A 115343-nucleotide genomic window follows, 5' to 3' on the forward strand; every position below is an offset into this window, starting at 1 on the left:
CACAGAATGTACGAATGATCCAAAACTTTCCTTCTTTTTGGTAAAAGAAATCTTTAGCAAAAAGCATAAAGATAGGAACCATTGGAATGAGAGCTGAAATTTCTCCTCTAAAGAAAAATTCCGTATCAGGACCGCCAGGAAAATTTATAAATTTATTATATATATGAAAAGTGGTAAAATAAAAATATACGGAAGAGAAGAGGGAGAAAAGACCAAAATACAGATAATAAATATCCTGCTTTCTGGTTACGAAGAACAGAACATGATAGAACCCGAATATAAAATAGATCCCAAAAAGAAATATATCAAAGTATTCTGAGCTTGAGTTATAAATTTCTTCGAGAGAAGAGATCCTAAAATTTTTAGGATGATAAAATCCAAAATGATCATTTGCTTTTATAGGATTGCTATCTGCCATTCCCATAAAACGTATTTTCAGATCGTTTTTACCTGCCCTTAAGATCCCATGATGAAGAGGAATGATTAGACCTTTTACGGATCGGTTCTTAGTAAGTTGTCCGTCTTTAGGTTCATACCATTCTTCTCTAACTATAATTCCATTCAGAGAAATTTTCCAGTTCTCGCCTATATCTGAAATATAGATTCCTGCCGGGATCTTAAGTAAGTCGTCTGTTTTATCTAAATTAAATTCTGTTTTGATCTCAACTTGGTGAAGACCAGAATCCATCGGGATCTGGAAAAGACTATTAAATGTCCAAGGTAAATTCGGAAGAGGAGTCCAATCTTCCGAAGCAGCTTCCAGTTTTTTATTTTTAGGTTCCGCTTTCTTTTCGGCCGGAGTTTCTGTTATAAGTCTTCCGACCCATTCTAACTCAGAGAAATCTATTTTTCGAACAGGTTTAGAGTCGGAGATACAACCAAACTGAGAAACCAGTAAGGTTACACAGATCCAGAATACAAATCGTTTGTGAGATATATGGTCCAGGTTCGGACCTCACATAACGAGTTCGTCTTCGCCAGCACGTGCGACAACGATGTCTCCGGATTCTTCCAGCTTACGTATAATGTTAACGATTTTTTGCTGAGCGTCTTCCACGTCTTTAATACGAATAGGTCCCATGAAGTCCATATCCTCTCGGAGTAGGTTCGCGGCACGTTTGGACATGTTCTTGAAGATCTTTTCTTGAACTTCTGTGTCCACAGATTTGAGAGCTTTTGCTAGATCTGAGTTGTCTACTTCTCTTAATACTTTTTGGATCGCGCGGTCGTCGAGTAATACGATATCCTCGAATACGAACATTCTCTTTTTGATCTCTTCTGCAAGTTCAGGATCTTCTTCTTCCAGAGCTTCGATGATTGTTTTCTCAGTTCCCCTGTCCACAAGGTTCAAAATTTCAACGACTGAATCAATACCACCGGCAGAGGTATAATCCTCACTCGCCAATGTAGAAAGTTTTCTTTCTAATACCCTCTCCACTTCTCGAAGAACGTCCGGAGAAACCCTGTCCATGGTAGCGATCCTTTTTGCAACTTCTGCCTGAATAGTATGAGGCAAACCAGAGAGAATGCTGGATGCCTTTTGAGGATCTAAATAAGATAAAATTAATGCGATTGTTTGAGGGTGCTCATTCTGGATAAAGTTTAATAAGTGTTGAGGGTCAGTTCTACGAATAAAGTCGAAAGGACGAACCTGCAAACTCGAAGTGAGTCGATTGATGATATCGATCGCTTTCTGGTTACCTAGAGCCTTCTCTAATAGTCCCCTCGCGAAGTCGATACCTCCGTTCGAGATAAATTCCTGAGCCATCATAAGCTCGTTGAATTCTACGAGGACCTTCTCCTTATCCTCAGGAGTGATCTTGTCTAAACGTGCGATCTCGAACGTGATCTGTTCGATCTCGTCTTCACGTAGATGTTTGAAAATTTCCGAAGATACGTCGGACCCTACGGCGATTAGAAAAATGGCCGCTTTTTGTCTTCCGGTTAGAGAGGTCTTTTTATTCAGCACTTCGAGAGCGTCCTAAGGAATACTATCGGCAAAACTTTCCATTTTCAAGGTAAAGTTTTTTTGTCGGTTCCGGCTTGCAAAGACGACATAAATTCCCAATTTGGAAAGGGAAAGCTTTGTAGGAGATCCAACCGTGAAGTTGAAAGTTTACGAATACAAAAACTGCAGCACATGCAGAAACGCCCTAAAATTCCTGGAAGGTAAAAAAGTCGATTTCGACAAGAAGGCAATCCGGGAAACCCCACCCACCAAGGCAGAACTCAAAAAAATGCTGGGGTATGTAGGCGGAGACTCCAAAAAATTATTCAATACGTCCGGTGGTGATTACAAGGAACTAGGTCTTAAAGACAAACTTTCCAAAATGAGCCTGGACGAGCAGTTCGAACTACTTTCCGGAAATGGAAACCTGGTAAAAAGACCTTTTGTATTAGGGGAAAATTTTGGATTAGTAGGTTTTAAAGAAGAAGAATGGAAGGCTGCTTTAAAAACTAAATAAGCCTTCCTAATCGATTATCTTCCTACAGAACCCATACTAGTAGCCGGATAACGTAATCCGGCCGCTGCATCTTTAGGAGCAGCTGAATTGATCCTGTCTAGATCTTCTTTAGATAATTTGACAGAACTTCCTCCAATATTCTCCTCCAGATATTTACGTCTTTTGGTTCCAGCAATCGGAACTATATCTTGTCCCTGAGCAAGAACCCAAGCCAATGCGAGCTGACCAGCTGTAACAGATTTTTCGTTAGCGATCTCTTTGATCTTAGCCACTAGTTCTAAATTCTTTTGGAAATTCTCACCTTGGAAACGAGGTGAGTTCCTTCTAAAATCGTTTGGATCCAGATCTTCAAATTTTTGGATCTGCCCAGTTAAAAATCCACGGCCAAGTGGGCTGTACGCTACGAATCCAATTCCGAGTTCTCTACATGTTTGTAAGATACCATCTTCAGGATCTCTAGTCCAAAGAGAATATTCAGTCTGTAAAGCAGAGATAGGATGTACCTTGGCAGCTCTTTTGATTGTATCAATCCCTGCCTCAGAAAGTCCTATATATTTTACTTTTCCCTGTTTTACTAAATCCGCCATTGCACCTACAGTTTCTTCTATAGGAGTATCTGGATCTACTCTGTGTTGGTAATATAGATCGATTGTATCCACACCTAAACGTTTCAAACTTCCTTCGCAGGCTGCTTTTACATATTCAGGTTTTCCATTATATCCTCTTTTATAAGGATCATTTGGATCTCTCATGATACCGAACTTAGTTGCTATCACTACTTGGTCTCTTTTACCTTTGATAGCTTTTCCTAAAAGTTCTTCATTTATATGAGGACCGTACATATCCGCTGTGTCGAATAATGTAACTCCCAACTCTATCGCACGATGTATGGTTGCAATGGATTCAGTATCATCTGTCTTTCCATAAAAATCGGACATTCCCATACAACCCAATCCTTGTTCGGATACGAGTGGACCTATCTTTCCCAATTGTCTTTTTTGCACGATTGCCTCCAGAGATTATAATGAGTTGATCTTCTCCATTCCTTTGCCTTCTCTTAAGATGGAAATTCCATCTCCAGTGCAATCAAGAATGGTAGATAACTCTAGTTCAAGGATCCCTCCATCTAAGATCCCATCTACTTTGTTGCCGTATTCTTTTTCGATCATGTCCACATCGGTCACGAACTCATCTTTAAAAAATACAGAAGTAGAAGTAAGAGGATTTGGATGAAGTTCCAACAAAGCCTGTAAATATTTAGAATCAGGAATCCTTATCCCGATATTTTTATCTTTTTGATTTGAGAAAGAAACTCTAGGAAGATGTTTATTCGCTTTCACTACGAATGTATAAGGTCCAGGAGTAATTCTTTTCATCAAACGGAACGCTTCGTTGGAAAGTTGTTCCATATAGTTAGATGCGGTAGAAATATCAGCACAAAGAAGTGACAGAGGTTGGTTCTTGGAAATGTTTTTCAGTTTGTATAATTTTTCGACTCCAGCATGAGATTGGGAGTCTGCAATCAAACCGTAAACTGTATCGGTAGGAAATACATACACCCCTCCCTCGGATAATTTTTTGGAAATTTGTCCGAGGATCCTTTTCTCAGGATTCTGGGGATGTAATTCTAATATCATATACCGGAAGTAACACCTCCGTCCACGACGATAGTCTGACCGGTAACGTAAGCCGCTGCATCTGAAGCTAAGAAAACTGCTGCACCAGCAAGATCTTCCGGTCTGCCTAATCTAGACATTGGGATCCTTGCTTTCATTTGCTCCAATACTTCGGGTCTTTCCTTGATCATCTCCGTCATGTCCGTATCTATAAATCCCGGACAGATCGCGTTCACTCTGTATCCGGAACCTGCCCATTCTACCGCGAGGGCCTTGGTCATATTAATCACCGCACCTTTTGTTCCGCAATACACGGACGCAAATTTAGTGCCGACCATACCTAGGACTGAGGCGATATTGATAATGTTCCCGCCTTTTTTCTTATGTATTTTATAGTAAGCCTGACTCGCACGAAACACTCCCACAAAATTGGTCTGTGTCACATTTTGTATGTCCTCTTCTTTAAAAAAACCTGCAGGTAGATTGGTCGCTACTCCTGCGTTATTTACAAGTACATCCAACTTTCCGTGTTTTTTGCTCAATGTTTCAATGATAGAATCCATTGCTCCAGGTTGGCGAATATCAGCAGCAAATGCTTCGATGCCAGATCCTTCTAAACGTTTGATTGACTCCGCAGAAGATCCAGTTCCATAAACTGTTGCACCTGCGTCCAAAAATCCCTGAGCGATCTGTCTTCCAATCCCTCTGGTTGCTCCTGTTACTAATACTGATTTACCTGTTAAATCGAATACGTTTTTCAAAATTCTCCTCCCTTGTCGGTAGTTTTAGGTTCCGAATAATACACTTTAGGTTTGCTGTCATTTTGCAAAACACCACAAGGGTGTTTGGATCTATCCTTGTCGGATCTTCTTCCTGCGGAAATATCATATCTTTCGAATAGTTTTTTAGAATCTATTCTCATGTTATTTCCATAATCCGTATTGGTTGCCTTGATCTTTTCTTTTTTCTTAGGTAAAGGTTCCGTAGGATCATTAGGCTCTTTTTCTAGTTTTGCTTCTTCTTCTATTTTATAATCGTTCTTTAAAACTCCACGATCTATATAATGAGAATATCCTTCGTATTCTTCATGAAATGGATCGCAGTCAGAAAGATCCGGATTCACCACAATTTTATCGCAGAATATATCGAACCAATCGCAGGTGCTTTCAAAAGTATGGTTTTTAAAATTTTGAAGATTGAAACCACGGCAAGATACTGAGGAAAGAAAGAATAGAAGTAAGATAATTTTAAATAATTTCATATTCTATTCTTATATTCGGAAAGAAAACCCGAAAGACTCTTACTTTTTACCTTCGCTACTCGTCGGCGAATTCGTAGAGCTTGCATTGTTCTTACCATCACCCGGTTTTTTGCCTGTTCTATATTGGTATACGCTTATGATTGCCTGTTTTTCTTTTTGGCGATTTTTCTCTTCTGATTCGTTCAATACTTCCAGACAATCGTCCCAGTATTTTACTTCTTCAGGAGTTAAATAGTCTGTTTCCAAAACTTTGTTTTTAGTAAGTTTTTCTTCTGATTCCAATTTTCCTTCTTTGGATTTTTCCAGAAGGATTTTGGCTTTATAAAGTTGTAACAGACCTTGTTTAGCAAAATATAAATTCTGTCCTTGATTTCCAACTTCTCTTTCTAACTTGGCAGCCTGCCAAGTATCTCTATAGATCTGAAGATGTTTTTCCATTACGGGAATGTATTGTTTGCCGGGCGCTTCTGTATTCAATTTTAGATCTACAATCTTAGGTTGGATATCCTTCTCCAACGCATCAGAACGATTGAACACTTCTTTTGCTTGAGCTTCTGCAAGTTGATCCAGTTTAGTTTTTAAAGTTTGGAATTGGTTTCCTGCAGGTTCCCATTCCCCTCTTTGAAAAGAAGATTCTGCTTTTGAATAATCTGCGAGACAAGTATCCCAGTCAGCCTTCTTCCCAAAATTTAAAAGACTGGTCCTAAGATATCGTAAAGACACCCAAGATTTTTTACGCAAAGAATAAGCTCTGGATTTTGGATCCACATTTGAATTAGTCGGTTTGGTCTCCGGACTATCGCTAGGTGCAACTTTTTTAGCTTCTTGGGAATAAGAAGAAGTGAAAGCCATAAGTGAGACAAGAATTAGCGAAACTAGGGTGCGTATAGAGAAGAATGATCTAAGAAATAAATTCATTGGTTCGATCCGTGCGAACATTGATACTGGGAAAAGGAGTGTCTGGCAAGGCTTTTCTTTCAGGATGGATATATGCTTATTCTGAGATCCCAATCTCCTAGAAGAAAAGAGATCTTACAATCCTTAGGATTAAATTTCCAAATCCTAGCTTTGCCCATTGACGAGACTAGTCTTCACCAAGAAACACCCGTTAGTTATTTAGAAAGAGTGACTCTGGCAAAACTTGGACCAAAGTCAGAGGGCCCAGAAGATATAATCTTAGCCTCAGATACAATTGTAGTTTTCCAAAATAAGATCCTGCAAAAACCCGCAGATGAATCAGAAGCAATTTCTATGATCTCAGAACTTTCTGGAAAAACACATCAGGTGTTTTCAGGACTTGGGATCATGACTAAGAATCAAAAAATTTTCGATTACGATATTTCAGAAGTGGAATTCCATCCTTGGAACAAATCTGAAATTTTAGAATATATTAAAGTTTGTAAACCATACGATAAAGCAGGATCTTATGGGATCCAAGATCCGAATTCACCAGCAAAAAGTTTTCAGGGATCTTATTCTAATATCCTAGGATTTCCGATCCGTAAATTTTTCTTATACCACACTCTTTGGAGTAGGTTTCTCTGATTATTAAGTTAAGAAGAAGGGGAATTAAACGTAAAGATCTAAGAATCGACCCTTAGATGCGGAAGTTCCTTCCGGTGCAGAACTTCCATCAGGGCCATATAGTTTCAAAGATTTTCCTAAATCGGAAAAATCTCTTTGGCGAATTGGCTCAATTGCAGGAACTCTAGACTGATTCAGGATCGGCTTGATATAGGTAAGATAATCTTCTTGAGCAGAAATTCTCTGTACGCCGTCGCTGATTCTCATATGGCTTAAACCTATCTAAAAGATCGGAAAAATCTCGGATCTACTTTAGAAAAAGAATCGGATCATCCGCTTGACTCTCCTGTAAATCCTTCCAAAATGATTTCCGTGGCCGATACCAAAGTTTCGAATTCCTACGATAATCTGATCGATTTTCTGCATAAGACCAAACCGAGCCTGGAGTCTTTGCCTCAGATCCTATTTGTAGTCTCTCAGGATTCTTACGAATTCGGCGTAGTCAGTGATCTTTACAAGGTCGCGTATAAAAAAAGTGCAGATCCTTATGAGATCGTAGTTTTCGTAGCGGAACCTGGAGATCTGGAGAATTTTCAGAATGAAGCCGGAAACCTGGATATGTTCGCGGCCCAGAAATTATTTATCATTAAATCAGGCGTTACATTCTTTAAACCTTGGTTAGGAAAAACAAAATCTAAAACTTCTCCCAAATCTTTTTCAATTCCAGATACGGTAAGAATTCTGATCCATTATGATCATTGGGACCTTCCAAAAGAATTGATCTCCATATTCGGAGACAAGGTTTCTCATTTTAAATCTTCTAAAATATTTCCTGATAAAAGAAAAGAGGCTTTCTTAAGAGCCTCCAAAGAAGTAGAAGTCAAATTAGACGAAGAAGCAGAAGAAGAATTTTTACTCAAAGTAAATCCAAGCGCAGGTGCTTACTTAAAAAATTTAGAAAAACTGAAATTATATCTAGGTAAAAAAAGTTTCAATCTTGCGGATCTAAAAGAAGTTTTATTCCAAAGTTCTGAGTTCAGCTCTTCTGAGATTGTAGATTATTTTTTCGAAAAGGATTATGGAAGATTTTCCAGAGAATTTTCCAAATTCAAAATAGGGAAGGACTCACTTCTTATTTTTCTTTCCTTAGTAAAAGACCATTTAGATAAATTAAGAATTTATAAAATTATTCTGAGAATGTATGATAAGGTTCTAAGTGAAAAAGAACAGTCTGATCTACTTGGAATTGGAGCTTATTCTCCAGCTAGAAAAAATCACACTTTCAAAAGGCTCAGGAAAGAAAGTTCTGCCTTTAACGATATGGAAATTAAAGAACTATATGAGTTTTTATTAGAAATGAACCAAAAGATCAAAACAGGTTCCGAAAAAGAAGAAACCGTTTATTATTTCTTCAGGAAGATGGAGGATTTTTTCCATCCTCGGAATCGAACAATTCGAACTCGGTAATCTTTCTATAAATCGTTCTTTCAGAAATCCCTAATATTCTCGCAGCCTTCTCTCTGTTCCCATTCACTAAGATCAAATTACGTCTGATAATTTCCCTTTCATAATCCCTGAGAGGAATTCCAGTACGAACAGTAAGATTATCGTTCTGTTTGTATCCTGTTTCGAATAATTCAGGTGGAAGATGTTTTGTATCCAAGGTCTTCACATTATGCATAGAGACCATTGCTTCCAAAAGATTTTTTAACTGATGAAGATTACCCGGATAATCATATTCTAATAGGAACTTTCCTAACTTCTCAGAAACTTTAATATTTTTGCGATTATATCTTTTACCAATCAGATCCAGAAAGAATCGAGTCAAAGGAGGAATATCTTCCTTCCTATCTCTTAACGTAGGAATTTTAACCTGAAGAGTTTGTATCTCAGTCATCAGAGATTCTTGTAATCTACCAGACTTGACTTTTTCGGAAAGATCAGGTTGATCAGAAAGTAAGTATCTATTCTTTCCTTTTTCATTCCGTATCTTTTGCAAAAGTTGCACTTGAAAACTAGGGTTCAGATTAGAGAAGGCTTCTAAGAAGATTGTTACTCCAGCTTTGCCATCTAACTTAGAAAAGATCTCCGAAGTTTCTTCATCGGATTCTGAAACAGAAAAATCGAAAACTTGGTATTGAGGAAACCTGTCTTTACAATAGGAATGAAACAGATAACCTAAATAACTTTTTCCGGTACCTGACTCTCCTAAAAACAAGATCGGTAAATCCGAAGATACCGCTTGTTTCATACGATCCAGAATTTTACGGGTAGAAGGGGATAATGCTATAAAATTAGATTCTTCCATGGCTCTGCTACGGTTGAGAAACTTCCAGGATCTCTCCCTTTACTAAACAATCGAATTTGAATTTTTCCGTATTTCTCAAATAATTCCGAGCAACGGAAGGATCACATTCCAAAATTTTAGCAGTAGAGAAAGTATATCGTTCTAACGAATCCGGTATTACTTCGACCCCCTCCGAAGAAAAAGAGGATGAAAGAAACGTAACCGCCCACACTCCTTTTTTTCCTTCTGAAAATCCGGTTATGTTTGGAACTCGGATCCAGAATGCCTTAGACCCTGATTTGACTAAAACCTTCGGAAAATTTCCGAAATATTCTGAATTTGAAGCTTCACTTACGGAAGAAGAAAATAAAGATGCAAAATTACTGCGGACAGGCTCAGAAGTAAGGATCTTCTCCTTCTTCACTTCTTCATAAATACTTCCTAAACTCCATGGATTTAAGAATTCTCCCAAGGAATACTTACCTGCAAACTCCACTTTTTCGAGAGAAGAGTCTTCCATTTTCATTTTTGGATCAGGAGAAGCTCCGGTGCTGTATAATTTTCCTTCTTTGAAGACCAGAGTTTTAGAATCTCTAGGAGTTACAATTTTCTGGAAATAGGAAACTTCTCTGAATTCTGCTCCCCTTTTTGCTGCTTCTTTATGTTCCCTACGCGCTTCCGGTCCAGCGTAAGAAGAATATAGAATGGAAACTTTTGCACCGATCTGATTCAAACCCTCAATCGCAGCACCATATCCGCTTATAGAATTAGAAGCCTTGGCATTAGTGAGAATGCTGATCATTCTTTCCTTCTTCTTTCCTGGAGAATCTTCTGAACTTAGAATCCTTCTTAATCGAAGGAGTGCATTTGTAAGATCCTGAGTACTTGATTTTCCTTCGGATTTAAAATCCTTCCATTGTTTGAGAAGTTCTGAACGGCTGGATTCAGGAAAAACTTTCGAGCCATTCTCGCTAAAAACAACTAAACGAAATTTTGTTTCGGGTTGCCAAGAGATTGCTTCTAATTGCGACATAAATTCTTTTCTTTCAGGCGCGTAAGAATGAGAAGAATCTAATACGATGATCTGTGACTTCGCAGCTCGGACAGGTTCTCTAGAATATTCTTTTATCTTTTTCTTTGGAACCAAAGGAAAGGAATCCTTGGTCAACTTCTCTAAAGTCTCGAATAGATCCTTTCTGCCTATGATAGAATATTCTTCCATTTTAGAAAGGTTACAATCATACACAGAGCGATCGATCCTGATCTTCTCCTCAATCGACAACTGGTCTCTAACTACATAATCCGGTTTAAGTCTAGAGCAAGTTTGTTTGAATTTTTCTCTAGAGACTTGGGGAATTAGAAAATCTTTTATTTCCGGATCTGAATTCGGAGAGAGTTGTTCTTTAATCTCAAGAGAATAGATCCGAGTCGCATAGAACTGACCTAATTTTGCCAACTCGTAAGGCTTTTCTCCTGTTCCTTCTAAAGACTGAGGAGCTTGTCCTTCCCAATTTCCAGGAACAAATACAACTGTCGTCGCTATTGCGTCGCTAGCCGCCAGAGTTAGCAGAACAAAAAGATAATTTCGGAAATTTTTTGACAATTGTGCGCTGCGAATAAATATTTTTTTACCAAAAAGTTGGCTGCTTTTAATTTTAAACGTATTCATTAAAAAATGGCTTGCGGAATCCGTTTAATGGATATATTCCTCAATTCCATCTGATCAAGGAGAAAATGATGATCAAGAAAGTAATCGTTATTGCGCTATCTGCTGCATTACTTACCTATTGTGGAGCGAATACCGCTCAAAAAGATGCTACTTCCGTTGGTGACGGAGGATGGTCTTTCGAAGGCTGGGGTGGACCACCTGAGCAAAGAAACGACGGTAAAACTCCAAGAGATACCAATCCTAAAGACTATTATTACATGAAGTTCGCTTCTCGCGCATCTGCTAAAGCTGTTGCGAAAAAAAGTCTCGCTATGATGCAGTCTACTTGCCGTGAAGCTTCTCGCTTACAAGGCGCTTCCGACGTTGTTAAAAAAATGGTCGGTGAGACTGTTGAATCCGCATCCGGAGTTTCCGACGGTGAAGCAACTGCTTCTGTTATCGTTGGTACTTCTGCAGGTATCGTTAAAGGAGTAGGAGTTTACGAGTGTAAAGCTACTGGTCCAGGTTCCGATCCTAGCGATGTTTCTAAAGACAACTGGGAAGAATGCCAGTGTGTTATTTACGCTAAATTTCCAGGTGGACGCGACGCTCTCGTAGCTAAAGCTCAAGAAATCGGTAAATAATATTTAGTTCGAGTTTTTACTCTGACTGAAATGGAAAACCCCGCCGTGAAAATGGTGGGGTTTTTTATTTGTACACGTTAGAATCTAGAGAAAATGAAAGAGATTTGGAAATAATAACTCTACCCGAGTTTCTAATTTAAATAAAAAAACCCGGAGAATATCCGGGCTTTTCAAATTCTATTCTTATTGTATAAGAATCTTATTTAGAAATCTGATTATTCAGTAATTGTTAATCCGTATTCAGAAGCAATAGTATTTGCATCTTCCAGATAGACATCACCTTTCTCAGCAACAGATTTTAAAGCTTTTGCAGCTGCAGTTTTCAGCTCTTCTTGTTTTGCAGGATCTGTTGATTTACTAGCTTCAATTAATTTATTACTAGCAGACTTTAGATTTCGGATACTATCTCCTAGAATAGGATCTCTGGAAATATTAGAAGAAGCTCCTTGGATCCAAACATCATATAAAGTTTCTAATTTTCCTGCCTTCACTATAGAAGCATAACAACGAACTTTAGAAAAATCACCACTTGCCTCTAATTCAAAGCAAGACATTCCTTTTTCTAGTTTTCCTTTAGAAGGAGAAGTTAATGAATTTTTAGCAAACGCGTTATCGCCTGGACCTACTACGAAAAGAACTGCATCGAAGAAGTTTTTAGAAAGTCCATAACCTTCTTTTCCGTCCACGGTTTTAACTTTAAGGTATTCCACAGATGTTTTAACACCTTTTGCGTCTGTACTTTCATGGTTTACGACTTCTAATCCGCTAACTTCCTCATTTCCGTAAACAAGAGTAAGTTGCTCAGCTTTGTCAGTAGTTCCTGGCTTTTTGTAGATCCACTGGTCCCAGCCTGAGTATTTTGTTCCTATAACCTGAGCTACAGGCGTTTCTTCCTGCTTTTTGCAAGCAACGAATAATAGAAGAGCTAATACTATAACAGAGCTTGTGAGTTTTTTACCAATTTTCATTTAAATGTATCCTCCTTAAGGAAATCCATAATCAGCTTACTATGAAAAATTCTTGTCAATCCCAATCTAAAGAAAATAACTTGGTGGCTAATATGTGGATTTCTTACTTTATGAAATACGTTAAGAGCATCAGCTCAGTCTTTTTTTTTCATTTCATTCTAATTTCTTTTCTATTTTCCTGCGCATCCGCCGGAGTTAAAGGTTTCGGCTTTGTAACGGGAAACACTGTTTCTCTATACGAAAAACCCACTGCAAAAAGTAAGAAAATAGCCCAAATCAGCTCTTCCTCCAATTATGAAGTAATTGAGTCTGAAATTCCAGACAAAGAAGTAGGTTCCAAATTATTATGGTATAAAATTTCCAGCCCAAAGGGTTCCGGGTATCTTTCCTACGATGAGGAAATCGTTAAATCCAATATTTCGACCTTCTTGCCTCCAGCAAACGGAAGATTTGCGTTAGTCACAGCTAACCCTCTGCAAGTAAGGGAACAGCCTAGTTTAAAGGCAAAAGTGACTGGAAAACTTAACGCCAAAACTTTGGTAGAAGTGCAAAACGAATCCAAACAGGAAGTAAAGATAGAAGGTAAGTCTGGCTCTTGGCTGCAAATCAAAAGTTCTGATGGCAAATTAGGTTATGCTTACTCTGCCTTTTTAATGAGAGCAGCCACTTCTGAAGAATTGAAAGCTATTGAAAACCTAGTCGTTAGCGACGGAGGCTGGGCAGAATTAACCGGAAACCCAAATGTAGTATATAGATTCGAAGCAGGAAAATTTAACTTTTCTAAAAAGCCTTCCAGTCTTCCTAGTTTGGGCGGATCTTTTCAATTCGAGAATAAAGTAATTACTCCTAAAGGAAAAGTTTTCTACAGCTTCGGGAAAACGAATATTTATGTAGGATCCGAATTTCTCAAAACGTATCCTGACTATGCTACCTTATCACTCAAACATTTACCTTCCAGTTTCGATAAGAAGTTAGCAGAAGCGATAATTAAAAGTATCTCCAAAGAAACTGACTTTGACAATACTAGTTATGAAGAAACTGTTTTTGGAAAAAGAGCTCTTTATCTAGTCTCTCATAGTGATGTAAATAAATCTGAATATTCAACTTATTCTAACAAATATTTCTTCTTAAAAGACGGAATGAATTACACTTTATTAGAAGGTGACTTCTCAAACGTTGAAACTACCGATATTGATGAAGATGGAATTCCGGAACTTGTTTCTTCTTATTCGGAAGGAAGAAGTGGATATTCTTATACTAAAATTTACAGATTTAATGGTAATACTTTCGATTTGCTGATCCAAAACACGGATGAGTGTTCTTCAATCGAATATTATTATAAAACCATTACCGAAAAGACCGGTTTATGTGAAGGTCAGATCAAAAAAGAATATAATTATAAATTGGTTAGAGGAAAACTTATCCCCGAGTAATTTCCAAAGATAATAAGAGTCTGGATAAATTACTTCTTTTTATCCGGATTCTTTTCCTGTAAATTTTTCCCTTTCCTGGACAATCACTGTCTTCTTCAGAATAATCTTCATCGTTTCTTTCTTATTCATGGGTGTGAGTATTTTTTCAATATCATTTAGATAATCGATCCAAAGTTCGATTTTAAGAGAAACAGGTCTTTCTTGTAGTTCCAAATAAAACTCCTTTACCGCTGAATTTTGGCCTTCTTCAGGTGCAGGGATCCTTGAATCATAAATTAGTTTTTTAGGTGCAGATTGTTTTTCTCTCTCTTCTTTAGAAGTGATCTTATATAACTTCCTAAGTAGAAATTCTTCATGTAATTTGCCTGTATCAGAAAAAACTTTTAATCTTAATGCTCTAAAAAGATCTCCAGTAGGATAAGCATGTCCGATCCCGATCGAGTGAACTTGTACTAGAATTGTTTTAGAAGAAACATATTTCAATTCTACATATAAACTTTCCTTTAAGTTTTCGATACCATGGCCACCTCTAAAATTGTGAGATCTTTTAGAACCAGGAGCCAAATGACAATCTATACAATCAGATTCCTTTGCAAACCCAGAACCACTCCATTCATCTTTAGTTCCCTGCATTACAAGATCTGAATATTGTATTGGTTTGGCTTGATCTGATAAAGAGGCCCATGTAGGAAAATTAAATTGGTGGCAGGACTCACAGAGTTTTTCTGTCCCGAATTCCTCGACGACATTATATTTGTGATACAGTTGATCCGATTTAGGAAGTTCTTTTGTGATGATCTCTCCTTTTCTTACATGGCACACATTGCAAGATATACCTTCTTCTCGTTTGTAAATAGTTTGAGAGGAGATATTTCTTAAAGGTGCATGACAATTTTCACACCATTGCATTGGCTCAATAGTAAAACTGTGCTGGTACAAACTATTTGTATGAGCTACCTTGTGGCGAGAAGCTGACCAGTTTTCGTAGACTTGCTTGTGACAAACTTTACAATCAGATGCGGATCCTAGAATTTTTCCGGTATATCTATCTCTGATCGAATCTTTATTTGGATCAAAATTTACTGCGTGTAAACCTTTTTCTAAACCTAATACTATCTCTAATCGATTTTGAAAATTTTCTGAACTTAAGTTAACTATAGAAATTAAGATAAGAGCGAAGGCTAAAATAATGCCGATCGAAAGAGTTTTAAACTTCATTAGACTAAAACTTTCGATTCTTCCAGAACTCCCAAAAGAATACCGATCAGTTTTTCAGGATCTTCCATTTTAAGAAGTTCGAGTCGCATAGGCTCCACTTCTTTTCTGGATTGTATATAACGCACCAGATGTTTTCGGAGGAGGATAAGACCGTATTTATCTCCAAAAGTTTCTCTCATCAATTGCAAATGACTTAAGGTTGTGGATATTATTTCTTCGAAACTTAGATTTTCTTTTTTTATGTTTGAGAATATCCAAGGGTTCCCGATGGAATTCCTACCAACAAGAACTCCGTCTACCTTAGATTCTTCTTTTCTGCGAACCGCTTCTTCATAACTGCTTACATCACCGTTTCCGAAGATAGGAACTTTTCTTTCTGATTTTATATCCGCGATCGCATCCCAATCTGCTTTTCCGGAGTAGCCCATTTCGCGGGTCCTTCCATGAACTGAGATTGCCATCACTCCTGATTCTTCTAAAATCCTGGACACTTCCATATAATTTCTAGAAGTATCATCCCAGCCCAGACGGATCTTTGCAGTCACTGGAATGTCCAGCGTCTTTCTCATTTCTTCTATTATTTTTCCTGCATATACAGGTTTGCGGAGAAGCCCCACACCGGATCCTCGCATAGAAACATTTCGAGCAGGGCAGCCCATATTTAGATCGATGATATCAGGATTTAATTCGCGAATTCTTTTTGCAGCGTCTACTATGATCTCAAGTTTGTTACCGAAGATCTGGAAAGTTATTGGTCTTTCTTCTTCACGAAAACGTAATAGAGATAATGCTTTTTTAGATCCTACAGCGAGGCTGTCTGTGGAAACAAATTCGGTATAGGAGAATGCAGATCCGTATCTGCGGGCCATGGTCCTAGTCGGGCTATCACTGATCCCGGCCATCGGCGACATGGCCAACCAACCGGGAATTTCGACAGAACCGATGCGGATCATTTTTCTTTGCTTTCACGAATCACAGTACAATCCTGGACCCTATCATTGTCCTTGATGTCTACGACTCTGACTCCTACTGCAGTTCTTCCCATTTTAGAAATTTGGTTAGCTTCAGTTCTAATAACCATTCCTTGCTGGGTAACTAAGATGATCTCATCCTCTTCTCCCACAGAACTTACTGCAACTGCTGCACCGTTTTTCTCTCCGACTTTCAAGAAGGCCATTCCTTTGCCTCCTCTTCCCTTGGTTCCAAACTCTTCGAATCCAAGTCGTTTTCCGTAGCCGTTTTCAGAGATCACGAATAGATCATCACCTTCTACCACTTTAGAAAGTCCTACGATCGCGTCCTCTTTGGCGAGTCTCATTCCTGTAACACCTTGTGCAGTTCTTCCTTGAGCGCGGATTGTATCCATTTCTATTCGAAGTGCAAGTCCGTTTGCAGAGAAGATCATCACGTTATCACCTTTGATGACGGAAATTACTTCAATGAGTTGGTCTCCGTCTCTTAGACCGATAGCGATGATACCTGATTTTTTAACGTTACCGAATTCAGATAATTCTACTCGTTTAATAAATCCGTTCTTAGTTACGAGTAATAGATCTTTTCCTTTGTCTTCTTCTTTGAATGTGAAGATCGCAGAAATAGTCTCGTTCTCGCCAAGGCCTATGATTGCTTTTAAGGATTTTCCTCTGGCTTCTTTGGATGCCTGAGGAAGTTCGTAAGCCTTCATCATATATACTTTTCCGGTATTGGAGAAGAACATTACATTGTCGTGGGTCATGGCGGTTTTCATGATCTTGACCACGTCTTCTCTCTTTTGAGAAAGACCTTGGATCCCTTTTCCACCACGTCTTTGTCTTTTGAAAGTATCCAGAGGAAGTCTTTTTATGAATTGATCATAAGTAATTTGTAATACAACTTCTTCGTCCGCTATCAGATCTTCTGCATTGAAAGTAGAAGATTCTACACTTTCTAAACTAATATCAGTCTTTCTTTTGTTTCCGAATTTTTCAGAAACTTCGGCAAGTTCGGTACAAACTATATCAGCGACTCTTTCCGGTTTTGCCAAAATGTCTTTTAGATCTACGATTAAAGCTCGAACTTCTGCCAACTCATCGATTACCTTTTGGACTTCCAAAGAAGTTAATCTTTGTAGTCTCATCTCCAAAATCGCGTCAGCTTGGACATCAGAAAGAACGAATCGAGCCATCAATTGTTCTTTTGCTTCCGGAGCATTTTTAGATGCACGGATTACTTTGATTACTTCTTCGATATTCTCGAGTGCGATCTTCAATCCTTCTAAGATATGAGCGCGTTTTTCAGCCTTATCTAGATCGAACTGAGTTCTACGAACGATTACTTCTTTTCTGTGGAGAGAATAAGCAACCAGGATCTCTTTTATATTAAAGATCTTAGGTTTATTATCCAAGATCGCAAGCATTGTGATCCCATAACTTACTTGTAATTGAGTAAGTTTCAGAAGTTGATTTAGAATTACTTGTGCATTTGCATCTTTTTTAATATGGATCTCTACTCTGATACCTTTTCTATCAGATAGATCTAAAATTTCAGAAATTCCTTCGACTTGTTTTTCGTTAACAAGCTCACCAATTCTTTCTAGAAGAGTCTTTTTATTTACTTGGTAAGGAATTTCGGTAACTACAATTACTTCTCTTCCTTTTTTATTCTCTTCGATCTCTACTTTGGAACGAATGCGGATTGAGCCTTTACCGGAATGGTATGCGGATAATAAACCTTCTCCGCCAATGATCGTACCACCAGTGGGGAAATCCGGGCCCGGCATTATTTTAAGAATTTCTGATATACTTACATCAGGATTTTTGATTACTGTGATAACAGCTTCAATTGTTTCTCTCAAGTTATGAGGAGGAATGTTTGTAGCCATTCCCACTGCAATTCCGGAAGAACCGTTTACTAGTAAGTTAGGAAAATTTGCAGGAAGTACATCTGGCTGCTGTTTGGTATCATCGAAGTTTGGAGAAAAATTTACAGTTTCCTTTTCAATATCTCTTAAAAGTTCTTCTGCAACTTTCGCAAGTCTTGCTTCTGTATATCGATATGCTGCAGGGTTGTCTCCGTCTATCGATCCGTAGTTTCCTTGCCCGTCAATAAGAGGAACCCTAAGAGAAAACTCTTGGACCATACGAACCAATGCATCGTATACGGAGCTATCTCCGTGAGGGTGATAATTACCTAATACTTCTCCAACGATTTTTGCACACTTAACGTAAGGACGGTCACTTCTCCAAGCCCTTTCGTTCATTGCATGTAGAATACGTCTGTGAACCGGTTTTAAACCGTCTCTTACGTCAGGAAGAGCTCTTCCCACAATTACGCTCATCGCATAACCGAGGTAGGCTTCCTTCATTTGGTCTTCGATCTCGACAGGAATTACCCTGACGCCGTTCTTCAATGCATCACCAATATCAGGACGGGAAGAAAGGCTGAATCCTAAAGTTTTTGTTTCGTTCTCTAGCTCTTCGCTCATTTTTATTTAGAATTTCCTATTACCAATATATTAAAGATCAAGGTTCGCAACTTTTGCAGCGTTGACCTCAATAAAGCGACGTCTCGGATTTACTTCGTCGCCCATAAGTATATTAAATGTATCTTCTGCTTCCACGTAATCATCTAGTTTTACTTTTAGAACGACTCGCTTTTCAGGATCCATTGTTGTTTCCCAAAGTTGCTCTGGATTCATCTCACCCAAACCTTTATATCGTTGAATGACTGCCTTTTCTGTTCCTAAAGATTTTAAATACTCATCCTTCTCTTTATCAGAGAATAAATAAGTAGATGTCTTACCGTGTTTGATCAAATACAGAGGAGGTTGTGCAACATATAGAAACCCTTTTTCGATGATAGGTTTCATATAACGAAAGAAGAATGTAAGAAGAAGTGTACGAATATGAGAACCATCTATATCCGCATCCGTCATAATAAAAACCTTATGATAACGAGCCTTATCTATATTGAATTCATCTTCGCCAATTCCAGTTCCTAATGCGGAAACTAAGGTACGAATTTCTTCATTACCAAGAATTTTATCTAAACGAGCCTTTTCTACGTTTAGGATTTTTCCTTTTAGAGGAAGAATTGCCTGGTAATGTCTATCTCTTCCTTGCTTAGCAGAACCACCCGCTGAGTCACCCTCTACAATATAAAGTTCAGAAGCAGCGGGATCTTTTTCGGAACAGTCCGCCAATTTTCCAGGAAGACCGCCGCCTTCTAATACTGACTTACGACGAGTTAGATCACGAGCTTTACGAGCGGCCTCACGAGCCTTAGCAGATAATATACATTTTTCTAATATCTTTTTAGTAATCGCAGGATTCTCTTCGAAGAAAAGAGAAAGACCTTCTCCAGTTAGAGTTTGCATGATCCCTTTGATCTCTGCGTTTACTAATTTTTCTTTTGTCTGGGAGTTAAACTGAGGCTGAGGAATTTTTACTGAAATTACAGCTGTGATCCCTTCTTTTAAATCCTCTCCAGATAATGCAGTGGGTTGTTTTTTTACGAGCTGCTGATCTTTCTTTAAGAAATCATTAAGTGTTCTAGTTAAAGCAGCACGAAAACCTTCTAAGTGAGTTCCACCCAAGTTATTATTAATATTATTGGTGAAACAAAAAATATTTTCAGAATATGTATCAGAGTATTGGATCGCGATCTCTGCGACCACATCGTCTTTATTTCTTTCGAAATGAATTGTTTTGTGAAGAGGATGTTTGTTTTCGTTTAGATATTCAACGAAAGAAACGATACCTCCATCAAATATGAACTCATGTTTTTCCGAGTCGGACTTTCTTTTGTCCTGAACGATAAGTTTTAAACCCTTATTCAAAAATGCCAATTCTCTAAAACGAGAAGTAAGCACGTCAAAATGGAATTCAGTAGTAGTAAAGATAGTTGCATCCGGTTTGAATCGAACAACAGTACCTCTTTCGGTAGTATCTCCAATCACGTTTACGGGACCTTGAGGCACACCTCTGGAATACTTTTGCTGATGGATCTTTCCATTTTGGTAAACTTCCACTTCCAATGATTCAGAAAGTGCATTAACTACAGATACCCCAACACCATGGAGTCCGCCGGAAACCTTATAGGCATCGTTCTCGAACTTACCACCGGCATGTAGGATGGTCATAACAACTTCGATTGTGGAGATATTTTTTTCCGGGTGAATGGCAACTGGGATTCCGCGCCCATTGTCCTTCACTTCTATTATATTATCAGGAAGAATGGAGATAGTAATGTCTGTACAATGGCCTGCCATTGCCTCGTCTACAGAGTTATCGACGACCTCATAGACCATCTTATGAAGACCGGTCTCATCTTGGGTCCCGATATACATTCCGGGGCGCTTACGTACAGCCTCTAATCCTTCTAGGATTTTGATCTGACCTGCGCTATAACTGCTTTCTGGTTGGCTCATTGGTCCTCCGGAATCTAGGAATAGTTTTCCTGAATTCGCTAAGGAGGCAAGGAAATTCGGCTTATTATTTAGAAAGAATGTCCTTCTCAGAGGAATTCAATCAGCTCTAAAAGTCTTTTTTTCGCAATGGGATCTGTTTCTTTTTCAGCTAAAGAAACTAGGTTTTGTTTGCCCTCCAATCCAGTTTTATCTGCGGTATATGAGGGGGATTTTTGTCTTTTAGGAGTGAGATTTCCTATCCTAATTTCAATTTTTTTTACTACATCTCTTCCTAGATAACGAGCGGAATAACTTAAGATTCTCTTTCTCATAAAAAGGATCTCTTGTTTGTATGCAGAGTGAACTGTTATGATGACCAACACATCACCGTGAACCGCAAATGGTTCTGAATGATTTGCATATACTGGACCTATTATGTCGACCCAGCGTTTAACTAAAGTTTGGACTGCAATCTTCTCCGCTAAACTTTCTTCAGTTAAGCCCAAACTTTGAAGAATATTTTTGAACTCCTGAGGATCAATTTTTTGTATCTTGGATTCTTCTTTCATTGATAAGGAGTGACTAATCCATTTTTGACTACAAAGATCTGTTTTTCATCTTCAAGTCTTCCCACATAGTCGGAGATACCTTCGAGGTCGGTGGTGGTAAAAAAAGCCTGCCCCGAATTCAAAACAAGATCCACAAAATATTCTCTTCTTTTTACATCCAATTCTCTAATTACATCATCAATTAGAAGAATAGGGGTCCTCCCCAATTTCCTGCGATAATACTCAAAAGCGGCAGCTTTTAAAGAAATCACAGTACTTCTCTTTTGACCTTGAGAAGCGAAATCCATGATATCACGATTATCTTCTCCAATATATAGATCGTCTCTATGGATCCCGACAGAAGTATAACCTAGTTTTCGATCTCTATTAATATTTCTTTGTAAGGTTTCCTTAAAATTTTCCAGATCGAAAAAGCTGGGTTTGTATTCAAGAGTTAGATTGTCTCTTCCACCACTTAACTTTTTTAGATTTTCTCTATAGATAGGATCGAATTCTAAAATGAATTCTTTTCTTTTATTAAATATACTGATCCCTTTTTCAATGAGTCTTTGATTCCAAATTTCATAAAGACCAGGATCAGAAGATCCACTTTTTAAAAGTGCATTTCTTTGTTTTAAGATGCGATTATATTCTATTAGATCATTTAAGTAAGAAGGATCTAAAGAAGAAAGTAGACTGTCCAAAAATCTTCTTCTTTCTGAAGGCCCGCCCTCTACGATCACTAGATCCAGAGGAGTCATCAGAACGCTTAGGAACTTTCCTACTAAGTCAGATCTTTTTTTAACTTCTTCTTGATTGAATTTAAGTTTGCGGCGACTAACAGGTTTTTTAGAAAAGCCTAATTCATAAATTTCTTTTTTATGATCTCTGTCGACTTCACCTTTGATATAATATCCGTCTGAATTCCAGCGGATCAAATTTCCTTCTTCTGATTCTCTAAAACTTTTTAGCCAAGAGATCATAGAGATTGCTTCGAGTAGGTTTGTTTTTCCTTCTCCGTTTTCTCCCACAAAGAAAATAAGCCTGGAATGGAACTCCAGGCTTATCTGTTCGTGATTTCTGAAATTGAGAAGCCTTAGGCTTCGTAAAAACACGGATCTTCTCTTTTAGATTTTCATCGGCATGATTACCGATATAAAATCAGGATCAGAAGGATCTTTGAACACAACAGGTGAACTTGAATCACTAAATTCAATTCTGAATTCATTATCATCAATAGATTTGAATACATCAGATAGATATTCACCTTTGAATGCCACAGTAACCTCGTCTCCAGAATACTCGATAGGCATATTAATACTAACCTCATTCACTCCTTGTGTTTGAGCGTAGAAGTTGATATTATTTTTTGTGAATGTTAAACGTATCTGACGAGTAGGTTCTTCTGCAGCAATCAATGCTTGTCTAAGATAGATCTGGAATCCTTCTTTAGGAATTACTGCACTGAATTTAGAAGACTTAGGAATTACTTGCTCATAATTCGGGAAGTTACCTTCGATCAATTTACAAAGAAGTTCAATCTGATTTGCATTCACATAGATTTGATTGTCTATGATCCCAATCTTTCCAGTTTCAGCAGTCGCGATCATTTTAGAGATCTCTCTAATTGCTTTCGAAGGAATGATAACTGAATCTTTGAATTTCAAAGTAGTAGAAAGAGGTCTTTCGATCTTACATAATCTTCTGCCATCAGTAACTGCAAATACAAGCTTGTCCCCTTTAGGAACCATGAATAGTCCATTGAAGATATATCTTTGGTCTTCATGAGCAATTGCATAAGAAGTTTTACGGATCATCTCTGCAAACATTGCAGTTGGGAAATCAGAAATATTAGAAGCATCTACTTTAGGAATAGTTTTAATCTCTTCTGCATCCATTCCATTCAGTTTGTTTTTATAATCATTCTTCTTAGTAGCGTCAGTGATATAAGTAATACTTGAATCAGCATCGCCGTCTTCAGTTGAGAGTAATGCCTCTTCAAAGTGAATGGTTTTAAAAATACTGGATAATTGTTTTGCAGGTAATGAAATATCTCCCGACTTATCTACTTGAGCATTTAATGATGTTTTAATAGATATCTCTAAGTCAGTTGCAGAAATAGATACGGAAGAAGTTTCAGCTTCTAATTTTAAGTTGGAGAGAACAGAACGTATCTCTCTAGCAGAGATTACTCCCTCTACAGCGTGAATCGCTTTTAGGAACTCAGATGTGTTCACTTTGATCTTCAATTTACATTCTCCATTTCTATAGGTGATCTATATATAGATTCTTATATATGTACTGTTGTAGTACTTGTACCTGTGCATATGTAGATAAGAGTCATAACTCTTTAGATAAGGGAAATATGTCGCATATATATTGAAAAGTACAATTTCCAGGACCCGGAAAAAACTCCTGTGTATCTGCTATAATAACCTACAAAACCGAAGTCTATAAGGGACAATAATTTTGTGTTATGTCTTATTTACTTGTTATGACTAAACTATTAACTAGTTATTTACAAGTTATCTATAGGTCTATGTCGCTTTCAGATAAGAATTGAAACTATGTTTTTTATTGGAAACGGAATCGATTCAGAACTTCTTCTACTTTAATGGAAAATTCTTTATCATCTTTCATTTTATTTTCGATGTTACGAACAGCATGGATTACAGTTGTGTGTTCTGCAGAAAACATTCTTCCAACCTGACTTTTATTCAGTCGGAAACCTTTGTGTAATACATACATACAGAGATGTCGAGGGATTACATACTCAGGCTTTCTACTCTTACCCATCACTTCATTCGGATCCAAATTATAAAGAGAAGAAATATGTTCGATAACCTTGTCTTGGCTAAGTTGGAAATTCTTTTTACGGAAGATACGATTCTTCAGTATCTCCTCTATCATTGTTGTTGTGAAGAATAGATGAGAGAATGCTCTTTTGTGAAGAGCAAGATCATTCAAAGCACCAAGAAGTGCACGAGTATCATCTTCGATCAAATCCGCAATGAACTGTATATGCTCATGAGAAAGACCCAAATTCAAAATTTGGCAGTTCTTTTCTAGAATTCCGATACGAATATCTCTATCAGGTGGTTGGATATCCGCCTGAACACCTGTTACAAATCTTGATTTTAATCTTTCGTGAAGAGGAAGTTCGGAACTAGGACGGTCAGATGCAATCACTATCTGTCTTTTTCTTTCGAATAGAAAATTAAAGATTGAGAAGAACTCTTCTTGTGTCTTCTCCGCTCCTGTGTTCAGAAGTTGGATATCATCGATCAATAGACAATTATAAGATTGGTACTTAATTTTGAAAGATTCGATTGAGTCTCTGGACTGAAGGGCGAATAAAAACTCGCTCATGAAGGACTTTATATCTACGTAATGTACAGTTTTCCAAGGCTCTTTTTTGAGAATTTCGGAACCTATAGAATGAAGAAGATGGGTTTTACCTACTCCAACTTTCCCGAATAAGTATAATGGATTGATCTCTGCAGGATTTTTTACACATTCCATTGCAGCGCTGAAAGCGAGGCGGTTCGTATTTCCTACGATAAAATTATCAAAAGAGTAATCCGGATTAAAAGAATAAGACTTATCTTTGAATTTTTCCTGAAGAACTTCGTTTAAATTTGAAGCTGCTTCTAAAATGATCTCAACTGGGACTCTGTTTCCACTAGCTCTGAAGATCGCTTCTTCTATATGATTTTGGTATTTTTTCTCAACATGTGTCTTTATGTTAGAAGAAGGAGCTATGAGGATGCAACGATCGTCTGTTAAACTCTCTAATTGTAAGGTATATATGAACTTATCAAAGTACGTAGGAGGAATTTCCTTGGAGACTTCCTCTAATACACGCTTCCAGCTAGGGTCCAAACAAAACTCCAAAGAAAAAAATCCAAAACGCACCGACGACTTACTGAATACGAAACTCGTATTTGTCTCGGAAAAGAAAAAAAATAATTAGGAAACGGTCCGAAGGACCATCCGACGAGATTACACTATTTTTCTCATGTCAGTCGCATACAAATGAAAATTCGGAAATCGAAAAGGAAACCTTAGGAAAAACACAGTAGATTAGTGATAGATAAATCATTATGTCGCTTAGTGTAATTACTAGTATTTTGTTATATTTAACCGTTGTTATGCGAAGTGAATGTATAGAATTTAAAGAAAATATAAAGGAATTTTTATTTTTGCTCTAAAAGGGAGAGTTCGTGTATAAGCAAGGATAACGCAATATTCTCTTGCCCATGTATTCTTTCGTGTAATTTTTCCTTAAAACGAAAGATTGCTTCCATCTTTGGCAGATTAGAATCGAAATCTGATTTGGAAAACTCCTGTAATAATAATAATCCGATCAAATCCAAGAAGTCTTTGAAGGAAAAATCTTCTTTCCAATTAGCATTTTCTTCTTTGAATTCGAGTATCCATTCTTCTAATCTAAGATAATCCAATGGTTGTCTTAGATTTCCATTGATCCTTTGAGAAATTTGTTCGAGGACCTCAGGTGGACAATCGAATGATACCATACTTCCGCCTTTTGCAGGAAAGTAAGGTATTGAATTTTTATTATGTAGTTCTTTGATCACTTGTTGAGGAAGATAACCGAAAGGAATACAGACTGCTCTACTCACGATTGTTTCTTTCAATTGTTCCAAGTCGTTTACAATAAATATAAAACGAGTGAAGAAGGGAGCTTCTTCTAAAGATTTTAAAAGTGCAGTCTCTGCTTCGTTGCCTATCAAAGATGCATCTGGTATAATTATAAATCTAGTCTTAGAAAGATGAGGTCTATAATAAAGTCTAGTACGGATCAACCAGCGGATAGTGAACTCTTCCGGGTTATCTTCTTTACCAATTGCGATTTGTTTATTCTTCTCTAGTGGAAACCAAACTATATCAGGATGAGAATGGTGCATGAATGCTCTGCAAGAAACGCAGTGCCCGCAAGATGTTCCTTCTAAACAAAGAACATGTCTGATAAATCTTTCGACCGCTGATTCTTTTCCGGTGCCTTCCGGTCCATGAAAGATAAGTAAGGGAGGAAGAAGGTCAGGTTGAGATGAGTATTTTTTTAAGAATACTAGAGCTCTTTCCTGGCCTTGGATTTCCTCAATACCGAATGCAGAAGACATGTTCCTTTTATTAAAGATTAATAAACAGGAGTCAACCAGTGTTTGTAGTTTTGGTTTTTTCCAACTACTAGATCAAAGAATGTGGACTGAAGTTTTTTAGTGATCGGTCCCATCTCTCCGGTCCCGATCTTTCTTTTATCAACTTCACTTACCCAAGCGATCTGCACACCAGTTCCGGAGAAAAAAATCTCATCAGCGATATAAAGTTCACTTCTTGTGATATCTCTTTCGATTACTTCATAACCAGAGTCTTTCGCAAGTTGCAGAACGGAACGTCTTGTGATCCCTTCTAACAAAGAAGAAGAGATAGAAGGTGTAATGATCTTTCCATCTCTCACTAAGAATATATTTTCTGCAGAACCTTCGCTTACAAAACCTCTACTGTCTAAGAAGATTGCTTCGTCATATCCGTTCTGAACTGCTTCCGATTTTGCAAGAGCTGAGTTTACATATCCACCGGAAACTTTGGAGAGAGTAGGGATAACTGTGTCATCAAACCTTCTCCAACTAGAAACCATAGTAGTAAGCCCACGTTTGGTATCTAAGTAATCATCCAACTCTAAAACATAAATTGCAAGTTCAGTAGGAACATCATGGAACCTAGGAGAAAGTTGCAGAGCAGAAGTGTAGATGAAAGGTCTAAGATATACGTTCCTTCTGTATCCGGATTGTTTAAGTAGATCTAAGGTTATGTCACGGAGTTCTTCCGGAGTTTTTGTGAATTGCAACTGCATGATCTTAGTAGAATTCACAAGACGTTTATAATGATCTAAGATCCTGAAAACATATAAGTTATCAGAACTAGAATCATAATATCCTCGGATACCTCCGAAGACAGTGGTTCCATATTGTAAGGCGTGAGTTTTGATGTTTATATTTGCTTCTGACTCCGGGACTATTTTTCCTTCGAAGTAAGAGAGTTTCTTGATGGATTCGGGCATGTACAGGGAACCTGAAAGTGATACTATTGATTACATGATTCTAAGCATAGGCTCTACTGTCGACTAATGATCGATCTTGTGATGAGCTTATGCAGGAGTGCAAGGTCTGAATGAATTCTTCTTTTTTTCCCAATCGATTTGATTGTGTTGTGGTCGGTGCTGGTCACGCAGGCTCCGAGGCTGCCTATGTCTCATCTATTGGTGGTGCTAGAACTTTACTCATCACAATGAACTTAGATACGATCGGACAAATGTCTTGCAACCCAGCTATCGGTGGGATTGCAAAAGGACATATGGTTCGAGAAGTAGATGCGCTCGGTGGCTTAATGGGAAAGGTCATCGATGCTACTGGTATTCAATTCAAAATGTTAAATACTTCAAAAGGTCCTAGCGTTTGGGCCCCGCGTGCTCAAGCAGAGAAGAAAGAATACCAACTAAAAGTAAAACATACACTTGAATCTATTCAGAACTTATCCATCAGACAAGATACGGTAGAAGATCTTTTGATAGAAGAAGATCGTATTGTTGGAGTTCGGACAGGAAGAGGTTTCGAAATTTTCACAAACCATTTGATCTTAACTACAGGAACATTCTTATCTTCTATCGTTCACATAGGAACTTACCAAAAAGAAAACGGAAGATTCGGAGAACCTACAGTCAAAGGTCTTTCTCATTCACTCGCTAAGTATAATTTGAAATTAGGAAGATTGAAAACAGGAACTCCTCCTCGTATTCATAAAAATTCCGTGGATCTTTCTGTGATGAGCGTTCAAGACGGTGATCCGGATCCTTCTCCTTTTTCTTTTTCTACAACCAAGATCACTCGTAGACAGATCCCTTGTTATATCACTTATACGAATGAAAAAACTCATCAGTTGATCAATGAGAACATTCATCTTTCTCCGATGTATTCTGGTCAGATTAAATCAACAGGACCTAGATATTGTCCTTCGATTGAAGATAAGGTTGTTCGCTTTGCTGATAGAGAAAGACACCAAATCTTTTTGGAACCAGAAGGATATGATACACAAGAGATTTATCTAAACGGAGTCTCCACTAGTCTTCCAGAAGAAGTGCAATGGAGACTTGTGCGTTCGATTGCTGGTCTAGAAGAAGCAGAGATCTTAAGACCTGGATATGCAATTGAGTATGACTATGTTGATCCTACAGAATTAAAACCAACATTAGAAACTAAAAAGATCAAAGGCCTTTATCATGCAGGACAGATAAACGGTACTACAGGTTATGAAGAAGCTGCGGCCCAGGGTTTGGTTGCTGCTTATAGTGTACTTTCTTCCTTAAGAGGGGAGGAGCCGATGTTGTTCTCAAGAGGAGAATCTTATATTGGAGTTCTTGTAGATGATCTAGTTCATAAAGGTGTAGAAGATCCTTATAGAATGTTCACATCTCGTGCGGAACATAGACTTCTTTTAAGACAAGATAATGCGGATCAAAGACTTATGAAGTATGGATATAAGATGGGTCTTGTATCTGAAGAAACTTACAATGAGATGACCGGCAGATATAAAAAGATCTCTGAAGTTAAGGAAAAGATACAATCTACTCCTCTCAAACCTTTACCTGAGTTCGAAGCTTTATTGGAAAGAAAGGGAATCCAAAGTTTAAAGTACGGTGCGAAGTTGGATTCATTTTTAAAAAGACCTGAGATTGCTTTCGAAGATGTTAAGTTCCTTGTGCCTGAGTCAGAGGAACTAAGCGTTCAAGACAGAAAGGTAATCGAGATGGAGATCAAGTACGAAGGTTACATCAAAAGAGAACAAGATACTATCGATTGGAAGAATAGATATCTCACTACTCCAATACCGGAGACGATCGATTACTCTTTGGTTCCTGGTATTAAAAAAGAAGCCATTCAGAAACTTACAAAACATCGTCCTTTAAATTTAGAAAAGGCAGCTCAGATCTCAGGTGTAGATCCAAGTGATATTGATATGCTTCTTTTCTATATCAAAGGAAGAAAACCTAGTCCTGTTTAAACTTCTTTAAAGACCTCTGATGAAATGAAAACCCCGGGTTGCCTCGGGGTTTTTTATTGCGGCTTTTAAACTCATCAACTTTGCTAAGTGTAATCGTGTTGGAGTTCCAACGTTTCACGTGAAACGTGAGAAATTCTTTCGGCTCTTCTCTATAAATTTTAATGAACTCAGATTGGATCAAAGGCACTCAAGGTTATTCAAACCGCATTGAAGAGTTTATCAAAGCTACATCTGATATTGATTTCTTCGATCTTCATAAAGACTTCCTCGCTTATATTCCGAAAGAGAAGGGAACAGTTTTAGATCTTGGTGCTGGGATTGGAAGAGATGCTTCTGTTTTTTCTAAGATGGGACACTCAGTTGTTGCAGTGGAACCACTCCAAGAATTCAGACAAGCTGGAGCCGATCTATATCCTTCTGATCAAATTGTATGGGTAGATGATTCACTACCTAGTCTTACAAAACTCTTAGAGTATAATAACCATTTTGATTTCATTCTATCATCCGGGGTTTGGCATCATTTGGATGAAGAAGAGCAGTTATATTCTATGGAAAGAGTATCTGAACTTCTGAAACTAAATGCAATTTTTGCTCTTTCACTTCGCAATGGTCCAGCAGGTAAGGGGACTCATGTGTTTCCAACAGATGGAAAGGTCACCATTGATCAGGCTTCAAAGTTTGGTCTTAAGAATTTACTAATTATAGAAAACCAACCAAGTCTGATGAAGAATAAAGAAGATGTTACTTGGACTAGATTAGTCTTTCAAAGAATATAAATATTTATCTATGCTGCGGTAAGAGTATAAAAAAGGGAGAGCAGATCGCCCTCCCTTCTATCCGTTTCACGTGAAACGTAGGGGATTATTTTCCGTAAACAAGCTCGTGAGTTTTTTCCACGGCCCATTTATCTCCCTGCTTGATCAAGAATGTGAATTGTTGTAAACGATTCTCTTTGTCCCAGATCAATCTATTCATTCTTTCAATCGTTCCTTGGACATTCATTCTACTTTGAAGTTTTCCATTTGAATCAAAAGTCAGAACAGTAGATGCAGCTTGTTGTTTCTCTTCATTATAAATGTTCTGTTGGAATAGTCCCGGCTTATTCGGGTCTTTTACGATAGCAAATCTTTCAGTGGTCTTTGCATCTGCCCATTCAGTTTGAGCTTCTTTTATTAAACCATTCTCTCCCCATGAGATGATCGTGCAGGTAAGTATATTTTTTCCTTCTTTATCAACTAGTTCAATAGATGAAAGAACTCCTGCTTTATTATATCCGAAGTTTTTAGATTCAAGATTTACTCCGTCTTTATTATAGAGTTCTTCTTTAAGAATTTTTCCATCTCTATATAGGAACTTAGTGAAACCATCTGGCTTTCCGTCTTGTCCGATATAGTTTTCTTTAACTAATTTTCCAGAAGGGTCATATTCATACTTTGCAGTATAGATTAAATTACCTTTGGAATCTCTTACTAGCTCTTGGGTAGGGCCGCCCTTTTCAAAACCTAAAATGATCCTATCAGTATGAGACCACTTTCCAGGAGTGAAAGAATGGATCGGGCTGATGCAGAAGATGAAAACGAAAGAGAAGAATACTCTTTTTAACATGGAGATTACCTCCCTCTAGACATCGACTATTTGTATAAAATGTTAAGAGTCTTTTTAGGAAATTTGAATGGGTTTCTTCCATACTGATACCGGATTAAGATCAGATATTGGGGTCTTTTCTTTTTGTAGTACCTGTAAGACTCTTGGAATCTCATTTAATTTCAGTAGGAAGTCCTACATAAAATTATAACATTCTGCTGGTAGAATCAAAGGAAAACTCCTTGCCGAAGGTGACTGACGGAATAATTTTTTACGGGCTTCTAAGCCAAAAACATTAGAAGCCAATAAAGAAAGATTAGTGGAGAGGAAATATGTCCCTCAAAAAAATCGGGATCACGGTCCTTGCTCTTATTGCGATCTTTTTAATTTATACGATCGCATTCACTGAAAAAGGGATCAAGCCCATCCAACCGGAAGCATCTGTTCCAAGTTTAGATTATTCTTCTCTAAGTGAAGAAGCCGCGAAAGATCTACAAGCTTATATAAGGATCGCAACTATAAGAGGTAGAGAAAAAGAAGGAGCACTCTTTTTAAAATCTGTCTTAGACAAAAGAGGAATTCCTTCTCGCATCATTGAATATCCTGGTAAGCCGGACAGAGCATCTCTTCTTGCCGAATTAAAAGGTAAAGATACAACTAAAGAAGGTTTAATACTCACAAGTCATATCGATGTTGTAGAAGCAGATGCAAAGGACTGGGATGTTCCACCATTCTCAGGAGTAAGAAAAGGAGATAGAATTCATGGAAGGGGTGCAGTGGATGTTAAGGGTCTTGGTATCATGCAACTATATGCCTTCTTATTGATTCATGAGAAGAAGATCCCACTCGAAAGAAACTTAATGTTCCTTGCTATCGCAGACGAAGAGAGCCGTTCAGAACATGGAGCTAGATTCTTAGTAGATAAACATAAAGAAATATTCAATGGATATGAATATGTTTGGAACGAAGGTGGAACTGGGTCGAAGGACATCGCAATTAAAGGATCTAAAGTATTTAATATTCAACTCGCAGAAAAAGGCGCAGTTTGGTTGGACTTAAAAGCTAAATCAATTCCAGGACATGGAAGTACTCCGCCAGTAAGTTACGCTGCAAAGTCCATGGTAGATTTTTTGCAAGATGTGCAGAACATTGGAAACAAAACAATGATCAAGGATGAGACTGCGGCGTTCTTTTATTCACTAGGAGCTATCAGTAATTTTCCAGATTCCTTTGTATTAAAAAGATCTAGAAACCCATTACTTTTTATCATCTTAAAAGGTGTGATCAACTCCAATAGACATCTTAGAGCAATGACTAGAAACACAGTGAGTTTAACTGGTATAGATAGTCATCCTATCGGAATGAATGTGATCACTTCTGAGACAACAGGTTCTTTAGACATTCGTATTCTTCCAGGACAGGATGAGAAAAAGATCTTTGAAGAAGTGAAAGCACTCGGAGAAAAATACGGAGTAGAAGTCAGCGCTCGCCACTTAGAGTCCGGAAGTATTTCTCCAATGGATGGATTACTATTTAGAGTTCTTGCTGGAACTGTGACTGCAGTTGAGCCGGGATCAATTGCTACTCCTTTCTTATCGCCAGGAACAACTGACAGTTCTTATCTCAGACAGATTGGATTAAAATGTTACGGACTCATTCCTGCATTACTTTCCTCCGAAGAGATAGATGGTATTCATGGTAAGAATGAGAGCATGAGTATTCCTCAGCTCAAGATGGGAATTGAAATTTTATTCAAATCCATCATAGAATACAATCACCAAGTCGCAAAGTAGAATGACAGAAACAGAGACAAGCCATCCGGAATTCAATCATGATCCGGATGGGATCCAAGCTGCGGTAAAATATAGATTCCCAAAAGACGCAGATCAAATCCTTCCCCTATTCGATTGGGAACTTGTCTCTTTATTCTTAACCTTCCTAAAAGAGAAAAACCAAGCTGGCGGATTTTTCTCTAAAAGAGATACAAACGAGATCCTAGATCGTCATGTCCTTGAATCGATCTTTCATATTTATAAGATCCATAACATACTTGGATCGTTTAACAAGATGAAGGTGGGAGATGCAGGCACAGGTCCAGGTATACCTGGCTTCTTCTTTCGTTGTTTAGTAGAGAAGGAAAGGCCTAAGCTAGTTCTACTTGATTCACAAAGAAGAAAACTTTCCCACACAGAAACATTCGTTAAAGAAAACAAAATCTTAGGTGTGGATTTCCTTTTTGCAAGGGCGGAGGACTGGAAAACTGACTGGAATTTAGGTGTTTCGAGGGGGTTTGTGCCTTATCCTTGGAGTGCAGAAGTCTTAAGTAGATGTATTATAAAAGGAGGATATTATGTCCCCTTTATTGGGAAAGACGAGTTTGATGCAAAGATTGAAAAGAAGATCTTAGCAGATAGTGGTTTTGAACATACTAAAACTGTATTTTTACCCGAACTTGAATTTTTAGGCATGCGACATATTAAAGTCTTGAAAAAGGTCGGATCGGCAAGGCAAGGTATTCCTAGAGCTTGGAAGCTTCTCGAGAAGGAGAGCAAAGAATTCTATGGGAAAGATCGTATCCATCAGTAATCAAAAAGGCGGCGTAGGCAAGACTACTACCTCCATCAATCTTGCGGCAAATCTAGCTGCGATTGGTAAAAAAGTTTTAATCGTAGATTTTGATCCACAAGGTAACTCAGGATCCGGTTTAGGATTTGAGATCAATACACTCCAAAATACTTCTTATGAACTTTTGATCGGAGAATCTTCCGCAGCGGAGTGTATCAAAAGAACAGATATCGAAAATCTTCATATCATTCCTTCTAATATCAATTTATCAGGTGCAGAAGCTGACCTATTGGGAGAAGAAAATCGTGAATATCGTTTAAAAGATGCGATCGGTCATTTGAGAACCGAGTATGATTATATACTCATCGATTGTCCTCCTTCTCTTGGTGTTCTAACTCTCAACGCATTGTCTGCGGCTGATAGCGTGATGATCACTCTCCAAACAGAATATTTCGCTTTGGAAGGATTAACTCAGCTAATGAAGATCATTTCTTTGGTTCAGGAAAAATTGAATCCTTCTCTTGAGCTCGAAGGTGTACTTCTGACCATGTTTGATAAGAGAACCAATCTGGCACAACAAGTGGCAGAAGATGTTAAGTCTTACTTTAAAGAAAAAGTATATACTACAGTTATCCCTAGGAACATTAAACTTTCCGAAGCTCCATCTTTCGGTAAGTCTATTCTTTCTTATGATCCAGATGGGATCGGTGCTCAAAGTTACAGAAGTCTAGCATTAGAAGTAGCTGGTAAAAATTAATGAGCGCTAGCGCAAAACCGAAAGCATTAGGCAGGGGACTCGGGAATTTAATTCCTGTGTCGGAGGAAAAGTCTTTCAAGGAGGCAGGCGGAGAAGGTTCGCTCAAAGAAGTAAAACTTTCTGAAATCCGTCCGAATCCTGACCAACCAAGAAGAACTTTTAATGAAGAATCTTTGCGTGAACTTGCTGAGACAATTAAGGCTCATGGAGTTATCCAACCGATCGTAGTAAAAGATACTGGTTCTGGATATGAGATCATATCTGGCGAAAGAAGATATCGTGCATGTAAAATTGCAGGATTCATAAAAATCCCAGTAGTAGTTAAAAAAGCGAATGTCCAGCAAACTTTGGAAATGGCTCTTATAGAAAATATCCAAAGGGAAAATCTAAATCCGATTGAAGAGGCTTTAGCTTACAAAACTCTTTCTGAAAAATCTGGATTAAAGATTACTGATATCGCTTCTCGAGTTGGTAAGAACAGAGCGACTGTTTCTAACTTGATCCGTCTTTTACAATTGCCTGATTCAGTTATGGATCTAGTTAAAAATGGTAGAATCTCAGAAGGTCATGCAAGACCACTTCTATCCATTGCTGATCGTAAAAAATCAGAACAACTTGCTTACCAAATTGCAGAGAAAGGTCTAACAGTTCGCCAGGTTGAAGACATCGTTGCAAACTTAACGGAAGAAGCTCCGGTTAAAGAGAAGAAAAAATCCAAACGTAAAGAAGTGGATATTGTAGAACTTGAGAACAAGTTCCGCAAAAAGTATTCTATGAAAGTGGATATCACTCATAATTCTTCTTCCGGAAAAGGAAAACTCAGTATTGCTTATCCAAGCTTAGATGCATTGCAGAAAGTTTTAGATGCCTTAGGGTTATAGTCCGCAGAACTTCGGTTATCAGAATTAGCCTATGAGCGCGAACGATCCTGAATTCTATTATACTCTAAGAGTTCGTTATTCAGAGATAGATGCTCAAGCAGTAGTATTCAACGCACATTATCTTACTTACTTTGATACTGCTCTAAATGAGTACATGAGATTTCTAAAGTACGACTATAAGGGCGAATTAGAGAAGAATGGCCTGGACTTTGTAGTCACTCGCTCTTTGATCGAATATAAATCACCTGCAAGATTCGATGAAGAACTAAAAGTTTATGTGAAAGCAGGAGAAATTAAACCTGCTAGTATTCTTTGGAATATTCAGGTCCGAAAAGTTTCAGACGATAGTTTGGTTTGTAACGGAGAATTGACTTGGGCTTTTTTATTATTGGAGTCCAGAAAGCCTGCAAAGCTTCCGGAAGTATTTAAGAACTTAGGTTCTAAAACTCTATCTTAATTCATCAGGTCTATTAACAGACCTCGAATATCTTCCATTCTTTTCATTAGATCAAAGGTAGAATTCTCAGGATGAACTATAAAATCTGCGAGAGTCTGGATCTTATCATCTACAATCTGAACTACTTGGTAAACTTTTTCAGATCCACCGCGAGCCCTTGTGCGCAAAGTTTCTAAACTTGTATTTCTATCTAGAACTTCCTTTAAGATACCTTGAACGATCCTTTTATACACTTCTAGATTTGCATATGTAGGAGATTTTAAGAAATTTCTCTCTGCATCAGGAAGATCTCTAAGTAAAGAATTTAGATCTCTCGTCCTTTCTTGGTTATAAGGAAGTAGATGTTCAACTAAATCGAAAAATTCACTTTTAGAATCAGGTATCTGGGAATCGGATACTGAACTAGGAACAGGTTGGTATATAGAGGCATTTAGAGAGAGCCCGAAGTCTCTTTTTTTACGTGATTCAGTGCGAGGGTCTTTTTGCTGAGATTGGATCTTCAATGAGTGGTCGGGTTAATCTTACAATTTCCCTCGAATTGTACTCCCTCTTCCATAACTACCTTTGGAGTGATGATATCACCTTTCATACGGCAGCTTGCGAGTAGAGTCACTCGTTCCGACGCGAATATATTCCCATTAATTTCACCGCCGGCGACGACAATACGAGCTTTAATATCCGTATCGACGATTCCGGTCTTTCCGATTAGGACTTTTCCGTCGGTTTTTATGGTTCCCCTAAAAATACCGTCAATACGTAGAAGCCCGGAAAGTTTGAAGTCTCCGCTGAATTCGGCGCCTTCGCCGATGATGCTATTTACTGCTAATTGCTCTTCTGTATGGGCCATCAGTCTTGGATCTGGTTCAAGAATGCAAACGGATCGATCGCTCTGGTGCCCACATGAATTTCATAATGAAGACTGTACTGAGGACTGTTTTCCGATTTTCCAACGAAACCTAATACTTCGTTTTTGGAAATTTGCTGGTTCGCTTTCACTTTTACACGATCCAGATTTGAGTAAATCGTTTTCCAACCGAATTTGTGAGCAACTTTCACAAAGTATCCTGTGTTACGTGTGTATCCAATCTCGTAGACAGTTCCAGGTGCAGTTGCCACTACTTCTGAACCAGCGAAAGCTCCAATATCTAATCCATTATTAAAATCTCTGCGAGCAGTAACTGGATTCAGATATTCTCCGTAAGGATAAAGAACATACCCCTTTACCGGCCAGATGGACGGAGTTTGACGGATTAGATTTTTACGTTTTTTTAATATACTTATGATTTCTTGAGTAAGTTCGTTTGCTACTTTAAGATTATGAACATCTTCTTTCAGTCTAAAAACTTCCGCACCTGGTGCTAAGTTTTTGTCGGAACCAATGGAAAGTTTTTCTGCTCCGCCAATTCCTTTTGCAACTTTGGAATTGTCTCCGGTCAATCTTCCGTAAAGAGCTCCCACATGATTATGATAATATTCAACGTGCTCGTGAAGACCGTTGATCTCTTCTTTCATTTTTGCGGACTGACGGATGAAGTCCTGGTTGGATAAGTTCAACTCGGTAAGCTGGTGAATGGATCCTGAATGGCTAAGAACGTTGATAGAGCTGATGAGAAGAAGGACCAAAATTGTCCCGATGAAGATAGTGATCGCTCTGTAAGAGATATGAAAGTTGATCGTTTTTTGTTCGGAGTGAGGGATCACCATGACGGTGAGTCGTTCTTTGCCCTTCTTATTCCAATTAGCTATTTTGATATCTAGCTTAAGCTTCAGATCTTGGTATTTATATCTGAGCCTATAATAAAGTAGTGCAAGATAGGATTTAAGATTCAAGCTATTATGTCCCAAACCAACGAGTTTTCCCGTTCCGTTGTTATGCTGTAAGGATTCTAAAAAATTCTCTTTTCAGTCAATACAAATCACGAAAACTGCCTTTTAAAAGCCGTTTTCACATGTACTCCATCATCGACACTCACTGCCACTTAGATATTATACAAGAGCAAGGGCAGGATATTGCAGAATCTCTAAAAAAAGCAAAAGAATCAGGTATAAAAAAGATCGTCCAGATTGGTATCGACCTTGAGAGTTCAATTAGAGCGAAAGGTTTATCTGAAAAATTTTCAGATGAAGAGATAGAAATATTTTATTCGATCGGATGCCATCCAACTGAGACTCATGAATTTCCTAAAAAGGAAGAAATTTTGACATTAGTCAAAGAAAACGTGACGGATAAAAAGTTATCCGCAATTGGAGAGATCGGATTAGATTATTATCACGATGCTTCAACTAAGGCGTATCAGGCGGATGTGCTTCATTCTTTCTTAGAAGCGTCTGGTCAGTATTCTCTTCCTGTAGTGATCCATTCAAGAGATGCTGCAGAAGATACAGTTTCTATTCTAAAAGAACATAGGGACAAAGCATTTGGAGTGATCCATTGTTTTACTTATGATTATCTAACTGCGAAGAAGTTAGTAGATCTAGGATATTATATTTCCTTCTCAGGAATTGTTGCATTTAAGAATGCAAGAGATATCCAAGAAGCAGCAGAAAAACTTCCGTTAGAAAGTATGCTCATCGAAACGGATGCACCGTTCCTTGCTCCTCCACCATTCCGTGGAAAAAGAAACGAACCTTCTTATACTAAATTTGTTTTAGAAAAAATGTTCTCTCTCAGAAAAGAATCTAACTCAGAAGTAGAAAAAACTTTGTATAATAATTCCTTAAAATTCACGCAAAGAAAGGCGTATCATCATGATTGATCTGAAATATATTACCGATAACACTGAAGAATTAAAATCTAATCTAGAGCTGAGAGGTTTTAAAGATCTCGCAGTTTTGGACCAGCTTGCAGATATCATCCAAAAGAAAAAAGTCCTCCAAAAGGAAGCAGATGTATTCCGCGAAGAAAGAAATAAAGCAAGTAAAGAGATCGGAAAAGTAAAACAAGCAGGTGGAGATATTGCAGCAGCTTCTGCCGCAGTAAAAGAGATCGGAGATAAGATCAAAAAGATAGAAGATGATCTTGAATCTCTCGAATCTAAACTGCTCGAAATCAATTTAGGTCTTCCTAATATTCTAGATAAAGATGTTCCTGTAGGAAAAAACGAACACGATAATAAAGTTTTGTATGAAGTAGGAGATATTCGAGATTATAAATTTACTCCTAAACCTCACTTCGAATTGGGAGAAGCATTAGGCTGGTTCAATTTTGAGAAGGGAACAAAACTGGCAGGTGCAAGAGCTTACACATATTTCGGCCTAGGTGCTAAATTAGAAAGAGCACTTGCGAATCTTATGCTTGAGACTCATACTACCGAGCATGGTTATACAGAAGTTTGGGTACCAGTCATGGTAAACGACGAATGTATGACTACTACAGGACAATATCCTAAATTTAAGGATGAGTATTATAGATTAGAAAGAGATGAACTTAATCTAATCCCAACTGCAGAAGTTCCTTTAACGAATTTGTATAGAGATGAGATCATTCCTGAAGGTTCTTTACCTATTTCGATTACTGCTCATACTTCTTGTTTTAGAAGAGAAGCGGGATCTTATGGAAAAGATACTAGAGGTCTGGTTCGAGTTCACCAATTCCAAAAAGTTGAACTTGTGAAGTTTGCTCGCCCTGAAGACTCAGAAGAAGAGCATAAAAAGATGCTTTCTCACGCAGAGAATATCCTTAAAAAATTAGGAATTCGATACAGAGTAATGTTATTATGCAGTGGAGATATTTCGGCTGCTTCTTCCAAAACTTATGATCTGGAAGTTTGGATGCCTGGTTTGAATCGTTGGATGGAAATTTCTTCTGTTTCTAACTTCAAAGATTTTCAAGCGAGACGTGGTAAGATCCGCTACAAATCTAAAGAAGGCAAAAATCAATTGGTCCATACTTTGAATGGTTCCGGTTTGGCGATCGGTAGGACCTTGGCAGCTGTTATAGAAACTTATCAAAAAGAAGACGGGACAATCGACTTTCCAGAAGCTTTAAAAAAATATCTCTGATTTTTTCTTCGAAAAAGTATCAGGTTTTTCTCTAAAAGACAGATAGTTAGAGTATGGCTTCTAAAATCCATACTCAATCTTCTATTTCTTTTAAGATCATTTCTGTTTTACTTTGTTATTTCGTATTCGCAGGATTTTCTGTATCCGGTGCAGAAGATTCTTCTAAAGGAAAAGTCGCTCCTTTAAAGGGAGAAATTAACACTTCTTTAAATGAGTTTGGGATCAGTCTTTCAGAAGACGGCAATACTCTTTATTATTATTCCAAACGTAGGAATTCCAACTACTCCGATCTTTTCAAATCAGTAAAAACCAAAAATGGTTGGAGCGCAGGCGTAGAAGTTTCCGAACTAAATTCCCAATATGACGATCAAAGTCCTTTCATCATTGAAAATGAGAAGGCAATCATCTTCTCTTCAAATCGAGATGGAAGTATTGAATTCAAATTAAGCAGCGGGAAGATAGGAGTTTCCAGAGATCTATATTTCGCTACGTTAAAAGATGGAAGTTGGGACAAAGCAACTAGACTGCCTCAAGAAGTAAACACTCCTGCAATTGAAGAGAATCCATTCTTGGCAGGAAGTTATTTATTCTTCACTCGTTATCCGTTTGGGAAAGTTGCCGAATCAGATATTTATATTTCTGAATATAAAGATGGATCGTGGAAAAAAGCAATTCGTATGGAAAGTCCTGTGAATACAGAACATGCTGAGATAGCGGCCACTTTGAGTAGAGATAGCAAGTATTTGTATTTTTCTTCCAATCGTCCAGGTGGTTACGGTGGATTAGATATTTATAAAGTAGAAATCAAGGAAGATGGTACCTTCTCCGCAGCCGTTAATCTAGGACCTGTAATCAATTCTCCCGGCGATGAAGCATTCTACATTGAAACTCCTGACGGCAAAAATGCGTACTTTTGTAGATTGGAGAAAGAAGGCGGGAATTACGACGTCTACGAATTTTCTGTGAATGAATGGGAAGAGTTGAAGAAGAATAAAAAAATCTCCTTGGAATCCATTCATTTTAGAACTGGCTCCTTCGAGATTGAAGAAGAGTCTTATGAAATTTTGGACAGATTGGTAGCCTTCTTAAATGAAAACCCATCGATTAAACTAAAAATCACAGGTCACACCGACTTGCATGGGGATCCGAACGACAATTTAGAATTAAGTCGCAATCGGGCCGGAGCTGTGAAGGAATACTTGGTCAAAAAAGGAATTTCTACGGGTCGATTTACCACAGATGGAAAGGGAAGTAAAGAGCCGATTTATCCGGAAAAAAACCCTGAAACGGACCGCAAAAATCGAAGGACCGAATTTCAAATTTTAGAATAGACTAAAAACTCCTTTAACAACCGGAAGATGCCGATAACCTAGGTATCATGAAAATGCGGAAGCAGTTTCAGTCGGCATTTTTCTCGGCCATTCTCCTTTTTCTTTCTCTAGACTTATATTCTCAGACCAAGGCCATGCCTTCCAGATTGGATTCTGTCCTTTCTAAGAAAGAGTTGGTGGTTGGGGTCAATAGAGTTTACGAACCATTTTATGTCCAAGATCCTAAGGAAGGTTTTCCAGGTTTCGATATGGAACTTGCAAAGTTGTATGCGGATTATCTGGGAGTTGCTCTCAAGATAAAACCTCTTAAAACTTTCCGACAATTTTCGGATGAGATCGCGGCCGGCACGATTGATATAGCGATGGCTGGTATGTCTACGGATTTGAGTCGAGGAAAGACCGTTACTTTCTCTGATCCTTACCTTCTTACAACTCCTGCCGGTCTTGTTAATAAACGTTCTCTTCCTCCTGAGCCGGAAGGTAGTATTGTAACTACTAGAACTTTTAAATCTTTAGAAGACTTAGCAGTTTTAAATGCACTTTCTTTTTCTGTCAGATCCAATACTACAAATCATAATTATCTTTTGAGAAGGTTTGGTAAGAACCAAATTTACAGTTATCTTTCTGATTCTATTGCAATAGATGCATTAACAAAAGGGAATGTGATTTGTTATGTTGCGGATAGCTTGTACATTCTATCCTTACTGCAAAAACAACCAAGTTTGAAAGCAAACTATGTGGCTCTTATAAATCCTGTTATGGATGAATATATCAGTGCTGCATTACCTTTAAACGATCTCGTCTTTGCGGATAATTTTAATTTTTTTATCAAAGAATTAAAAAGAACAGGAGTGATAGAAAGTCTTCGCGCTAAATATTTTCTAGGAAGCGGTTGGGTAAAATAATTCGTGTTGGACTCTCCGTTTCAAAAGATCCGAATTCTCGCCCTAGTAATATTTATCTTTGCTGGCGTTTCCATATCTGCTCAAGAAGTGGAGGAAAAAACAAAAATAGATTTTCAAGGAAACTATAGGGTCCGTGGTTTCAATTTAGGAAGAGATATTTATACCTCCAGACAAACACCAGTAACTCCCTATAATCGTACTGATTTTGTTCAGCAATACAATAAAGACACGCTTACCAAATACCAAAACGAATTAGCCGCAAGAGAAAAAGGTTATTCTAGTACTCTCAGTCCTCAGAAAGAAGATACAACCTACTACGATACAAGGATGACTTTGAATATGAACTTCTCCACTTCGAAATATTTCGAAGCATTGGTAGGTGTTCAAATAGGGGATATTATTTTTGGAGGAAGAGGAGTTAATCAGAGTTCTAACGTAGGGCCTGGACAAGGGGGAGAAGCTTCCTTCAGTTCCGCAGTGAATATGCAGACAAACTTTCTTTATCTCAACTTTAAATTACCTGAGAAAAGTTTTACTGCGAGGGTTGGTCTTCAGCTTTTCACTTCTGCTCAAGGTAGAGTTGTGTTTGTTCCGGGAACAGGAGTAAACTTAACTAAGGACATTAGAGATTGGAATACTACGATAGAAGGCGGTTGGTTCGTAGCAAAACAGAATAATCTTACCGACTTGGATAAAAACCAATTTGCAGATAAAAATTATCAAGGCTCTAACGTTTATTTTTATAAAATTAAGACTAGCTTCTTCAATAATGCTAAACATGAATTGTACAGCTTTTATCTGGATGATAATCTAAGAGATATTCAGGATGTAAATGGTGTGTATGGATTGGTTTCTAGGACCAGTGATGCGAGCCAATTGTTCTGGCACGGTTTATTTAACGAATTCAATTTTTCTGATTTTACATGGACTATCCACGGTATTTACAATCACGGAACCGTTAAATCTTTGAATCCGTACAGAGATAGTGACGGTAATGAGATACAACAAAAGTACGACTTATACAAGATCAAAGGTGGATTCTTTGATACACAATTATCTTATCGTTATAATGAATCCATAAGTGTGACCTCGATGATTTCCGGTTCTACTGGGCGGCCAGGTTATGAAAAAGACGGTAGCAGGTCCAATTTACATGGGAATGGTTATCGAACTTTGTTCCCAGGATATTCACTTTCCAACATCGCGAATGACTTTACGGGAGGTTATGCACTATTCTCAGGTAGAGATATGAGTGGTCTTTATGAGTATGGGATTTTTACCGATATCGTTTTATCTGGTCCTTTGGTTTTGACTTTAGGTTATTATAGATTATATGGGACAAAGTCTCCTCTTACGGATAATAATAGATTTTACAATGAGGAAAACTTCTATCATACCTCCGCATACTTTGGTCAGGAATATAATCTGAACTTAAGATGGAGTGCATTCAGAGATATGCAGATACTTTTACGTTCCGGTTATTTTGTAGCAGGGAACGGATTAAAAGCTTATTTAGATACAACCCAAGGAACAATCTTAAGAGAGTTGTTCGTCACTGCAGAACATAGATTTTAAAGTTTGAGTCTGGAGCGGATTGCTCTTCCTAAGGTGTATTGGTCAGCAAGTTCGATGGAGCCGCCCACCGTAATACCGTAAGCGATCCTAGTAACGGAAACATTAAAATTCTTTAATTGATGATTTAGATAATCCGCTGTTGCATCCCCTTCTAATGTAGGGTTGGTCGCGACTAAAACTTCTTTTAGATCTTCTGGTTCTATTCTGTTTAAAAGTTCTCTGATGCGCAGATCTTGAGGTCCAACACCTTCTAAAGGAGAAATTACTCCGTTCAGGACATGGTATCTTCCTTTGAATTCACCAGTATTTTCTATAAAGAATACATCTTCAGGTTGTTCTACCACGCAAACAGTGTGACTGTCTCTTTTTTCGGAAAGACAAAGATCGCAGATCTCTTCTTCTGAATAGGAACCACACCGAGAACAGAAACGGATCCTTCCTTTTACTTCTGATAAACTTTGGATGAATCCGTTAAAAACTGCAGGGTCTTGTCTTAATAAATGAAAACTAATGCGGTATGCACTTTTTTTTCCGATCCCAGGAAGAGAAGAAAGTGCGTTTACCATTCCTTCGATTAAATGTTCAGCCAAGGTTGCCGCCGAATAATTTAGAAATTTCAGAAAGATCTAATCCGCCAGTAATTGATTTTAATTCATACTCTGCGGCTTGTTTTGCTTTTTGGATGGCATCGTTTGTTGCTGCCATGACTAGATCTTCTAACATTTTATTATCTTCTGAATCGAATAATGCGCGATTGATCTTTACGTCTACGATCGCTCCATCTCCGGTAGATGTGACTTGCACCATTCCAGCGCCAGCGTCGCCCATCACTCTTAGGTTGGAGATCCTCTTTTTGATCTCTTCCATTTTACCGCGCATTTCTCCCATCTTGGAAAAAATTTCGGATGCGTTCTTTAGATTTTCAAACATGGCTTATACCTAGGATCCCAGCTTGGGTACTTTGGAAGGATCTATATCCGTTCCTAAAAATTCGTTTTTGAAAGATTTTTCCCATTCAGCATCTTCAGAAGAAACACCTTTAGCCAAATCTTCTAGAGACGAGAGTGGTCCTGGTTTTTGTTCCTGAGGAATTTCCTTCTTCTCGTTAGACACGACTGGAGAAGGAGTCGGAACTGGAGTTTGCACTTCTTTAGGCGGCGTAGGAGCTTGTTTTTTAGGAGTTTCGAATGCTACGGATGCTGAGACGGAATCTTGGTCTTGTATCATCAGTATGAGATGATTGATCCTATCTACAAGTCCTGCAAGACTAGGTTTGGCTAGATCTTCTGTAAGTTTTTTGATCTGGATCTCTATGAAAATTTTAATCTCAAAAGAGTTTCTTAAACGAAGAGTTTTAACTCTTTCAAATAATTCGAAAAGACGGAAAGAAAGTTTGTTTAATGCGATCGGATCTACAGATTCAAAATCCTTTCTCATTTTGATTAGATCTTCTCGAGGATAATTTACTGATTCGGAATCAGCCGCAGAATCTTTTACTAAACATAAAGTGTGAGTGAACTCAATCGAATCCCAAAGGAATTTGTATATATCCTGGCCTTCTTGGTATAAGCTTTCAATGATCTGTAATGACTTAGAAGAATTTTCAGCATCTACTAGGCTTTTGATAAAATCGGATAAAAAATCGATCCCATGATAACCGATCATTTTTCGGATCTCGGAACCTAAGAGTCGATTGTCAGTAAATACAAGAGCTTGCTCCATAAAGGAAAGCATGTCTCTCACAGAACCGTCGCCCTTTTTTGCTACCCAAAACAATCCTTCTGAATCGTATTTTGTGTTTTCTTCCTTACACAAATTTTCTGCATAATCTTGAAGAACAGATAAAGGAACTTTCTTAAAGATAAAGTCTTGGCAACGGGATAGAATGGTCTCTGGAATTTTATGATACTCAGTGGTAGCTAAAACGAAGACCACATGAGAAGGAGGTTCTTCCAAAGTTTTTAAAAGTGCGTTGAATGATTGGTCAGTAAGCATGTGCACCTCATCTATGATGTACACTTTGTACTTACCACCCATCGGAGTGAATTTTACGTTATCTCTAAGTTCTCTGATATTTTCAATACCACGGTTACTCGCAGCATCTATCTCAAGAACATCCCCTGAAATACCTTTAGTGATCTCCTGGCAAGAATCACATTGGTTACACGGCTCATTATCGATTGGATTTTGGCAATTGAGTCTTTTTGCGAAAATCCTAGCGATTGTAGTTTTTCCTACACCTCTAGGTCCGAAAAAAATATACGCATGACCTATCTTTCCGGACTTAACCGCGTTTTGTAATGCACCGATCGCAAGATTCTGATGGATCACATCTTGGAATCTTTGGGGGCGATATTTGCGGGAGAGAACTTCGTGATTTCCGGCCATATGGTTGTAATTTTACCAGATAGCATGGGACAAGAAAGAAGGAAAAGCCTAAAAGTCCGTCTAATTTCTCTTATCTTTGAAGAAAGTTTTGAATAACTCTGTGGTCGTTTTTGACTTAATTAGTACAAGTTCTGGAAAAAAATTTCTGCTATAGATCGTTTCAAGAGGAAGTGAAGAAATCCCTTCTCCCAATTTTGCAGGAACCAGATATGCTACTTTAGGGATTCTAGAAAGAAGAATAGAACCTCCACACATCAAACAAGGCTCAAGCGTAGTAAGTAGGATACAATCTGTGAGATATCTTTCCTTGCAGATCCGTTTTGCTTCTGAAATCGCAAGAACTTCGCTATGTAAGGAAGAATCTTCAGAAATTTCCACTGAGTTGAAAGCTTCACAGACAAGACTTCCGTTTTTGTAAATTTGTGTGAAACTAGGGATCTCCTCCGAATTTTGAGTTCGAATTTCCGCAAATCGGTCTAAAAAAACCTTAAGTAACGGCTCTATAATTTCTTGGCTCATTTTCGGTTTCTATTTCCGTTTCTCTTTTAAATTCTTCTTGCTCTTAGCGTATGTAAATGGTTTTTTCTAGCGCATGATTCTTTCGGCCAAATTGATGAGACCGGCCGGTTCTTCCGCAAAGACCAACACTCTACTTGTACGTTTAAATTCTCCTACGGGACCCGCTTCCGCGCAAAGACAACCTCTAGTTTTAGGTTTAGCCTTGGACAGAAGTTGGTCCATGAAAGGAAGTAAAATGGATTCTGTGATCCAGGCTTCTTCTTCCTTGGTCAATTGGTTGACCCGTCGTGATTTTTTAACCGCTGTTGCTTACGCAGAAGACGTCCAGGTCATCCAACCTCTAGTTCCTCTGGCCGAAAAAAATTCAGTCATTCACAGATTGAATTCTATCCAAGTGGGTACTTCTACCAACCTAAGTGGTGGATGGCTTCATGTTCTCAGAACATTAGAATTACATCCGATTGCTGATGGTTATAAACGTGTTATTCTTCTTACTGATGGAAATCCAACATTAGGAATTAAGGATCCTGTTCAGTTGATCCAGATTGCAGCTGATGCTTATAAAAAAGGGATCAGCACAACTGTAATCGGTTTCGGTAACGACTTCAACGAAATACTCCTAAAGGAGATCGCAGAATCTGGAGGAGGAAATTTCTATTATGTAGAAACTCCTGAAGAGACTGGAGATATTTTCTTCAAAGAATTCGGAGATATTGGGACCTTATACGCTCAATCCATAGAACTCAAAGTAGATTTTCCGAAAGGAATAGATTATCTGGATTTAGTTTCAGAAGTTTCTTCTTACCAAGAACCTGACCCCGAAGAGACAGGACGTACTAAAACATTAGTTTTAGAAGTTGGAGATATGAGGGCCGACGATGTAAAAAGTCTGGTCGTTCAACTTCGCCCAACCAAAAAAGATACACCTCCTAATATTAATATTTCTGCAAGTTATTACGAGTTAACAGATGGTGCTAAGCTAGAACAAAAAACTATAGATATTCCTTTGGATTGGAACGATGACTCTGCGAAGGAGGATGCAGACGTCGTTGTCGAGGCTACTATCGCTAAAACCGGAAAAGGTTTAAGAAAAGCCGGAACACTTTTAAAAGAAGGTTATACGGATGAATCGATAGCGCTCTTAAACGATCTCATTAAAGAAATTAACGAAAAAGAAGAATTAGCTCCCGAAGTTTTACAAACTCTTGGCTTTAGAGTAAGTTCTTTAAAAAATCGGATCTTAGAAAATTCTCCGACTGCAGCAAAACATTTGGTGGCTTCTGCTTCTGAACTGCAGTACGGAGCGATGGAAAATTTCCCGGACGATGGGGTGGAATACCACGATCAGATCTATGCGTATCGTACAAATGAAGATATAGATCTTTATAGATGCCCTGAGATCAAAACAGCGATCCAAGAAAAGATGAAAGAAGGTTACAGATATATCGTATTCAATCTGGCCAAATCTTCTTATATAGATTCTTCTGCGATTGGTATGTTGATACAGGTCGCAGGCTGGCTTCGAAAAAGAGGCGGAGAATTGATCGTAAGTAATCTAAGATCTTCCGTTAAAAAAGTATTCTCGATCACTCGATTGGAATCTCATATTCGTGCTTCTGAAACAGAAGAAGAGGCCCAAAGTTTACTAAAGGCCTGGATAGAAAGTAAGGCGGTTTAGCTTAAAGAGCTTTCCGCCGCAAGTATTGCATCCTTTACTTCTGAGTATAATCCAACCGGGATCGCTATCCCTTTTTGAGTAGGTTTGTATTCGCCTTCGCTATCTGTGTACCAAACTCTTAAGTTCAGATATTTATTTCCTTTAAATTCTGAAATTTCGACTCGGATGATCTCACCTTTGCCTTTATCAATATCTCGGATTACGCTCATAGTTTTCCCTTCCTGACGGCAAAAGACTAAATTCCCGGTTTTGGATTTCCAGTCGTTTTCCATAAAAAAAGGCCCCCAGTTGGGAGCCTTTTACTTAGAAAAATTTTAGAAAATGGATCAGTAGGTTTCCACGAATAATTGGTGGGCGCCTTCCAGATGATGTTTATATTCTTCGTAAGTTCCGGAGTTTCCGTCGATCTTTTGGATTTCTTCGATTACTCCTTTTTCCATTCCTTTCGGACCACCGCAGATATAAAAACGTCCTCCAGAAGAGAGAACTTTTTTCACTTCTGCTTCTAACATTTTAACTCTGTGAGAGATATACATTCTTCCGCCGTCGAAAGGATTGTTTTCTTCTCTAGAGATAGCAGTTACTAATTTGAAATTCGGGAACTTCTGCTCTAATCCTCTGAGATAGTCCATCATTACTAACTCGTCGGAGTAAGGAGCTCCGTATACGAGAGTTACATTACCGGTGAAGTTGATAAGTTTGTGCTCAAGAAGTTCTTCGCTCATTCCAACAAATGGAGCAATACCAGTTCCAGTTGCGAGGAACATGATGTCTCCGGAAAAGTCAGAGCTTGGAAGAAGGAATTTTTTTCCGGAAGGTCCAGTCATCACTACTTCGTCACCTTCTTTCAGATCACAAACGTAGTTAGAGCAAACTCCTTTGAATTGAACATTTCCATCTGCATCGTAAACATTATCTCTTTTGATAATGAATTCGATTGTATCTTCTTTCATTCCGAAAGAATAACTAGGAGAAGCGATTGAATATAAACGAACTGTATAAGCTGCGTCCGCAAGTCCCTTTGCTTTTTTCTCAGGGTCTTCTCCAGGAGGAATGATACCACCGGATTGTCCGATTAAATATGGGTACTGGCTATGATCGATAGCTATAGTAATTCTATGAATTAATGATTCGCCTTCTTTTTTAGGTCTTTTACCTTTTCCAGTTTCTGGAGTAAGAAGTACATTACTGATAACCTTAGCTTTCAGCGGGCTTGATTTTTTGAATATATTGATTTGCGGCTCTCTAACGGGCTTCATAGGCGGGCTGGATCCTGGTGTCGATTTCTAATGTATTACAGATTTTTTTCAGAAGCTAATTCGTCAAACGGGATATTTCTATAAGAAGAAGTGCCGTTCCTCCGTATTATGTCTTCTTTATCTTTAATTCGCATATAAGTCTTAGTCTTAGATATTCATTGGTTTCTACGAGTAACTCATTCTGAAATTTGGGATAGATCCGAATTCGATCCACCGATACGTTGGCAGATAATAAAAGTCTAGAAAAGAGGGTCTTAATGGCTAGATATACCTTGGAAGAACTGGCTTCCAAAATTTCCGGAGCAAAAATAGAAAATTGCGCGGACCCCAAAAAAGTTCAGGTGGAATCTGTTTCTCCGGTTAACCCGGGAGTTACGAACAGCATTAGTTTTCTCGCAAATAAGAAGATGTTAAATGAGGCAAAGAAGACCGCTTCTAGTATCGTACTAACTACTTCTGAGTTCGCAAAAGAATTAGAAGTACCTTGTCTGGTTGTAGATAAACCGGATTTGATACTCGCTCAGATTTTGGATCTGATCTATCCTCCTCACAAGTTTGAAAACAAAGTAGAAGAGAATGCATACGTTCATCCTAAAGCAAAGATCGGTAAAAATTGTTATATAGGGAATTTTGCGTCCGTTGCGGAAGATGCTGAGATCGGAGATAACGTAATCTTAGAAGACGGAGTTCGTATCGGAAGAGGCGCAAAAGTCGGAGAAGGTTCACATATAGGACCGAATAACGTGATCCACCACGGGGTCATCATAGGAAAAAGATTTAAGTCTTTCGGAAATTGTACTGTAGGCGGAGACGGATTCAGATTTGTATTCGCAAACGGTAAACATAATAAGATCCCTCAAGTTGGAACAGTAATTGTGGGTGATGATGTAGAGATGGGTTCCAATAGCGCGATCGATAGAGGCGGTTTGGAAAATACAATCATTGGAGATGGATGTAAATTTGATAACCTAGTCCATATCGGTCATAATTGTGTATTAGGAAAAAATGTTGTGATTGCTGGTTATACAGGTGTTGCAGGCTCCACTACAATCGGAGATAATTGTACCATTGGTGGCGGTTGTGGTATCGCAGATCACCTTAGCATCGCAAGCGGAACCATCGTGGGTGGCGGAACTTCTGTCAGAAATACTCTTTCAAAGCCGGACATCTATGTTGGTTGGGACTATGGATTGACTTTCCCTGAATTCCAAAAGCTCAGAGTGAATATTAAAAACGTGGTCAATTTCCAAAAATGGGCCAGAAGAATAAAAGCTATTGAATCTAAACTTGGCCTTAACGCCGAGGAGTAAGGCTTTCTCCAAGGGGACCCTATTAACCTTCTTCGCTAAAAGTGCTTAGAACGGAGATTTGACAAGGTCCCAAAATCTTCCCGAATTATGTCCAATAGGCTTGACATGGTTCGGAGAAGGTTCAATTCTTCGCCTTATCCCAATCCGGAGGCTAGCCTTGAATACCCGACCCAATACTGAGGTCTTGGACCAAATTCCAAATTCCCAGATTTCCGGGCGGGACTTTCCTCAAATAAATAGATTAGGAAAGTTGTTGGATTCTTATGCGGATAATTTGCTGGAGCCATGTTCTTCGAAAGTGGTGCTTATCAGCGAGTTAAGATACACCCGCAATTAAACAGAAAACAGATCTTTGATAAGACCCGAATTCTCGGGTCCTTCATTCCTTCTTCTTATTTCAATCACAAAGAATATTAAGATTCTTTAATTTTCTTATGGGTTTTTCCTAAGAAGAATAAACAAGCCAAAGACATTACGCCGGACATAGACATTACTGTGATCATTGGATAAGCGCTTCCGTCATGAAGAAGGCTGACTGCTGCAGTAGAAACTGCACCGAATACCATTTGTAATGCACCCATTAAAGCTGATGCACTTCCCGCATTTTTAGAAAAAGGAGCCATCGCAAGTGCAGAAGCATTTGGAACAATTAATCCGAACGCACTCACCAAGAAGAAGATCAAAACAAGCATAGGAATAAATCCTAAGCCTAAAATTTCGAAAATAATAAGCAAAGAACAAAGTATTAGATAAGAATAACCTACATACTTCACAATAGTAGCTGCTTCGAATTTTTTGAGAAGAATACGATTGATCTGACTAGAAAGGATCAAACCGAAAGCATTAAATCCAAAAAGATAGCTATACTCAGTTTGAGAGAGCCCATTCAAAACCATGAATACAAATGGAGAACCAGCTATATATGCAAACATCACAGATGCAGAAAATCCAGAGCTAAGAACGTATGTTTTGAAGATAGGATTTGAAAATACTTCGATATATTCTTTGATCACTGGAGCTATCTTAAGAGAGATAGAAGAGTCTCCACCTTTGGTATCTTGGAAAACCAATAGCGATCCAAAAAGCATCAAAGTAGAAATACCAGTTAGAGTAAAAAAGATCCAATTCCAACTAGCAAACTGAAGAAGAAGTCCTCCTACAGTAGGAGCAAGTATAGGTGCGATTCCCATTACTAAAATGATCTGAGAAAAAACTTTTGCTCCTTCATGAGGAGAGAACACGTCTCTTACGACTGCTCTTGGGATAACCATTCCGGCACAAGCACCTAAAGATTGTAAAAAGCGGAAGAATATTAATGAATTAACTGAATTCGAAAATCCGCAAGCCAAGGAGCTTACGATGTATAATATAAGACCTACGAGTAGAGGAATTTTACGGCCGAAACGATCAACGATTGGTCCGTAAAATAATTGTCCGAAAGAAATTCCGAAAAAGAAACTAGTTAACGTTAGTTGCACGTCTGAGATCGGGGTCCCAAGATCTTTCGCGATCTCATTCATACCTGGAAGGTACATATCGATCGAGAAAGGTGCAATTGCAGTCAATGCCCCAAGTATTAGGATTAAAGTGCCGTTAGATTTACTCACTCTCCTAGAATTGGATGCGAATACTAGAGGTCTATTCTTCTAATTCTTTTCTTAGAATTTTCTTATCGAACTTACCTACACTGGTTTTTGGGATCGCAGAAACCGACCGAATATCATCTAGCTTAGGCAATTGCCAGTGAGCAAAATTATCTTTGAGTCGATCATGTATTTTTTTCGGATCTACTTCTTTACCTTCTACTGGAACTACAAATATAACTGGAGCTTCGTCTCTGACTGGATCTTTTCTTCCTACAACCGCTGCTTCTAATACATCCGGATCTGCCATGACTAGGTTTTCCATATCAACAGAAGAGATCCATTCTCCTCTGGTTTTGATCAGATCCTTTTTGCGATCTGTGATCTGCATGTAACCATACTCATCCAAAACAACAACATCTCCTGTGCGGAACCAACCATCGGAAGTAAAAGATTCGGAAGATTCTCCACTTTTATAAGAAGCGGCAATCCAAGGTCCTCGTACTAAAAGTTCTCCTGGAGTTTTTCCATCTTTAGGAACATCTTTGCCATTATCATCGATTGCCCTGATCTCTACACCCGGAACAGGCACACCTTGTTTGGCTCTATAAGAATATCTTTTATTGTCATCCAAGTTTTTCATAAAACCACGAAGATGAGAAACGGTTCCAACGGGAGAAGTTTCTGTCATTCCCCAAGCATGAAGAATGGAGATCCCAAAATCTTTTTCGAAACCTTCGATCAAACCTCGAGGTGCGGCAGAGCCCCCTACTACCATTGTATGAAGTTTCAAATTATATTTAGTTTTCTTTAGGTGTTGGTAGAGAACATTCCAAACTGTAGGAACTCCAGCAGTTAATGTAACTTCTTCCGATTCTAATAATTCCGCGAGAGAAGCACCCAAAAGATGTTTTCCGGGAAATACTAACTTACATCCGGTCATCACTGAGGCGAAAGGAATTCCCCATGAATTTACATGGAACATTGGAACTACAGGAAGAACAGTTTCTGCTTCTCTTATACACAAAGCATCTCCCATACAGATGGACATTGAATGTAAATAAGTAGATCTATGAGAATAAACTACCCCTTTAGGATTTCCAGTCGTTCCAGAAGTATAACAAATCCCAGCGGCTTCGAACTCATCTATAGGTTCGAAATTTTCTACCCCATCTCCTGTTTTCAAAAAATCATCATACGAAATTGCATTTGGAAGATTTGGAAATGGAACATTCTCCTTATCATCTATAATGATAAACTTTTGCACACCATGGATCTGGCTTAAATTCTTTTCGATGGCAGGAGCCAAAGATTTATCTACAAATATAAATTTGTCCTTAGCTTCATTAATGATATAAGTAAGTTGTTCAGGAAATAATCGAATATTGATCGTATGAAGAACTGCACGAATACTAGGGATCGCAAAATATAATTCCAAGTGAACAGAATGATTTAAACAAAAAGTAGCGATTGTTTCTCCCGGTTTTACACCTGCTTTCCTTAATGCGCTCATCAAACGAATGGTTCTTTTATAAAATTCTCCGTAAGTCAGTCTTTGGATGGAATTATCATGCCATTTGGTTACGATTTCTTTATGAGGATGAACCTCTTTCGCTCTTTTTAGAATGGAAGGCAAAACCAATGGATAATCCATCATAGTGGAACGCATAAACTTCTCCGCATAAATTGTCGGGCCAAGATTATTGCACTGAATTACTTGAGGTCAAGAAGAATCAGAAGAATTCTAAATTGTTTTATCTCAAAACCGATCCATACGCTTTACAATCCGATGTTGGAGTTCCTACATCGCAAATTTTCAAAGTAAAATTAAACTAAACAAAGTTAGTTGAATGACTACTTGCAATAGCCAGCCATCGTAAATCCCAACTCGTAGGCTGTAAAAATTTGGATATTGGCAGCCCATGCAAGTTTAGAATCTGCATCAGTCAAATCAGAAGTGGCGGTTGTGATAGGCTTTAATATTTTTTGAGTAAATTCACAAGGAGAAACAGGAAGTCCTTGGTCCCCCTTCATATATTTTCCAAGGGAGAAGAATAGAAAATTTCTTATGATCTGAGACTTGCCCTGCACTACATTTGCGAATTTAAGATATGATCCTAAATTGGTTTCGAGCTCTTGTCTGGCTTTCAAATCCAACGGATTCTTTTTTAATTTTGCTGAAGTTGTCTGAAACCTCTTCTCCAAATCTATTCGAAGTCTTTCTGCACAAAAGTATTCTGTTCCTTCTTTGGCATTTAAGGTCTCGTACTTGATCCGATAATATTCGAGTCTTCCATCTTTGTTCAACAGAAGATGTTTTCCTTCTCCTGATTCTGGAACATACACGATCTGTCCGGTTAAGTACGTTTCTCGGATATTCTGTTCGGATATTTTATATAAAGTATCCAACATGATTTGTTCATTTTCAATAGTAGCTGTTTTTTCGGAAGATAGGAACTGGATGCAGGCCTTGTTAATGTCCGGATGATCCGTATAGACCTGTTGCATTCTTTGGGCAGAACCGACGCAGGAAATTAATAAGATAGAACTAAGACTTAGAATGGATTTCATCTGAACTAATAGATCCAACAATCGGATGTGTAATCCATCCTTTTTTATTGTAAGAATGTGCGGATTAAAGATAGGTTTTAGGATAATCCTTGACATATTGATATACCATACAGGGTATATGTTATGGAATTAGATGAAATAAGAAAACAACTTACTCATAGACTGCATAGAATTAAAGGTCAATTAGATGCATTAGAAAAGAGTTTGTATAATAAAGACGAAGACTGTGAAAAAACATTAATACTACTCAAAGCTTCTAGCCAGGCCCTTAAAAAATTTGGAGAGGCTTACGTTCAGGAGTACATGGATAGATGTTTCTCTGAAAAAAAATCCTCTGCTTCTATCCAAAAAAACCTGAAAAAAGCGATTAAAGCAGCATTTTCTCTCTAATCCCTCCTTTTAATTAATTCTCTATCATTGCGTTCGGAAATATCTTTCGGACGCCTAAATTTACTCAGTCTTCTGATTTCTATTGACAATCCATATACCCCCACCGGTATATGGATATTGTATACCTAGGGGGGTATATAATATGGAGAATACAAATAATCAAAGTTGGTATTTGGAAAGGGTTTTATTCCTGATTGCGGGTACGTTCTCTTTAATCGGTCTGATCATAGCCCATTTTTTTAGTCCCTGGGGGCTGGTTCTGAATTTCTTGGTTGGGATCAATATGGTTCTTTTTTCTCTAACTGGATTTTGTCCTATGGGGTTTATTCTGACTCGATTGGGTGTTCCTAATAAATGCGGATCTGATAGGTAATTCCAATGAGATATAAATCTGTTCTATCACTCATACTTGGCGGGGTATTGGTTTTAATATCTCTACCGGGGAGAGCTTCCGATTCTAATATGGATTTTTTCTGGGTCTGGGAAAAGGTGGCTGGGAATTCTCCTTCTTTACAAACTAAAAGTTTGGAGATAGAAGCCGCGAAATCCGCGAGCGCTAGAGCAGGTTTACATTGGTTTCCTAAATTATACGCGGACGTTCGTACATATCAAACAAATGATCCGACGTTAAATTTTACAGGAAAACTGGGTCAAAGATCCGCAACTCAATCTGATTTTTCCACTGCGAGCAATCGATCTAATCTTTCCAATTTTTTGGATTCCAATAACCAGCTTTATCAAAACGTAAATCCGAATTCGGCAAATATTTTTGCGAAAGATACCTTAAATCATCCGGGTAGTAATGTATATTCGCGCGGAACCTTGGGATTGGAGTTTTCCGTATATGAAGGTGGATCAGGAAAAGCGTTTAAGGAAATTAAAGATAAAGAACTTCAATCTTATGTTCTGGAATCAGAGTATTTTAGAAAAACTTTATATATTCAAACGGCCGTAGCATTTCGTTCTTCTCTGGTCTTTTTAGACGGAGTTAGGGAGAGAGAGAAAATGTTACGTCAACTGAACTCCTTCGTAAAATCATATAGATTGGATGCCGTCGGAAATCCGATCGGACATTCCGGTTTTCTCGCATTAAGATCCGTTCAACTTAGGGTTTCTTCTGAAATAAAGGAGAAAGAACTATATCAAAAAGAATCCATAGAATTGATCAGAATATTGTCCGGAGGCGTAATTGAAAATTTACAACCTACTGAAATGTCTTCTCGATTTTATGAAGAAGTTTTACCACTGCCGTCTTCTGAATCAGAAAGACAGACTGCGATTTCCAAAATTTTGGAATCTCATTCAAATATATCCAAACAAAGAGTAACAATGGAGAATTCTAAATTTCTACCTAAGGTAGGAGTTTATGCAGAAGCATATGGATACAATGGTGATAGGAATTTTGCAAATTCTTATAATGCAGGAGTTTTTCTGCAAATGAATCTTCTAAGTCCTACTGATATAGGTTCCAAAAAGGAAGCGATGATCCAAGCCGAAGCGGCAGAAACAAAAGCGAAGGAGGCAAGAATGAAAGAAAACTCTGAGTTCAGGATCCTTTTAGAAAAGGAAAGAGTACTTTCTGAAAATAGAAAAGATTCCGAGCAATCCTATCGGATACAATATGAACAACTTCTTCTTTCTCAATCATTATTTAAAAGAGGAAATATTCCTGCTTTAAGTTTGGCAGAAAGTTTCTCAAGAACCTCTGATGCTTTATCCAGAAAAGAGTTTATGGATTTGGAATATTTAAAAACGAGAGCTCAGCTCATCCTTTATTCCGAGGAAAACAATGAAGGAAAATAATAAACAAACACAATCCGAAGGTTTCGCAGGGATACTAGCAGGAAAATTTATCAATTCTAAATTGACTCCTATCTTTGCTATAACGAGCATCCTTGCCGGAATTTTATCAGTATATCTAACTCCTAAGGAAGAAGAGCCGCAGATTTCAGTTCCTATGGTGGATATTTCATTTTCTTCTCCTCAATATTCAGCAAATGAGATGGAAAGAAAAATTACGGAACCAGTAGAAAGATCCGTATGGGGTTTGGAAGGAGTAGAGTATGTTTATTCTGCAACCAAAGATCATCAATCTTTGGTCACCGTCCGCTTTAAGGTCGGAGAACCTTTAGAGCCGTCTTTGGTTAAGATCCATCACAAAATTATAGAGGTCAGAAATCAACTTCCTCCAAATACATCTGATCCATCAGTAAATTCTTATACAATTGATGATGTTCCTTTTTTGGCTCTTACTTTCAGCTCTACTGATATAGATGATTATTCTCTTCGTAGTTTAATCTCTCCTTTGGCTAGAGAACTATCTTCTACTCCCGATCTTTCCAAGGTCGAGTTATTAGGAGGAAGAAAAAAATCAGTTCGAGTGATCGCAAATCCAGAAAGAATGAAAGAGTTTGGCATAGATTTTATCCAAATTGCACAAAGTCTTCAGGCAAATTCTTCTGACTTTCCTGCGGGAAAGAACTGGGGAGCAAAAAACGTTTACGATATAGAGGTCGGGTCATCGATCCGAAATACGGATGATCTTAAAAAAATCCCAATCAAACAAAGTTGGGGAAAAGTTATTAAACTAGGAGATATAGCTCAAGTATACGAAGGACCTCAAGAGAGAAGCAAACAATCTTTTTTGTTTCAGAAGGAACACCTGGGTATTGGGGAAAATGCAGTTACGATCGTATTCTCAAAAAGAAAAGGAACGAATGTAGAAGAATTAGCGAAAATTATCCGAGAACGAGCAGATGAATTTAGAAAAGACCTTCCGAGTGGAATAAAACTTAGCGTAATACGTGATTACGGTAGAACTGCAGGAATAAAATCAAAAGAACTAATTGAACATCTTCTTATAGCAACTATTTCAGTTTCCGTTTTGATCGCTTTATGGATGGGATTTCGAGCTTCCTTCGTAGTATTCGTAGCGATCCCAGTCACCTTGGCTCTTACATTAGCAATTTATTATCTTCTGGATTACACTCTGAATCGTGTTACCTTATTCGCTTTGATTTTCTCAATAGGTATACTCGTAGACGATGCAATTGTTGTGGTCGAGAATATAGAAAGACATCTTAAGTTTCCTGGAACTAAAAGTAAGATCAGATCTATCATAGATGCAGTTTCGGAAGTGGGAAATCCGACTATATTGGCAACTTTCACAGTGATTGCTGCGATATTACCGATGGCCTTTGTACGTGGTTTAATGGGGCCTTATATGAAACCAATTCCTGTCGGAGCAAGCCTTGCTATGCTTCTTTCTCTTTTTGTAGCGTTTTCCGTTATTCCTTGGATAAGTTTAAAAATTTTGAAAGAACATAACGCGGCTCCAACTAAACAGAAAATTTCTCGTTTAGATGGTATTTATCTAAAAATTGCCGGATGGCTTTTAGAATCTAAATCAAACTTGATAAAAATGATCCTTTTGATTATAGCACTATTTGCTATTTCAGTTTCCTTGGTGGCATTTAAAGCTGTGAAAGTGAAAATGTTGCCTTTTGATGATAAAGATGAATTTCAGATCATACTGGATTTTGATCCAAGGACTCCTCTTTCTAAAACTGTAGAATTAAGTTCGCAACTTGCAAAATCGATTCTTAAAGAAGAGAATGTGGAGAAGGTCCAGATTTTTGCGGGAGAGCCTGCGCCCTTCTCTTTTTCTGGAATGGTAAAACATACTTTTTTAAGAAGAGAGGAATGGAAATCGGATCTTCATATTGTATTAAAAGATAAAGATTCCAGAAAGAAAAATAGCCACGAAATTATAGAATCCATTCGGCCTATTTTAGACAAATATAATAAGGAAAATTCTGTACTTAGCAAGGTGTTGGAAATTCCTCCTGGGCCTCCGGTACTTTCTACACTAGTTATAGAAATATATGGGCCCACTGAAAGCGAAAGGATCAAAGTCGCCAAAGAGATTCGTTCAATTGCGGAAGGTCAGGAAGGAATTGTAGATCTGGATTCCAGTCTTTCTGAGATCAGGCCTAAGATAAGATACCCTTTCAAATTTGATAAAGGAGGACTTGCTGGAGTTCCATCTTCGATAATGGCAAGAAACGCTGGATTGTTCTTCGGAGAAACTCCTGCATTCATCCTATCTGAATCGGAACATCCGGAGGATATTTCTGTGGATCTATCTGTTCCGAGCGAATTTAGATCTTCGCATTCTCCATTTTCCAGTTGGGATCTATCCTCTCAATTTTCTGGATCCGTTTCTCCTAAAAATTTAGTTGGAGAAGGAGAGAGAATTTCTTCAAAAGTACTTCATCGAAAAAATCTAAAACCTGTAGAATATGTGACTGCAGAATTTTCTGGAAAAGAAGAAGCGCCGGTTTACGGAATTCTTTCGTTGAGTCCAAAAATCAAATATCCAACTTTTACTTCCGAGGTGCCTTGGAATACAAAACATCCAATTTTAAAATGGGATGGAGAATGGTTCATAACATACGAGGTCTTTCGTGATCTAGGCGGGGCGTTTGCAGTTGTGATGATCTTGATCTATGTTTTGGTTCTCGGTTGGTTCCAAGATTATAAACTTCCGATTATCATAATGGCGCCGATACCTATTTCGCTTATCGGAATTATTCCGGGGCATTTAGTTTCGGGAGCTTATTTTACTGCGACATCCATGATCGGATTTATTGCGGGAGCTGGGATCATAGTTCGAAACTCAATCATCTTAGTGGATTTTATTCAAGCAGAGATCGAAGCAGGCAAGGATCTGAAAAGAGCTGTTTTGGATGCAGGAGTAGTCCGTTTCCGTCCAATGTTTTTGACAGCAGCAGCAGTGATTGTTGGATCTTCTGTAATGTTATTCGACCCAATTTTTCAAGGTCTGGCGGTGTCTTTAATTTTCGGGGAGATTGCGGCGACAGTGTTGAGCAGGTTTGTCGTTCCTGCGTTTTATTTTTGGTTTTCTGAAAGAAGAGGGTGATTTTGCCGAAGAAGGGACTCGCCCGCTACGCAGTTTACCATCCAGCAAAACTTGGTTCCGCGGCGTGTCTCACTGGCCTCAATAAATAAGGACTCGCCGTTTCGCAATCTCGCATCCTGCTCGATTGAGCTCCACGGCGTCTCGTCCGAGCCTCAGGACATCCTGTCCTTCGGTCGCAAACATTACGCTTCCTACGGGTCGCTATGTTTGCTTTCTCGGACTCGCTTCGAGTCCCTTAGATCCTAATTTGATATTAGTGAAATTTTTTGCCGAAGAAGGGACTCGAACCCCCACGGTGTTACCCGCTGGTACCTGAAACCAGTGCGTCTACCAATTCCGCCACTTCGACTAGTGTTTGGAGGGTGTTTCCCTGCGGATAATTTTGCCTTTAGGGACTTTCCGTCAGCTTATTTTTGGAATTCATTGACACGATAATTAATAGGAAAGTAGGGTCAGGATAGAATGAAAGAAGAACGCAAAACTTCGGAGACGGACATCAAGCTCTCCCTGAATGCTCGGGGTACAGGTAATTATAAATTCGATACTCAAATTCCGTTTTTCGAGCATATGCTTTCCCATGTTTCTAAACATGGTCTTCTGGATATTGATCTATGGCTGAGAGGCGACATAGAAATTGATTGCCACCATAGCGTTGAGGACACTGCGATCCTTCTTGGCGCAACTCTTCATAAGCAGTTGGGAGACAAGGCAGGTATCCGAAGGTACGGTCATTATACTCTTCCAATGGACGAGGTTCTTACCACTGTTGCTGTGGACTTGGGTGGTAGATATTATTATAAATACACCGGTCCGGAACTTGTAGGTAAGTTTGGTATTTATGATGCAGAGCTGTCGTTGGAATTCCTACAGAAGTTTGCCTTGAATGCTAAGATGAATCTTCACGTTCATGTTCATTACGGAGAAAACCGTCACCATATTCATGAATCTATTTTTAAAGCTTTCGGTAAGGCTTTAAGAATGGCGATTGAAATTGATCCTGCTTCCGGCGGAGCAATTCCATCTACTAAAGGTGTCTTGGAATGATAGCCGTTCTTGATTATGGAATGGGAAATATTCACTCCTGCTTAAAAGCGATCTCACTTTTTACTAAAGATTTTTCTTATACTAAGGATCCGTCCGTTTTGAAAGAAGCGGATGCGATCATTCTTCCTGGTGATGGTCATTTTGATAAGGCAATGAAAAATCTAAATGAATCAGGTCTGAGAACTTTTGTCGATGATCACGTAAAGGCAGAAAAACCTTTGTTCGGGATCTGTATCGGTTTTCAAATTTTGTTCGAAGATTCTGACGAGGTTATTTCAGGAAATAAGAATACAACTGTTCCTGGACTAGGTTATGTCAAAGGTAAGATCCGAAAGTTTAAGGGAAAAAATTATAAGGTCCCTCATATCGGATGGAATAAATTATACCAAAGAAGTCCTTCCAAAAGTAATTTATTGAAAAATTTAGAAGACGAATCCTTCGCATATTTTATACACTCCTACCGTCCCGTTGGAGTGGAGAATTCCGCGATCACAGGCTTCTGCGATTATTATGGGGAGAAGTTCCCAGCAGTAGTTGAGAAAGGAAACGTTTTCGGAACTCAATTCCATCCCGAAAAGTCCTATTCCTTCGGTTTAAAGATTCTGGAGAACTTTATTCAATCCTTATGATTTTAATTCCTGCCATTGATTTGTTGGATAATTGCGCTGTTAGATTATTCAAAGGCAATTACGACGAGAAAACGATCTATTCCACCGAACCTTGGAAACTTGCAGAAGGTTTCGAAAGAAACGGTGCTACTCTTTTACATCTTGTAGATCTGAACGGTGCAAGAAACCAGATCGGGATCAACACGGAAGCTATTTCAAAAATTCGTAAATCTTCTAAGCTAAAAATCCAGCTAGGCGGCGGGATCAGAGATAAGGAGAAGTTAGAATATTACGATTCAATCGGTATTGATCGTTTTATTCTAGGAACTGCTGCAGTTAATAATCCAGAACTTCTGGACTTCGCACTCAAAAAGTACGGAGAGGATAGGATCGTCGTAGCAGTGGACGCCAGAGACGGCATAGTCAAAATTGCAGGTTGGGAAGTAGACTCCGGTGTGAAGTATCTGGACCTTCTTGAAAAAATGCAACAAGCTGGTATCCGTAATATTATTTTTACGGATATTGCCCAAGATGGAACTTTGGCGGGTCCAAACCTTAACGCATATAAGGAAATTTTAAGCAGATATAATTTTCAGGTAATTGCATCAGGTGGTATTTCTTCTTTGAAAGATATCATGGCGCTGTCCGCATTGGGGACTTCTGTTCCGATGTATGGTGTGATTACTGGAAAAGCTTTATACGAAGGTAAAATAGATCTGGCCGAAGCTATCACAAGCCTGGGCTCCGATTAATTTTTAATTCCCTTTTATAAGTACAGATTCGCATATTTTTTCTTTCCTTATGCCTTCCAGGTACGTATAAAGGTATTTTGTAATCGGAGTCCCGAATGAAAAAACTGTCCCCTAGCTCTATTCTTGCCGTAATTTCCGGTATCGCGGCGTTTATCTCGTTCTTATTGATCAGAAAATATTTCGGCGGAGAAACTGCTGACGGACTTGCACAATCTCTCTGTGATGCAGTCAGTGAATCAGGATCTTGTTCTAAGGTCTCCGAAAGTAGCATTTCTGCGATCAGAAATGTTCCTTGGTTAGGAGATCTTCCTATCGCTCTATTCGGATTCGCATTTTACGGATTTGTTACATACCTTTTTGTAAGATCAGAAAAAAGTCCTGAAAACAAAGAAGGGTACCTTCTTCTTTCCTTTTACATTTTGCTTGTAGCATTGGTGATCGATCTTGGATTATTCTCTGCTTCTGTATTTTACATAGATGCGATCTGCGGGCTATGCGCGGTTACTTGGATCTCTACTTTGATTTTGGTCGCTGGAACCTTCTTCCAAATTAAAGATTATAAGGACAAGTCCTTGAAAAAAGCATTGGGTATCTTACAACTCGAAGGTTTAAATTCTTATATAGTAGTTTTATTGTTCTTAGCGGCAGGCCAGATCGGTGGTAAATCTTTCCATGATTCTCTGGTAGATGGAGAACATACTGGCGTAGCTCAGATCCAAAAACAAATGGCTGATTATGAAAAGGCCCAGCCGGTTCCGATTGATCTGAAAGGTTCATCTATACAAGGAGATCCTAATGCTCCGATCACAATCGTAAAATTCGCTGACTTCAATTGTGGTCACTGTATGGATACTTCTCATATCTTAAAAAGGGTTTTGAGAGATTATCCAGGGCTTGTGAAGATCGTTTATAAAAATTTCCCGTTAGATGCGAATTGTAACCGAATGGTTCAATCTCCTCGCCCTGATGCAAGTTCTTGTGTGGCTGCTTCTGCCGCGATCTGTGCGGATAAACAGAATAAATTTCCTGCGGTTTACGAAGGACTTTATAGAAACACTGAGAATCGTATCGCTCATTCTCCAGCTTCTGTCTTGAGTTTAGCTCAACAAGAAGGATTGGATATGAATCAGTTCCGCGCTTGTTTGTCTTCTACTGCAGTTCGTGATCAGATCAATAAAGAAGTAGATGATGCTGAGAAGGTAGAGATCCACAGTACACCTAGTTTATTTATTAATAATAAACCGATCCAAAGCGGAACTCCTAAAGAAGCTTTCTTAAGAGCTTTGATTGAAAGTTTAATTAAGAAGGTCTGAGGTTTTAAGTGTCGGAAGCAGCCGAAGTCTCTAAAAAGAATTTCTATTGTAGGAACTGCGGCTCTTCCATTCTTTCCGATTCGGAAAAATGTTTGTTTTGTGGTTCTTATCAGTTACCTGGAAGAATTCCTTTTTTCAAATTTTTATCTGAGAGCCGATTATTCCGCACTGCTTTCTTTTTCCCTTTTTCGGCTCTGATCACTTTTGCTCTTCCTATCATACACGCCTTGAATCCAATTCCATTTTTAGATTGGTCTTGGGTGCTTCTAATTTCCTTTTTCTTTTTTACATTCTCCATCTTCGGATTTATTTCAGAATGGATCTTTTTGAATAAATTCAAAGGTGATGCAAAAGATTTTAGAGAAGGATTTTTCGAATGGCAGAAGACTTTATATCTTCGTAATCCTTACCTGTCCTATTTCGGAATGTTCTTATTTGTATGTGTTCCTTTGTTAAATTGGGAAAATCATTTTTCTTTTGCGGTATCTTCCTCCGCGATCTGGACATTATTACTCGTATTTTTATCTAAAATTCTTATTCCACTTTTCTAAACATCGGAGTTACCATCCATGCTGAAGAAGATCTTAATCATCTCTTTATCTGTTATTATCGTACTTGTCCTTTCTCTCGGAATTTTAATATGGCACACAATCAATTTCCGACCGATCACATTAGGTTTATACTATGAAAAGATCTTTTGGGAGAATGTTCTGGATGATCCTGAAACTTTAACATCTCTTAGAATTTTGGATTCTTGGGGAATCACTTCTCATAATTACAAATGGTCTGACTCTTCTCCCGAAAAAGAAATGGAAAGAGCAGACAAAGCAAAAAGAGATCTGGAAACACTTAGGACTTATGATTCTTCTAGACTAAGTGGTGAAGATAGGATCTATTATAAAGCTTTAGAATGGGATCTGGAACTTGCGGCGGATTACGAAAAATACATCTATAATTCTTATCCAGTAAACCAGCTATTCGGTGTTCAAAATCATATTCCTTCCTTCTTAGCAACTTCTCATATGATAGAAGATTATGAAGATGTGGGATCTTACATTACAAGGTTAAAAGGGATTTCTGAAAAGTTGGATCAAGTGATCCGAGGTTTGGAAGTCAGACATTCCAACGGAGTGATTCCGCCTGATTTTATTTTAAAAAGGGTTTTGGACGAATTAAAAAATTTCAGAGTTAAAAATCCGGAAGATAATATTTTATATGTTAGCCTTCGTAAAAAATTAGAGAAGAATGATGAGATCCTTTCTGATCAAAAAACTTCTTCCTTGGCCGAAGTAAAAAAGGTATTAGAAACTTCTGTTTATCCGGCGTATTCTAAACTCCAAAATTTTTTAGAACAACAACTTAAGTCGGCGGATAATAAAGCAGGAGTTTGGAAACTTCCAAATGGTGAGAAGTTTTACGAACATACTTTAAAATATCATACTACTACAAATCTTTCTCCTGAGGAAGTCCATTCTATCGGAATTTCAGAAGTTGCTAGAATACAAACTGAAATGAAATCTATTTTGGAAACTTCAGGGATCAAAGTTTCAAATCTGCAAACTACTATGAGGCAGTTGAGAGAAAAGCCTGAGTTCCAATTTCCAAATACTCCTGAAGGAAAAGAAAAAGTTATCGAGGTCTATAAAGAGATCTTAAAAGAATCTATCGAAAAATCTAAACCTATCTTTCCTTCTTGGCCTAGAGCAAAAGTTCAGGTAGAAAGAATCCCTGAATTCAAAGAGGCAGGAGCACCTGGAGCTTATTACGAAGAACCAAGTCTAGATGGCAAACGCCCTGGTGTATTCTACGCTAATTTACGCGACTTAAAAGAAATCCCTAAATTCGGGATGAACACATTGACTTATCATGAAACAATTCCGGGACATCATTTACAAATTGCTTGGTCCCAAGAATTAACCTCTGCCCCTAGAAAATTAAGAACCACACATTTCACTGCATTTGTAGAAGGCTGGGCCTTATACGCGGAAAGACTTGCAAAAGATTATAATTTTTACTCAGACCCGAATGTAGATTTAGGAAGACTACAAGCAGAACTATTTAGAGCAGTTCGCTTGGTTGTGGATACAGGAATTCATTATAAACGTTGGAGTAGAGAAGACGCAATTCGTTATATGTCTGACAATACCGGCATGGCTCCAAAAGAAGTCTCTACAGAGATTGAAAGATATATTGTATATCCTGGACAGGCCTGTTCTTATAAGATTGGAATGATCTCTTTTCTAAAAATGAGAGAGGATTGGAAATCAGTCAAAGGAGAAGCTTTCGATATTAAAGAGTATCACGGCTTCGTTTTAGGAAAAGGTTCTCTTCCATTAGAAATTTTAGAAAAAGCTTCTAAGGAAGAACTGGGACTAGTTCCTAAAAATTAGATCTTTGGATTATGATTTAGTGTTTTGGTCTTTCCTGCCGGGAACGATTGTAAAATCGCCGCATGTAGGAATTCCCTCGCCTTAGTGACAGACTCAGAAAGCGAGGATCCTTGTGCCAAATAAGAGGCTATCGCAGAAGAATAAGTGCACCCTGTTCCATGAGGATTGAAATCTTCGACAAAAGGTTTTGTGTATTTGAAGGATTCTCCATTCGGAATTCCTAATACATCCAGCGCTTCTATGGAATTTTTTATATGACCGCCCTTTAATAAAACAGGCACTCCTAGTTTTTTAGAAAGAGAAACTGCTTCTAGTTCCATGGATTCAATTTTAGAAATTTCTCCAGAACCTAAAATTTTTGCCTCATCCAAGTTTGGAGTAACGAGACTCGCCATAGGAATTAATTCTGAAATTAAAGATTGGATTGCTTCATCTTGCAGAAGTTTGGCACCGCTTGTGGCAACCATCACAGGATCTAAAACTAATTCGAAGTTTTGACCTTTAGCCTTATAGTCTTTTAAGATTTTTGAAATTCTTCTGATTAAGCTTTCGGAGAATAACATTCCGGTTTTAATTGCTTTTACTGGAAAATAAGAAAGTACAGCTATAAGTTGTTTTTCAAGAAAATCAGGATCTATTTCTAAAATTCCTGTGACACCATCTGGATTTTGAGCGGTTAAACAAGTGATTACGGAAGTTCCGAAAGACCCGGTGGAGTTGAAAGTTTTTAGATCTGCTTGGATGCCTGCTCCACCTCCGGAGTCTGAACCTGCGATTGTTAATACTACCGGCTTTTGCATTCGGAACCTTACATTAAATTAATCAGGCCAGCCGAATCGTTTCCAATCCACGACCTCTTCTCTAGAAAATTTGATACCTTCTGATTCTAAAAGTTTTTTTTGTATAATCGCTCTTGGAGTGTCACCCCTATGAGAAATTTTTCCCATACTATTGATAACTCTTTGCCAAGGGATCTTCTGTTCTTGGCCCTTTTTTAGAGCGTTTAAAGCATACCCTACTGCTCTGGCAGCTCTTGGTTTTCCGATCAGGACTGCAATCCGGCCATAACTTGTGACTTTTCCTTTCGGAACCTTCTTTACGATTTTGTAAACTAGATCGTAAAAGTTCTCTGGCTTTGGTTCTAACTTTTTCTTTTTAGGTTTTGCTGTCATACGGCAGGTTTTTCAAGACTAGTTTCTGCAATAGGTTGAGGAGGTCTAAGTGGCAATTCAACTTTGAATACTGTTTTTCCAGGTATGGATTCTACAGTGATTTTTCCTTTGTGCTTTTCCACGATACCTTTTACGATACCTAGCCCGAGTCCGGAACCTTCGCCCTGATCTTTTGTAGTGAAGAATGGATCCCAGATCCTATCTTTAATTGTAGAATCAATTCCTGGGCCATCGTCTTGTACTTCTATAGTAACTGTGTCTCCAGCAGAATACACTGATAATTCAATTGTTCCCTGGCCTCGAATTGCTTGGTTTGCATTTTGGATTAGATTGGTCCAGACTTGATTTAATTCATCCGGATTACATACAACTTTCGGAATACTGGAGAAGTTTGTCTTCACTTCTACTCCATACTTGAGTTGGTTGTTCATGATCACCAAAGTATTTTCGATACCTTCTATCAGGTCTGCGCTGGTAAATGATTTACTTTGGTCCAGGTGAGAATAATATTTTAAAGCTTTTACGATACGAACGATATTTTTGATAGAATATTTGATATTCTTAATATTTCGGTTGGTGTTGGATGCATGTTTTAGCATCTCGTATCCTGGTTTTGCACCTTGGGCTAAAATTTCCAGGATGTACTTTCGAACTTCCATGATATCGTTTTCAATAATGAAAGAGGCGACCTCGCCGGCTAAGGAAACTTCAATCCCCATTTCGACCATTTCTTCTTTCATTTCTCTTTTGATCCGGAACTTATCCTTTGATTCCATTGTCTGGCTTTTTTTCCGATCTCTTAAGATATGAAGAAGTGCTACTTCGAATGATTTTCTTAACTTTTTGTTTCGTGCGAATCGAACGATTTCGAATACGTTCTTTACGATATAATTCATATTCGATTCTAGATTATCTGCAGAACCGTTAATTACTCCGGCAGGAGTATTGATCTCATGTGCGATCCCAGCAACCATGGTTCCCAAAGAAGCCATCTTTTCAGACATGATCAATTGGGACTGAGCGCTCTCTAGCTCTTGGGTCCTATGGCGAACTTTTTCTTCAAGAGTTTCTGTAAGTTCTATTAGCCTTTCGTAAAAAATGGAATTGGAAAGTGACATCACTGAAACAGAACGCATCTCATTTAGTTTTTCGAGTTCGGAAGCATTGTATCTTCTTCCATCATTTTTAGGCCCTAAAACAAGCATCCCTAAAAGACTTTTGTTTAAGATTAATGGGACAAGAAGATCCGCTTTTGTTTTTGAAGCGAATGAAAGTGCATGTTCTCTGATCTGTTGTAGTTTTGCGTTTTCTACAAATTCTTCTGAATAAAAGATTTTATCGTGTTCAGTGATCCATAACAGGAATGGATCGAAGATATAAAAATGATCTTCTCCTGATTCTCTTGGATATGGAGAGAATTTTCCAAGATCTTCTCTCCATAAATAAATTTTGGCCCTGCTTGCATTGATAATACTTGGTAGAAATTTCAGTATTTTATCGCATACACTTTCTGTGATGTTGGTTGCAATCAGATCACTTTTGAATTTATCTAACGAAGAAAGGTATTTTACATATTCTTGGTCCGTCAGTTTAGAAAGTGCGGATGATAAATTCCATGCTGGTCCGAATTCGTTGAACCATATCCAAACAAAAACAGCAGCCAATGTGGTAAAAGGCAAACTGATGAGAAGCACGATTGTACGATCCGGATCCAAAGATCTGAAATCCAAACCGAATATGAGCGCCGATTGCAGAAGGAATGCGGCTAAAACAAGACCGAATATTGGTCCGAATTTGCGTATGATTTTCATCGCGTGCCTGTAAAATTAGGCTTAAGAATGTCTAGTTCCACGATTCCAGTAAAGGAGTTTTTTACGATAGCAAGGGTCTTTGGGGCCTTCTATGATTTGTATTCGCAAGAAAGAGGAAGAGTAAGAGCCGTACTTAGAGGAAGGCTCAGAAATATCGCCGCAAAAGAAAGACATCCCTTTGTTGTAGGCGACAGGGTTTGCGCGATGGAATCAGGCGGAGAATGGGCAATCGAAGAAAGATTGTCCCGTAAAAACGAACTTTTACGTAAAAGTAAAGAGGGAGATGCACAGGTACTTTGTGCGAATGTAGATCAAATTGCAGTGCTCGCTTCTCTAAAAGATCCCGAAACTAAAGATGGCTTTTTAGATCGATGTTTGGCGGCGGCCTATCTGTCTCAGGTCCCTCCCCTAATCATATTCACAAAATCAGATTTAGTGGACCAAGAAACTGCGATTAAACGCTCTTCTGTTTATAAAGATTTAGGCTATGATATAATTATTGTTTCTTGCCAGACCGGCCAAGGTCTAGAAGAACTATGCTCCAAGTTTTCTTCCAAAACTACCTACTTGGTAGGAAATTCAGGAGTCGGAAAATCTAGCTTAGTAAACGTCTTATCCGACAGGGAATTACAAAAAACTTCTCAGGTAAGTCTTTCCACTAAGAAGGGTAAACATACGACTACAAACTCAAACTTTCTGGTCTTGGAAGATAATATCGTATTAATCGATTCTCCAGGTATCAAAGAATGGGGGATTTTACATTTATCTAAAGGTGAGATCTTGGAAAGTTATCCGGAATTGAGAAAGTATAAAGAAGAATGTGATATTTCCGACTGTTGTGACGCGGGCCCAGGATGCAAAATGTTGTTTTCTATGGGAGAAGCGACCGATATAAGTATGGAAAGAAGAAAGAGCTTGGAATCTATGCTTGCAAGCTTGGAAAACCCGTTTAGAATCACACGTAGAGATCACTTAAAGAATGAAAGTAAATCCTAAATCGGTAGAATATGGATCGATAGACGAGGTTCTGAACTTCGTGCGCGATTATAACGCTGGGAATATGTTACGTTTCCTAAATGCGATCGAGGACAATAGCGGCAATATTCTAGTCAAGGAAGAGGTTCAGGTAAAAGAATCTGCTCTTACCCGACTCAAGGAAATTAAGGGTCAGTACAATCCCGAATTTAAGATCAAATTAACCAAAGAATTAATCAGTCAGATCCAAGATAAACTTTCCGAAAAAATCGTTCTGCAACTTAAGAATACAGATAAGAAATTCTTAAAGTTCATGTACGAAGAGAATAAATTCAACTTTAAGGGAATTATTCGTAACGGGATCAATAATAAGAAACATCTACTCGCTCTCTTTAAAGTTTACGAAACAAATCCCCACTTTTTTAAACATATCTGCGAATTAGGTTTATTGGCTCTGGGAATTGTTCTGATCCCGGATGCACTTAAATATAAAATGTTACGCAGATATTCTTTCCTTGGCGGGATCTTTATGGATATCGCTCGTGTCACTGGAGACCAATGGAATAAACCATTTCCTGATGATACGGAAAAAACAAGGATCGCAAAACAATGCGCTAACTTCATGCAGAAGTTGGATCTTCCTGAATTCGTATGTTCCGCCGCTTCTAACCATGTTCCGCTCGGACTACAAGATAATGTGGATGTATCTGCTGCAGCCGGGTCGAAAAAATCTGAGAGAGAAAATCCTGACGAAACATTCTTCGCAGAGATGATGGTAGATGACGGAGAAAGCGATTCTACTCCTGACGACGAAGAAGACGCAGGACTTCCAGATAAATCAGAAGATTTGTTACGTGAACTTCTTACAGATTCCCTAAAGATCGCTAGATATATTCATACTGTTAGCTCCTTTTCCCATGATAAAGAATATGTAATGGAAGAGTTGGTATACTTTTTAGCTTATAATACTTCCAGAGGTTACTTCAATGAAGTACTTGCTAATCCTCTGGTGAACTTATTTAAACAATTTGAAGAAAACGTAAAACGTATGCGCAAGTTAGCAGAAGTGGAGATGCAATGTCTTCATCCTCCTGCAGCTTGGGCTTATCCAAAACCTAAGGCAAGCCAGGTTTTATGTAAGAATAAAGTCTGGGATTGTCCGAATATAGTGCAAGGTTGGGACATTCACGTCATCTCATCTCAAGAAGCATTCGGTTGGGTGGGCTCCAGTCTACCTGCGGATCATTATCCGAAGTGTAAATTAGAGGAAGAGCTGGACTCTTTACCTGAAGTAGAACCTAAAAAGGCAGAGAAGAAGTAGAATTTGTTCTCAAATAGCTAACCCTTAAGGGTTAGTTTTTATAGTTTCTAATAGAATCTGCCAAAGGGACATTTTTAGGAAATTTTTTTCCAAACCAAATCTTTTGCTTTTTGTAAAATGGTTTAAACATAAGTATTGGTAAAAAGTCCTTGTTAGTTTGTTATATCTAGAGGATTCTTAAGCTTAAAAAGCGGGGGAGAATATATGTTAAAAAATAAAAACACCCTAATTCTAATGACCCTACTAGCAGTTAGTTATCTAATCGCTTGTAGCCCTAAAACAAGCAGTGGCCAAGTTAAATCAGAAGCAGCATCTTCGACTGCTAAGATTGTTTGGTTGAATGGTGACGTAAAAGTCCAGTCCGCCGAAGGTGAGAAAAAAGCCGAATTCGGTCAGACAGTAACTGCTGCAGACACTATCCTTACAGGTAAAAACGGATCTGTAGAGATCATGGTTGCCGAAAGTGGTATCATCAAAGTTTCTAAAGAAAGTGAAGTATCTGTTGCTACACTAGTTGGAGACGAAGGAACTAACGTTAAGGTTAATCTGAACTATGGAAGGATCGTAACTCTGGTTCGCAAAGAGAACAAAAACTCCGATTTCAACGTAGTAACTCCTACTGCTCTTGCGGGAGTTCGCGGAACTACCTTCTTAACTTCTGTTGAAAATCCATCAGGAACAAAAGTGAATTGTGCGGAAGCTCATTGCGATGTAAAATTCGCAGTATTAGAAGGTTCTGTTGCAGTATCCAAAGTTGGAGAAGAGTCTGAAGTCATCTTGGAAAGAAACAGAGAGATCACTCTGAAGAAAAACCAAAAGTTGACTGAAAAACTGATCCTTTCTCTCAGACCTGAATCGGTAAAAGAACTAAAAGGACTAATCGTCCTTAAGAAAAACGACGTTTTAGAATATAATAACCTGGTAGATGAGTTGAAAGCATCCAGCGAAGAACTTCGCATTTTGAGCCAGGCTTCCACTGTGGAAGAAGTTCGTACTCAATTGCAGAAACGTGAAGCTACTAGAGCCAACGCGGATGAAGTAGCAAGAACCGCTCAGCAAGTGAACGAAACTAAATACGTTCAACAAGACGTTCAAAAAGAAAAGTTGAAACTTAATCCGAAAGAAACTTTCTAATTTAGTTTCTTTCTTCTTTTCCGCTTTTCTAAAATTTTATAGGACCCCGCTATGCAGCGGGGTTTCTCTTCATATACGCATTCTCGCGTAAATATTTCGTAATTTTCTAATGCTCTAGAAAACCTACCAAGGTCGGATATTTCTTTCTAAAAAGGCTCTCATTTTTTCCAGAACTAGGAAAAGATTTGCTAAATCAGTCCCTGGGAAATTTTTTTACGGGATGGGGAACAATTCATTTCGTAATCTTATTATATTCTCTCTTATTACGAGTTTTGGGCTTACTTGCTCCTCAGTACAGAAGTTAAACGAACCTTCTAAGCTGATACAAGAACCGTATTACAAGCCAATAGGCGACTCCGAGAGCGTATTCATTTTTAGAGAATCCGAGACGGACTTCCGGGTTCGTAAGGCGGGGCATGAGGTCCCGATCTTAGCTTTCTCTCCTATCGAATATCCTAAATCAGTGGATAAAAAATTGGCTTCTTACTTTGAGCAAGAGATCAGTTTGATCTGGAAGGATGTAAAATTTTCAAACGCTAAAATTTCTACAGACGTTTGGAAAAACAAATCTGGATTAACCCAAGAATTAAAATCCAAAGATGTAGATGTTCTAGTTTTAGGTTCAGTAACTGAATCAGATACGGGCTGGACTTTCAAATTTGAATTAAAAGATTCTGTGGATGCAAGTGTTTACGGAAATTTTGAGCTTTCTTTCAAACGTCCGGTTTCCAGTGAAGAAGTTGGGGCCTGGAACCAAGCAATCTTCTGGAAATCTTCCGATCGGGTTATTTCATTGGAATCTAAACAAACCACTGTTCCGGTTTGGGACAGAAAGCCTGATCTAACTAGAATTAAAGAAATCGTAAACTCTTCTATCAAAGGAACCTTAACAGTTAGAGCTTCCTCTGGAGATACTGAGATCCTTTGGAAAGGCAAGTCATTAGGAAATACTCCATTGACCGAGGTTCCAATCCAAGAAGGTATCCAAGACATTCAAGTAGTCTTAAAAGGAAAAAAACCGATCACCAAGACCATCCAAGTAAGAGCAGGCAAAAAAAGTTTTCTCTTTCAAGAATGGGAAGAAGATCGTACATTAGGTTCTGCTAAAGTAATCACAGTTCCAAATGGATTATCTGTTTCCTTGGACGGTTACAAGCAGGGAGAAACTCCTTTCTTCCGTAGTAACTTAACTCCTGGTGCTTACCAGTTGGAACTCCTAAAAGAAAGTGCAGATGGTGCTTATGTATATTACGAAGGGATCTTGGATGTAAAACCGGATCGTCTAGTAGAATTGGCGCTTCCTTATTTCGGATATGGATTATTGTCTGAATTAGAATTCTGGAAACCGTCCGGCGAATTTGGATTTTCTCCTTTCGGGCCGAATGGTTTGGAATTCGCAAAAAAGAAAAACTTACCTAATGGTTGGAATGGAGTGTATTCTCTTCCATTCATTCCAGAAGAGTTAGAGATCGAAGGTTACTTCTTACTTCCTGTAGATCACGGTGATGGTACTGTAGCCGTGACATTCCACTTGAATGGTCTTTCTTTGGGAATTGAGGCAGGAAAGGAGAAGGTTTCCATCTTCCAATTTCCTTCTGATGGAAAAACAATCAGCAGTTATAAATACTTGGATGTGGATAAAGACATAGGTCGTCCATTCTCATTCAAAACGGATTTAAAAAACAAAAAGTTGTCTCTATACTTAGGAAGAGACGTTGTTTGGCAGGGAGATTTGCCTGCGGGAGGGCTCTGGACTGTTTCCGTTTTGACCAGAGGAGAAGAGTTTAGGGAAAAAACTCCCATTAAAGATCTGAAGATTCTCTATAAGGGATACAAGTGATGAATCGTATATTTTCTCGTTTTATAATATTCTCTATAGTTTCCGTTTTTGCTGTCCAATGCGCTTCTAAAGATTTCCGAAAATCGAATTCTCAAGATGCAATCTTAGAAAAAGACATCATTGCGGCTCAAAAATTAAAACAAGCATCCAAGCTGATCAACGAAGGAAACTCCGCTTTCCAAAAAGGTAAATTTGAAGTTTCTCTTTCTAAAGGTAGAGAAGCAGTTAAAGCATATCCTACTGCAGAGGGGTATTATCTGATCGGTTCTTCTGAATATCGTTTAGGTAAAACAGAAGATTCTTTGAACTCTTTGAAAAAGGGAACTGAGCTAGATCCGGAGAATGAACAAATTCTTTTAACCCTCGGCATCCTATATACTTCTCAAGGAGCAAATAAAGACGCTCTAGAAGTTTATTCTAAATTAGAAAAACTTCCTAAGGTAGATGGAAGCGCTTATACATTCAAAAAAGCAGTATTACTTAAAACAATCGGAAAGTACGACGAAGCATATTCAGCACTCAAATCTATTCCGGAAGATAAGTTCAAATTTAAGGCTCAATTGTACATGCAATTGGGAGATACTGCTGTCCAAGTAAAAGATTATGAAGCAGCAGAAGCTTATTTTGAGAAGGCTAGAAGTGCAGATCCGGATCTGGCTTCTGCAAAACAATCTGCTTCTGCCACTAAAGTAGCTGGTCTATTAGAAAAAGGGAATGCTGCTCTTAAGGCTAAAAATTACAGAGAAGCGGTCCAATTTTTTACTTCTGCCACTCAATTAGATCCGAAGAACCCTTCCCCATTTGTATTTTTAGGAAATGCTAAAATACTTTCTAATGATACCGATGGCGCTATTAAAGCATTCGAAACTTCTTTAAGATTAAAAGCAGACTATTTAGAAGCATATTCAGGTCTTGCATCTGCTTATAGCAAATCAGGGAATAATCCTAAGGCAATTTCCGTTTTAGAAAAGGCCATTCCTTTCTTCCCTAAAAACGCAAGCATCTATAACCAAATCGGTTTGAACCAAAAGTCTTTGGGTGAAAACGCAAAGGCAATGGTTTCCTTCAGCAAGGCACGCGAGTTGGATCCAAATTATAAGGAGCCAGTTCTGAACTTAGTGTATCTACTTGCTTCTGAGCATAGATATAAAACTGCTAAAAACGAACTGGAAACTTTAAAGCCAGATGAAGAAACGAAGAAGGTTGCTGCATTCTTAGAATCTTCGGAGTTGATCCATGAGGGAGATTTACGTCTTCGTAAAGGAGATACTAAATCTGCGAAGACTTACTTTGATCGAGCGAAAGCTAAAGATCAGGATGATCCAGGAGTGTATACTGCTTATGGTCGTTTGTATCAGATCAGCGGAGATGCAAAACTTTCAGAGCAAAATTATCTAAAGGCTCTTAGTCTTCAAAAAGGAAATCTGCCGGCGCTTCAAGGTTTGATCCGTCTTTATTCTGCTCAGAAAAATCAATCTAAAGTGGCTCAGTACACTAAAGAATTGGAAGCAATCACTGGAAATGATCCTCTTTCCGGGATCGTACTCGCCAGAACTTACGAAGACAAAAAAGAATTCGATAAGGCAGAAAATACTTATAAAAATTTAATGAAGAAGTATCCGGACAACGAATCCATTCAGTTCCGTCTTGCATTTCTTTATTATAAGATTGCTTTAGAAGAGAATGAAAAAGCAAATTATGATTCAGCAAGCTCTTGGTTAGCTAAGGCTGAAAAATTAACCAAAGATCTTCCTGAAATTGCGGAAGCAAAACAGACAATAGATCAGAACAGAAAGTTCTCTGAAGTAGTTCCGACAATCCAAAAAGCAAATCGTCTTTTCGATAATAAGTCTTACGAGAAAGCAGTTCCTCTCTATCAATCTGCATATGATAAAACTAAAAAGTTAACTTTATATATTAAAGTAGCTGAATGTTATCTTGCAATGGGAATGGAAGAGAAGGGAATTTCTCTTTTAGAAAATTCTCCAGACGGATCCAAAAATCTGGCAGCTCAAGAAGCGATCTACGCTTTCTTACTTAGAAAAGGAGAAGTAGATAATGCAGAGAAAGGTTTCCAAAAGGTTTTAGAGAAAAAACAGGATTCTTATTATAGCCATTATCAGCTTGGAATTATCGCTCTCCAAAAGAAAAATTATGACACCGCAATTGAATCATTCAATCGTTCTTGGTTATTAAATCCGGAGTTTACCGCGTCTAGGATCGGTAAAGGGATCGCTTATTATAATCAGAGCAAGAGCAAAGAAGCTAAAGAAGAATTCGAGAGCGCAATGAAAGCGGATTCTGAAAATGAATTGGCTCCTTATAATATCGGGATCGTTCTCTTTAATGATAATCTTCTGGAACAATCCGTAGAGATATTCAAAGAAATCATAAAGAAAAATCCTGATTTCCCAGATGCACATTTCCAACTTTCTTATATCTATTTTAAGAAAGGAGATCTGGAAGCTGCAGACGCTGAGATTGTAAAAGCTCTTGAACTCGAAAGAGATGAAAAGTTTTTACACGCGCGTATCAGAATCCTTTCCGAATTAAAAACTAAAAATCCTGGGAATGCAGAATACAAAAAGTTAGCTATAGAATTAGGGAGAGAACTTGCAGAAAAATATCCAAATTCTCCTTATTCTGGGCAGGCAGAAAGATTGGTTCTTTCTGATTCAGACACTCCTGTAATCTTACAACCATTCCCGAATCGTGGATCTTTGATCGGGGTTCCAGTTATCATCAACGACCTATTATTGATGAATTACGGAACTTCTATCGAAGCACTTGATAAAAACAGAGCGATCCGTCTTTGGAGGATCACAAGTACTAAACCTTTCCGTAATGTTCTAGCAGATCGCAGAGTTTACGCGTTTACAGATAGAAGTTTAGAAGTCAGAGATCAAAACTCTGGTTCTGTCTTCCAGACAATCAATTTACCTGGAATGTTTAAGAAAGCAATGGTTTCAGGAGATAGAATTTTAGTAGAAACTGAAACCTCTGGAAAAAGAACTTTAACCAGTTATTCAGATACTTTCGAAGAAAATAAATCCATTCCTTTAGATTCTAAATCTTGGTCTGCTTCTAAAAAAGGACAAGTGTTCTTGGTCCAATCTTCTTCCAAAGAAGATAAGATCTTATATTCAGATGCAAAACTGAGCAAGGATATAGATTCCGCTTGGACTGGAACTACGAATCCAAGATTACTTGGTGCAACAGAAGATGGAACATTCTTCAGAACTGATAAAGAGATCGTATATGTTTCCGGAAAAGGAAAAGCGACTAAGACTGAAATTTCAGATAAAGCAGCTAATCTATTCAGCGTAAGAGGGAATTCTCTCTGGTTTGCAGGAAACGACAAAATTTATCGTGTGGATGCAGATTCTTCCAGTCTGAAAGAGATCAAAATTTCAGACAAAGAAGTCGAAGGTTTATTACCTGGTAAAAAGAAAGATGTGATCGTATTATATAAAGATAATACAGCGGTTAGATATGATGAAAAGGGAGAAGCTGTCTGGACATATAAATTAGTCCAGGATTCAGACAATGTTTACTCTTTATTATATCATTAAGATCAGTCAGAAACTTTGATCCGATCCAAATAGTAAATCCGGGAGCCTGCCTCCCGTTTTTCCTGCTCAAAATGTGAGATTGGAAAGTTTACCCTTTGTAGAGAAAACTCTGAATTGATCGCTTTATATCTAAGATCATCTCTAAAAAGACGAATTCCTTTGCGTGCGTAGGGTCCATAGTCAGTTGCAAAATGGAATTTGCCTCCATTATTGAGCAGTAGATAGATTGCATCTAGGAATTTTGGATTTAAAGTTCTGTGCTTATGATGTTTACGTTTAGGCCAAGGGTCCGGAAAATTCAGAAGAATCTCGTCGAAAATTCCTGATTCAAAAATTTCTTCTAAAAACCAATTGAAGTTCACTGAAAGAAGTTTAACGTTCTTGATATTGTGTTCTTTCAGATCACGGATTGTTTTGCGTAAACGATCCGCCTTCTTCTCCATGAGAATAAAACCAGTGTTTGGACTCCCTTTAGCGAGGGATACAGCGACTTCTCCCCAGCCTGAACCAAGCTCTAGATAATATGTCCCGAATTCTTCGGAAAACAAATCGTTTTTTTTTAATTTACTTCCGGGGTTTAATTTTAAGAAATAATCAGAGGTAAAGGGGATTCTAGTAGCGATCTTCCATTGTTTTTCACGAAAATTCGATGTCATCGCTGAATACCTGCAAATACCAAATCTCTTAGTTGTCTAATTTAATACAGTGAAAATAAAATTATACGGAGTGAGAGGGTCTCTTCCTACTCCGCTTTCCGGTTCAGAATATAGAGAAAAGTTAGAAAAGATCCTAGAGTCAGCTCATAGGGAATTCAAACATAAGAACGGGACCTTCTCCGTTCCTACATTCTTACAATCTTTAAGCCCGGAACTGTTACGACCTGTGGGAGGAAACACCACTTGTGTATATGTTGAATCTTCAAAAGGTCAGAAATTAATTATAGATTGCGGTTCTGGAATGAGAGAGCTGGGCAATGATCTTTTGAAAGAAGGTATAGCACAAGGTGGTGCTATCCAAATTTTAGTGACACATACTCACTGGGATCATATACAAGGTTGGCCTTTTTTTAAACCTGGATATATTCCAAGTGTACAAGTAGATTTCTATTCTACTATTTCTAATCTTAAAGAAAGATTCGATCGCCAGCAAAATCCAGAAAACTTTCCGATCACATTGGATGAGATGATGTCTAAAAAAACATTCACTCTTCTTCAAAGACAACAAACAGTCGAGATCGGCGATTTTAAAGTAACTCCTTTCCTTTTAAAACATCCAGGGAATTGCACAGGCTATCATATAGAAGAGAATGGAAAAAGTTTCTTATTCTGCACAGATGTAGAAGTTAGAGAAGAGGACCTGTCCGAATTCGAACATTTACGCGCTAAATTCGGAAGTCCTGACATGTTGATCATAGACGCACAATATAGCTCCGAAGAAGCAGATCGTAAGATTGGTTGGGGCCATACATCCGGCAGATTAGCGGTTCGTTGCGGAGAAGTTCTAGGTGTAAATAAACTGGTACTAACTCATCACGAGCCTGATCATCCAGACGAAGAAATCATACGAATGTTCAATCAAGAAAACCAATCAACTGCACTGTCAGAGATTGTGCTAGCTAGGGAATCAGATATATTCCAAATATAATCTTTATATTAGTACAAGAATAGATGTTTAGATCTATTCTTAATCTTTCTTTTCATATCTAAATTTCTTTTTTAAAAAGAATCTTCTCTTTAAAAGAAATCTTCTTTTAAATTTTTTCTTAGTACTGTATGCTCTCACGGCTATGCAAAGAACAGAGATCGGGATGAATCCTTCTGAAAAGGTACTACCTGATTTGCCGGCGGACCAAAGATTTTATACAAGGTTCCGTAAAGACAGTCGGGTTAAACTTTTCGAGGGAGGAAATTGGAGTGAAGGTGTTTTGGTAGATATATCGATGATAGGGGCTTCCATTCTTTCGGATGAAGATTGGAATCCTGGTAAAAAAATTACGATTATGTCGCCAATGTTTACCTGCGAGATACCAGGAGAGGTTATTCGTAAAACTGTTAACAATATGGGACAAAGATATGCGATAGTATTTCATGATCTTTGTGACACAAGCATACTTGAGATACTTAATAAGATAGCTCATTGCAGATAACGTTTTTCTATTAAGTAAAGGGAATTTTTTTCCAAAACTCTAAACTCAAGGCTTGCCAGGCCGACATTTATAATAGGATGAACCTGGGAGTTATACAATCTTCTTCCATGATGGAAAGACCGAAAGATACTTCGGTTAAGTACATTGGTCACGGGCAACTGGAAAGTGCGCCTCAGGCTAGTTCTGTACTCCATGTTATTTCTCATGAACTTGCTCATGTTGCAGAATTTCGTAACGAAGCAATTCGAGATAATGCTGAACTCAGATCTATAGACGTATCAATTGAATACGAACTTAGAGATGGGAAATTAGTAGCCGTTGCTGGGGAAACCAAAGCAACTACAGTCAAAAAGACTGAAGAAAAGAAATCCAATCTTTCCCCTTTAAATGAAGAAGAAAGTGGGAATTCCAACAAACAGGCTGATTCTACTAAGAAGAAAGAAGCTGCTTCTCATTCTGAGCTTATCTCTGATAAAGAATGGGAACTTATGTCCGAGCTAAGGGACATTGATCTAGAATTGAATCGATTGGATAAGAATCAGGTCTCTTCTCATGATGATCCTCAAGGAAAATCGGAAGACGAAGCTCGCCGTCATATGGAGCTTATAGAAAGAAAACGTAAGTTGGAAATGGCGTTAAGCCAGGAAAAACTGAAAGCTCTTTTAGAAGAGACTTTAAAAACAATCCAAGAACTAAATCAAAAACAGATCCAGTTTGCCGGACAAGTATATTATGGAGATGCAATCAACTCCGCCGGTAACCTTTTAGAAACTCACGTTTAATTTTAGCCTTGTTCGTTGGTCTCTTGAGGGATCGTGTCTTCTTCCATTGGAGGAATGATCAAAGATTTCATCATATTCTCTATGATCTTTCTGAGTTCGGGTAATCCTTTTCCGTACTTAGGAGAAACAAAAACGATTTCTAACATCGGATACAACCCTTGGATGTTTTTCATTTTTTTTCTAAGTTTGGAAAGTTCCGACTGATTGAGTTTATCTACTTTAGTACGGATTAAAACAGGTTTAGTTCCTTTTTCGAAACAAGTACCGATCAATTCTAATTCTTCGTCAGGTAATTCTCTCTGAGCATCTGATAATAAGAATAAACATTTTAGATCTTTTGCGGAGTTCAGATAATTCATCAAAAGATCCATCATCTGCTCATGATCTTTATGAGAATTTGCAGAATAACCAAAACCAGGCGTATCTACTAAAAACAAAGATTTAGAAACTAAGAAAAAGTTAAGAAGTTTCGTTTTACCTGGAGTTGCAGAAACCTTAGCTAAAGATTTTCTTTCTACGATTGCGTTTAATAATCTGGACTTTCCGGAATTGGAACGACCAGCAAATGCGATATGAGGAATACCTTTGGAAGGAACTTTAGAAGCGTCTGCATAAGAAGACAGAAATCTAACTTCTCTAAAGAATGGGTCCGGCTTTAATTCTTGGAGTTCTTCCATAAACCTCTGGACTCTCTAATCTTGAAGGAAATCATCCGATCGAATATCATCCAAACGGGCATCCCACATACGAAGACAAAGCAATACAGTTTTCCCTTCCCGTTTTAGAATGGGTAGCATTTTTCTGACCGGAACCGGAATCTCTTTCTCTCTAAGGATTTCGGAAACGTCTCGATGGATTCCTCCAAGCAGGATTTTTTCTCCTTCTCCGTCGTTAGACGGCTCGCAATTTTTCGGGATCTTTTTTGTCTTACCATTCCATTTCAAAAAGAAAGAGTCAGAGTTATAACTGAACGGTTTCAAATAAGAAGCAGTTTTAGGTAAGATGTACAAATCTGACGAAACACTTTTCCAAAACCAAACTTCTTTGTTTTCTAAAGAGAAGGAAACTTTTCTGTCCAGGTTATGAAGAAGGTCCGTAAGAAACTGAGAATTCAGAGGATGAAGGCCTAAACTTTTCAAATGTAGGTCCAGAACTTGTTTACAAATAGAAGCTGGCTCTTCCTCCAAAATCTGCCTGGATATTGTTCTAATTTCGTCTTCGTTTACTTTGCGACTTGTAGTTCCACTTCTAGGAAAATCTGGATCATGAAAATTATGAAAAATTTTATCAGGATCGGCTCCTTCTTTCAAAAGTACAGGAAGAAGTTCAGATCGGATCCTATTTCTAAGATATCGTGAAGAATAATTGGATTCATCTTCGAATACAGGCCAATCGGCTTTTGCCAATGCGGTTTTACGATCTTCTTCCCCGAATAATATTAATGGTCTGAATCTATTATTTTCTAAAATTCCTAATGTACGCAGAGAATTCCAGCCACCACCTCGGATAAGTTGCAAAAGTACTGTTTCTAAATAATCTTCTGCATGATGGCCGGTTACGATATAACCGCCTATCTTTTCGGAAATTTTCTCTAGATCTCTGAATCTGAGAATTCTTCCAGCTTCTTCTAAACTTAGTTTGGTCTTAGTTGCAAACTTAGGAACGTTTTTTTTTTAAAGGTAGAATTAGGAGCTATGGAGCGGATATATTTTAAGATTTCAGATTCTTGTTCTCTATTATCACGAATCGAATGATCCAAATGATAAATGGTCGGAAAATGAGAGATTAGATCTTTATGATGAAGCCAAAGGTAGAATTGAAGAAGTAAGGAAGAATCTTTTCCGCCAGAAAAAGCAATCACAGCAGGTTTACTTTTCATAAAGTCTTGGTAGTTTTTTAATTTGGACCAAGCGGATTGAAAAATGGATTCTAAGGTTTCGTTCATTTTTATTTTAAGCGTTTTACGCCTATTAAAGTAATATCATCTGTCTGTTCCCTTTCCCCAGTAAAGTTTTTTATCTTTTTTAATACGGTTTCCAAGAGAAGAGGAAGACTTTCTTTTCTAGCTTCAAAAACACATTTATGCAAACGTTCCATTTCAAAAAAGTCTTCAGAAGGATCCATTGCTTCCCAAACCCCATCTGTGAACATCAGGAAAAAATCACCTGGTTCTAAATTAAATTCTCCACTATTTTCAAAATGGTCAATGTCCGGATCTATTCCTAAAACCACTCCTCCTGTCGGAATTTCCTCTAAACGATTTTCCTTTTTACGATATACTAAAATATTTCCCTGACCTCCTCCACTAAATACAAAACGATTTTCGTTTCGATCCCAATGAATAATGGTTAAAGACATGAAACGGGGAGAGACTATATCCTTAAAATAATTTTGATATAGATAGGTATTAACTGTTTGTAAAATTTCCCAAGGGCTTGGATTTTTTCTGACTAGAGAATGGATCACTGTTCTGACAGTTGCCATTACAATTCCAGCTGGAACTCCTTTACCACTTACATCACCAATGCAAACATAAGTTTCTTTGTTGGTGGGATGCGTTATAAAATCGTAATAGTCCCCACCTACTCCAATTGCAGGTATCATGATCCCACCGAATTCATAGTTCGGATGATCTGGCATTTTTCTTGGAAGTAATGATCTTTGTAAGTCTCTAGCGATCTCAATTTCTTTATCCAATCTTTCTTTTTCAGCTCTTTGGTGAAATAGATGAAAGTTTTGGACTGAGATTCCCGCTTGGACTGCGAATGCGTTTAATACATCTATTTCTTCAGGACTCCAATGTAGTTCTTCTTCTTTGGCGAGAAGTATCCAGATCTCTGAATTATCAGAACGTAATACTGGTAAGATTGCTAAGTGTTTTTTTCTACCGTTACTTCCTAAAGTTTTCCATTCTTTTAAATCAACGGAATCCATTAAGATGGCGGACTCAGTAGGTTTCTTAAGTACGTTCCATTCTCCCTTTAATTGAACATTTAATTTGATCTCTGGTGCTCTTGGACTTCCAGTAAGTATATGTCCTTCGGTGGAGATTGTTTTTCCTGACTCATCTATTTTTCTTTCTAACAAAACGAAAAGATTACTTTCTGAAAATTCGGTTAAGGAAAGAAGAATGACCCGGAAAATTTCAGTTCTGTACTTGAATCCTAAACTACTAAGTTTTAAAGCCGCTGAGTGAAGATTTCTAAAATTCCTGGATTGTGTTTGAGAGACCTCGAAAAGAATTCTATTTTTTAGTGTGGTTGCAAACTGGCTTGCGATCAATTCTAGAAAATAACGATCCTTCTCCGCTTGCACCGGATCGTCTTTTTCATAATCTACATTAATTAACCCTAATACTTCTTTTTTGAGATGGATTGGTACAGAAAGTTCTGATTCTACCTTGTTTACTCGGCCGTATTGTCTGATCTGTTTATGAGGTTGTTGATCAAATCTATAATACACTGATTTACATGTTTCGATCGCCTGTCCTAGAGGCCCATTCTGTTCTCCTTTTTTGATCTCCATTCGAAAGGCTAATTTTTCTAATGCAGGACCTTTTTTATTCTTACATGATTTTACTAAGATACGATCCAATCTTGGTTCATACACCATGACCGAGATCCCTGGAAGATTCAATTTTCTAAATGCTAGGTTTGTAAAATTTTGGAGAAGGTCGTCTAGATTTGGACTAGTATTAAAAAGAGAAAGAAATTCTAATAATATCTCATTCGATAATGCGTGAACTTCCGGAGGTTTAATCCTGTTTCGTTTTCTTTTTTCTAAGATCCATTCTCTCCCACAGGTATTACAAAGAAATTTTCCATCTTTGAGTTTCCCATCTGGAAGATAAAATTCTCCGCAAAATACGCAGGACATCCGGAGAAAGATGGTAAAGAAAATGTTTACTTGAGGAAAGACGTTTTCATCTCATTTTAAATAAAATCATCAGATAACGAGAATTCGTTCTAAATTTTGAAGATTATCTTATTCTAAAATTCGAAAGTATATCGATCATTCGTAATATTATGTCCTTTGAAATACTAAGCATGACTCGATTCTAATGCAAATTTTGCATCTCTTGCTTGAAACAAAGCGACTTGCTTGGATTTTAAGTTTTTTTCCTTGACCGCAAAATCATCAATCAGCACCTTTTTTAAGCAGATGTCCGGTTACATAAAACCCAGCCCACTCCGCCATATTCAAGAAGTGGCAACCGCAATGAATTCGACCTTAGATCCAGATCGTCTTCTGGATCTGATTTTGGAGAGATGTATCCAAATTTGTGAGGTTGGATCTGGTTCCCTCATGTTGATCAGCAGGGGTGATGAGGTTTTAGATATCGTTACTTTCAGAGGGATGAACCCTTCTGTTCGTACAAAAGTTAAACTTAGAGTTGGCGAAGGTATTACTGGTATTGTTGCGGCTTCCGGCGAAGGGATGATCGTTAACGATGTTACCCAAAATCCACATTACATTTCTATTAAGGACGATATTCTTTCCGAGCTTGCTGTTCCGATGATTGTAGAAGATGAGGTAATCGGAGTTATCTCTCTAGACTCTAGTAGAAAGCAAGCTTTCTCTGAAGAGTATCTTGAGCTCGTTTCCACTCTTGCCAATATGGCGGCTCAGATCTTTAAGAACCTCCAAACTTTCAGACAGTTGGAGCAGAAAAATAAGATCCAACAAGTACTTATAGATATTTCTAGAACTGTAACTTCTACCTTAGTACTCCAAGAAATTTTTGATGATGTGATGGATAGATTGGATAAGTCTCTCAATCTTGAAAGAGGTTCCATCGTTCTATTTGATTCTGAGAAGAATATACTAAAACTCAGTGCGGCTTCCGGACTTACCGCAGAGGAAATGGAAAAGGGAGTATATCTTCCTGGAGAAGGAGTTACCGGAAAAGTTTATGAATCCGGAGAAGCTGTTATTGTTGAATCGATCGTAAGCGATGAGAATTTCCTGAATAGGCTTAACAACGCGAGTCATTTTAAGAATAATCCTGAGAACGTTAGTTTCTTAGCAGCACCTATCAAATCTGATACTGACGTGTTAGGTGTAGTTAGCGTGTTCTTCGTTCATAAAAAATACGTGGATCTTAAAACGTATTTAGACTTCCTTCAAGTAGTCGCCTCCGTAATTTACCAAGCGATCCGTATTCAAAAACTGATCGATGAAGAAAAACGTGAGATCTCTAGAGAGAACATTTTATTAAAACGAGAACTTAAGAATAAGTATAAGTTTGGTTCTTTGATCGGAAAGTCCAAGTCTATGGAAAAACTTTTCGAAATGATCCAACTTGTTTCTGATTCTCGTGCATCAGTTTTGATCACTGGAGAATCCGGAACTGGAAAAGAGATGATCGCTTCTGCGATCCATTATAATTCTTCCAGAGGTGATAAACCTTTCATCAAGATCAACTGTGCTGCTATTCCTGAAAATCTTTTGGAGTCTGAATTATTCGGTCACAAAAAAGGATCATTCACTGGTGCAGTCGCTGATAAAAAAGGAAAGTTTGAGATGGCCGATACTGGTACCATCTTCTTAGATGAGATAGGAGAGATGGATCTCAATCTTCAGTCCAAACTTTTGAGAGTTCTTCAAGAAAAAGAAATAGAAGCAGTAGGTTCAGTTAAACCTAAGAAGATCGACGTAAGGATCATAGCTGCGACTAACGCAGATCTGGAAGAACTGATCTCTCAAAAATTATTCAGAGCTGACTTATATTATCGTTTGAACGTTGTCAATATGTTGACTCCACCTCTTCGCGAGAGACCGGAAGATATTCCTCTTCTGATTAATCACTTCATTACCAAGTATACTTCTGAAAATGTTAAGAAGATCAAGGGTATCACTAGGGAAGCTCATAAACTTTTAATGAGTTATAGCTGGCCTGGTAACGTTCGTGAATTAGAGAACGTAATTGAAAGAGCAGTTGTACTTTCTCAATTAGAAATGTTAGATATACAAGACTTCTCCGAGATCAGTGGACGTATACTTTACGGCGACGAGGGAGAAGATGTTGAAGTCGGTATGGATCCAGAAGCTTCTTCCGAAGTTGCAAGTTCCAAGTTCTCTCCTGCTCATTTAGATGCGTTGGACGGAAGAGCTATGGAAGTTGTGGTAGGAGAAGTCGAAGCAAGACTGATCAAGTATGCGATGAAAAAATTCAAATATACCAAGACCAGAGTTGCTAAGTTCTTAGGAATCAACAGAAACACTCTAGATAAAAAGATCAAAGATCTTAAGATAGATTATTAAGAAGGAAGTTTTTCTTTCCAGTTCTGATCAAATTGTTTATAGTTACAGGTCAATTCTTCGTCCTTTAGGATCTTACGGACAGCTCTGTCCTTTCCTGCGGGATTGCTTGTTCCTTGGACTCCACTTTTATCTTCTAAAGTGTTTGATTGATCACTATGGTTCATGAAGCGGGAATTATCCACGCAGAAGTACCATTGTCCTTCGAACAAATAAGAATAAGTATAGATCAGATTCTGGAGTCTTTCTGGAAGAGCTTGGACTTCTTCTTCTGTTAGGGTCCAAACAGTTTTAGGATGGAACTCCCACACGAGTTCACCTTCTTCAATATCTCTACCTGCAAAAACCCCAAGGCCTCCTATTGGAGACTCGGAAACGTAAGTCGGAACTTTCAGCATATTTCTATAATCCGATTGCGGCCGCGGAAAGTGAATCATTTTCCGGAGAAGGATAAGGTTCCAGACTTCCATTTTTTAAGACCACTACTTGGTCGGCGGCATGTAAACCGGTGAGTCTATGGGTCACAGAAACGATTGTTCTTCCTTCTCTCAATTTTTGGAGAGTTTTTAAGATCCTTGCTTCTGTGATTGGATCCAATGCAGAAGTAGCTTCATCCAAGAGAAGAATTTGAGGATTCCTTACTAAGGCTCTTGCAAGAGCGATCCTTTGTTTTTCTCCACCTGAAAGTTTTGAGCCCTTGTCTCCAGCGATAGTTTCGTATCCATCAGGAAGTGCAGAAATGAATTCGTGGATCTCCGCAAGTTTTGCTGCTTCGATCGCTTCTTCAGGAGTTGCGTCAGGGCGTCCCATACGAATATTTTCCAGAATGCTAGTATGGAATAAGAAAGTATCTTGGAATACAATTCCGATCATGGAATGAAGTGCATCCAAACGGATCTTCTCCATTGCAATCCCATCCAAAGAAACTTTTCCTTGGTTCGGTTCCATCATTCCTAAAATGAATTTTAAAATAGTACTTTTTCCAGAACCACTTTGTCCAAGGATTACTGTATAAGTTCCTTTTTTGATCTCTAAGTTGACGCCGCTTAGATTTTTAGTTCTACCTTTATAACGGAAATGTAAATCTTCTAGTTTGATTGAATTTTGTAATTCAGAAGGTGCAAATGGACGTTCTCCTCCTTCTGATTCGAAGGTAGGAGTTCTTAAAATCTCTAATATTCTTCTAGCGGATCCGCTTGCTTGGTTCATAGTAGGAAAATATTGAGACACATAAAGTAGAGAATAAGACAAATTCAAGAATGGAGGAAGAAAAGCCGCTAAAGCTCCAACACTCACCATTCCATGGAATGCAAACCATGCGCCCGAAATTAAAAGTACTGCTTGTAAAAGTAAAATTCCGCCGGAAGCAGAACGTTCTAAATATGAATTGGTCAGTCCTAATCTTAAGGAAACGTGAAATAATTTCTCACAATTCCCTTTGAATTTATCCCAGAAAGCTCCATCCAAATCGTAAACTCGGATCAAGTTCTGAGCGGAGATAGATTCTTCAACCGCGGTGAGGACCTTGGCTTCTTCTATCTTTCTTTCGTAACTTGCTGCAGTAGATCTAGTGGAGAAGAATACAGGCCCCAAGAAAGTGATTGGCCAGATCAAGGTAGCAATTGCTCCTAACTTCCAATCTAAAGCGAATAATAATGCAGTTCCGAAGATTGCTTCGAGTAATGGAGAAATTCCCCAAGGAATAAGCGCAAGTACTGCGTTTTCTAAAGCAGAAAGGTCGGTGGAGAATCTTGAGAGAACATCTCCCAAACGAGTATTTGCATAGAAGTCCAAGTTCACTCTTTGTAGGTGAATGAATAACTCTTCTCTCATGTCTCTTATAGCACGAGCTGAGACCCAATTGTATAAATAGTCTCTGACTGTTCCTGCGGCAGTGATTAAGATCGTGCCCCCAATTAGAAGTGCACCTGTAACATAGAGAACTGTTTCATTCTTTCCGATGAGAGCCTCATCGATTAAAAACTTAAAAGAGAAAGGAATTGCAGAATAAACGATGATTTCAGTAAAAAGAAGGCCTAAAACGATTCCTAGTCGAACTTTATAATTTTTAAAATATCTGCCTAGTCCAAGAAGAATTAGAAAAGGAGATTCAGAAGAAGGTTCACTCCCTACAAAACTTGGCCCTAAAGAAGAAGAATAAGAGCCTCGAGCAGCCTGGCTTCCTTGTGGAACCTTAGGTACTGCAGTTTTTGTATTAGATTGAGTCGCCTGTGTTTTTCCGAATTTGAATCCTTCGGTAAATTTCTGTTTATTTGTCATATATGTATCCCCAGCGGGAAGAAGGGCGTATCGGTTAGTAAAAAAATTTCTCCGATTTCCCCAGTATATTCGGGAGTGCTTTCCGCGTATATCCGGTAGCAGCAGATTTTCCTCGAACTTCTGTCTCATTGATGAAAAATTTTAGGAGACAGAATATTGAAAAAGGAGCTACTACTCATTTAGACTTCGAAAACATTCCTCAAAAACTCGGGTTTTTGAGTGTTATTTTTCAAGTATTATGCAGGCTTTGTAGGAAAGCGGAAACTATGATAGAATTTAACTACAAAGAAGAATATGGAGTCTATAGAGTAACTCTCAAGACTTCTGAAACTGCCCCAGGAACACTTCATAAAATGGTGAAGGCAATGTTCTTTATGGGATTTGAGATCCTTTCCGGAGATATTCGCACGATCAAGGACGGGGACTCCATGATCAGTTACGACGAATTTCTTCTTAGATCTCCTGAAACAGATTCTAAAATCAAGGCATCCAAACTCGGCATCTTAATGTCTTCTGTCTTTTCCGATGATAATGCGTTGGAAGAGATGATCCAAACCTCAAGTGAAATAGATATTCGAAATACATTTTATCTAGGACAAGATTCTCAATTGGAATTTGAAGACGTACCTGGCAATTCTGCTACAAAGTTCTACTTAGAAGCTCCCGATAGAAAAGGATTATTATACTTTGTTACCGGAGTTTTAAAGGATCTGGGGATCAATATTCTCTCTGGCGAAGTTAGAACAGACGGTAAGTCTTTGAAAGCACAGGATACATTCATACTGACCGACTCTCGTACAGGGATTGGGTTTGCTGGCAGCTCCACAGAAGAAAGGATCCGTAGATATATTCTACAAAGCAGCCTAAATCAAGTTTGATCGGGCATATTTGAAACGTCCAAACTATTAAACCCATAAAGAGACGTATTATGGTATCGGAATGATTCGATTCATTGGATCGATTTGCCGATATTATTATCCAGGAGTTCCTTCCACCTAACGATGGACGCAGCCAGAGATTTACAAAAATTCGATTTTACAGAAGAAGTGATCCAACACTTTCGAGAAAATAGAATTATACCTGTCGATTTTTATAATAAACACGGACAGATCCTAATTCATAAAAAGGATATGGCCACCGGAGACGATATCAGTCGTCTTCAAAAATTCGAAAAACAAGGGATCTATTTTTTAACTGCTGAGATTGCCAAGATCCATCCGGGTTCTGCTAAAAAAAGTTCCTTAGATCCTTCTTTCGATAAGCTTATTAATCCTACACTCACTTTGGATATGTCCAGGGGAGCGACCGATCTATTATCCGATATCAAAAAGTTTCCGTTAAACGGAGATCATGTTAAAGAGATCAATAAATCCATTAACGCAGTCCTAGACGATTTTAAATCTTCTCCGAACATGGAGACTGGACTAGTCAATATTATAGAAGTAATGAAGAATGCGGGTATGCCCGTTGACTCAGAAGTTCTCACTAAAAGAACTGTGATCGCAATGGCTTTGAAAGTAAGGGCCGCAAAGGTTTTTACCAAAGTAGATATGGACCAGAAGAAGACAGAGCAGATGAATCTGATGATGGCTTCTTATCTCGCGGACATCGGTTATACTCAGATGAAGATCCCGACTCACGCGAATCTAAAACCGGAAGAGTTGGAATATATTAAAAACCATCCAATCATCAGTTATTTGATGATCGCTAATCTTCCAGAAATCGAAGATCCGGTCAAATCAGTAGTTTTGAATCACCATAGACCTCATCGCGGAGAAGGGATGAATAATAATTATCCCCAAACCAAACCTTTGGTCCAAAAACTCCAGGGTTACAGAGAAAAGTATAAAGACGATTTTCGTAAAAACCTTTTAGCTACTGATATCCAAAGACAAGTAAAGTCTATTCTTACTAACGCAATTTCTTACGAAGATATTGGGATCCTTTCCATCGCGGGTGAATTTGCTTCTTTAACAACTCCTCAGCCTTGGAGAGAACCGATGGATGGTCTCAAGGCAATGAAACTTATATTGAATAATAGTTTTTTTGCCTATAACGAGAAAACTCTCAAAGACTTTTTCGATCATGTTGGTCTATCCTTATGTGATAACCAGCCATTCGTGAAAATCGGAGATTACGTTATTGTAGCTTCTCAGGATTCAAATCGTAAGGTATTCTTCGAGATCTGTATTATCAAAGATTCACACAAAAATTCAATCCGACCGATGTTGGAAAGAGTGGGAACTATCCGACCGAAGTTTGCAAATAACGGAAAGGTAAGGATCTCAGGCTTCGAGATGGGCAGCTTGGCCGTGGATAGAAGAAGAGCAATTTTCAACCTGGAACGTAACGCTGACCCTAGAAGGATTATCTATTTGGTAGATCCGGAAATTGATCCTGAGTTTTTTGACTCATTGGATCGCAAAGTAAGGGAAACATATCCCTCTAGGACTTCTTCCGATTCGGATTCTGCCTCTAAAGCGCCCGTTTCTTGATCGATTGACACAATTTCGGAAATTTATTCTTGCCTACTAGCTAGGTTAAATCATTTCTTTGATACTACACATATATCTTACTTAAACGTTATGTACTTTGGGTTTATATTTTTGGCCCTCTGGTAATGCGTATGGATTTTTACTATGACTCAATTTCAAAGTGGTCCAATCGATCCTCTCAGACTTGAAAGATTTGAGTTCAATGCAGAAGTAATTAGACAATTTAAAGAAAGTCAATCCATCCCGGTCGACTTTTACAATAAGAACGGACAGATCTTAATCCATCGCAAAGACAGTGCTAGCGAAGCGGATATTAACAAACTGCAAAAGTTCGAATTACAAGGGATCTACTTCCTTCTATCCGAAAGACATAAAGTTGTAATTCAAACAGACCAACCCGACTCGGTAAACGGCAAAAAAGTTTCCTTTATCAAATTAGTGAATCCTGATCTTACTTTGCAGATGGCAAGACAGGCTTCTGATCTTCTCAAAGACCTAAGAGATTATCCTTTAAATGGAAATCATGTGAAGAATGTTGCGAAGGCGATCGACGGGATCTTAGATGATTTTGCGAACAGCCAAGACGTTGAATTAGGTTTGGTTAACGTAATCGAAGTAATGAAAGCCGCAGGAGTCGAAACTGATTCCGAAGTTCTAACCAAAAGAACTGTCATCTCTATGGCGATGAAACTGCGCAGTTTGAAAGCGATTTCCATTAAGGATAGCGAAAATTCCAAGGCACAACAATTGAATCTGATGATGGCAGCTTATATGGTAGATATAGGCAAGGTCAGAATGAAATTTCCTGTGCATGGAAACCTAAGTACTGAAGAATTCGAATATGTAAAAAATCATCCTATCATTAGTTACTTGATGATCGGAAATATGGCTTCTATCCAAAGCCCAGTAAAAACCGCAGTATTAAACAGTCATAGACCGTACAGAGGAGAAGGATTAAATAATAACTATCCTTCTACAACTTTCTTACAGAAACGACTGGGAGAATATTACGAAAAATATAAGAACGATCCTTCCAGGAGTGTACTTGTAGAAGATATGCAGAGGCAATTGTATATTCTGCAAAACAATTCTTATAGCGAAGATGATCCTGCTATTATTTCTATCGCGGGAGAATTTGCATCTCTCAGCAGCGAACAACATTGGAGATCTGCATATTCTCCTATTACCGCCATGAAGTTGATCTTGAATAATAGCTTTTTTTCATATAATGAAAGAGTGGTTAAGGAATTTTTCGATTTTATGGCATTGAGTTTATGTGAGAACAAAAGTGTTCTGAACGTAGGGGACTATGTGATCGTAGTTTCTACAGATTCTCAGCATAAGATTCACTTTGAGACCTGCGTTATTAAAGAGATTAACAAAAACCAAACCCGCCCTCTTTTAGAAAGAGTTGGAACAATCAGACCTGTTTTCTCTAATAAAGGAAAACTTAAGATCGTAGGTTACGATCGTAAAACTTTCCGTCCTGATATTAGAAAGGCAGTCTTCAATCTTGCGAACGCAGTGGACCCAAGAAGGGTGATTTATTCTATCGATCCTGAATTGGATCCACCTTTGTTTGATCTGATTGATAGAAGTTACCGTAAAACAGCTCCGAAATCTGTCGCGTAAACAGTTCTCTTTTCCTTCTCACTTCGGAATCCTACTTTCTTCCGTTGGCGGTCTCCTGTTTTCTGGTACTGTATGCCTTCCAGTTGGGGTAAAATATTCAAAGTTAGTACGTTCGGAGAATCTCATGGCGAGGCCGTGGGAGTTGTTGTTGAAGGAGTTCCTGCAGGAATTCCGATCCGATTGGATGAGATCCAAAAGGATTTAAACAGAAGAAGACCCGGACAAAGTAAACTCACCACTCCTAGGGATGAATCGGACACTGTTCGAGTTCTCTCCGGAGTATTTGAGGGAAAGACGATCGGAAGTCCGATCGCATTGATCGTAAACAATCAGAACACGATCTCGAAAGATTACGAAAATCTAAGGGAAACTTTCCGTCCTTCTCACGCAGATTATACTTACCAAACCAAGTACGGATTTCGTGCTCACGTAGGAGGAGGAAGATCTTCCGTTCGTGAAACAATTGCAAGAGTAGCTGCGGGTGCAATTGCAAGAATGATCCTAGAAGATGATCTTGGAATCAAAACAGTCGCTTGGGTAGATACAATCGGCACCATCACTTCTGAAATTGCAGAAAGTAAATATCCGGGGACCAGAGAAGAAGTAGATGTAAATGAGGTCCGTTGTCCTGATCCTCAGGCTGCAGATAAAATGCGTTCTCTCATTCTTGAAATGAAAGAAGCTGGAGACAGTGTGGGTGGAATTATCCGCTCTGCTTCTTATAATCTTCCTCCAGGTCTTGGAGATCCAGTGTACGATAAACTGGATGGTGACATAGCAAAAGCAATTCTATCCATTCCTGCTTGTAAAGGATTCGAAGTTGGTTCTGGATTTTCTGGAACTCTTCTAACTGGAAGTACTCATAACGACGAGTTTTATGTAGAAGAAGGAACCGGAAGAGTCCGCACTCGCACAAATAATTCCGGAGGACTCCAAGGTGGGATCTCCAACGGAGAAACTTTGGTGGTTCGAGCAGCATTTAAACCTACTTCTACCATTTTCAAAAAACAAAATACTGTAAATATCGACGGAAAAGAAACCACATTGGAAGCGAAAGGCAGGCATGATCCATGCGTTCTGCCTAGAGCAGTTCCGATCGTGGAAGCAGCGATAAACCTGGTTCTAGTGGATGCCTATCTTTACCAAAGGGCGATGAATCCTCAGTGGTACCAGAAATGGGCCAAAGTTCCGGATTATTACAAGGATCTAAAACTCTGAATTTGTCTCTCAGTCTGCTAAGCGGACTTTGAGAACCTGAGACAGGCTCTCACATCTTTACTTCTAGAAACGGGTTGCCAACTTAGAATAGTACGTTTCAAATGAAATTTGGCGCCCTGGTTTGTTTAGAAAAACGGAGGTTCGAGTGGTCAAGATAAAGATAGACGGGATCGAATACGAGGTCGACGAGAAAAAAAATCTAATATCCGCAGCTAAAGATGCCGGAGTGGATATTCCGTTTTTCTGTTATCATCCTAAATTGTCTGTCGTGGGCATGTGCCGTATGTGCCTCATCGAGATAGAAGGGATTCCCCGTTTACAAGTTGCCTGCAATACTAAAGTTACTGAAGGACTTTCGATCGTCACTAAGAGTGATAGAGTTATAGAAGCAAGAGAAGGGACGATGGAGTTCCTGCTTGCGAACCACCCATTAGATTGTCCTGTTTGCGATAAGGCTGGAGAATGCCAGCTTCAGGATAATTCTTTCGGTTCAGGAAAAGGAAATTCCAGATTCACATTAGAAAAAAGGAATATTCCTCAGGAAGAGATCGGTTCCAACCTGATCATCAACCATAATCGTTGTATCGTATGTTATCGTTGTGTTCGTTTCGAAGAAGAAATGGTGGGAGAATCCAACCTTGGACTCTTTGAAAGAGGATATCATTCCATTATAGGTCTCGCAAAAGAAGAACCTATCAATCATAACTACCAAGGTGCGCTTGCAGATATCTGTCCAGTTGGTGCATTATTAAATCATAAAACATTATTCAAGTCCAGGGTTTGGTGGTATAAATCAGAAGAGTCTGTTTGTCCGGGATGTAGCACAGGTTGTAAAACTTATACAAACGTAAGAGACAACAAAATGTTCCGCTATATGCCTCGTGTAGATGAGGAGAAGGAGCAGTATTTCCTTTGTGATAAAGGAAGATTCAATGTTGATTGGTTGAATACGAATAGACTTTTCTCCTTCTATAAAAATGGAGAAACAAGTGTAAGCACTACTGTTCTGGATGAAATTTCTGAAAAAATTTCTAGATCCAAAAAGATCGCAGTGATCGGTGGAGCTCACGAGTCGGATCAAAACTTAAAATCGATAAAAGAATCTTTATCCAAGCTTGGAGTTGCTTTCGTAACGGAAGCAAGAGTAAGTTCAGAACAATACAAAGAACCTGAACAAGTGGATTTCCAATATACCACTGACAAAAGACCGAACACTAAAGGTGCTATAGACGCAGGATTTGTTTCTGCGGAAGGGATCGATTCCATTCGTTCTGCAGCAGCAAAAGGTGAATTTGATCTGATCTTTGTAATTAAAGAAAAGGTTTCTGAAATCTTGGCTGGTGTTCCTTCTGAATCTATTATAGTCTTAGAAACGAACCTTACGGAAGATGCGACTAAAGCTAAATATTCCGTACCGATCAAAGCTTATTCAGAACAAAGCGGAAGTTTCACGAATAAAAAAGGATGGATCCAGAACTTTAATAAATCTATGGAAGCACCAAAAGGTTTATCGGGCTCTGCGGAAATCTTCTCCTTATTAGAAAAGAAAACCTTAGAATTACGTTCTAACTCTAGAGAGGCAGCCGTTGGGAACCGTTAATGTAATTAATGTAGCGGCAAAACATAAGCCCGCTTGGTACCAAAGATTATATTCCTATTCGATCGCGAATGGTCTTTGGATCACTCTTAAACATTTTATCAAAGCAGCTTTTCTAAAAGGCGCAGTCACATTAGAATTCCCCGAAAAGAAAAGAAAGTTTTCTACTCGTTTCCGTGGAATGCATACTATGAAGCGGGATGAGATTGGCAGAGAAAGATGTACCAGCTGTTTCTGTTGTATGTGGATCTGTCCTGCGGACGCGATCAAGATAGAAGCAGGACATGTAACTCCTGAAATTCAACATCTTCATCCAGAAGATAAGTTTGCTAAGAAGTTTGAGATAGATCTATTACGTTGTATATTCTGTGGAATGTGCGAAGAGGCATGTCCTAAAGGTGCGATCTATTTGGATGGGCCTGCAGAGATGGCCGCGGACAATAGAGAAGATCTAATTCTTACTAAAGAAAGAATGATGCAAAAAGTTGGAGGGCCGATCTTAGGAGAAAGGCTATAATCCTCCGAAATTTCACTTTTCATAGCCCGCTTCGCGGGCTTCAAAAGCCAACCTCAGATTTTTAAGAAACTCTCCGGTTAGCTTCTCTGAGTTCCGAAGCAAATTCTCTCGGAAGTTCTCGATTCGCTTTATCTAATATCGGAGAATGTAATCTTTTAGAAGCATATTCCAAACAAGCTTCGATATCCAAAACCTTAATATTTGGATATTCATTCAGGATTTCACGGTATCCGAATCCTAGAAAAATCATATCTAATATTTCTAAAACTCGGATCGAGGTTCCCCGGATGACTGGTTTACCTCCGCAGATGGAAGGATGAGAGATAATACGGTCTAGTGTTTTTTTTGTATCTGTTTCCATTCTAATTATACAACAAAGCCCCAAACCAAATTTTGAATCTTAAATTCTGAAGTCTGAAATTTTTCCTAGGAAAGAAATAATCCCTAAGATTTAGGGAATGAACAGCTTGCTGAAAAAATCTAGAAGTAATAAAGAGAATAAAAAATGTATAAAAGTAATTAAAATACTCTTAGAATAGAAAATTCAGCACAAATCGAGCTAAGTCAATCCTTAGAAAAAGAATTCGATTCGAAGCAGGGCCGCTTCGCAGATCATATTCTATTCTTAACACTTTTTGAGTGTTCAAAATATGGAAAACGGCTCCATCGAATCAATATATGTTAAAATAGGTGATGTCTTCCGATATTGCCGGATGGAGAAAGGTCTCTCTTTAAAGGAACTTGCCGACGCTCTTAAAAAAGAATATGGAGTACCGTTCAATCCCAACCTTTTAGGAAAAATAGAAAGGGGAGAATCCAGATTACTTACTCACGATTTTATCAATCTTTGTTTGTTCTTTCGTTTGGAGCTAAAAGCTTTCTTAGACAAAGATAAGAAGAATATTCACGAAACTGCTCTAGGTGATCTAACGGAAGATCCTGCAATTCGTAGAATCTTGATCTTCATTAGCGAGAACAGAGCTTCTAAAGGATTTGTTACCTTCTTAGAGGAGTTCCTAAAATTTATGGGACCACAATTAATCCGAATGAGTAAAGATACAGATCCTAAAAATTTAAAAGCTGCTTCTCCAAAGAAGAAGGGCCGCAAGCCTTAATCATCCCTTTAGTAATTCATTTCTTCTTCTTTATAAAATATAGAACAAACTTTACTCGTTGAATTCGAACGAACCTTCGAAATAAAAATTTTATTTATTTCAGAAATTATATTATCTCGATTCGAAAATAAGTGAGAATTAAGAGGCTTATATTACCCTGTCGTTTAAATACATAAAACCTCCAAATCAAAACTATAGAGGGATCATAATGAAGAGAATCATCATCCGGGGTGTATATACTCTGGTTATCATAGGACTTCTCGGTGGGTCATTCGTGGCTTGTAACGATAAGTCTTCGTCAAACGGAGCTGAAGTAGGAATTCTTTCTAGTCTTCTTCCTTCTAAAAGCGGAAATGGATCTAAGTTATTTGCAGCTAGCACTTATTTTCATAACGAGATTTTTCCACCACATTGGTTGAATTGGACCACTGATGGTGCGAACCCAATTGAAACTGGACCTACTTTCTTAACTCGCGGTTTGAAGTGTAGTGGTCGTTATTGCGATGATGTAAATCTTCTCGCAAGCGAATCCGGATACACTCAAACTAATAGCTGGTGGACAGATTGGTTTTCTGAAGAAGGAACCAACTATCGTGTTTGCGATAATAATGCATTCGTAACCGGTATTAAATGTTCGGGAAGTTATTGTGATAACGTTTCATTAAAATGTTCTCAATTAAACAATAATGGTGTAAGAACAGGATGTTATTGGACTTCCGGTATTTCTGAAGAAGACGGCGGAAAATTCGTAGCTCCTGAATCTATGTATATTGCTGGTGCAAGCTGTAATGGTCGTTATTGCGATAACATGAGCTTATATCTTTGCCAAGCTGATAACGGCGGACCAAACGTTGATCAAGATGCACTTGCTCAACAATTTGCACCTCGTTTGAGATTCGATCAAGAGACTACTACAGGTTCCGGAGATTCTGGAAAATGTTTTACTAGCGACCCTCAAACTTATTACACTCAAAGAGCTGCTGGAGTTGCTCCACAAGATCTTTGTAATAAAGATTATTCTACGATTTCAAATAACCAAGTTCCTATTTTTTATGAGACTTCTCTAGTTGGAACGAATGCAGTTCTTATTAGATACTGGTTCTTCTACGCTTGGCAAAGTACTTGTTTCTTAAGTTTCGGAAGCCACGCCGCTGACTGGGAAGGGATGAGCGTCCTAGTAGTAAACGGACAAATGAAACGAGTTGCTTGGTCTCAACACTCCGGATGGTATTCCAAGGAAGCTGGTAACTTTGAAGTTGCAAATGGTACTCACCCAGTTGCATACGTTGGTAAAAACGCACATGGGTCTTTCCATGACAGTGGTGGATCCGGCGGATGTTTATATTTCGAAGATTTCAGAAATCCAGGCGGCAATGATTATCACCAAGACACTTGGAATAATCTAGTTCGATTGAGAAGAGGTGGAGATGCTCCTAGTTGGATGAATTGCCAAGGAAGCGGATGTTTCGATGGAATTGGTCACCCAATGGAAAGAGGAGACTGGCGTTCCAACGCAGGTTGCGGATCTGACGGTTGTGGTAAATCTTCCGTAGGAGGAAGCATTCCTTTCGTAAACGATCCTATAGGTTTGGAATATTCAGCGATCTCTGCTAAACATAGCGGCAAGGTATTAGATGTCTCCGGTGTAAGCACTAGCGACAATGTTAATATTTGGCAATGGACGAATGTTGGCCAAGACAATCAAAAATGGGCACTTGAGTCTACAGGTGACGGATACTTTAGATTTATCGCAAAACATAGCGGCAAATGTATGAATGTGAAGGGTGGATCTACTGCAGCAGGAATGAATGTAATTCAATATTCTTGCGGCGGAGGAAACAATGAAAGATTCCAATTACTCTCTTACGGAGATGGATTCTTTGCTCTCCAAGCAAAACATAGCAGCCAATGTTTGGATATTGCAGGCGGTGCGACTGGAGACGGAGGTCTCTTGATCCAATGGCCTTGTGCTTGGACTGATAACGAAAAGTTCCAGTTCTTACGCTAAAATACGGGGCGGGAAAAACCGCCACGTCATACGAAAAGGTAAGGCTCTCGATTTTCGGGGGCCTTATTTTTTCTGCTTCCGCAGAATCGGAATATCCCAAAAATTAGCAGAAATCCTTTTTTTCGGCCCGATTGAACTAAAAATGCAAGGTCTTTCCCAACAGGAATTCATCAATCTATACGAGTCTTGCAAGAATACAGTGTATCATTTCCTGCTCAAACTTTCAGGAAATCCCGAAATTGCCGAAGATTTGACTCAAGAGACATTCTTAAAAGCCTTCGAGGTCATGGATCGCTTTGACCCAGATAGGGGAAGCTTCTCCTCTTGGTCTTGCACGATCGCTAAAAATCTTTATTTTAAATATTTCAATCGTACAAAGAAGGAAACGGGGAACGTCTCAATTAATGTAGAGAATTTTCCCGAACTTTCAGGGGGAAATCATGAAGATCCTCTTGAATTAGAAAAAAATTCTCTTAATTTAGCGTTAAAAGATGGGGTCTCCCGTCTTCCTGAGCCTGAAAAGAGTATAATATTACTGAAGGAAATTCAAAAGAAAACTCTTAAGGAGACTGCGGATGCTCTCGGGATATCTGAGAGGACCGTTAGTCGTCGTTTGCTTAGCGCGTTCAGATTATTAAGAACGCATCTCGAAGCGGAAGGGATCGGACTATAAGATGGCATTACATACCCAACAGTCAAATAGTTTCGAAGACCTGCTAGAGTTATATCTTTCCGGCGAGTTAGATGCAGCCGGGAAGAAACAACTATTGGAGATTGTATTAAAGGATCCGGAAAGAGCGGCCGAATACCGAAAAATTACTCAAATACAATCTCAGCTTAGAACATCCAGTGCTTCCCTCGAATTAAAAAACCTTTCTCCTCAGACCTCATCTAAAAAAATCCTTCCTTTCCCTAAACCTGCTGTTTATCTCGCTACCGCGGCTTTAGTATTTGCATCTTTTGGAATATATTTCTATCGAAATTCTTCGATCAAAAAGGGAGAAGCCACTTTAGACAAGTTCACTTATTCTTATGGTGATTGTTCTATCGAAGGTAAAACTTCTCAAGCTGGCGAAGATGTTTCCGGTAAAAGGATCGTATCCGGAAAATCTTCCGTATGTGATGTTCAGCTAGAAGGAGAAAAGAGCGTAGCTGTTAGAGCACTGCCTAATACAGACTTCACTGCTGAACGTAAAGAAAACGCAATCCATGTTTCTCTTGGATACGGCACCATCCTTTTGGATAGCCAAGGTCCTAAAGATTCTGAGAATATCTCCATAGGCTCTGATGATTTCAGATTGATATTAGAAGGAACTAAGGTCGCGGTCAATAAAGGACGGACTGATTCTTCTCTTTCTGTAAAAGTATTAGAGGGAAAAGTCAGATTAGAATCTGGAGATGCTATCTTCTTTGAGTCTGTCTCTAGTTGGTTAACTAAGGAAGAGATTGCTCTACTCGCAAAAGAATATCCAATATTATTTGATAAACAACAATTAACGATAGAATCAGGACAACAACTTGCATGGAAAGGATTCTCTCCTGCGAGAATGAAAGGTCTTAAAAAGATCGAAGATTCTATCAAGGCTAGTAAAAAGTCCCAGCCTAGTGCTCAGCTTGACGAGACTTTGATAAAAAGCCTAAAACCTCATGTGGATTCACTACCTAAAGATCCGTTCTTAATCTCTCCTAAAGAACTCAAAAATTCCCTCAAAAAAATACTCCCTGACGAAAAAGCCGATCTAGAAAGAAAGTTCGCGAGTATGGTCCGCTTCCCTCCAAAAGATCTGAAAGAAAGAGAACAACTGATGGAATTGGTGAAGAAGGTGGATAAAGCATCCATTACGGATATTTTAAATGGCAAAGGTCCGGGCGGTGTAACTCAAGCAATCTCTCAAGAAGTTCGTATTCTTTATCTGAAAGATGGGTCTATGGAAAGAGGGATTATCTATCAACAAGATAGCTTCTACGTAGTATTAAGACCTGATGGTAACCTGATCATCCCTGTAGATGCTGTAGAAAGAATAGAATCGGAGTAATCTACACTCGCGTTGCTTATCAAATCTGCTTAATCTGGATTCGCTACATTCTTCTTCCAGAATGGAAGATATAAGATAGTAAATACGATCACTCCTAAGGCCTGCATCCAAAGGATATAAATAGGCCAAGGACCTAAATAATCCATCAAAGAACCTGCAGCAGATTTTTCCCTCATATATCCATAGTTTGTTTCTAATGCAAAATCTATAATTAAAGCAACAACTACATAAATCTGGCTATAAAGGACTGATCTAAGTACTGCTCCCTTTCTGGGAGTTAACTCCAGGCCGAATACAACATAAAGAGCAGAAATCACCAATCCGGAATGTGCGATGAAAAATATAAAAAAGTAAATATGAGGAAAAGTAACGGAAAGATCCGGAGTGATGACTCCTTGCATAGAACCAGCAATTACCCAAAAATAAGAAAGTTCTGCAAGTGTTCTATTCCGAGTAAATAGTGCCAGTGAAGTTACTATCGCTGACCAATTACAAAATTCCATAGGCAGGTCATAACGTATCTGCCAATATCCTGAATTAATTCTATATATTACATAAACGAAATAGTTTAAAAGAAGAATGGCGCCTAAAATGTATCCGATTGTATTTTTGGTTTTAAGAGAAGCAAATTTTCTGCCGAAGTATGGAAGGCAGAATCCGAGAAATGCAGTAAGAAAAAGTATAATAAAATGGAGAGGGCTCCAATGTTCGAATCTCATCGAAGCTACCCTCTCCTTACGTTAGTGAAATTTCAAATCATAAATTCAATCAAAGAGAGACTTATTTTTTACACTGAAGATCATTTTCATTTCTTCTTCGGTGAATTGATGAGGTCTTTTTCTTTTTAGATCCATAAAGAGCCCATGTACTATCGAAGTAAGGATCAATTTTTTGGTCTTTTTAGAGAAAACATCATGACGAAATGCCAATCGATTCTTCTCAGCTTTTTGATAAACGGTAACGACTACAAAATCATCTGGAAAACCCATTGTATCAAAATAATTCAACTCCGCTTTGTAGACTACTGGGCCGATCCCTTTTGCCTGTAATGAATGTAGATCCAAGCCACATTGGTAAGAAGAACGGATCCTTGCATCATCCAAATAATATTGGATTGTTTCTAGATTTACTTTACCTTCTGGATCCATCTCTGCCCAACCTACGCTGATAGGATGATAGAACGCATAAGGATAATCTTCTTCGGAATAGAAGACTTCTTCCGTATCATCAAAAAGGCTTAAAACAAATTTTGCCTTACATACTAATACAGAATCGGAAGCTCGAAAGATTTCTTGCATAATCTCTGTGGATTCTGGATCGGAGTGAAGAATGTCTGTAGTAACGATTGCATCTTCTGGATATTTTAGCTCTGCTTTGTATTCTATCTCGCATTGGCGGACTACTAAGCGGTCTGAACTTAGGATTGTTTCTCCTTCTTCTTTTAAAAGTTGGAAGGTTTTAATCCTAGCTTCTTCAAAATAACTTTGGTAGGTTCCGTTGTTTACATGCCCGTTAACATCTATATCAGATTTACGGACAGGAACGGTGAAGGATGTGATAATCTTATCCGTTTTTTCCATGAGCCTCATAAAAAGCCTCCGGTAGACAGAGTGGTCTACTTGATTAATTCCAGAATAAATTGTGGTAGACAGATCAGTCTACCACAATTATAATCAAAGCTGAAAAAAGATGAGAATCCAAAAGGACTTAATTCGGTCGGAAGACCCTGCAAAGGACAGGATCTTAAAAGCGGCTTTCAAATTATTTTATTCAAAGGGTTATCCCAATACAGGAATAAACGAAATTTTAGAAGAGGCCGGAGCCTTTAAGAAGAGTTTATATACCCATTTTCCTTCCAAAAAGGATCTAGGTAAGGCATACCTTTTGGAACAAGAAGAAGCTATATTAGGTTTTGTTAAAAGGATCGCGAAGAGGGAAAAAAAATATTCAGACTTTATCAAATCATGGATGAAGATGTTGAGAAGAGGACTGAAAAATACTTATATCTATGGCTGCCCTTACGCAAATTTATCCAATCAAACACATGATGAACCTGAGATCTCAGATTTTGTAAAGGTTGCTTTGAACCGCTGGGTAAATGATTTTGAATTTTGTCTGAAAGATATTATTTGGAGTTTTAAAAAGGCAAAAACTGAATCTGAGCTGAAAGAAATTTCAGAAAGTATTCTTTTTTATTACCAAGGCGCCTTACAGCTATATGGAATGTCAGGAGATTTCAAACATATTCATCGCTTGGAAAAATCACTTTTATCTTTAGACAAATAATATTATATTTTTAAAATATATCAGTCCCAAATTGAATTAGCACATTCTACCAAATCGCCGGCAAAATAATGAGGGAAAGAGTAAGCTAATTTTCCAGTGATTGGATTTAGATCTCTGTAAGAAACCGAATCTATTCTTAAAGTGTCCGATTCATCTCTATAAATTTTGAATTTCAAATGAAGTTTGAACTTATTTTTTCCATATTTGAAACTTGTATTGTCTTTGCATGATTTAAAACAACTATCGAATACCTCTTCAGCGTTTCGGTTGGCACGGAGAGTAAGTGATTGCTCTTTACAATTGAAGGAACATTCGTCTGGATCAGAAGGTTCGTACGGAAATTCTATGAGTACTTCTTTGTTTCCTTCGGTCTTATATGATCCATGGATTACCGGTACTAATTCGCCTGGTCTTCTGCTCCTCATTATTGCACTGGATTGAGGATCCAGGATTAATTCCAAACCGCTGATCTCTAAATATAGTTTAGAATCTATTTTGGGAAAATTTTTTTCCCAGTTTAAACATACAGTTTTATTTGCCGGCTGAGCTCCTAAGAAAAAAGGAATACCGAATAAAAAACAAAATAGAATGGAGAATAAGAATAACTTAACTTTCATCTGGTTGGAAGATTATTTTATAATGAGTTAGGATAGTCTACCAGCAGAAAAATCTGGTTTTCATTACAGATTTAGCATTACTCATTACCCTTAGCTTCCAGCTTTTGGATCTCCTTTGCAAATTCTTCCAAAAGAGAAGGGTCAAATTTTTTACTGCCAGGTCGGTCCCGAACCTTCCCCCATAAAAAAGCAGCTATATTCAGTTTATTTTTAAGTGGAGAAGTTTTTGGACTTGAATGAAAGTCTTTAACGAAACGATTCCATCTTAGAACGCGATCATCCGGGCGCTCTTCCTTGGGAGGATTTTCATACACCTTCAGAAGGTCTTGGACAGAGAGTTTTAGATTTCCGATCTTCTCCGCATCTCGAACTGCTTCAGCCATTGCCTTGGTAAAACTGAATTTTTTGAGATCATAATATGATCTGCAGAATTCCCTGAATTTAGAATCAAATCGAATTCCTTCCGGAATAATTTTAGATTTGAGGGTGATCTCTTTTTCACTTTTGGTTTTTTTTCGAATGGATACTAGGTTTTTAGAAGAAGTTTCCTTTTTTAGGAACTTCTCTCTGCCTAGTGTAATATATGATCTTAATCTTTCTTCTAGATCTGCTTTGGGACCTTTAGACGAGATGTTTAAACTTGTACAGATATCTTGTAGCTCTTCTCTATACCAATAATGGGATTCGAATTCTGGGATCGTTTTGATTTTTTCGAAAGGAGGACGAGATTTCATTTTTATATAATAGATCTATTTTTTCTTTTTAAAATTCCAAGCGGGCTTTGACTTTAATGCCTTTTTATAAATGGGACAGCCTGGTCCATGGGCACCTTCTAAGTATCCGGTGCTCATTAAAAATTCATTCACTATCTCTCCTCCCACAAACACGAAAGTTTTTTTAAATAGTTTAGTCCACTCTTCCAATGACTTGGGATGATTAGAGTGTAACCAATCTTGAAAACTTCCAAATTCTTTCTGGAGACCAACAATCACATTAGCATTATGAATAGCAGCATTTATCTTAAGTCGGTTACGTATAATCCCTGCATCGTTCATAAGCCGATCAAAATCTTTTTCTGAAAACTTCGAGATCTTTTTAATAGAAAAATTTTTGTAAGCCTTGCGGAAGTTTTCCTTCTTTCTTAAGATCGTAGTCCAGGAAAGGCCAGCTTGATTGATCTCTAAGATAAACCTGCCGAATAATTCATCGTCCGACTTTAAGGTAAAACCATACTCTGTATCGTGATAGGTTTTGTTTTCAGGATCTTTACCCTTTTCGAGAGAAAGGACGTAATGACAATATTTTGTAAGAGAATTCATAAAATAAGAAGAAGATAATCCTAAGAATTAGGTCGCTTCTTACTAATGAACAGGCAAGAAATTTTTTGAATTCTCCTCTTACCTGTTCATAAAACTATAAAATGAGTATTCAGTCTAAAAACCGATCAACATTCCTCCATCCACTCTAAGAGTTGCTCCAGTAATCCAATCAGCTTCCTCTGAGGAAAGAAATGCAACTGCAGAGGCAACTGCTTCTTCTGGGTTTCTTTTGATCTTTAAAGGAATAGAATCCAAAATAGATTTTCTAATTTCTTCCGGAACATGTTCAGCAAATCGGTTATTTATAAAACCAGAAGCTACACAATTCACGGTGATATTTCTGGAAGCAAGTTCTCTGGCTGCAGATTTTGTAAGAGCAAATAGTCCAGCTTTTGCAGAAGAATAATTTGCCTGTCCTGCATTTCCATAAAATCCAGAAACGGATCCAATGTTCACGATCCTACCTGAACTTTTCTTTAACATAAACTTGGCAGCAGTTTGTATACCAAAGAAGGAAGCTTTCAAATTTACTGAGTGTACCTTCTCCCATTTTTCCTCAGACATTCTTAGTAGAAGATCATCTTGAACTACCCCAGCATTATTGATCCAAATATCCAAGGCTCCAGTTTTCTCAATTGCAAACTCTGCTAATTCCTTATTTTGATTTTTCGAAGTCACATCGCAAGTTTTCCAGAAGACTCGTTGTGGATTGTATTTTGCCAATTCTTCAGCTGTTTCCTTACAATTGGAATCTTCTAGATCTGAAAGAATAATATTGGAACCTCTTTCTAAAAACATCTTCGCGATCGTTTTACCAATTCCTCTGGCTGATCCTGTAATTACCGCAGTTTTACCTTCTAACATAATCGTTCTCCTATCTATTTCGATGTCGAAATATTTGTCCAAAAAATTTAGATCATAAGATCGAAATTCGAATGGATCTTAGTTAAAATTCGCATAAATTCTTCCTTTTCTCCCTGCTCTAAATTTTGGCTGAGTTTTGCAAGTGTTGCCTTGGATGCTTTTTGTACTTTTTCTAAGGTCTGCTTTCCCTTCTCCGTTAATTCTGCTGATGTTACTCTTTCGTCCTCATAAGGTTTAGATCTTTTAGTATAGCCGAATTCTTCCATTTTATCTAAAAGAGCGGTTACTGTAGAATTGGTTCTATCCAATAATTTTGCCAATTCACTCATCGTAAGCGGGCCTTCTTTACCCAAAATGAAAAGTACTCCTCCGTGAGCCGGGACCAGATCCTGGATTCCTTGTTTTAGGAATTCTTCGGATAAATGTTTTTGGATCCGATCCCTGGTCCTGGACAATAAGTGAATTACATACTCTGGCTTCATTTATTTAGACATCGAAATAATTACAAAGTTTTGTCAAGTATAAAAAATGGGAGGGATTTCTAACCATTTAGGGTCAAACTTTCTATATAATTTGGGTTATAATTTAGTCTCCTTAGAATTTTAGAAATTTATTTCCAATCTGATTTTCTTTCAAAATTCTGAAAAAAACTCTGACCCTTTATGTTAAAATTATTAGTATAATAAGATATGAGACTTTCGTTCAGACATTTCGTTTATTCTCTACTGTTCTTACTCTCTTTTATAATGAGTTCGAATTGTGAGGGTGATCTGTACGAAATCCAAGATCCTTCTTTGGGAATGGTAAAAGACGCCGCCTATTATGTAGAGGCTCACAAGTTAGAAGAAACTCGGAATTTGAGAATTTTTGCTGAACCTTCTGACCATAATGTATACGCTCATTTTAATCTGAAAGGTTCTCCTGAACTTTTTTTGAAACAAGGTTGGAAGAAAGGGAATCAAGTTGATGAGAGTTTTTGGAAAGAAGAACTTGTTTGGGACATTCTTCATTTCGGATTAGAAGCTCCGGTCGAATTAACGGATGCTAAGGTCTACATTAGAGAGGATTTATCTGTAAACTTTTCAGGTAATATAGAGGTACTTGTTCTAACTGGAAATGGCAGCGAAGGCTACTTAATTTGCAGACAATTCACTTCTGACTCTAAATCTTATTTAAGTAATTTTAGTTTTTAGGCCTTTCCTGGGCGCCTGCAGGTTCTCTGAAATTGATCTCGAAAATATCGTAATGTGATTCTCTGACACCGGTTACGAAAGCCACAGAGACGCCTAGATAATATTTTCCCGTATATTTCATAGCCTTCCAGGCGAATTCCGCCATTTCTTCGGAAGTGATCGAGAATGGATGTATTCTTCCCCTAGACTCATCCATATAAAGACCTTCATAGGTCCCTAAGACAGTTCCCTTGTATTCTAAACTTACTATCCTTCCCATTACAGAGAAGTTTCTTTTTCCACCTGTTTTATTAGTCGCCATCTTTTCGATAGGATGAGAAGTATCATGGGCTTGGACCCAAACTGTAATCCTTCCGCTTGGATCTTTTACAGGAGTACTATGAGGTATTATATTTTCTTGATATTGTGCGTTGACTACTTCAATGCTGCTCGAAAGTGAGATAGGTTGGATCCTATGGATATTAAATTGGATCAATATCGTTTGGTTCAGATTTTTCATCAGAAAATTTACTACGTCTGCGTTTTCGGGACGAACGCTAACATTCGCCTTCTTACGCATTGGCATATAACATTCGTCTCTGGTCTCGTCACATTCTTCCGCTGGATCGAAAGTCAGGACTTCTATCACACCTTCATAGGATTCGTATACAATTCCCCGGCTCTCGAATTGGGTCAGTTTGGCGACTGTCCAGCCTTCAGAATAGGTTCCCAAGGCAAACACCGGGGTCTGGGATAATAGAAGTGAAATATAGAGGAAGACTGAATATTTTCTGAAGGTCATAAATCTCTATTGGACGAGGTTTTTGGGCTCTTACTACCTATCGGCATCTCGTATTCTTAGGTCTAAGTATTTTCCCCGTATACGCCGATCCAAAGCAAAATATCGAAATTTTTTCTTTCCAAATTATCACAATCTGGTTTCAAAACTGACTTTATTTACGGTTTTCAGGAGAAGTTTTTACGGCTGTGAATGGATATTCCTCCCTGTCGAATGGCTTAAGGTTGCTGATTCTGTAAATTTTTTAAGAAGATAGGAACTAATGTTGTTAAATCTTTGTAAATGGTCCGTTTCGAAAATTTTAGAAAAAATATCTAACGTACAAAGGTTGATATAGAAAATCTAAGAAAAAATAAACTGCTCAAAAAGTAAAAATAGTTTTAAATGAAAATAGCTACGTAATGCGCCTCTTATTTTACTAAGAGCCATAATCAGTCCGATTTTTCTCTTATAAGTTCCTTTTTTCGCAATTTTTTAGAATTATTCTATCAATTCTTCCTAATTCAAAGATCGTATTTTTCTGGACGTACTTTTCCTATCCTCCGGCAATAGAAATTGAAGAAAAGTTGTCTCTAATTGTTAATAATATCATATCTTAGATTGGGTTCCTCTAGGAATTCCAACATATTAAGGATCACAGATTGAGCTCAGGTTATAATCGTTTTATTTCTATTTTATGTGTTTTGGTGGGAATCTTTCCTCAATTGAATTGTGACGGAGGGGGCGGTGGAATGAAATTATTTCCATTTTCCGCTTCTTCTTCCAGTATCAAGGGTCTACATATTTCCGATTCGGAAGGTAATAGGTATTCTTCTGGATCTACACTTTCTTTAGGTTCAGTTTTGATCAGTTCCTCTTCTTCGAATACCTTGAACATTGAGAACGATGGAAATTTTACTGTTAGTCTAACTGGAAATCCGGATGTAGTTTCCAAAAGTGGGGTCCATTCTTCGCAGTATACAATAGACTCCCAGCCTGCGAGTGCGAGCCTGGCGGATGGGGATTCCAGTTCTTTCCAAATCACTTTTCAACCTAACTCTGCTGGTGTAAAATCTGCTTACTTAATTATCAATTCGGATGATCCGAATATTGGTACTTATATTCTTCATTTGAAAGGAACAGGAACAGAAGCTCCTGCTCCTTCTATCCAAGTTTCGGAAGGTAACTTTAATTTTATTCCGAGTGCACAGACAAATTTTTATACTCCTTCTGCTGGAACTTCTTCCAAAACGATTAAGATTAAAAATATCGGAGTCCAAGATTTAGTAATTTCTAATATTTCATTAAGTGGTGCGGATGCAGGTTTGTTTAGCGAGAATGGTTCAGGTGTTACGATCTCTCCTAAAAAAACTTATACTTTTACGGTTTCGTTTAGTCCGCTTTCCGTTTCTACATTTTCTGCTTCGATCTCAATCGATAGTAATGATCCAAATATTGCAAGTTATGCTATCGGGCTTTCTGGAGTTGGAACTTCTGGAAATGTTCCTCAAATTTCAGTAACGTATACGGATAATAATAGTATCTCCAGAGATATTACAAGCGGAGCCGGATTCTCTTATTCTTTCGGGAGTATTTTTCCTAATAAAATATCTTCCAGTAAAACAGTTACAATTCGTAATTTAGGAAGTTCTAATTTAGATCTTTCAGGTTCTCCTGTTACCTTAAGTGGAGCTGATCCGGGACAATTTACTGTAACTCAGCCTTCTGTTACGAGTCTTGCTCCGAACACATCTACTACCTTCTTGGTTAAATTTGCACCCACGACCGTTGGATCTAAATCTGCTACTGTTAATTTAAATACAAGTAATGGTAAAGGTGGGAATGCTTCTAGTTCTGTTCTGAATGTTTCTGGAGCAGGAGGAAGAAGGGATATCATTGTAACCTGGGCACATTCTAAAGAGCATGCTGTGCATATTGCATCAGGTAAATACAGAGTTTGTTATAAAAAAGGTTCAGACTTTAGTTTAGAAGCAGAGGCTACCTGTGATCCGGACGTGATGTATGCAGGAGATCCTTATACTTCTAATTATAAAACAATTACAGTAGATTCTGCTGGGACCTGGTATATCCGAGTGAAATCTTTTTCTCAATTTAATGCAACTGGTTCAGTATTTTCCAAAGCGATCCAGGCAAAAGTAAGTTCACCTGGGTATTAAGGAATTATCATGAAAAATAAAATATTAGTTTTTTTAGCGGTTTTCTTTCTCGCATCAATCGGTTATTTATTTGCAGAGGAAGATGATTCGATCCAAATCTTTTCTAAATTATTAAAGCCGCTTTCTGGCATCAGTAATAAGGATAATGTAAAAAAGGATGAGAAAAAACCATTTAGATCCTCTCAACTAATTGTAAAATTTAGAGAGAAGGCAGGAGATTCGGTTAAATCTTATGCAGTCGATACTTTCCAAGGAAAAGTTGTAAACAATTTAGACGAGAGTGGGATATCTCAGGTAGAACTTAGAGAAGGCCAATCTGTAGAAGAAGCAATATCAGAATATTCTTCTCATCCTGATATAGAATATGTTCAACCAAACTATATCTATCATGCGAGTGTTGCTCCTACAGATACTCTTTATTCTCAATTATGGGGATTGAACAATACAGGCCAGACGATTGCTACTGCAACTTACGCTACGAATAATCCAGGAACGAGCACCAACGATATGAGAATGGAAAACGCGTGGGCTATCACGACTGATTGTTCTAATACTATCGTAGCGGTTGTTGATTCTGGAGTGAATTATAATCACCAAGATTTAAATGCAAATATGTGGAGCTCCAATTCTTGCGTTTCCGAGAAAGGAGAATCTCTGGGAACTTGCACAAACGGTTGGGACTATGTAGATAAGGATTCGAATCCTATGGATTTGAATGGTCATGGCACTCATGTGGCAGGTACAATTGGAGCAGAAGCTGATGGAACAGGTACTGTAGGAGTTTGCTGGGTAGCAAAAATTATGGCGGTCCGAGTTTTGGATCAATCTGGTTCTGGAGATACAGCTACCATTATTAAAGGAATTAATTTTGCAGTAAAGAACGGAGCGAAGATTTTAAATTTGAGCCTGGGTGGTCCTAGCTACGATTCAGCAATGCGCTCCGCAATGGCTAACGCTGGCCAAAAATACGATGCGTTGTTTGTGGTTGCAGCCGGAAATGAAAGCAGAGATTTGAGCATTAAGAATTCGTATCCTTGCGAATATGGTGACTCAAATATTCTTTGTGTAGCTGCATTAGATCAGAAATTCCAATTAGCTAGTTTTTCAAACTATGATACTTCTAAGAAGAATGTGGATATCGGTGCTCCTGGTACAAATATCAGAAGTTCATGGGCAGGCTTAGAAGCTACATCTAATTTGCCATTTACAAGTTGGTTTACTAGCGGTGGAAGCGGAACCAATTGGACTGCAACTACTTGTTTCTCTATTCCAGTTTTATTATTATCGAATAGTTGTACTTTTGCATTCACCGGAGCTGGCTCCGGCTATTATGCATATTCCTATTCGCAAGCAGACGTAGCCTTTCCGATCAGTACGGCCGCAGATGCAGCGACAGCTGTAATGAGTCTATATTTAGATACAGAAGCAGGTTATGACGGTATCAATATTTATGCGAATGGGAATTCTTCTCTATACTATAATTCGCATATTATTACTACTCTTTCCGGCGAGACGAATGGGGCGCTAATTTCGAATTTAGAAATTCCGGTGCCTAAATGTGTAGGATCAGCGAATTGTTACATCGGGCTTGAATTCATTGCCGATCAAACTGTGAATCGTGCTGGGGTTGCTTTTACTGCATTCAGCATACATACATTAGATGTAGGAACAATCAATCAGTACAATACTATAAACGGGACATCTATGGCTACTCCTCACGTAACTGGAGTAGCTGCTTTATTAAGATCTTATAATCCTAAGTTCACTTATAAAGATACGATTACTGCGATTTTAGCAGGTGGAACTACAGTAAGTAATTTACAGTCCAGTACAAAATCTGGTAAAGCTGCGAATGCAGATGGAGCGATGCGCAATTTAGAAGCTCCTGCTGACTTAAGTGTAGATGTTCCTTAGATCTTTTTTTAAAAAGCTATCGATCTTGGTTTTTATATCGATAGCTTCGTTTTCAACATTCGCACAAGGACTTCCTAAAAACCCTACTGTTGAAAAAGGTAAATATGTGAAGCCGGGCCGAATTGTTCCAAACGAATATATTTTTAAACTAGCCTCTGGAACTAACTCAGAAAGGATCAAAGAATTAGCTCCAAATTCTACCATTCTAAATATTGAATTGATTATGGAAGATACGTATAAGGTGACTTATAGATCTGATCCTGGTTTGGACATTCTTAAATCAGCGTCTTCCAAATCTGGTTTTGTAGAATCAGTTCAACACAATTTGGTTTACAGAGCTTTTTGAAGAAGTCACCTCGCAAGTTACTTTATAGAAAACGAATATTATTTTCCAGAGAACCCTGTTTGTATCCATTTTGCAATTTGGTCCAAAGCATTTTTGGCTTCAGGAACACTTCTGCCTAAATTAAAAAACCCATGGATCAAAGTTTCATAGGTTTTGATCTCCAGTTTTACTTTTGCTTTTTGAAGAAGGTCCGCGTATGCAAGTCCTTCGTCCTGTAGCGGATCAAACCCCGCGATCAAAATGTAAGTCTTAGGTGTATGGGAAAAATTCATTTGTTGGAAGGGTGTGACTCTCGGATCTTTCCAATCTTTTGAATTAGGCACACTATGATATTTAAAATAACGAAGTAGATCTCGAGTGAGAGCATAACCGTTTGCATATTCTTCTACACTCTTTCTTTCTTGGATTAGATCGATCCAAGGATAGATGAGTATTTGGAATTGAGGAAGAGTAAGTTTTTCTTTTTTAGCTCGAGTAGAAATGGAGATCGCTAAATTTCCACCTGCAGAGTCCCCAGCAACAGCAATCCTTTTTGGATCAATACCAATTGATTTTCCATTTTCTTTGATCCATTTATATGCAGAATATGCATCTTCCCAAGAAGAAGGATAAGTATGTTCAGGTCCCAATCTATAATCAACTGCGAGTATTGCTCTACCTGAAACTTTTGCTAAATATCTTAGAGGCAAATCATGAGATTCTAAATCTCCGATTACGAATCCTCCCCCGTGAAAATAAAGTAAACAAGGTTCTAAGTCTTTAGTTACATTAGAAGAATATAATCTAACTTTGATCCTCGGGCCTGTTCCTGGAATGGAAAAATTTTCGACTCTGGGAATATCTTCTTTATCCAGATCGAAAGAGGCCATTATCTTTTTAACAAGTTCTCTCGCTTTAGGTGGAGGAAGATTTTCAGGTTTCGGCTTTATTCTAGCGAGAACTAACGCTGCACGGATCCTTTGGTCTAAGATCCTACCTCTTTTGATATCTTTTCCAAAAATCCTGAGAATCGGATCCGGTAAGGAAAGTAAACCTCTTGCAGCTAAGGTTTCAAACTTTTGCCAGAGCATTCTTTTTCCTTGGTTCTGATTTTCCGTTAGAAGAACTTTGTTTTCCAGTTTGTTTATATTTTGCTTTGGATGGAACAGGTAATGTTTGTAGACTTTTAGAAGCTCTTTTCTTCCCAGCTTTTAATTCCTTCTGCATATAATATAAAAAGTCTTCGTAGTCCACTTGCATTGTATGTCTTGCAGAAGTTACATATCTCTTCTTCATTTTCTTTTCGTAATCTTGGATCTGGGTTTGCATTTCTGGAATTGTAGGCAGACTATAATTTCCAGTTAGATATTCAGCTAACCATTTTCCTTGGAATTCTGCAAGAGGCATGATTGCACCTAAAGGTTGGTACAATCCTACAAAGAATAAATTATTCAGATCCGGTTTGAAAGTTCTATGAAATAAAGGAAGATGATTTTCTGGCGCTGAGATAAACTCGGGTTTGAAGAATGGAAACTTCACATTATATCCAGTGCAATAGATGATCGCGTCGATTTCCTCTTCGGAGCCATCTGCAAACTTTACCTTGTTTCCATTATATTCTTGGATCACAGGTTTGTATTTGATATCACCTCTTCCAAGTCTGACTAAAATATCTTGAGAGATAGTTGGATGGGCTTCTCCTGGTTTGTGATCTGGTTTAGGAAGACCAAAGTCCTCCATCTTACCAACTCCGATCTTTAACATTGTTCCAAACAAAAGTTGTTTTAACCAGAAAGGTGTTCCAGGAGGAAGTAATTCAGTTTGTTTGTCTAAAGGTTTTCCAAAAAGATAATTTGGAATTACCCAAGCTCCTCTTCTGGAACTTAAGAAAACTTTTTTTGCAACTCCAGGGCGGCTTAACTCCACAGAAATATCCATGGCGCTGTTTCCCATACCGAGTACTACAACTCTTTTGCCAGCTAATTGGATTGGATGTTCAGGATCTACATAGTCGTGAGAATGTATTATCTTTCCATTAAATTTACCTGGAAAATCAGGTTCAGGCCAGCGTGGAGACCAATGGTGCCCATTAGCA

At 38.3% G+C, this 115343-nt stretch carries 106 protein-coding genes, 1 tRNA gene and 1 pseudogene (2 of these 108 running past the window's edge); 53 read left to right on the top strand and 55 right to left on the bottom strand.

Annotated features, from left to right (window positions below):
- Both EHQ52_RS07560 and fliG read right to left on the bottom strand, forming a co-directional pair.
- A protein-coding gene (locus tag EHQ52_RS07560; protein ID WP_135614604.1) for an adenylate/guanylate cyclase domain-containing protein crosses the window boundary here: on the bottom strand, nt 1–688 show its beginning. Its footprint begins 1247 nt before the window's first position; only the first 688 of its 1935 coding nucleotides appear in the window; it begins with the start codon at nt 686–688; its stop codon lies beyond the left edge, outside the window.
- 267 nt (nt 689–955) lie between these two features.
- Entirely contained in the window at nt 956–1969 is a 1014-nt protein-coding gene (gene fliG, locus EHQ52_RS07570) for a flagellar motor switch protein FliG (protein ID WP_008589915.1), read from the bottom strand.
- Between the two features lie 133 nt (nt 1970–2102).
- Between fliG and EHQ52_RS07575 the strand changes: the two genes are divergently transcribed.
- Complete coding sequence (locus EHQ52_RS07575) at nt 2103–2465, top strand: arsenate reductase family protein (RefSeq protein ID WP_100708651.1); 363 nt, start codon at nt 2103–2105, stop codon at nt 2463–2465.
- 14 nt (nt 2466–2479) lie between these two features.
- On the opposite strand, the gene EHQ52_RS07580 is transcribed toward EHQ52_RS07575, so the two are convergent.
- The 5 genes from EHQ52_RS07580 to EHQ52_RS07600 are packed head-to-tail and all read right to left on the bottom strand — an operon-like array spanning nt 2480 to nt 6260.
- The gene (locus tag EHQ52_RS07580) at nt 2480–3469 is read right to left on the bottom strand and encodes an aldo/keto reductase (RefSeq protein WP_135614605.1); all 990 of its coding nucleotides are present in this window, start codon (nt 3467–3469) and stop codon (nt 2480–2482) included.
- A gap of 15 nt (nt 3470–3484) precedes the next feature.
- Nucleotides 3485–4102: an L-threonylcarbamoyladenylate synthase gene (locus tag EHQ52_RS07585; protein ID WP_135614606.1), complete on the bottom strand. Its 618-nt coding sequence runs from the start codon at nt 4100–4102 to the stop codon at nt 3485–3487.
- Nucleotides 4099–4842, bottom strand: a complete 744-nt coding sequence (locus EHQ52_RS07590) for an SDR family NAD(P)-dependent oxidoreductase (RefSeq protein WP_135614607.1) — start codon at nt 4840–4842, stop codon at nt 4099–4101. The genes EHQ52_RS07585 and EHQ52_RS07590 overlap by 4 nt, the downstream gene beginning before the upstream one ends.
- A complete protein-coding gene (locus tag EHQ52_RS07595) occupies nt 4839–5342 on the bottom strand; it encodes a hypothetical protein (RefSeq protein ID WP_135614608.1) in 504 nt (167 codons plus the stop codon). Before EHQ52_RS07595 ends, EHQ52_RS07590 begins: the two co-directional genes overlap by 4 nt.
- Nucleotides 5343–5381: 39 nt before the next feature.
- Nucleotides 5382–6260, bottom strand: coding sequence for a hypothetical protein (locus EHQ52_RS07600; RefSeq protein WP_135614609.1), 879 nt, complete (start codon nt 6258–6260; stop codon nt 5382–5384).
- A gap of 72 nt (nt 6261–6332) precedes the next feature.
- Between EHQ52_RS07600 and EHQ52_RS07605 the strand changes: the two genes are divergently transcribed.
- Nucleotides 6333–6887, top strand: a complete 555-nt coding sequence (locus tag EHQ52_RS07605) for a nucleoside triphosphate pyrophosphatase (protein WP_135614610.1) — start codon at nt 6333–6335, stop codon at nt 6885–6887.
- 24 nt (nt 6888–6911) lie between these two features.
- Here the strand turns inward: EHQ52_RS07605 and EHQ52_RS07610 are convergent, their stop codons facing one another.
- A complete protein-coding gene (locus tag EHQ52_RS07610; RefSeq protein ID WP_135614611.1) occupies nt 6912–7133 on the bottom strand; it encodes a hypothetical protein in 222 nt (73 codons plus the stop codon).
- A gap of 96 nt (nt 7134–7229) precedes the next feature.
- Here EHQ52_RS07610 and EHQ52_RS07615 point away from each other — a divergent pair, with 96 nt between their 5' ends.
- Complete coding sequence (locus EHQ52_RS07615; protein WP_135614612.1) at nt 7230–8333, top strand: DNA polymerase III subunit delta; 1104 nt, start codon at nt 7230–7232, stop codon at nt 8331–8333.
- Here EHQ52_RS07615 and EHQ52_RS07620 read toward each other — a convergent pair.
- Entirely contained in the window at nt 8278–9174 is an 897-nt protein-coding gene (locus tag EHQ52_RS07620) for an AAA-type ATPase lid domain-containing protein (protein ID WP_135614613.1), read from the bottom strand. The two genes, EHQ52_RS07615 and EHQ52_RS07620, sit on opposite strands and share 56 nt — an antisense overlap.
- A 7-nt stretch (nt 9175–9181) precedes the next feature.
- On the bottom strand, nt 9182–10756 hold the full coding sequence (locus tag EHQ52_RS07625; RefSeq protein WP_135614614.1) for an LIC10012 family protein: 1575 nt from the start codon (nt 10754–10756) through the stop codon (nt 9182–9184).
- A 134-nt stretch (nt 10757–10890) separates the two neighbouring features.
- Between EHQ52_RS07625 and EHQ52_RS07630 the strand changes: the two genes are divergently transcribed.
- The gene (locus EHQ52_RS07630) at nt 10891–11445 is read left to right on the top strand and encodes a lipoprotein LipL21 (RefSeq protein WP_100704893.1); all 555 of its coding nucleotides are present in this window, start codon (nt 10891–10893) and stop codon (nt 11443–11445) included.
- Nucleotides 11446–11660: 215 nt separating this feature from the next.
- On the opposite strand, the gene lenA is transcribed toward EHQ52_RS07630, so the two are convergent.
- Nucleotides 11661–12413, bottom strand: coding sequence for a lipoprotein LenA (gene lenA / locus EHQ52_RS07635; RefSeq protein ID WP_135614615.1), 753 nt, complete (start codon nt 12411–12413; stop codon nt 11661–11663).
- Between the two features lie 110 nt (nt 12414–12523).
- Between lenA and EHQ52_RS07640 the strand changes: the two genes are divergently transcribed.
- Nucleotides 12524–13846, top strand: a complete 1323-nt coding sequence (locus tag EHQ52_RS07640) for an SH3 domain-containing protein (protein WP_167492189.1) — start codon at nt 12524–12526, stop codon at nt 13844–13846.
- 39 nt (nt 13847–13885) lie between these two features.
- Here the strand turns inward: EHQ52_RS07640 and EHQ52_RS07645 are convergent, their stop codons facing one another.
- From EHQ52_RS07645 to EHQ52_RS07690, 10 genes are all read right to left on the bottom strand, one after another.
- Complete coding sequence (locus EHQ52_RS07645) at nt 13886–15064, bottom strand: multiheme c-type cytochrome (RefSeq protein WP_135614617.1); 1179 nt, start codon at nt 15062–15064, stop codon at nt 13886–13888.
- Nucleotides 15064–16017, bottom strand: coding sequence for a tRNA dihydrouridine synthase (locus EHQ52_RS07650; protein ID WP_135614618.1), 954 nt, complete (start codon nt 16015–16017; stop codon nt 15064–15066). The genes EHQ52_RS07645 and EHQ52_RS07650 overlap by 1 nt, the downstream gene beginning before the upstream one ends.
- Nucleotides 16014–18527 carry a DNA gyrase subunit A gene (gyrA, locus tag EHQ52_RS07655; protein WP_135614619.1) on the bottom strand — a complete coding sequence of 838 codons (2514 nt, stop codon included), beginning with the start codon at nt 18525–18527 and terminating at the stop codon, nt 16014–16016. The genes EHQ52_RS07650 and gyrA overlap by 4 nt, the downstream gene beginning before the upstream one ends.
- A 30-nt stretch (nt 18528–18557) precedes the next feature.
- Complete coding sequence (gene gyrB, locus EHQ52_RS07660) at nt 18558–20471, bottom strand: DNA topoisomerase (ATP-hydrolyzing) subunit B (protein ID WP_135614620.1); 1914 nt, start codon at nt 20469–20471, stop codon at nt 18558–18560.
- Nucleotides 20472–20557: 86 nt separating this feature from the next.
- Complete coding sequence (locus EHQ52_RS07665) at nt 20558–21019, bottom strand: DciA family protein (RefSeq protein ID WP_135614621.1); 462 nt, start codon at nt 21017–21019, stop codon at nt 20558–20560.
- The gene (gene recF, locus EHQ52_RS07670; RefSeq protein WP_135614622.1) at nt 21016–22113 is read right to left on the bottom strand and encodes a DNA replication/repair protein RecF; all 1098 of its coding nucleotides are present in this window, start codon (nt 22111–22113) and stop codon (nt 21016–21018) included. Before recF ends, EHQ52_RS07665 begins: the two co-directional genes overlap by 4 nt.
- A gap of 12 nt (nt 22114–22125) precedes the next feature.
- The gene (gene dnaN, locus EHQ52_RS07675; protein ID WP_100767787.1) at nt 22126–23247 is read right to left on the bottom strand and encodes a DNA polymerase III subunit beta; all 1122 of its coding nucleotides are present in this window, start codon (nt 23245–23247) and stop codon (nt 22126–22128) included.
- Nucleotides 23248–23572: 325 nt separating this feature from the next.
- Nucleotides 23573–24880, bottom strand: coding sequence for a chromosomal replication initiator protein DnaA (gene dnaA / locus EHQ52_RS07680; RefSeq protein ID WP_135614623.1), 1308 nt, complete (start codon nt 24878–24880; stop codon nt 23573–23575).
- A 314-nt stretch (nt 24881–25194) separates the two neighbouring features.
- A complete protein-coding gene (locus tag EHQ52_RS07685) occupies nt 25195–26142 on the bottom strand; it encodes a hypothetical protein (RefSeq protein ID WP_135614624.1) in 948 nt (315 codons plus the stop codon).
- Between the two features lie 17 nt (nt 26143–26159).
- Nucleotides 26160–27083, bottom strand: a complete 924-nt coding sequence (locus tag EHQ52_RS07690) for a branched-chain amino acid transaminase (protein ID WP_100708670.1) — start codon at nt 27081–27083, stop codon at nt 26160–26162.
- Nucleotides 27084–27193: 110 nt separating this feature from the next.
- Between EHQ52_RS07690 and mnmG the strand changes: the two genes are divergently transcribed.
- Nucleotides 27194–29080: a tRNA uridine-5-carboxymethylaminomethyl(34) synthesis enzyme MnmG gene (mnmG, locus tag EHQ52_RS07695; RefSeq protein WP_135614625.1), complete on the top strand. Its 1887-nt coding sequence runs from the start codon at nt 27194–27196 to the stop codon at nt 29078–29080.
- A 161-nt stretch (nt 29081–29241) separates the two neighbouring features.
- The gene (locus EHQ52_RS07700; protein WP_135614626.1) at nt 29242–29856 is read left to right on the top strand and encodes a class I SAM-dependent methyltransferase; all 615 of its coding nucleotides are present in this window, start codon (nt 29242–29244) and stop codon (nt 29854–29856) included.
- Between the two features lie 85 nt (nt 29857–29941).
- Here EHQ52_RS07700 and EHQ52_RS07705 read toward each other — a convergent pair whose 3' ends face one another.
- Complete coding sequence (locus tag EHQ52_RS07705; protein WP_135614627.1) at nt 29942–30685, bottom strand: hypothetical protein; 744 nt, start codon at nt 30683–30685, stop codon at nt 29942–29944.
- A gap of 311 nt (nt 30686–30996) precedes the next feature.
- On the opposite strand from EHQ52_RS07705, the gene EHQ52_RS07710 reads away from it, so the two are divergent.
- From EHQ52_RS07710 to EHQ52_RS07730, 5 genes are read left to right on the top strand one after another with little or no spacing between them, the layout of a single operon-like run.
- A complete protein-coding gene (locus tag EHQ52_RS07710) occupies nt 30997–32457 on the top strand; it encodes a M20/M25/M40 family metallo-hydrolase (RefSeq protein WP_135614628.1) in 1461 nt (486 codons plus the stop codon).
- Nucleotide 32458: 1 nt separating this feature from the next.
- Entirely contained in the window at nt 32459–33250 is a 792-nt protein-coding gene (locus EHQ52_RS07715; RefSeq protein ID WP_135614629.1) for an RsmG family class I SAM-dependent methyltransferase, read from the top strand.
- On the top strand, nt 33225–33986 hold the full coding sequence (locus EHQ52_RS07720; RefSeq protein WP_135614630.1) for a ParA family protein: 762 nt from the start codon (nt 33225–33227) through the stop codon (nt 33984–33986). Before EHQ52_RS07715 ends, EHQ52_RS07720 begins: the two co-directional genes overlap by 26 nt.
- Nucleotides 33986–34867 carry a ParB/RepB/Spo0J family partition protein gene (locus EHQ52_RS07725; protein ID WP_135614631.1) on the top strand — a complete coding sequence of 294 codons (882 nt, stop codon included), beginning with the start codon at nt 33986–33988 and terminating at the stop codon, nt 34865–34867. The genes EHQ52_RS07720 and EHQ52_RS07725 overlap by 1 nt, the downstream gene beginning before the upstream one ends.
- Before the next feature lie 31 nt (nt 34868–34898).
- Nucleotides 34899–35324, top strand: a complete 426-nt coding sequence (locus EHQ52_RS07730) for an acyl-CoA thioesterase (RefSeq protein ID WP_135614632.1) — start codon at nt 34899–34901, stop codon at nt 35322–35324.
- Here the strand turns inward: EHQ52_RS07730 and EHQ52_RS07735 are convergent.
- The 3 genes from EHQ52_RS07735 to EHQ52_RS07745 are packed head-to-tail and all read right to left on the bottom strand — an operon-like array spanning nt 35321 to nt 37154.
- A complete protein-coding gene (locus EHQ52_RS07735; protein WP_135614633.1) occupies nt 35321–35827 on the bottom strand; it encodes a YaaR family protein in 507 nt (168 codons plus the stop codon). The genes EHQ52_RS07730 and EHQ52_RS07735 overlap by 4 nt on opposite strands.
- Entirely contained in the window at nt 35824–36171 is a 348-nt protein-coding gene (locus EHQ52_RS07740) for a bactofilin family protein (protein ID WP_008589609.1), read from the bottom strand. Before EHQ52_RS07740 ends, EHQ52_RS07735 begins: the two co-directional genes overlap by 4 nt.
- Entirely contained in the window at nt 36171–37154 is a 984-nt protein-coding gene (locus EHQ52_RS07745) for a M23 family metallopeptidase (protein WP_135614634.1), read from the bottom strand. Before EHQ52_RS07745 ends, EHQ52_RS07740 begins: the two co-directional genes overlap by 1 nt.
- 119 nt (nt 37155–37273) lie before the next feature.
- Here EHQ52_RS07745 and EHQ52_RS07750 point away from each other — a divergent pair, with 119 nt between their 5' ends.
- Genes EHQ52_RS07750 through EHQ52_RS07770 form a run of 5 tightly spaced genes read left to right on the top strand, consistent with a single transcriptional unit; the run spans nt 37274 to nt 43137 of the window.
- Nucleotides 37274–38080 carry a TatD family hydrolase gene (locus EHQ52_RS07750; protein ID WP_135614635.1) on the top strand — a complete coding sequence of 269 codons (807 nt, stop codon included), beginning with the start codon at nt 37274–37276 and terminating at the stop codon, nt 38078–38080.
- Nucleotides 38073–39326: a serine--tRNA ligase gene (serS, locus tag EHQ52_RS07755; protein WP_135614636.1), complete on the top strand. Its 1254-nt coding sequence runs from the start codon at nt 38073–38075 to the stop codon at nt 39324–39326. The genes EHQ52_RS07750 and serS overlap by 8 nt, the downstream gene beginning before the upstream one ends.
- 53 nt (nt 39327–39379) lie before the next feature.
- Entirely contained in the window at nt 39380–40657 is a 1278-nt protein-coding gene (locus EHQ52_RS07760) for an OmpA family protein (protein WP_135614637.1), read from the top strand.
- Between the two features lie 53 nt (nt 40658–40710).
- Nucleotides 40711–41562 (top strand): substrate-binding periplasmic protein, encoded by an 852-nt coding sequence (locus EHQ52_RS07765; protein ID WP_167492190.1) that lies wholly within the window; start codon nt 40711–40713, stop codon nt 41560–41562.
- Between the two features lie 3 nt (nt 41563–41565).
- Nucleotides 41566–43137: a hypothetical protein gene (locus EHQ52_RS07770; protein ID WP_135614639.1), complete on the top strand. Its 1572-nt coding sequence runs from the start codon at nt 41566–41568 to the stop codon at nt 43135–43137.
- Here EHQ52_RS07770 and recR read toward each other — a convergent pair.
- The 4 genes from recR to EHQ52_RS07790 are packed head-to-tail and all read right to left on the bottom strand — an operon-like array spanning nt 43134 to nt 46044.
- Complete coding sequence (recR, locus tag EHQ52_RS07775; RefSeq protein ID WP_135614640.1) at nt 43134–43727, bottom strand: recombination mediator RecR; 594 nt, start codon at nt 43725–43727, stop codon at nt 43134–43136. The two genes, EHQ52_RS07770 and recR, sit on opposite strands and share 4 nt — an antisense overlap.
- Nucleotides 43720–44067, bottom strand: a complete 348-nt coding sequence (locus tag EHQ52_RS07780) for a YbaB/EbfC family nucleoid-associated protein (protein ID WP_086447627.1) — start codon at nt 44065–44067, stop codon at nt 43720–43722. The genes recR and EHQ52_RS07780 overlap by 8 nt, the downstream gene beginning before the upstream one ends.
- Before the next feature lie 9 nt (nt 44068–44076).
- Nucleotides 44077–45525, bottom strand: a complete 1449-nt coding sequence (gene dnaX, locus EHQ52_RS07785; RefSeq protein ID WP_135614641.1) for a DNA polymerase III subunit gamma/tau — start codon at nt 45523–45525, stop codon at nt 44077–44079.
- Between the two features lie 60 nt (nt 45526–45585).
- Nucleotides 45586–46044, bottom strand: a complete 459-nt coding sequence (locus tag EHQ52_RS07790) for a nucleoside deaminase (RefSeq protein ID WP_135614642.1) — start codon at nt 46042–46044, stop codon at nt 45586–45588.
- Nucleotides 46045–46117: 73 nt separating this feature from the next.
- Here EHQ52_RS07790 and EHQ52_RS07795 point away from each other — a divergent pair, with 73 nt between their 5' ends.
- Nucleotides 46118–47722 (top strand): anti-sigma factor antagonist, encoded by a 1605-nt coding sequence (locus EHQ52_RS07795; RefSeq protein WP_135614643.1) that lies wholly within the window; start codon nt 46118–46120, stop codon nt 47720–47722.
- On the opposite strand, the gene EHQ52_RS07800 is transcribed toward EHQ52_RS07795, so the two are convergent.
- Together EHQ52_RS07800 and EHQ52_RS07805 are read right to left on the bottom strand one after the other, a co-directional pair.
- The gene (locus EHQ52_RS07800) at nt 47719–47931 is read right to left on the bottom strand and encodes a transcriptional coactivator p15/PC4 family protein (RefSeq protein ID WP_162494896.1); all 213 of its coding nucleotides are present in this window, start codon (nt 47929–47931) and stop codon (nt 47719–47721) included. The two genes, EHQ52_RS07795 and EHQ52_RS07800, sit on opposite strands and share 4 nt — an antisense overlap.
- A 117-nt stretch (nt 47932–48048) precedes the next feature.
- Nucleotides 48049–48981 (bottom strand): ferredoxin reductase domain-containing protein, encoded by a 933-nt coding sequence (locus tag EHQ52_RS07805; RefSeq protein WP_135614644.1) that lies wholly within the window; start codon nt 48979–48981, stop codon nt 48049–48051.
- A 257-nt stretch (nt 48982–49238) separates the two neighbouring features.
- On the opposite strand from EHQ52_RS07805, the gene lpxD reads away from it, so the two are divergent.
- On the top strand, nt 49239–50291 hold the full coding sequence (gene lpxD, locus EHQ52_RS07810; protein ID WP_135614645.1) for a UDP-3-O-(3-hydroxymyristoyl)glucosamine N-acyltransferase: 1053 nt from the start codon (nt 49239–49241) through the stop codon (nt 50289–50291).
- Between the two features lie 413 nt (nt 50292–50704).
- Here the strand turns inward: lpxD and EHQ52_RS07815 are convergent, their stop codons facing one another.
- From EHQ52_RS07815 to EHQ52_RS07825, 3 genes are all read right to left on the bottom strand, one after another.
- Nucleotides 50705–51898: a multidrug effflux MFS transporter gene (locus EHQ52_RS07815; protein ID WP_279638299.1), complete on the bottom strand. Its 1194-nt coding sequence runs from the start codon at nt 51896–51898 to the stop codon at nt 50705–50707.
- 31 nt (nt 51899–51929) lie between these two features.
- On the bottom strand, nt 51930–53543 hold the full coding sequence (locus EHQ52_RS07820) for a long-chain fatty acid--CoA ligase (RefSeq protein WP_135614646.1): 1614 nt from the start codon (nt 53541–53543) through the stop codon (nt 51930–51932).
- A gap of 185 nt (nt 53544–53728) precedes the next feature.
- Nucleotides 53729–54445, bottom strand: coding sequence for a hypothetical protein (locus EHQ52_RS07825; RefSeq protein WP_244244819.1), 717 nt, complete (start codon nt 54443–54445; stop codon nt 53729–53731).
- Nucleotides 54446–54568: 123 nt separating this feature from the next.
- Here EHQ52_RS07825 and EHQ52_RS07830 point away from each other — a divergent pair, with 123 nt between their 5' ends.
- From EHQ52_RS07830 to EHQ52_RS07845, 4 genes are all read left to right on the top strand, one after another.
- The gene (locus EHQ52_RS07830) at nt 54569–54835 is read left to right on the top strand and encodes a metal-sensitive transcriptional regulator (protein ID WP_135614647.1); all 267 of its coding nucleotides are present in this window, start codon (nt 54569–54571) and stop codon (nt 54833–54835) included.
- 142 nt (nt 54836–54977) lie between these two features.
- On the top strand, nt 54978–55208 hold the full coding sequence (locus EHQ52_RS20410; protein ID WP_135614648.1) for a YgaP family membrane protein: 231 nt from the start codon (nt 54978–54980) through the stop codon (nt 55206–55208).
- A 5-nt stretch (nt 55209–55213) separates the two neighbouring features.
- Complete coding sequence (locus tag EHQ52_RS07840) at nt 55214–56638, top strand: TolC family protein (protein ID WP_135614649.1); 1425 nt, start codon at nt 55214–55216, stop codon at nt 56636–56638.
- Nucleotides 56625–59777: an efflux RND transporter permease subunit gene (locus tag EHQ52_RS07845; RefSeq protein ID WP_135614650.1), complete on the top strand. Its 3153-nt coding sequence runs from the start codon at nt 56625–56627 to the stop codon at nt 59775–59777. Before EHQ52_RS07840 ends, EHQ52_RS07845 begins: the two co-directional genes overlap by 14 nt.
- Nucleotides 59778–60044: 267 nt before the next feature.
- On the opposite strand, the gene EHQ52_RS07850 is transcribed toward EHQ52_RS07845, so the two are convergent.
- Nucleotides 60045–60126, bottom strand: a tRNA-Leu gene (locus EHQ52_RS07850).
- Nucleotides 60127–60239: 113 nt separating this feature from the next.
- Here EHQ52_RS07850 and hisB point away from each other — a divergent pair.
- The 6 genes from hisB to EHQ52_RS07880 all read left to right on the top strand — a co-directional run bounded on the left by hisB (nt 60240) and on the right by EHQ52_RS07880 (nt 65884).
- Nucleotides 60240–60821: an imidazoleglycerol-phosphate dehydratase HisB gene (gene hisB, locus EHQ52_RS07855; RefSeq protein ID WP_135614651.1), complete on the top strand. Its 582-nt coding sequence runs from the start codon at nt 60240–60242 to the stop codon at nt 60819–60821.
- Nucleotides 60818–61450: an imidazole glycerol phosphate synthase subunit HisH gene (hisH, locus tag EHQ52_RS07860; protein ID WP_135614652.1), complete on the top strand. Its 633-nt coding sequence runs from the start codon at nt 60818–60820 to the stop codon at nt 61448–61450. Before hisB ends, hisH begins: the two co-directional genes overlap by 4 nt.
- Nucleotides 61447–62181 (top strand): 1-(5-phosphoribosyl)-5-[(5-phosphoribosylamino)methylideneamino]imidazole-4-carboxamide isomerase, encoded by a 735-nt coding sequence (hisA, locus tag EHQ52_RS07865; protein WP_135614653.1) that lies wholly within the window; start codon nt 61447–61449, stop codon nt 62179–62181. Before hisH ends, hisA begins: the two co-directional genes overlap by 4 nt.
- Nucleotides 62182–62276: 95 nt before the next feature.
- On the top strand, nt 62277–63494 hold the full coding sequence (locus EHQ52_RS07870; protein WP_135614654.1) for a vitamin K epoxide reductase/DsbA family protein: 1218 nt from the start codon (nt 62277–62279) through the stop codon (nt 63492–63494).
- Between the two features lie 8 nt (nt 63495–63502).
- Entirely contained in the window at nt 63503–64045 is a 543-nt protein-coding gene (locus EHQ52_RS07875; RefSeq protein ID WP_135614655.1) for a hypothetical protein, read from the top strand.
- Between the two features lie 18 nt (nt 64046–64063).
- Nucleotides 64064–65884 (top strand): DUF885 domain-containing protein, encoded by a 1821-nt coding sequence (locus EHQ52_RS07880; RefSeq protein WP_135614656.1) that lies wholly within the window; start codon nt 64064–64066, stop codon nt 65882–65884.
- Here the strand turns inward: EHQ52_RS07880 and thiD are convergent.
- Genes thiD through EHQ52_RS07895 form a run of 3 tightly spaced genes read right to left on the bottom strand, consistent with a single transcriptional unit; the run spans nt 65881 to nt 68867 of the window.
- Nucleotides 65881–66684 carry a bifunctional hydroxymethylpyrimidine kinase/phosphomethylpyrimidine kinase gene (gene thiD, locus EHQ52_RS07885; RefSeq protein ID WP_135614657.1) on the bottom strand — a complete coding sequence of 268 codons (804 nt, stop codon included), beginning with the start codon at nt 66682–66684 and terminating at the stop codon, nt 65881–65883. The two genes, EHQ52_RS07880 and thiD, sit on opposite strands and share 4 nt — an antisense overlap.
- 18 nt (nt 66685–66702) lie before the next feature.
- Nucleotides 66703–67056: an MGMT family protein gene (locus EHQ52_RS07890; RefSeq protein WP_135614658.1), complete on the bottom strand. Its 354-nt coding sequence runs from the start codon at nt 67054–67056 to the stop codon at nt 66703–66705.
- Nucleotides 67053–68867 (bottom strand): sensor histidine kinase, encoded by a 1815-nt coding sequence (locus EHQ52_RS07895; protein ID WP_135614659.1) that lies wholly within the window; start codon nt 68865–68867, stop codon nt 67053–67055. The genes EHQ52_RS07890 and EHQ52_RS07895 overlap by 4 nt, the downstream gene beginning before the upstream one ends.
- A 27-nt stretch (nt 68868–68894) precedes the next feature.
- Here EHQ52_RS07895 and rsgA point away from each other — a divergent pair, with 27 nt between their 5' ends.
- The 5 genes from rsgA to EHQ52_RS07920 all read left to right on the top strand — a co-directional run bounded on the left by rsgA (nt 68895) and on the right by EHQ52_RS07920 (nt 77709).
- Complete coding sequence (gene rsgA, locus EHQ52_RS07900; protein ID WP_135614660.1) at nt 68895–69863, top strand: ribosome small subunit-dependent GTPase A; 969 nt, start codon at nt 68895–68897, stop codon at nt 69861–69863.
- Complete coding sequence (locus EHQ52_RS07905; RefSeq protein ID WP_135614661.1) at nt 69847–71163, top strand: hypothetical protein; 1317 nt, start codon at nt 69847–69849, stop codon at nt 71161–71163. The genes rsgA and EHQ52_RS07905 overlap by 17 nt, the downstream gene beginning before the upstream one ends.
- A 204-nt stretch (nt 71164–71367) precedes the next feature.
- Nucleotides 71368–72297, top strand: coding sequence for a FecR family protein (locus EHQ52_RS07910; protein ID WP_135614662.1), 930 nt, complete (start codon nt 71368–71370; stop codon nt 72295–72297).
- 220 nt (nt 72298–72517) lie between these two features.
- A complete protein-coding gene (locus EHQ52_RS07915; RefSeq protein WP_244244820.1) occupies nt 72518–74137 on the top strand; it encodes an LIC10124 family lipoprotein in 1620 nt (539 codons plus the stop codon).
- Entirely contained in the window at nt 74137–77709 is a 3573-nt protein-coding gene (locus EHQ52_RS07920; protein ID WP_135614663.1) for a tetratricopeptide repeat protein, read from the top strand. Before EHQ52_RS07915 ends, EHQ52_RS07920 begins: the two co-directional genes overlap by 1 nt.
- Before the next feature lie 2 nt (nt 77710–77711).
- Here the strand turns inward: EHQ52_RS07920 and trmB are convergent, their stop codons facing one another.
- The gene (gene trmB / locus EHQ52_RS07925; protein WP_135614664.1) at nt 77712–78365 is read right to left on the bottom strand and encodes a tRNA (guanine(46)-N(7))-methyltransferase TrmB; all 654 of its coding nucleotides are present in this window, start codon (nt 78363–78365) and stop codon (nt 77712–77714) included.
- Between the two features lie 49 nt (nt 78366–78414).
- Here trmB and EHQ52_RS07930 point away from each other — a divergent pair, with 49 nt between their 5' ends.
- The 3 genes from EHQ52_RS07930 (at nt 78415) to EHQ52_RS07940 (ending at nt 80637) form a co-directional block, all read left to right on the top strand.
- Nucleotides 78415–79353, top strand: a complete 939-nt coding sequence (locus EHQ52_RS07930; RefSeq protein WP_135614665.1) for an MBL fold metallo-hydrolase — start codon at nt 78415–78417, stop codon at nt 79351–79353.
- A gap of 163 nt (nt 79354–79516) precedes the next feature.
- Nucleotides 79517–79855 (top strand): PilZ domain-containing protein, encoded by a 339-nt coding sequence (locus EHQ52_RS07935; protein ID WP_135614666.1) that lies wholly within the window; start codon nt 79517–79519, stop codon nt 79853–79855.
- 77 nt (nt 79856–79932) lie between these two features.
- Nucleotides 79933–80637, top strand: coding sequence for a hypothetical protein (locus EHQ52_RS07940; protein WP_135614667.1), 705 nt, complete (start codon nt 79933–79935; stop codon nt 80635–80637).
- A 2-nt stretch (nt 80638–80639) separates the two neighbouring features.
- Here EHQ52_RS07940 and yihA read toward each other — a convergent pair whose 3' ends face one another.
- The 3 genes and pseudogenes from yihA to EHQ52_RS07960 all read right to left on the bottom strand — a co-directional run bounded on the left by yihA (nt 80640) and on the right by EHQ52_RS07960 (nt 84513).
- Entirely contained in the window at nt 80640–81314 is a 675-nt protein-coding gene (yihA, locus tag EHQ52_RS07945) for a ribosome biogenesis GTP-binding protein YihA/YsxC (RefSeq protein ID WP_086447653.1), read from the bottom strand.
- A gap of 15 nt (nt 81315–81329) precedes the next feature.
- Nucleotides 81330–82582 (bottom strand): annotated as a pseudogene (tilS, locus tag EHQ52_RS20315) (tRNA lysidine(34) synthetase TilS).
- 2 nt (nt 82583–82584) lie between these two features.
- Complete coding sequence (locus EHQ52_RS07960; protein WP_135614669.1) at nt 82585–84513, bottom strand: GAF domain-containing SpoIIE family protein phosphatase; 1929 nt, start codon at nt 84511–84513, stop codon at nt 82585–82587.
- A gap of 342 nt (nt 84514–84855) precedes the next feature.
- Between EHQ52_RS07960 and EHQ52_RS07965 the strand changes: the two genes are divergently transcribed.
- Nucleotides 84856–86901, top strand: coding sequence for a sigma-54-dependent Fis family transcriptional regulator (locus tag EHQ52_RS07965; protein ID WP_135614670.1), 2046 nt, complete (start codon nt 84856–84858; stop codon nt 86899–86901).
- Here the strand turns inward: EHQ52_RS07965 and EHQ52_RS07970 are convergent.
- Together EHQ52_RS07970 and EHQ52_RS07975 are read right to left on the bottom strand one after the other, a co-directional pair.
- On the bottom strand, nt 86898–87296 hold the full coding sequence (locus tag EHQ52_RS07970; protein WP_135614671.1) for an SET domain-containing protein: 399 nt from the start codon (nt 87294–87296) through the stop codon (nt 86898–86900). The genes EHQ52_RS07965 and EHQ52_RS07970 overlap by 4 nt on opposite strands.
- 4 nt (nt 87297–87300) lie before the next feature.
- A complete protein-coding gene (locus EHQ52_RS07975) occupies nt 87301–89178 on the bottom strand; it encodes an ABC transporter ATP-binding protein (RefSeq protein WP_135614672.1) in 1878 nt (625 codons plus the stop codon).
- 266 nt (nt 89179–89444) lie between these two features.
- Between EHQ52_RS07975 and EHQ52_RS07980 the strand changes: the two genes are divergently transcribed.
- From EHQ52_RS07980 to EHQ52_RS08005, 6 genes are all read left to right on the top strand, one after another.
- Nucleotides 89445–90056 (top strand): ACT domain-containing protein, encoded by a 612-nt coding sequence (locus tag EHQ52_RS07980; protein WP_100767834.1) that lies wholly within the window; start codon nt 89445–89447, stop codon nt 90054–90056.
- 123 nt (nt 90057–90179) lie between these two features.
- On the top strand, nt 90180–91673 hold the full coding sequence (locus tag EHQ52_RS07985; protein WP_135615686.1) for an HD-GYP domain-containing protein: 1494 nt from the start codon (nt 90180–90182) through the stop codon (nt 91671–91673).
- Nucleotides 91674–91817: 144 nt separating this feature from the next.
- Nucleotides 91818–93305 (top strand): HD-GYP domain-containing protein, encoded by a 1488-nt coding sequence (locus EHQ52_RS07990; protein WP_135614673.1) that lies wholly within the window; start codon nt 91818–91820, stop codon nt 93303–93305.
- Nucleotides 93306–93377: 72 nt separating this feature from the next.
- Nucleotides 93378–94523 carry a chorismate synthase gene (gene aroC / locus EHQ52_RS07995; protein ID WP_135614674.1) on the top strand — a complete coding sequence of 382 codons (1146 nt, stop codon included), beginning with the start codon at nt 93378–93380 and terminating at the stop codon, nt 94521–94523.
- A 145-nt stretch (nt 94524–94668) separates the two neighbouring features.
- Entirely contained in the window at nt 94669–96123 is a 1455-nt protein-coding gene (locus tag EHQ52_RS08000; RefSeq protein ID WP_135614675.1) for an NADH-quinone oxidoreductase subunit G, read from the top strand.
- Nucleotides 96110–96637: a NuoI/complex I 23 kDa subunit family protein gene (locus EHQ52_RS08005; protein ID WP_086447664.1), complete on the top strand. Its 528-nt coding sequence runs from the start codon at nt 96110–96112 to the stop codon at nt 96635–96637. The genes EHQ52_RS08000 and EHQ52_RS08005 overlap by 14 nt, the downstream gene beginning before the upstream one ends.
- 61 nt (nt 96638–96698) lie before the next feature.
- Here EHQ52_RS08005 and EHQ52_RS08010 read toward each other — a convergent pair whose 3' ends face one another.
- Complete coding sequence (locus tag EHQ52_RS08010) at nt 96699–96998, bottom strand: DUF433 domain-containing protein (RefSeq protein WP_135614676.1); 300 nt, start codon at nt 96996–96998, stop codon at nt 96699–96701.
- A gap of 352 nt (nt 96999–97350) precedes the next feature.
- Between EHQ52_RS08010 and EHQ52_RS08015 the strand changes: the two genes are divergently transcribed.
- From EHQ52_RS08015 to rsx, 4 genes are all read left to right on the top strand, one after another.
- Nucleotides 97351–97752, top strand: a complete 402-nt coding sequence (locus EHQ52_RS08015; RefSeq protein WP_135614677.1) for a hypothetical protein — start codon at nt 97351–97353, stop codon at nt 97750–97752.
- 319 nt (nt 97753–98071) lie between these two features.
- Nucleotides 98072–99760, top strand: a complete 1689-nt coding sequence (locus tag EHQ52_RS08020) for an RICIN domain-containing protein (RefSeq protein WP_135615687.1) — start codon at nt 98072–98074, stop codon at nt 99758–99760.
- Between the two features lie 142 nt (nt 99761–99902).
- Nucleotides 99903–100433 (top strand): RNA polymerase sigma factor, encoded by a 531-nt coding sequence (locus EHQ52_RS08025; RefSeq protein WP_135614678.1) that lies wholly within the window; start codon nt 99903–99905, stop codon nt 100431–100433.
- 1 nt (nt 100434) lies between these two features.
- On the top strand, nt 100435–101796 hold the full coding sequence (gene rsx / locus EHQ52_RS08030; protein WP_135614679.1) for an LIMLP_03685 family anti-sigma factor: 1362 nt from the start codon (nt 100435–100437) through the stop codon (nt 101794–101796).
- A 29-nt stretch (nt 101797–101825) separates the two neighbouring features.
- On the opposite strand, the gene EHQ52_RS08035 is transcribed toward rsx, so the two are convergent.
- Both EHQ52_RS08035 and EHQ52_RS08040 read right to left on the bottom strand, forming a co-directional pair.
- The gene (locus EHQ52_RS08035) at nt 101826–102515 is read right to left on the bottom strand and encodes a YwaF family protein (RefSeq protein WP_135614680.1); all 690 of its coding nucleotides are present in this window, start codon (nt 102513–102515) and stop codon (nt 101826–101828) included.
- A gap of 45 nt (nt 102516–102560) precedes the next feature.
- Nucleotides 102561–103385, bottom strand: a complete 825-nt coding sequence (locus EHQ52_RS08040) for an acyl-CoA thioesterase (RefSeq protein WP_135614681.1) — start codon at nt 103383–103385, stop codon at nt 102561–102563.
- Between the two features lie 100 nt (nt 103386–103485).
- On the opposite strand from EHQ52_RS08040, the gene EHQ52_RS08045 reads away from it, so the two are divergent.
- Nucleotides 103486–104082 carry a TetR/AcrR family transcriptional regulator gene (locus EHQ52_RS08045; RefSeq protein WP_135614682.1) on the top strand — a complete coding sequence of 199 codons (597 nt, stop codon included), beginning with the start codon at nt 103486–103488 and terminating at the stop codon, nt 104080–104082.
- Nucleotides 104083–104102: 20 nt separating this feature from the next.
- Here EHQ52_RS08045 and EHQ52_RS08050 read toward each other — a convergent pair whose 3' ends face one another.
- The 5 genes from EHQ52_RS08050 to EHQ52_RS08070 form a co-directional block, all read right to left on the bottom strand.
- Entirely contained in the window at nt 104103–104699 is a 597-nt protein-coding gene (locus EHQ52_RS08050; RefSeq protein ID WP_135614683.1) for a hypothetical protein, read from the bottom strand.
- Nucleotides 104700–104776: 77 nt separating this feature from the next.
- A complete protein-coding gene (locus EHQ52_RS08055; protein ID WP_135614684.1) occupies nt 104777–105433 on the bottom strand; it encodes an SAP domain-containing protein in 657 nt (218 codons plus the stop codon).
- Nucleotides 105434–105448: 15 nt separating this feature from the next.
- Complete coding sequence (locus EHQ52_RS08060; RefSeq protein WP_135614685.1) at nt 105449–106018, bottom strand: DNA-3-methyladenine glycosylase I; 570 nt, start codon at nt 106016–106018, stop codon at nt 105449–105451.
- Nucleotides 106019–106132: 114 nt separating this feature from the next.
- Nucleotides 106133–106882, bottom strand: coding sequence for a glucose 1-dehydrogenase (locus EHQ52_RS08065; protein WP_135614686.1), 750 nt, complete (start codon nt 106880–106882; stop codon nt 106133–106135).
- 47 nt (nt 106883–106929) lie between these two features.
- Nucleotides 106930–107364 carry a MarR family winged helix-turn-helix transcriptional regulator gene (locus EHQ52_RS08070; protein WP_135614687.1) on the bottom strand — a complete coding sequence of 145 codons (435 nt, stop codon included), beginning with the start codon at nt 107362–107364 and terminating at the stop codon, nt 106930–106932.
- Nucleotides 107365–107571: 207 nt separating this feature from the next.
- On the opposite strand from EHQ52_RS08070, the gene EHQ52_RS08075 reads away from it, so the two are divergent.
- Complete coding sequence (locus EHQ52_RS08075) at nt 107572–108075, top strand: hypothetical protein (RefSeq protein ID WP_135614688.1); 504 nt, start codon at nt 107572–107574, stop codon at nt 108073–108075.
- Here the strand turns inward: EHQ52_RS08075 and lsa26 are convergent.
- Entirely contained in the window at nt 108065–108856 is a 792-nt protein-coding gene (gene lsa26 / locus EHQ52_RS08080; protein ID WP_135614689.1) for a surface adhesion protein Lsa26, read from the bottom strand. The two genes, EHQ52_RS08075 and lsa26, sit on opposite strands and share 11 nt — an antisense overlap.
- Nucleotides 108857–109494: 638 nt before the next feature.
- Here lsa26 and EHQ52_RS08085 point away from each other — a divergent pair.
- From EHQ52_RS08085 to EHQ52_RS08095, 3 genes are all read left to right on the top strand, one after another.
- Nucleotides 109495–111009 (top strand): choice-of-anchor D domain-containing protein, encoded by a 1515-nt coding sequence (locus EHQ52_RS08085; RefSeq protein ID WP_135614690.1) that lies wholly within the window; start codon nt 109495–109497, stop codon nt 111007–111009.
- Between the two features lie 9 nt (nt 111010–111018).
- Nucleotides 111019–112923 (top strand): S8 family serine peptidase, encoded by a 1905-nt coding sequence (locus tag EHQ52_RS08090; protein ID WP_135614691.1) that lies wholly within the window; start codon nt 111019–111021, stop codon nt 112921–112923.
- A gap of 106 nt (nt 112924–113029) precedes the next feature.
- Complete coding sequence (locus tag EHQ52_RS08095; protein ID WP_244244822.1) at nt 113030–113269, top strand: hypothetical protein; 240 nt, start codon at nt 113030–113032, stop codon at nt 113267–113269.
- Nucleotides 113270–113307: 38 nt separating this feature from the next.
- Here the strand turns inward: EHQ52_RS08095 and EHQ52_RS08100 are convergent, their stop codons facing one another.
- Nucleotides 113308–114339, bottom strand: coding sequence for an alpha/beta hydrolase (locus EHQ52_RS08100; RefSeq protein WP_135614693.1), 1032 nt, complete (start codon nt 114337–114339; stop codon nt 113308–113310).
- Nucleotides 114320–115343: the 3' portion of a flavin-containing monooxygenase gene (locus EHQ52_RS08105; RefSeq protein WP_135614694.1), read on the bottom strand. 413 nt of this gene lie beyond the right edge of the window; 1024 of the gene's 1437 nt are visible here — the last part of the coding sequence; the start codon falls outside the window, past its right edge — the gene reads right to left on this strand; its stop codon occupies nt 114320–114322. Before EHQ52_RS08105 ends, EHQ52_RS08100 begins: the two co-directional genes overlap by 20 nt.

The sequence above is a fragment of the Leptospira koniambonensis genome, from assembly GCF_004769555.1.
GTDB classification, from domain to species: Bacteria; Spirochaetota; Leptospiria; order Leptospirales; family Leptospiraceae; genus Leptospira_B; species Leptospira_B koniambonensis.

What these genes read in the sequence shown, in the direction of transcription:
- EHQ52_RS07585 (WP_135614606.1), bottom strand. Translation starts at nt 4,102, where the DNA reads ATGATATTAGAATTACATCCCCAGAATCCTGAGAAAAGGATCCTCGGA.
- EHQ52_RS07595 (WP_135614608.1), bottom strand. Translation starts at nt 5,342, where the DNA reads ATGAAATTATTTAAAATTATCTTACTTCTATTCTTTCTTTCCTCAGTA.
- EHQ52_RS07600 (WP_135614609.1), bottom strand. Translation starts at nt 6,260, where the DNA reads ATGAATTTATTTCTTAGATCATTCTTCTCTATACGCACCCTAGTTTCG.
- EHQ52_RS07605 (WP_135614610.1), top strand. Translation starts at nt 6,333, where the DNA reads ATGCTTATTCTGAGATCCCAATCTCCTAGAAGAAAAGAGATCTTACAA.
- EHQ52_RS07610 (WP_135614611.1), bottom strand. Translation starts at nt 7,133, where the DNA reads ATGAGAATCAGCGACGGCGTACAGAGAATTTCTGCTCAAGAAGATTAT.
- EHQ52_RS07615 (WP_135614612.1), top strand. Translation starts at nt 7,230, where the DNA reads ATGATTTCCGTGGCCGATACCAAAGTTTCGAATTCCTACGATAATCTG.
- EHQ52_RS07620 (WP_135614613.1), bottom strand. Translation starts at nt 9,174, where the DNA reads ATGGAAGAATCTAATTTTATAGCATTATCCCCTTCTACCCGTAAAATT.
- EHQ52_RS07630 (WP_100704893.1), top strand. Translation starts at nt 10,891, where the DNA reads ATGATCAAGAAAGTAATCGTTATTGCGCTATCTGCTGCATTACTTACC.
- lenA (WP_135614615.1), bottom strand. Translation starts at nt 12,413, where the DNA reads ATGAAAATTGGTAAAAAACTCACAAGCTCTGTTATAGTATTAGCTCTT.
- EHQ52_RS07640 (WP_167492189.1), top strand. Translation starts at nt 12,524, where the DNA reads ATGAAATACGTTAAGAGCATCAGCTCAGTCTTTTTTTTTCATTTCATT.
- EHQ52_RS07645 (WP_135614617.1), bottom strand. Translation starts at nt 15,064, where the DNA reads ATGAAGTTTAAAACTCTTTCGATCGGCATTATTTTAGCCTTCGCTCTT.
- EHQ52_RS07650 (WP_135614618.1), bottom strand. Translation starts at nt 16,017, where the DNA reads ATGATCCGCATCGGTTCTGTCGAAATTCCCGGTTGGTTGGCCATGTCG.
- gyrA (WP_135614619.1), bottom strand. Translation starts at nt 18,527, where the DNA reads ATGAGCGAAGAGCTAGAGAACGAAACAAAAACTTTAGGATTCAGCCTT.
- gyrB (WP_135614620.1), bottom strand. Translation starts at nt 20,471, where the DNA reads ATGAGCCAACCAGAAAGCAGTTATAGCGCAGGTCAGATCAAAATCCTA.
- EHQ52_RS07665 (WP_135614621.1), bottom strand. Translation starts at nt 21,019, where the DNA reads ATGAAAGAAGAATCCAAGATACAAAAAATTGATCCTCAGGAGTTCAAA.
- EHQ52_RS07685 (WP_135614624.1), bottom strand. Translation starts at nt 26,142, where the DNA reads ATGTCTTCTGCATTCGGTATTGAGGAAATCCAAGGCCAGGAAAGAGCT.
- EHQ52_RS07690 (WP_100708670.1), bottom strand. Translation starts at nt 27,083, where the DNA reads ATGCCCGAATCCATCAAGAAACTCTCTTACTTCGAAGGAAAAATAGTC.
- mnmG (WP_135614625.1), top strand. Translation starts at nt 27,194, where the DNA reads ATGAATTCTTCTTTTTTTCCCAATCGATTTGATTGTGTTGTGGTCGGT.
- EHQ52_RS07700 (WP_135614626.1), top strand. Translation starts at nt 29,242, where the DNA reads ATGAACTCAGATTGGATCAAAGGCACTCAAGGTTATTCAAACCGCATT.
- EHQ52_RS07705 (WP_135614627.1), bottom strand. Translation starts at nt 30,685, where the DNA reads ATGTTAAAAAGAGTATTCTTCTCTTTCGTTTTCATCTTCTGCATCAGC.
- EHQ52_RS07710 (WP_135614628.1), top strand. Translation starts at nt 30,997, where the DNA reads ATGTCCCTCAAAAAAATCGGGATCACGGTCCTTGCTCTTATTGCGATC.
- EHQ52_RS07715 (WP_135614629.1), top strand. Translation starts at nt 32,459, where the DNA reads ATGACAGAAACAGAGACAAGCCATCCGGAATTCAATCATGATCCGGAT.
- EHQ52_RS07720 (WP_135614630.1), top strand. Translation starts at nt 33,225, where the DNA reads ATGGGAAAGATCGTATCCATCAGTAATCAAAAAGGCGGCGTAGGCAAG.
- EHQ52_RS07725 (WP_135614631.1), top strand. Translation starts at nt 33,986, where the DNA reads ATGAGCGCTAGCGCAAAACCGAAAGCATTAGGCAGGGGACTCGGGAAT.
- EHQ52_RS07730 (WP_135614632.1), top strand. Translation starts at nt 34,899, where the DNA reads ATGAGCGCGAACGATCCTGAATTCTATTATACTCTAAGAGTTCGTTAT.
- EHQ52_RS07740 (WP_008589609.1), bottom strand. Translation starts at nt 36,171, where the DNA reads ATGGCCCATACAGAAGAGCAATTAGCAGTAAATAGCATCATCGGCGAA.
- EHQ52_RS07750 (WP_135614635.1), top strand. Translation starts at nt 37,274, where the DNA reads ATGTACTCCATCATCGACACTCACTGCCACTTAGATATTATACAAGAG.
- serS (WP_135614636.1), top strand. Translation starts at nt 38,073, where the DNA reads ATGATTGATCTGAAATATATTACCGATAACACTGAAGAATTAAAATCT.
- EHQ52_RS07760 (WP_135614637.1), top strand. Translation starts at nt 39,380, where the DNA reads ATGGCTTCTAAAATCCATACTCAATCTTCTATTTCTTTTAAGATCATT.
- EHQ52_RS07765 (WP_167492190.1), top strand. Translation starts at nt 40,711, where the DNA reads ATGCGGAAGCAGTTTCAGTCGGCATTTTTCTCGGCCATTCTCCTTTTT.
- EHQ52_RS07780 (WP_086447627.1), bottom strand. Translation starts at nt 44,067, where the DNA reads ATGTTTGAAAATCTAAAGAACGCATCCGAAATTTTTTCCAAGATGGGA.
- dnaX (WP_135614641.1), bottom strand. Translation starts at nt 45,525, where the DNA reads ATGGCCGGAAATCACGAAGTTCTCTCCCGCAAATATCGCCCCCAAAGA.
- EHQ52_RS07790 (WP_135614642.1), bottom strand. Translation starts at nt 46,044, where the DNA reads ATGAGCCAAGAAATTATAGAGCCGTTACTTAAGGTTTTTTTAGACCGA.
- EHQ52_RS07795 (WP_135614643.1), top strand. Translation starts at nt 46,118, where the DNA reads ATGATTCTTTCGGCCAAATTGATGAGACCGGCCGGTTCTTCCGCAAAG.
- EHQ52_RS07800 (WP_162494896.1), bottom strand. Translation starts at nt 47,931, where the DNA reads ATGAGCGTAATCCGAGATATTGATAAAGGCAAAGGTGAGATCATCCGA.
- EHQ52_RS07805 (WP_135614644.1), bottom strand. Translation starts at nt 48,981, where the DNA reads ATGAAGCCCGTTAGAGAGCCGCAAATCAATATATTCAAAAAATCAAGC.
- lpxD (WP_135614645.1), top strand. Translation starts at nt 49,239, where the DNA reads ATGGCTAGATATACCTTGGAAGAACTGGCTTCCAAAATTTCCGGAGCA.
- EHQ52_RS07820 (WP_135614646.1), bottom strand. Translation starts at nt 53,543, where the DNA reads ATGCGTTCCACTATGATGGATTATCCATTGGTTTTGCCTTCCATTCTA.
- EHQ52_RS07825 (WP_244244819.1), bottom strand. Translation starts at nt 54,445, where the DNA reads ATGAAATCCATTCTAAGTCTTAGTTCTATCTTATTAATTTCCTGCGTC.
- EHQ52_RS07830 (WP_135614647.1), top strand. Translation starts at nt 54,569, where the DNA reads ATGGAATTAGATGAAATAAGAAAACAACTTACTCATAGACTGCATAGA.
- EHQ52_RS20410 (WP_135614648.1), top strand. Translation starts at nt 54,978, where the DNA reads ATGGAGAATACAAATAATCAAAGTTGGTATTTGGAAAGGGTTTTATTC.
- EHQ52_RS07840 (WP_135614649.1), top strand. Translation starts at nt 55,214, where the DNA reads ATGAGATATAAATCTGTTCTATCACTCATACTTGGCGGGGTATTGGTT.
- EHQ52_RS07845 (WP_135614650.1), top strand. Translation starts at nt 56,625, where the DNA reads ATGAAGGAAAATAATAAACAAACACAATCCGAAGGTTTCGCAGGGATA.
- hisB (WP_135614651.1), top strand. Translation starts at nt 60,240, where the DNA reads ATGAAAGAAGAACGCAAAACTTCGGAGACGGACATCAAGCTCTCCCTG.
- hisH (WP_135614652.1), top strand. Translation starts at nt 60,818, where the DNA reads ATGATAGCCGTTCTTGATTATGGAATGGGAAATATTCACTCCTGCTTA.
- hisA (WP_135614653.1), top strand. Translation starts at nt 61,447, where the DNA reads ATGATTTTAATTCCTGCCATTGATTTGTTGGATAATTGCGCTGTTAGA.
- EHQ52_RS07870 (WP_135614654.1), top strand. Translation starts at nt 62,277, where the DNA reads ATGAAAAAACTGTCCCCTAGCTCTATTCTTGCCGTAATTTCCGGTATC.
- EHQ52_RS07880 (WP_135614656.1), top strand. Translation starts at nt 64,064, where the DNA reads ATGCTGAAGAAGATCTTAATCATCTCTTTATCTGTTATTATCGTACTT.
- thiD (WP_135614657.1), bottom strand. Translation starts at nt 66,684, where the DNA reads ATGCAAAAGCCGGTAGTATTAACAATCGCAGGTTCAGACTCCGGAGGT.
- EHQ52_RS07890 (WP_135614658.1), bottom strand. Translation starts at nt 67,056, where the DNA reads ATGACAGCAAAACCTAAAAAGAAAAAGTTAGAACCAAAGCCAGAGAAC.
- EHQ52_RS07895 (WP_135614659.1), bottom strand. Translation starts at nt 68,867, where the DNA reads ATGAAAATCATACGCAAATTCGGACCAATATTCGGTCTTGTTTTAGCC.
- rsgA (WP_135614660.1), top strand. Translation starts at nt 68,895, where the DNA reads ATGTCTAGTTCCACGATTCCAGTAAAGGAGTTTTTTACGATAGCAAGG.
- EHQ52_RS07905 (WP_135614661.1), top strand. Translation starts at nt 69,847, where the DNA reads ATGAAAGTAAATCCTAAATCGGTAGAATATGGATCGATAGACGAGGTT.
- EHQ52_RS07910 (WP_135614662.1), top strand. Translation starts at nt 71,368, where the DNA reads ATGTTAAAAAATAAAAACACCCTAATTCTAATGACCCTACTAGCAGTT.
- EHQ52_RS07915 (WP_244244820.1), top strand. Translation starts at nt 72,518, where the DNA reads ATGGGGAACAATTCATTTCGTAATCTTATTATATTCTCTCTTATTACG.
- EHQ52_RS07920 (WP_135614663.1), top strand. Translation starts at nt 74,137, where the DNA reads ATGAATCGTATATTTTCTCGTTTTATAATATTCTCTATAGTTTCCGTT.
- trmB (WP_135614664.1), bottom strand. Translation starts at nt 78,365, where the DNA reads ATGACATCGAATTTTCGTGAAAAACAATGGAAGATCGCTACTAGAATC.
- EHQ52_RS07935 (WP_135614666.1), top strand. Translation starts at nt 79,517, where the DNA reads ATGAATCCTTCTGAAAAGGTACTACCTGATTTGCCGGCGGACCAAAGA.
- EHQ52_RS07940 (WP_135614667.1), top strand. Translation starts at nt 79,933, where the DNA reads ATGAACCTGGGAGTTATACAATCTTCTTCCATGATGGAAAGACCGAAA.
- yihA (WP_086447653.1), bottom strand. Translation starts at nt 81,314, where the DNA reads ATGGAAGAACTCCAAGAATTAAAGCCGGACCCATTCTTTAGAGAAGTT.
- EHQ52_RS07960 (WP_135614669.1), bottom strand. Translation starts at nt 84,513, where the DNA reads ATGTCCTGCGTATTTTGCGGAGAATTTTATCTTCCAGATGGGAAACTC.
- EHQ52_RS07965 (WP_135614670.1), top strand. Translation starts at nt 84,856, where the DNA reads ATGAATTCGACCTTAGATCCAGATCGTCTTCTGGATCTGATTTTGGAG.
- EHQ52_RS07970 (WP_135614671.1), bottom strand. Translation starts at nt 87,296, where the DNA reads ATGCTGAAAGTTCCGACTTACGTTTCCGAGTCTCCAATAGGAGGCCTT.
- EHQ52_RS07975 (WP_135614672.1), bottom strand. Translation starts at nt 89,178, where the DNA reads ATGACAAATAAACAGAAATTTACCGAAGGATTCAAATTCGGAAAAACA.
- EHQ52_RS07980 (WP_100767834.1), top strand. Translation starts at nt 89,445, where the DNA reads ATGATAGAATTTAACTACAAAGAAGAATATGGAGTCTATAGAGTAACT.
- EHQ52_RS07985 (WP_135615686.1), top strand. Translation starts at nt 90,180, where the DNA reads ATGGACGCAGCCAGAGATTTACAAAAATTCGATTTTACAGAAGAAGTG.
- EHQ52_RS07990 (WP_135614673.1), top strand. Translation starts at nt 91,818, where the DNA reads ATGACTCAATTTCAAAGTGGTCCAATCGATCCTCTCAGACTTGAAAGA.
- aroC (WP_135614674.1), top strand. Translation starts at nt 93,378, where the DNA reads ATGCCTTCCAGTTGGGGTAAAATATTCAAAGTTAGTACGTTCGGAGAA.
- EHQ52_RS08010 (WP_135614676.1), bottom strand. Translation starts at nt 96,998, where the DNA reads ATGGAAACAGATACAAAAAAAACACTAGACCGTATTATCTCTCATCCT.
- EHQ52_RS08015 (WP_135614677.1), top strand. Translation starts at nt 97,351, where the DNA reads ATGGAGAAAGGTCTCTCTTTAAAGGAACTTGCCGACGCTCTTAAAAAA.
- EHQ52_RS08025 (WP_135614678.1), top strand. Translation starts at nt 99,903, where the DNA reads ATGCAAGGTCTTTCCCAACAGGAATTCATCAATCTATACGAGTCTTGC.
- rsx (WP_135614679.1), top strand. Translation starts at nt 100,435, where the DNA reads ATGGCATTACATACCCAACAGTCAAATAGTTTCGAAGACCTGCTAGAG.
- EHQ52_RS08035 (WP_135614680.1), bottom strand. Translation starts at nt 102,515, where the DNA reads ATGAGATTCGAACATTGGAGCCCTCTCCATTTTATTATACTTTTTCTT.
- EHQ52_RS08040 (WP_135614681.1), bottom strand. Translation starts at nt 103,385, where the DNA reads ATGAGGCTCATGGAAAAAACGGATAAGATTATCACATCCTTCACCGTT.
- EHQ52_RS08045 (WP_135614682.1), top strand. Translation starts at nt 103,486, where the DNA reads ATGAGAATCCAAAAGGACTTAATTCGGTCGGAAGACCCTGCAAAGGAC.
- EHQ52_RS08050 (WP_135614683.1), bottom strand. Translation starts at nt 104,699, where the DNA reads ATGAAAGTTAAGTTATTCTTATTCTCCATTCTATTTTGTTTTTTATTC.
- EHQ52_RS08055 (WP_135614684.1), bottom strand. Translation starts at nt 105,433, where the DNA reads ATGAAATCTCGTCCTCCTTTCGAAAAAATCAAAACGATCCCAGAATTC.
- EHQ52_RS08060 (WP_135614685.1), bottom strand. Translation starts at nt 106,018, where the DNA reads ATGAATTCTCTTACAAAATATTGTCATTACGTCCTTTCTCTCGAAAAG.
- EHQ52_RS08065 (WP_135614686.1), bottom strand. Translation starts at nt 106,882, where the DNA reads ATGTTAGAAGGTAAAACTGCGGTAATTACAGGATCAGCCAGAGGAATT.
- EHQ52_RS08070 (WP_135614687.1), bottom strand. Translation starts at nt 107,364, where the DNA reads ATGAAGCCAGAGTATGTAATTCACTTATTGTCCAGGACCAGGGATCGG.
- EHQ52_RS08075 (WP_135614688.1), top strand. Translation starts at nt 107,572, where the DNA reads ATGAGACTTTCGTTCAGACATTTCGTTTATTCTCTACTGTTCTTACTC.
- lsa26 (WP_135614689.1), bottom strand. Translation starts at nt 108,856, where the DNA reads ATGACCTTCAGAAAATATTCAGTCTTCCTCTATATTTCACTTCTATTA.
- EHQ52_RS08090 (WP_135614691.1), top strand. Translation starts at nt 111,019, where the DNA reads ATGAAAAATAAAATATTAGTTTTTTTAGCGGTTTTCTTTCTCGCATCA.
- EHQ52_RS08100 (WP_135614693.1), bottom strand. Translation starts at nt 114,339, where the DNA reads ATGCTCTGGCAAAAGTTTGAAACCTTAGCTGCAAGAGGTTTACTTTCC.